Here is a 115343-nt window from a genome sequence, read left to right as displayed (position 1 = left end):
GTGGCGGTGCGCTGGAAGGAGATGACCGGGGTCGCCCACCGTACGATCTCCTCGGCTGCCGTCGACGGGCGCTCCCGTTTGTAGAGTTCCCACTGCTCGGGGTGGGTGAGGAAGGCGTGCATGCCGTGCGAGATGGCGTTGCGCGTGGTCTCGTTGCCCGCGACGGCCAGCAGCAGGACGAAGAAGCCGAACTCGTCCGAGCCGAGGTTGCCCTGGTCCTCGGCGGCCACGAGCTGGCTGACGATGTCCTTGGCCGGGCACTCCTTGCGGGCGGCGGAGAGGTTCATCGCGTAGGAGATGAGTTCCATGGCCGCGTTGGTGCCGACCTCTTCGGTGATGGCCAGTTCGGGGTCGTCGTACGCGATCATCTTGTTGGACCAGTCGAAGATCCTGGCCCGCTCCTCCTGCGGTACGCCGATGAGTTCGGCGATGGCCTGAAGCGGCAGTTCGCAGGCGATGTCGGTGACGAAGTCGCCGCGCCCGCTCTCCTTCGCCGCCGCCACGATCTTGCCGGCCCGGTCGCGGAGGGCGGCTTCGAGCGCCCGGATCGCGCGCGGGGTGAAGCCGCGCTGCACGATCTGGCGGACGCGGGTGTGTTCGGGCGGGTCCATGTTGAGCATGATGAGCTTCTGCACGTCGATCTGTTCGCGCTGGATGTGCTGGTTGAAGCGGATGATCGAGGTGTTGAGGCCGGCCGAGTAGGTCTCCGGCTTGGTGGAGACCTCCTTGACGTCGGCGTGCCGGGTGACGACCCAGTACCCCTCGTCGTCGAAGCCGGCGATGCCGCGCGGCTGGGCGTTCCACCAGACCGGGGCGGTCTCCCGCAGCCGCGCGAACTCCGGGAGGGGGACCCGCTGGTGGTACAGGTCGGGGTCGGTGAAGTCGAAGCCTTCGGGGAGTCCGTGGGGCCCTCCGTGCGGGGTTCCTTCGGGGAGTCCGTCGGGCGGTCCTTCGGAATGTACTGGGCAGGACATCGGCCACTCCAGGTCTGACGGCCCATCAGAAGTTGGCCTGAAGGTAGTAACGAGTTCTATAGGTCGCAAGGGTCGCGGCAGCAACTGTTGCGGGCCCGGCGGCCACCCGGTGCGTGCACGACCCTTGCGTACCGGGGGCGGCAGTCGTGAGACTGCGTGCAGAACTAGAACGGGTACTAGTTCTGCCGTGGGCGCCGGGACGCCCTGCGGACGCGAGGAGAGGACGAGTCATGGCCGCGGAACCCGTCATCGTCGAAGCCGTACGCACCCCCATCGGCAAGCGCGGCGGCGCGCTCGCCAACCTCCATCCCGCCTACCTGCTGGGCGAGACGTACCGCGAACTCCTGGCCCGTACCGGCATCCAGCCGGACTGCGTCGAGCAGATCGTCGGCGGCACCGTCACGCACGCGGGCGAGCAGTCGATGAACCCGGCGCGCAACGCCTGGCTCGCGATGGGCCTGCCGTACGAGACCGCCGCCACCACCGTGGACTGCCAGTGCGGCTCCTCCCAGCAGGCCAACCACATGGTCGCCAACATGATCGCGGGCGGCGTCATCGATATCGGGATCGGCTGCGGCGTCGAGGCCATGTCCCGGGTGCCGCTGGGCAGCGGGTCCAAGCACGGCCCCGGCAAGCCCTGGCCGGACGAGTGGAACGTGGACCTCCCCAACCAGTTCCAGGCCGCCGAACGGATCGCCCAGCGGCGCGGGCTGACCCGCGAGGACGTCGACAATCTCGGCCTCGCCTCGCAGCGGCGCGCGGCCACCGCCTGGGCCGAGGAGCGGTTCAAGCGCGAGACCTTCGCCGTCCAGGTCCCCACCACCGAGGAGGAACAGGCGGCCGGCCAGGGCATGTGGCGGCTCGTCGACCGGGACGAGGGGCTGCGCGACACGAGCATGGAGGCGCTGTCCGGCCTCAAGCCCGTCATGCCGACCGCCGTCCACACGGCCGGGAACTCCTCGCAGATCTCGGACGGCGCGTGCGCCGTGATGTGGGCGTCCAAGCGGATGGCGCGGGCGCTGCGGCTGCGGCCCCGGGCCCGTATCGTCGCCCAGGCGCTGGTCGGCTCCGACCCGCACTTCCACCTCGACGGGCCCATCGACGCCACACGGGCCGTCCTCGGCAAGGCCGGGATGGCGCTCAAGGACATCGACCTCGTGGAGATCAACGAGGCGTTCGCGTCCGTCGTGCTGTCCTGGGGGCGCGTCTTCGAACAGGGCATGGACAAGGTGAACGTGAACGGCGGCGCGATAGCGCTGGGCCACCCGGTCGGCGCCACCGGGGCCCGGCTGATCACCACCGCGCTGCATGAACTGGAGCGCAGGGACAAGGAGTTCGCGCTGATCACGATGTGCGCGGGCGGCGCGCTGGCGACGGGGACGATCATTCAGCGGCTGTGAGCCTCGCGGACGCACACGCTGAGGGGCCGGCGTCGGTGACGCGCACACCGAGGGGCCGGCGTCGGTGACGTCGGCCCCTCGGTGGTGGGGGTCGTGGTGCTGGGGTGCCGCCCGGCTCAGTATCAGTCGCCTGACTCAGTGCCGGTCGCCCGGGTCAGTACCAGTTGTGGGACTGCCAGAAGGACCAGGCGGCGCACGGGCTGCCGTACGTGGAGTTCATGTACTCCAGGCCCCACTTGATCTGGGTCTCCGGGTTGGTCTTGTAGTCCGCGCCGGCCGACGCCATCTTCGACGCGGGCAGGGCCTGCACGAGGCCGTACGCGCCGCTGGCGTTGGACGCGGTGGGGTTCCAGCCGCTCTCGTGCTCGACGATCTTGCTGAAGCACTGGTACTGCGCGGCGTCCGGGATCAGCTTGTGCGCGGCGGCCTGCGGGCCGCTGTCGGCGGTGGCGCTCGCGGGAGCCTTCGGGGCGGCGGCCTGGGCCGGGGTCGCGGCCTGGGCCGGGACGGCGGCGAAGACGGCGCCGGCGGCGCCGGCCGCCACGGTGGCGGCAGCGGCGGCGGTCTTCGTGCGGGGGATGAAGCGGCTGATGGTGCGGGACGTCACGGTGCGGAGCCTTCCGTCGGGGGCAGGGGAAGAGCGATGGGCGTGGCCGGACCGTCCTGCGCTCCGGCGACTCCACCGACAGTGCATCCCACCAGATATGTCCGCAATGCCCCCTCTTACTAGTGGAACTCGCGCGTCGGGCGGAAGGTCCTGGCCCGGCGCGGGGCCGTATCGCCGCAGGTCGGGGCAGGTTTCTCGGCGGAGGTGGGGGCGGGTACGGCCGTACGAGGGGTGGTCGTAGGTGACCAAGGTCCCTGTGCGTGGGCTCACTTTTCGGCCGCCTCGCGAGCCGGGTGGGTAATACTCGTTCCATGTCTTCACTGATTACCGGCGGCGTACGGCGAGCAGCCGGGGCCCCCGCGACGGCGACGGTGCGCCGGGCCGCCGCCAGAGACGCGAAGCGGCTCACCGGGCTCGTACGGAACTCGGCCGCGTACCAGGGGCAGTACGCGGCCATGGTGGCCGGGTACACCGTGGGGCCGGACTACATCGAGGCGCATCGGGTCTTTGTGGCGGTCGATGGTGATGGCGGTGGTGTGACTGGTGGCGGTCTTGCCGACGGGGGTGGCGGCGGTGGTGCCGGGGGCGCGGGCGCTGTGCTCGGCTTCTACGCGCTGGTCGTCGAGCCGCCGGAGCTGGACCTGATGTTCGTGTCCGACGCGGCGCAGGGGCGCGGCATCGGCCGGCTCCTCATCGCGCACATGACCGCCGAGGCGCGCGCCGCCGGGCTGGACCGCGTCCGGGTGGTCTCGCACCCGCCCGCCGAAGGCTTCTACCGCAGCATGGGCGCGCGACCGCTCGGGATGATCCCCGCGAACCCGCCGGCGGTGCTGTGGGACCGGCCGGAGCTGATGTTTCCCATCGAGATGGTCGGCGGGTCGGAGGGCTGACCCTGTTGGGCAGGAGAGCCGGCCGGGGTAGGCGTGGCGCGGCCGCCGTCGCCGTACGGCAGGCACTGGCCAAGGCTGGTGGGCCGTCGCTAGGCCCGGCTAGCTTCCCCGCATGGGAGCCACCAAGACGCAGTTCAACGTCCGGCTGTCGCAGGAGGCCGCCGAGGCGGCCCGGCGCGCGGCCACGGACCAGCGGATCAGCCTCAACGAGTACATCGAGCGGCTGATCAACGCCGACACCGACACCAAGCGCGCCGCGTCGCGGCGGGCCGCCGGGCGATTCATCGCGGAGTGGGGCGAGTTCATCGAGGCCGAGGCGGCACGGGCGAACGGTGAGGCGCGGCGTGCTGTCTCGGGCTGACGGGGGCGCTGACGCCGGTACGGGGGCCGATGCCGATGCCGGTGCCGATCCCGCATCGGGTACCGGCAGGGTCGGGAGCCCGGTCGGGCCCGAGATCGATCTCGTGTGGGTGCTGGAGACCGCCGAGGACGCCGGGGCGTACGGGCTGGGGCGGGCCACCGCCGACTTCGGCGTCGGCATCGCCGCCGTGGAGCGGCACCGGGCGGGGCTGCTGGGCCGCCCCGTCTACGACAGCGCCGCCGAGCGCGCCGCCGCCCTCGCACACGCGCTCAGCCTGGACTGGCTGGAGCGCGCCAACACCACCGTCGCCGCCGCCTGCGCCGTGCGCTACCTCAGCGAGTCCGGTCCCGTACGGACGCCCGGCCGCGCCGCCGTCGCCGAACTCGCCCGCGAACTGCGCAACCCCGCGCGTACGGTACGCAGCCTCGCCGCCGTGCTGCGGCGCTGGCAGGAACCGGAACCGCGTCCGTGCCGGTGGCGCTGACGCTTTTCTGGGGCCTGGGTGTTGTCGTCTGCGGGTGGGTTGTGGTTGATCGCGCAGTTCCCCGCGCCCCTAAGGGGTGGGGTCGGTGAATTCGACTGGGGTGTCGAAGGCCGCGCGGCGGGTGGCTCGGCGTAGGGCTTTCAGGAGCGTGGGGCCGAGGGCCAGCGTCAGGGTGATGGTGACGACGGCGCGGGGGAGGTCCCAGCCGAGGGAGGTGGCGAGGCAGTAGGCGATGAAGCGGGCGAGGTTGTCGGGGAGGGGATCGCCCGGCACGAAGGAGACGCCCGAGGTGAGGCCGCCGATGTAGGGCCAGCCCTGGAGGTTCATGACCGTGCCGTAGAGGAGGGAGGCCACGGCCCCGTACGCCGCGAGCATCGCCAGTTCGCGGCGGCCGCGCATCCGGTCGGGGCCCGGCAGCAGCCCCGCGCCCATCGACACCCACCCCATCGACAGCATCTGGAACGGCATCCACGGTCCGACGCCGCCCGTCAGCAGCGCGGACGCGAACATCGACACCGCGCCCAGCACGAAGCCGAAGCCGGGGCCGAGCACCCGCCCGGACAGCACCATCAGGAAGAACATCGGCTCGATGCCGGCCGTGCCCGCGCCCAGCGGGCGCAGGGCCGCGCCCGCCGCCGCCAGGACGCCGAGCATGGCGATGGCCTTGGCGTCGAGGCCGGTGTCGGCGATCGTCGCCACGACGACGGCCAGCAGCAGCGGGAGCAGCGCGGCGAACAGCCACGGCGCGTCCTTGGAGTGCGCGAGGCCGGAGGCGGAGTCAGCGAGCAGCGGCCAGCCGAAGGCGGCCACGCCGATCACGGAGATCAGGACGAGGGCGGCCACGGAGCGGGGGCCGAGGCGGATCGCCTTCGCCTGCCGGTCGGCGGCCCTGGCCGTTCCGGCGGTCTCGGTCGCCCCGAAGGCTCGGGAGGTGTTCATGCCGTCGGCTCCAGTACGGCGCGTACCTGCGGAACCGTCAGCCAGGGCAGCGGCGCGAGGACCTTCGAGACCTGCGGCGCGAAGGCGGGGGAGGAGACGACGACCTCGGCCGTGGGGCCGTCCGCGACGATCTCGCCGTCGGCGAGGATCACCACCCGGTGGGCCAGCTCGGCGGCCAGTTCCACATCGTGGGTGGCCAGCACGATGGCGTGGCCGTCCGCCGCCAGGGCGCGCAGGATCTCCACCAGGCGGGCCTTGGCCGCGTAGTCGAGGCCGCGCGTCGGCTCGTCCAGGAGGATCAGCGGCGGGCGGGCGGTGAGGACGATCGCCAGCGCCAGCGCGAGCCGCTGGCCCTCGGACAGGTCGCGGGGGTGCGTGGCGTCCGCCACGTCGGGGAGCAGTTCGGCGACCAGCGCCCGGCAGGCGCCGGGGGCCGCGCCCGCGTCCAGGTCGGCGGCCTCGCACTCGGCGCGGACCGTGTTCGCGTACAGCAGGTCGCGGGGTTCCTGCGGTACGAGTCCGACGTGCCGCAGCAGGTCGCGCGGGCCGGTGCGGTGCGGTACGAGCCCGCCGACGCGCACGGTGCCGCTCGCCGGTTCGTGCATGCCGACGAGGGTGCGCAGCAGGGTGGACTTGCCCGCGCCGTTGCGGCCCATCAGCGCGACGGCCTCCCCGGACCGTACGGTCAGCCCGACGCCGCTGAGCGCCTCGACGCGGCCCCGGCGCACGGCGAGCCCGGAGACGGCGGCGGGCGGCGCGACATCGGCGGCCTGGGTCTTGGCGGCCTTCGCCTTGACGGTCTGGGTCTTGGCGGTCTGCGCCTTGACGGTCCTCGGCTCGATGGCCTTCGCCTTGACGGTCCGGCGGAACAGCCCGCCACGGCGCGGACGGCGGGCCGTGGCGCTGTCGTCCTGGTGCGCTTCGGCGCCGTGACGGCTCGCCTCGCCGGGGCCGGGGCCGTCTGGGACGGCGGCTGGGCGCGCCGGCGGGGTGAGGCCGGAGAGCCGTTCGCGCAGCGGCCCGGCCTTGCGGCGGGCGTCCCGTACGGACAGCGGCAGCGGCGACCAGTCGGCGAGGCGGCCGAGGTCGACCACGGGCGGGCGGACCGGCGAGCGGGCCATGACCTCGGCCGGGTCGCCGACGACGGGTGCCGCGCCGGGGGCGGGGAGGAGGATCACCTGGTCCGCGTACTGCACGACCCGCTCCAGGCGGTGCTCGGCCAGCAGGACGGTGGTCCCGAGGTCGTGGACGAGCCGCTGGAGCACGGCGAGGACCTCCTCGGCGGCGGCCGGGTCCAGCGCGGACGTCGGCTCGTCGAGCACGAGCACCCGGGGGTGGGTGGTCAGTACGGACCCGATGGCGACGCGCTGCTGCTGGCCGCCGGAGAGGGCGGCGATGGGCCGGTCGCGCAGTTCGGCGAGGCCGAGCAGGTCGAGGATCTCCTCGACGCGGCGGCGCATCACGTCGGGGGCGAGGCCCAGCGACTCCATGCCGTACGCCAGCTCGTCCTCGACGGTGTCGGTGACGAAGTGCGAGAGCGGGTCCTGGCCGACGGTGCCGACGACGTCGGCGAGTTCGCGCGGCTTGTGGGTGCGGGTGTCGCGCCCCGCCACGGTGACGCGGCCGTGCAGGGTCCCGCCGGTGAAGTGCGGCACCAGCCCGCTCACCGCCCCCAGCATGGTCGACTTGCCCACCCCGGACGGCCCCACCAGCAACGCCAGCTCCCCCTCGGGCACGGCCAGGTCCACACCGCGAATCGCGGGCCCGGTCGCGTTCTCGTACGTGACCGACACCTGCTCGAAGCGGATCGCCGCGCTCACCGTCGGATCTCCTTCCAGTGCGAATACGGTCCGGGGCCGTCGCCCGGCTGATGCGAGGCGGCCGGCCGCGTACGGCGGGGCTCGCCGCCCGGGGGACGGGGAGCCGGCCGCGTACGGCGGGGGCCGCCGCCCCAGGAACGTGGCGTCGGCCGCGTACGGCGGGGATCGCCGTCCGGGGAGCGCGGGGCCGATCCCGCGTGGCCGTGCCCGTCGCTGGGCGGGCGCGGCGAGCGCACCGGTACCGGGGCGACGAAGGCGGGCAGGAGGCCGAGGAGTACGGAGGCGGCGGGCCAGAGCGGCAGGTCAGGGGTGGTCAGCGGCACGGCCGGGGGGTGGAGGGGCGCGTCGGCGTAGGAGGCGGCCCAGACCATGAGGGCCGCCACGGCGATGCCCGAGCCCGAGACCAGCCAGGCCCGCGCGCCCCACCGGTCGGGGCGGTAGCGGGTACGGACCGAGCGCCGGCCGCCCAGCCAGAGGCCGCCCATGGCGGCGACGAGACCGGCGAGCAGTACCGGCAGCCCGTACCCGGCGCCCTGCGCGGCCAGCAGCCCGTACGTACCGGCGCACACGCCGAGCAGCCCGCCCAGCGTCAGGGCGGTGGTGGTGTGCCGCACGGCGGGCGGTACCTGGGCGGTACGGCCGTAGCCACGGGCGTCCATGGCCGCCGCCAGGGCCACCGAACGTTCCAGGGCGCCCTCCAGCACCGGCAGCCCCACCAGAAGCAGCGCCTTGGCCCCGCGGTCGGGGCGGCCGCGCAGCCGGCGGGCGGCGCGCAGCCGGGCCACGTCCGCGACGAGGTTCGGCGCGAACGTCATGGCGACGACGATCGCGACGCCCGCCTCGTACAGCGCGCCCGGCAGGGACTTCAGCAGCCGCGCCGGGTTCGCGAGCGCGTTCGCCGCGCCGACGCAGACCAGGAGGGTCGCGAGCTTGAGCCCGTCGTACAGCGCGAAGACCAGCCCCTCCGCCGTCACCCGCCCCCCGATCCGCACCCCGCGCGCCCACTCGGGCAACGGCACCTCGGGCAGCGTGAACAGCGTGTGCGTACCGGGAATCGGCGACCCCAGCACCACCGCGAACACCAGCCGAATCCCCAGAACCAGCAGCCCAAGCTTCAGAAACGCCGCGTACGACCGCGCCCACGGCGCATCCGTCCGCCGCGCCGCCACCACATACCCCGCCACCCCGACCAGCAGACACAGCAGCAGCGGATTGGTGGTACGGGAGGCGGCGGTGGCGAGCCCGAGCGCCCACAGCCACCAGGCCCCGGGGTGCAACGCCCCACCCCGCGAGGCCAACGGGGCGCGAGCGCGCCCCGGGACGGGGATACGGCCGGGCCCTCCAGGCCCGCGCCCCGGTACCGCCCGCCCGCGCCGCGCCGCGCCGGCCTCCGGCCGCGCACCCTGTGCGCTCTCGCGACGCGCGGACGCACGAGTCCGGGGAGGCTGGTTGGCAGCAGCCGCCCGGCCCCGCAACGCCTGCCGCTCCGCGGACTCCTGGTGGCGGGGCACCGGCTGGTCGGAGGGCTCCCCGGGGTGGGGCACCGGCTGGTCGGCGGGGTGCCCGGCGTGGGGCGTCGGCTGGTGGGCGGGCTCCCCGGCGTCGGGTGCCGGATGGTCGGCGGGCTGCCCGGCGCGGCGGTCCCGCTGGTCTGTAGAGCCTCCGGCACGGGGAGGGGCCTGGTCCGTAGACGTACCGGTTTGGGGAGGCCGCTGGTCCGAAGGCGATCCGGCGCGGCGGTCCCGCTGGTCTGTAGAGCCTCCGGCACGGGGAGGGGCCTGCTCCTCGGAGGCGCCGACGCGAGGCGACGCCTGATCGGCGGACGCTTCGGCGCGAGGCGACGCCCGATCGGCGGATGCCCCGGTGCGGGGAGCCCCGCCGTCTGCCGTCGTGCCGGTGCGGGGAGCCCCGTCGTCTGCCGTCGTGCCGGCGCGGGGGGCCCGTTCGTTCGTCGTCGTGCCGGCGCGGGGCGGGCGCGCTTGGGGCGGGGTCATCCGCGGCGGCGGCGGGTTTGCCACCAGGCGGCGGCGCCCAGGGCGAGGACGGCGGCGATGCCGCCGATGAGCCCGGCCGAGGGGCCGCCGCCCCCGCCGTTGTCGTTGTCGGCGGCTGCGGTGGATGCGATGGCGGTCCCGGACGGGGCGGGGGTCTTCTTCCCACCGTCGCCGCCGTCCGACACTTGCTCGCCGCAGCCCTTCTTCGGGTAGCCGTCGATGGCGCAGAGCAGCGCGGCCGAGTTGTAGCGCAGCGGCTTGGCGACCGCGGCCAGCGCCTCGCTCGCGCTGGCGTCCGTACCGACGCGGGCGCAGGCCGTACGGGCCGGGGGCGGGGTGGAGCCGTCAGGCGCGTCGGCGGCGGTGCCGAAGTCGACGACGAGGGCGACGCGCTTGCTGCCGCCCTTGGCGGGAGTGTCGGCGCAGATGGCGGCGAAGCCGGCGGTGCCGCGCGGCTTCGCCGCCTGCGAGGAGTCCTGGCTGACGGCGAAGCGGAAGCCGATGGTGTCACCGTCGTCGGGGCGCGCCACCGACGGCCCCTGCGTGGCGTACGCCCACTGCCCCTGGCCCGCCCCCGCCCCCTGCTCCCAGAAGGACCAGTAGCGGTAGCCGTCCGCGTGCGCGGGCGCGGCGCTGAGGATGGCGAGGACGCCGAGGACCCAGGCGAGCAGCGCCGCCACGCCCGGCGCCCGGCGCAGACGGCCCGTCACGGCTTCGGGTTCTTCTTGCGGCCGCTGAGCAGGAAGCCGACGCCGATGCCCGCCACCAGGCAGACGCCCACGAACCACCAGACGCCGAACCCGCTGTCGTCCTTCTTCTTCTCCTTCTCGTCCTTCTTCGACGTGTCCGCCGCCGCCTCCGGCTTCGGGCCCGTCTCGTCGAGCTGCTGTACGAGGTCGCCGCCGACCGTACGCGGATCGGTACCGGACGCCTTGGCCGCGAGGATCAGCTTCGCGAGCTTGCCGGGGTCGCCCTTCGCCCAGGCGGCCGCGCCGTTCTTGTCGTCCCGCAGCCAGCTCATGGCCTTGCCGGCGGCGTCGGTGTGGCCGCCGGCCGCGAGGGCGGCCACGGCGTCGGCGGTCGCGCCGAAGTCCGGCTTGTCGGACTTGGGGTCCATGGCGGAGGTGAGGTGCTGGCCGTTGCCGCCGAGCTTGGCCGCCAGGTAGGCCGACCCGGCGTCGGCCGCGGCGGCGGCGTTCTCCGCCTTATCGCCCTTGTCGCTCTTGTGGTCCTTGTCGCCCTCGTCCTTCGCGCAGTCGAGCGGCTTCGGGGCCTTGTCCCCGCCGCTCGGGTGCCCCACCAGGTACCCCTTGCCGGACGCGGCCAGCGTCGCCGCGGCGCTCGCGAGGTCGTTGGCGAGGAGCTGGCCCTTCTGCGGCAGGTAGGCGAACGCGCCGCGCTCGCCCTCCTTGGCGTCGCAGCCGAGCTGGAAGGCGAGCAGCGCGTCGTACGGGCTCTTGCCGCTCTTGGCGGTGGCCTTGGCCGGGTCCTGGCCGGCCGCGGCGTACGCGCCGATGGCCGTGGCGGTGGAGTTGGCGTTGCTGGGGTTGCCGGGCTGGGCGCCCCAGCCGCCGTCCTCGTTCTGCGTGGCCTTGAGCCAGTCGAGGCCCTTCTTCACCTCGGCGCCGCGCCCGCCGACGGTCGCGAGCCCCTGTACGGCGGCGGCGGTGGCGTCGGTGAACTCGCCCTTCTTCGCGTCGCAGGCCGTACCGGTGTCGGCGCGGTAACCGGCGAAGCCGCCGTCCGCGCACTGCTGGCCGGCCAGCCAGTCGACGGCCGAGGTGGCGGGCGTGACGCCGACGGAGTCCTGCGCGATGAAGGCGAGCGACTGCCGGAACACGCCGTCGAACTGCGGGTTCGTCGTCCCGTACAGTCCCGGCGCCGCCGGGGACGGCGAGTCGGCGAAGGCGGCGGGGGCCGCGGCCGCGCTCAGCAGGGCGGCGGTGGCCAGAGCCGCGGCGCCGCGGCGCGCGTGGACGGCGGGGGAGGGGGCCATGGGGTCGGTGCCTCTCGGTGAAGGTCGCAACGGAGGGTGCTGCACAGCGTGGGGTGGTATACAGCCGCGCACGGCCGCCCACCCGCGCGCTGTCTGCACAGACCGCGCGGTGGCACCGGGCTCAGCTCCGTATACCTCGACGGTGCCGGTGACCGGACGCCGCCGCCAGGCGGACGCGTCCGGCTCCGGGAGCCTGTTCGCCCCATCGCGGGTGCTCCGGCTCGTACGACCGTACGTACGTGACCTACGGCCGCACTCACGGTTGCGGGTCAGCGCCGGAGTCACACCGGCTTTCCCCGTGGCGAGGCGGGATGAAGTTGTCCGAACCACTCTAACGGGCCACCCCCACCCCTTTCGCCGACGGGCGGCCGGGCTCCGCCGCCGCCCGCGGGGGCGCGCCGCCTGCGAGACCGCCGGGCTGTGCCTGCCCGTCCGCGGGTGGCGGGCTGCGCCTGCCCTTGCGCGGCTGCCGGGCTGCGCCCGCCACGGCGGCACCACCGCCGGGCTCCGCCCAGACGGGCCCCACCGGCAGGTTGTGTCCGGCCGTGCGCCGCCGGGCTGCGCCTGACCCTGCATGGCCGACAGGCTGCGCCTGGTCCGATGCCGGAGCCGGGCTGCGCCCGCCCCTGCGTGGCTGCCGGGCTGCGCCGGCGTGCCGTTTGGCTTCGCGCCGCTGGTGGGCCGCTCCTGCTTCCGTACTGCTGGCAGGCTGCGCCTGACTCCGCGGCGGCGCCGGGCTCCTGGCCCGGCACCGTCGGCGTGCTGCGTGCGCTCCGCCCCCGACAGACTGCGCCCGGCCCCGCGGCCTCGGCGGGTTGTGCACGGCACCCCAGCCGCGCCCTCCCCGCTCCCCTCACCCCGCCGGGGCAGGAGCCCGGCGGGGGTGGCCGCCGTCGCGAACGGAAGCGGTCGAGGCGCGGTGTCACACCGCTCGGTACGCGACCGGCTCGCTGCCCGGGACGGGCTCGGCGTGGCCGAGTTTTACGAGGCGGCGGAGGTGGGCCTCGGCTTCGGAGACGGCGATGTTGCGGGAGGTGTAGGGGATGTCGGCCCAGGGGCGGTTCCATTCCATGGCGACGGCGAGCTGCCAGGGGGTTCGGGGGGTGGTGAGCAGTTGGCGGAGGTCGGCCAGGCGGGCTTGGTGGTGGGTGAGGAGTTCGCGGACGCGGGCGGGGGCGTCGGTGAAGGGGTGCTGATGGGCGGGGAGGACCTCGGCGGGGGAGAGGGCGGCGACGCGTTCGAGGGAGGCGAGGTAGTCGCCGAGCGGGTCGATGGCCGTGTCCGCCAAGGCGCCGGTGAGGGCGCCCGCCGCCGCTTCCGGGTCCTCGTACAGGCCGATGTGCGGGGTGATGCCGGGCAGCAGGTGGTCGCCGGAGAAGAGCCGGCCGTGCCCGGGGCGCCCGTCCGGGTGGTCCTCTTCGAGGTGGAGGCAGACGTGGCCGGGCGTGTGGCCGGGGGTCCAGACGGCGCGCAGCCGGCGGCCGGGGAGGTCGAGGAGTTCGCCGGGTTCGATGGCCCGGTCGGGCAGCGCGGCCCGGTGCCCGGGGAGCGGTCGGGCGCGGCCCTCGGCGAGCGCGGCCGTCAGCGGCGCGAGGTGGTCGTCGGGCGCGCCCGCGGCGGCGAGCTTGTCGACGAGGTAGCCGAGCCAGCGCAGCGGCTCCGTCTCCCGGGTGCGGCGCACCACGTCCGCGTCGGCGGGGTGCATGGCGATCCACGCGCCCGACGCCTCGCGGACCTGCCCGGACAGGCCGTGGTGGTCCGGGTGGTGGTGGGTGATGAGTACGCCCCGCAGTTCGGCCACGGACGTACCGCACTCCGCGAGCCCGGCCGCGAGCACCTCCCAGGAGCCGGGGTCGTCCCAACCGGTGTCGATGAGGACGGGTCCGTCGTCGGTGGCGAGGAGGTATATGAGGGTGTGCCCGAGGGGGTTGTCCGGTATGGGAACGGGGATGGACCAGACCCCGCCTCCGTGGTCGGTGACGTGCGCCATGCCGGGCCCCTCTCGCCGATGTTCGCCGCGTCCCGCGTCGGCTCCACCGCCCACTATAACTAGAACTGATATCAGTTCTGGGCCCCTCAACTGGCCCGAACCACACTTCTCTTGATGGCACGTCAAGTCCACCTGGCGCGCGTAACGCCGACAGTATTGGTTCGCGTACTGTCGGTAGTCGTAGGTGACCGTCGGATTGGGGCGCACGATGGGCAGGTGGGGCGGCAACCCCGCATCGGTCGAGGCCGCTCCCCGAGGAGAAGCAACCGTGACTCCGCCAAGCGCGGGCCCCGCCGAACTCGCCCGCCTCCTCGCCGCCGCCGGACACCTACCGCCCCGCTGGCGGAGGGCCTTCGCCGCCGTCGACCGTGGGCGGTTCGTCCCCGATGAGGTCTGGGTTCGAGGTGCGGACGGTTACGTGCCGCTGTCCCGGACGCGTGAGCCCGACCAGTGGCGGCGGTGCGTCTACAGCGACATGGCGGTCATCACTCAGGTCGAGGACCCGCCCGGCGCCGATCCCGCGTTCACGCCGTCCAGTTCGGCGTCCATGCCGCGGGTCGTCGCGGCCATGCTGGACCACCTCGATCCGCGCCAGGGGCACCGCGTGCTGGAGATCGGCACCGGTACCGGCTACAACGCCGCGCTGCTCGCGGAGTTCGTCGGCGACGGCCACGTGGTCAGCGTCGAGGTCGACGCCGTGCTCGCCGCCCACGCCCGCCGCGCCCTGGAGGCCGCCGGCCACGGGCCGCGGGTGGTGGCCGCGGACGGGGCCGACGGGTGGCCTGAGGCGGCGCCGTACGACCGGCTCATCGCGACGTGTGCCGTTCACCGCGTCCCGTACGCGTGGGTGGAGCAGGTGGCCCCCGGCGGCCGCATCGTCACGCCGTGGGGTACGAGCCTGCACAACGGCGTCCTGCTGCGCCTCGACGTCCGCGAGGGGCCGGGAGGGCCGGAGGCTCAGGGGCCCGTGGTGGGCGACAGCGCGTTCATGTGGATGCGGGCCCAGGCCCCGGCCCGCGATGTGATGGCCACCGTCCGCCACGCCGAGTGCGCCGTCGCCGGCCGTACCCGGCTGGACCCCCGCTATCCGCTCGGTGACGCCGATGCGGCGTTCGCCGTCGGCCTCATGATGCCCGGCGTTCGCAGTTCGGTCGGGCATGGGCCCGACGGCGAATGGACCCTCTGGCTCGCCGACGCGGCCACCGGCTCCTGGGCCTCTGTCGACTACGTCCCCGAGGCGGCCCCCAGCGCCCAAACCTCCCCCCACCACGCCCCTGACGCGGCCTCCGCCTCACGGCCCTCCCCCCACCACGCCCCCGCCGAGCCCGGCTTCGACGTTCGGCAGCACGGGCCGCGTCTCCTGTGGGGCGAGGTCGAGGCCGCCTATCGGCGGTGGGAGCGGGCGGGGGCGCCGGAGCGCACCCGCTACGGGCTCACCGTCGCCGCGGCCGGGCAGTGGGTGTGGCTCGATGAGCCCGGTAAGCCGTATCCGGCCTGAGGGAAGCGCCGATGGGAACGGCCCCCGTGCGATGGGTGGTCAAGTGTAACTAGAACTGGTATCAGTTCTGATGCAGCGTCAGGGCGGTCGCCGGCAGCGGGGGCCGTTCTGGCAGGGGCCAAGCCAACCCGCGGGAGGCTCATTCATGAGCGGTCTCATCGAGCACGGACACGACCTCATCGAGCACGGACAGCTCTTCATCGGCGGCGAGTTGACCGATCCGGCGGGCCGGGACGTCATCGAGGTCGTCTCGCCCCACACCGAGCAGGTCATCGGCCGGGTGCCGCACGCCTCGCGCGCGGATGTGGACAAGGCGGTCGCCGCCGCGCGCGCCTCCTTCGACTCCGGGGTCTGGGCGAACCGCACCCTGGACGAGCGGATCGAGGTCGTCACCCGCATCAAGGACGCCATCGCCGCGCGCCACGAGGAGATCGCCCGGCTCATCTCGGCCCAGAACGGCTCCCCCTCCTCCTGGAGCGTCCTCGCGCAGGCGCTCGGCGCGATGATGGTCTGGGACTGCGCGATCACCGTCGCGCGCGACTTCCCGTACGAGGAGCGGCGGGCCGGGGTGCTCGGGCCGCTGCTGGTACGGCGCGAGCCGGTCGGCGTGGTGGCGGCCGTGGTGCCGTGGAACGTACCGCAGTTCGTGGCCGCCGCGAAGCTCGCGCCCGCCCTGCTCGCCGGCTGCTCGGTGGTGCTCAAGCCGTCGCCGGAGACGCCGCTGGACGCGTACGTGCTGGCGGAGATCGCCGCCGAGGCGGGGCTGCCGCGCGGGGTGCTGTCGATCCTGCCGGCCGACCGGGAGGTCAGCGAGTACCTGGTCGGGCACCCCGGCGTCGACAAGGTGTCCTTCACCGGGTCGGTCGAGGCGGGCCGCCGCGTCATGGAGGTGGCCTCCCGCAACCTGACCCGCGTCACCCTCGAACTCGGCGGCAAGTCGGCCGCCGTCATCCTGCCCGACGCCGACCTGGAGGCCGCCGTCGCCGGGATCGTCCCCAGCGCCTGGATGAACAACGGGCAGGCGTGCGTGGCCCAGACCCGCGTCCTCGCCCCCCGCGCCCACTACGACGAGATCGCGGAACGGCTCGCCGCCGCCGCGGGCGCCCTCGTGGTGGGCGACCCGCTCGACGCCGCCACCCAGGTCGGCCCGCTCGTCGCCGGCCGCCAGCGGCAGCGCTCCCTCGACTACATAGCCCTCGGCCAGCAGGAGGGCGCCAAGCTCCTCACCGGCGGCGGCCGCCCGGCGGGCCAGGACACCGGCTGGTACGTGGAGCCGACGCTCTTCGGCGACGTCACCAACTCCATGCGGATCGCCCGCGAGGAGATCTTCGGCCCCGTCGTCTGCCTGCTGCCGTACGAGGGCGAGGACGAGGCCGTACGGATCGCCAACGACTCCGACTACGGGCTGTCCGGCAGCGTCTGGACCGCCGATGTCGAGCGCGGCATCGATGTCGCGCGCCGGGTGCGCACCGGCACGTACTGCGTGAACACCTTCAGCCTCGACATGCTCGGGCCGTTCGGCGGCTACAAGAACTCCGGCCTGGGCCGGGAGTTCGGGCCCGAGGGGTTCTCCGAGTACCTGGAGCACAAGATGATCCACCTGCCCGCGGGCTACGGGGAGAGCTGATGACCGACCGCTGGCACGTCGAGGTCGACCGGGGCGTGTGCATCGGCTCCGGCATGTGCGCGGCCGCCGCGCCCGACGGCTTCCGGCTCGACGCGGCCCGCCAGTCCCATCCGCTGCACGCCGAGCAGGACGCCGCGGAATCCCTGCTCGCCGCCGCCGAGGGCTGTCCCGTCGAGGCCATCGCCATCACGGTGCTGGAGAGCGGGGAGGCGGTGTTCCCGCCCGAGGAATGAAGACTGAGGACTGAGGAACAGGGCGCGTTTTCAGCTACCCGTGCGTATGCCTGTACGTACTACTAGCGTGCGCTAGCGGTTACTTGTGAGTTCCGCATGGCCGTTTCATGACAACCGTGACTGTCCGACCCCCCGGCGGCGTGGAAACCTCGATGCAACGTCGTCGAGGGGGGACCGGTGGACAAGCGGTACGAGGTCTTCTGCCTTGCCGATACGTACTTCTACGAGACCCCGGATCGGCTCTCCGCCGCGGCCCCCGGCACCGGCGGCTCCGGCCCGCTCTACGAGGCCGCCCAGCGCGCCGTCCCCGAAGGGTGGCGCTCCTTCCTCTCCGGGGACTGGCTCCATGTCAGCCCCGTCACCCCGGAGGGGAAATCCCTCCCGGGCCGGCCGCAGCAGGGCTGGAAGATCCACGTCTCCGCGTGTCTGGAGAACGCCGAGAAGACCGCCGCCAAGGTGTGGGACTACTGCGTCCCCCGCGGCATCCCCTTCAAGTTCGTGCCCGGCCCGCGCCCGCTGCACCTGCGGAACTCCAAGTACGCGCCGCGCGGCTCCAGCGGGAAATTCGTCACCATCTACCCGGCCGACGACCGGCAATTCCGCGTCATCCTCGAAGAACTCGGCGCGCTGCTCGCCGGTGAGCCCGGCCCGTACATCCTCTCCGACCTGCGCTGGAACGACGGCCCGCTGTACGTCAGATACGGCGGCTTCACGCCCCGCTACTGCCTCGACGACACCGGCTCCCTCGTCTCGGCCGTCGAGGACGCCGACGGGCGGCTGATCCCCGACCGCCGGGACCCGGCCTTCCACGTGCCCGACTGGGTCACGCTGCCCGACTTCCTGGCGCCCCAGCTCGCCGCCCGCAACGCCACGACCACCACCGAACTGCCGTACCGCATCGAGCGGGCCCTGCACTTCTCCAACGGCGGCGGCGTGTACGCGGGGCAGTCCACCCGCACCGGCGCGAAGGTGGTGCTCAAGGAGGCCCGCCCGTACGCCGGGCTCGCCGCCGACCGCGCCGACGCCGTCACCCGCCTGGAGCGCGAGAAGGCCGCCCTGGAACGGCTGTCCGGCCTCGGCGTCGCCCCCGAGGTGCGGGACTGGTTCACCCTCGGCGACCACCGCTTCCTGGTGATGGACCACCTGGAGGGCACCACCCTCAACTCCTTCTACGCCCGGCGCCATCCGCTCATCGGCGCCGCCCCGGACCCCGCGGCCGTCGCCGCCTACACCCGCTGGGCGCTGCGCATCCACGGCGCGGTACGGGCCGCCGTCGCCGCCGTCCACAGCCGCGGCGTGGTCTTCAACGACCTGCACATGTTCAACATCATGGTCGCCCCCGACGAGGAGACCGTGCGGCTCCTCGACTTCGAGACGGCCGCCCACGTCGACGAGGACCACCGGCAGGCCGTCGCCCACCCCGGCTTCATCGCCCCCGCCGACCGCCGCGGCTTCGACGTCGACCGCTACGCGCTCGCGTGCCTGGGCCTCGCGCTGTTCCTCCCGATGACCACCCTGCTGGTCGTCGACCGGGACAAGGCGGCACACCTCGCCTCCGTCGCCGCCGCCGAATTCCCGGACGTGCCACGGGAGTTCTGGGACGAGGCCGTACAGGAGATCGGGCGCGTCGCGGGCGCGGGAGCCGCCACGGCCACGGAGCCGGTCACGGCCCCGGAGGCGGTAACAGAGGAGTGTTCGTACCCCGTACCGGCCGCCCCCGCCGACCGGTATCTCCCCGTAGACCCCGCCGACTGGCCGCTCAGCCGCGACTCCATGATCCGCGCCATCCTCGCCTCGGCCACCCCCGAGCGCGACGACCGGCTCTTCCCGGGCGACATCTCCCAGTTCGAGACGGGCGGCGGCCTCGGCCTCGCGTACGGCGCCGCCGGGGTGCTGTACGCCCTCGGCGAGGTGGGCGCGGACCGCTACGAACAGGGCGAGCGGTGGCTGCTGCGGCAGGCCGCCGACCCGCCGCGCGGCACGCCCCTCGGCCTCTACGACGGGCTGCTCGGCGCCGGTTACGTACTCGACCGGCTCGGCCACCCCGACGCCGCCCTGGACCTCGTCGAACAGGTGCTCAGCGAGAAGTGGCAGCGGCTCGCGCCCGACCTCAACAGCGGGCTCGCCGGGCTGGGCCTGACCCTCGACCACCTGGCGGCGACCACGGGCGAGAGCGCCCTGCGCGCCCGGGCCCTGGAGGTCGCCGGGCTGGCCGCCGCCCGGCTCGCCCGGGTCAGGGAGAGCGGCAAGCGCGCCCGCGCCGGGCTGCTGTACGGCGCGAGCGGCGCGGCCCTGCTCTTCCTGCGGCTGTACGAGCGTACGGGCGACGCGGCGCTGCTGGACCACGCGGCCGACGCCCTGCGGCAGGACCTCGCGGCCTGCGTACGCAACGACCGCGGCGCCCTGGTCGTCGACGAGGGCTGGCGCACCATGCCGTACCTGGGCGAGGGCAGCGTCGGCATCGGGGCGGTCCTCGACGACTTCGCGGCGCACCGGACCGTCGAGGAGTTCGAGACGGCGCGGGCCGCGATCCTGCCCGCCGCGAAGTCCCGCTTCTACGCGCAGCCCGGCCTCTTCCGGGGCCGCGGCGGCTCCGTCCTCCACCTCGGCCGCACCACCGCGCCCGGCGTCGCCGACGGCGACCTCGCCGCCCAACTCGCCGCCCTCGCCTGGTACGCGGTCCCCTACCAGGGCCATCTCGCCTTCCCCGGCGACCAGATGATGCGCCTGTCGATGGACCTGGCCACCGGCACCGCGGGCTGCCTGCTCGCGCTGGGCGCGGCCCTGCACGACGAGCCCGTCGGGCTCCCCTTCCTCCCGCCGCCGCGGCGGGACCCCGAGCCGGCCCCGGAGACGGGGTCGTAGGCCCCGGATTGCTCCGGGGCCGTGGCAAGAGTGTTCAGTCCCCACTGTGAAAGGAACCACCATGGCCCTTCTCGACCTGCAGACGATGGAAACCGAGTACGGCGGTCACGGCGGCGGAGGCGGCAGCGAAGCCAGCCTGCTGCTGTGTTGGAGCGACGCGAGCATCGTGCTCTGCGTCTGATGACGCTGACGGCCTGATGGCGCGCCACATGTGTCACCCGTTTTATATGTGTCACGTATGACGTCACATCGGTCATAGAGCGGCCCCGGGCAGCGCCAGCGCCCGGGGCCGTGCGCGCCCCGAAGGGAGGACCGCTCCGAGCATGCCGACGCCGACCGACGCCGACCGTACGACCAACCGCGCCGCCGATCGCCTGCTGCTGGAAGCGGTCCGGCACAGCGTCGGCCGCACCGCCGCGATCTGCCTGGTCACCACGGCCGCCGCCGGCGCCGCCCTGGCGCTGCCGCTGGTCCTCGGCCGCGCCCTCGACGCCGTCCTGGCCGGCGGCCACGGGCCGCAGGCCGCGCGGTGGACGGCCGCGGCCGCCGCCCTGATCGGCCTTTCCGTCCTCCTCGACGCCATCGGGGAACTGCTTACCGGCACCGCCAACGCCCGCGGCACGGCCTGGGCGCGCACCCGGCTGCTGCGGCACGTCCTGCGTACGGGGTCGCGCGCCGCCGACCGGTTCGGCACCGGCGACCTGGTCGCCCGGCTGGTCGGCAACGCCGCCTACGCGGGCACCGCCCCCGCCAACGTCGCCGCGACCCTCGCCGCCGTCATCCCGCCCGTCGGCGGGCTCGTGGCGCTGGCCCTGCTCGACCTCTGGGCGGCGGCGGCCTTCCTCCTCGGGATGCCGCTGCTCGCCGCGCTGCTACGGGTCTTCGTGCGCGACACCACCGACAGCATCGCCCAGTACCAGCGCGGGCAGGGCGAGATCGCGGGCCGGCTCATGGAGGCCATCGGCGGGGCCGCCACCATCGCCGCCGCCCGCACCGCCGGGCGCGAGCGCGCCCGCGTCCTCGAACCGCTCCCCGAGCTGGGGCGGCAGGGCCACCGGATGTGGCGGGTCCAGGGGAAGTCCAGCGCGCGGGCCGTCATGGTCGTCCCCCTCCTCCAGATCGCCGTCCTCGCGGTCGCCGGGCTCCGGCTGGCGGCGGGGGAGCTGAGCGTGGGCGAGCTGCTGGCCGTCTCCCGGTACGCCGTCCTCGCCTCCGGCATCGGCGTGATCGTCGGCCGCCTCAACGCCCTCGTCCACGCCCGCACCGCCGCCCGCCGGCTCGCCGAAGTCCTCGCCGAACCCGCCATGGAGTACGGGCCCCACCGCCTGCCGTCCGGCCCCGGCACCCTCGAACTGTCCGGCGTGAGGGCCCGCCGCGGCGGCCGCGACGTCCTGCGCGGCGTGGACCTCGTGGTGCCGGGCGGCACTTCGATGGCCCTGGTCGGGCGCTCCGGCACCGGCAAGTCCGTCCTCGCCGCCGTCGCCGGACGGCTCGCCGACGCCGACGCCGGCACCGTCACGCTCGACGGCGCCCCGCTGGCCGCCCTCGACCACGGGTCGCTGCGCGACGCCATCGGCTACGCCTTCGAGCGCCCCGCCCCGCTGGGCCGCACCATCGGCGGCACGATCGGCTTCGGCCCCCGCGAGGCCGGCCCGCGACGGGTGCGGGAGGCGGCGCGCGCGGCCTGCGCCGACGGCTTCGTACGACTCCTCCCGGACGGCTACGACACCCGGCTGACGGAGGCGCCGCTGTCCGGCGGCGAAACCCAACGCCTCGGCCTGGCAAGGGCTTTCGCCCACGACGGGCGCCTGCTCGTACTGGACGACGCCACCTCCAGCCTGGACACGGTCACGGAACTGCGCGTGGCCGAGGCCCTGGTGAACGACATCGGCCCCCGCACCCGCCTGATCGTCGCCCACCGCGCCACGACGGCCGCCCGCGCCGACCGCGTGGCCTGGCTGGAGGACGGCCGCGTACGGGCGGTGGGGCGGCACGAGGAGCTGTGGCGGCTGGCGGGCTACCGCGCGGTGTTCGAGGGCGCGCCGCCCCACGCTGAGCGCGCGGGCGAGGGGGAGGGCGTGGACGAGGGCGCGCGGGCGAGCGGGGAGCGGGTGGGGCGTGACTGACGGCGGGAGCGGCCAGGGGGCAGGCGCTGCCGGTACGTACGGGCAGGGGGTGCGCTTCCTGCGCCGGCGGGCGCGGGTGGTGGGGCGGCTCGCGGCGTGGTCGGTGCTGGAGACCGGGCAGACGTTCGTGATGGGGTTCGCGCTGGCCCGCGCGCTGGACGAGGGCTTCCTGGCCGGCCGGTCCGGCGCCGGGCTGGGGTGGCTGGGGCTGGCGGCGGTCGCCGTGGCCGTCGGCGCGTACGGCACGCGCCGGGTGTACGGGGCCGTGGCCGCGCTCGTGGAACCGCTGCGCGACGCGCTCGTACGCCGCGTGGTGACCCGGGCGCTCGACGACGCCGACAGCGCCGCGGTCTCCCGCCTCACCCACCAGGTCGAGATCGCCCGCGACACTTTCGCGGGCCTGGTCATGGTGGCCCGCTCCTTCGTCTTCACCGCCGCGGGCGCGCTCGTCGGACTCTTCTCCCTGGCGCCCGTACTGCTCCTCGTCGTCGTGCCCCCGCTCGTACTGGGCCTCGCCCTCTTCGCGGCTACCCTCCGGCCGATGGCCCGCCGCCAGGAGACGTTCCTCGCGGCGGACGAGGCCATCGCCGAGGAGCTGGGGGCGGTGGCCGATGGGCTGCGCGACATCACCGCCGCCGGGGCCGAGGACCGCGTGGCGGGGGAGGCGGAGCTCCGCGTCGAGGCCGAGTTCCGCGCGGCCCGCACGCTGGCCCGCTGGGGGGTGCTGCGCGTCCTGGCCGTGGCCCTGGCCGGGCGGTTCCCCATCGTCCTGCTCATCGTCACCGCGCCCTGGCTGCTCGACCGCGGCGTCACACCGGGCGCCCTCGTCGGCGCGCTCTCCTACCTGACGACATCACTGCTGCCGGCGTTGCAGAACCTGATGCACGGGCTCGGCGCGAGCGGGTCGCGGCTGGTCGTGGTGGTACGGAGGCTGACGGCGGGGGCGGCGGCGAAGGCCCGGCCCCGTACGCGCGACGTACCCGCTGCCACCCTCCGCAGCGGAGACAGCCGCCCCCGACCCGCCGTGGAGCTGCGCGCGGTGACCTTCGCGTACGGGGAGCACGCGCGGCCGGTGGTGCGCGACCTGGACCTGACCGTTCCCGAGGGCGGGCACCTGGCGGTCGTGGGCCCGAGCGGCGTCGGGAAGTCCACCCTGGCCGGGCTGGTCGCCGGGCTGCTGGAACCGCGGTCCGGGGAGGTCAGGGTGGGCGGCGCGCCCGTACAGCACGGCGGCGATCCCGCGCGGCGGGTGCTGATTCCGCAGGAGGCGTACGTCTTCACCGGCACGCTCCGCGCCAACCTGGCCTACCTGCGCGCCGATGTGGTGCCCGACGCGGAACTGGCGGCGGCCGCCGACGCGATCGGCCTGAGCGGACTGGCCGACCGGCTGGGCGGGCCTGAGGCCATCGTCGACCCGGCGGGACTCTCCGCCGGGGAGCGCCAGTTGATCGCGCTGACCCGGGCGTACCTGAGCCGCGCACCGGTCGCGGTCCTGGACGAGGCGACATGCCACCTCGATCCGGCCGCCGAGGCCCGCGCCGAACACGCCTTCAGCCGCCGCCCCGGCGGCACCCTCATCGTCATCGCCCACCGCCTCAGCTCCGCCCGCCGCGCCTCGCGCGTCCTCATCATGGACGGCCCCCAAACCCTCTCCGGCCGCCACGAGGAACTCCTCCTCCGCTCCCCCCTCTACCAGTCCCTCACAGGCACCTGGCAGCCGGCCCGCTCCGCGGGGGCGCCCTCATAACCAGCCCGCGCCGCGGGAGCGCCGTCAGAGCCGGCCCGTTCCGCGCGGGCGCCGTCATAGCCAGCCCGCCCCGCGCGAGATGCGGATCGCGTCGACGCGGTTGCGGGCCCCTGTCTTGCGGGTTATGGCGGCCATGTAGTTGCGCACCGTCCCCTTCGAGAGGTGCAGGCTGCAGGCGATCTCGCTGATGGAAGCGCCCTCGGCGGCGAGCGAGAGGACCGCTAACTCCCTTGGTGTGAGCGGGATCTCGGCCGCTTGGAGGAAGCCGAAGCCGAGGGATTCGTCGACGCAGCGTTCGCCCTTGGCGACCCGGCGGATCGACTCGATGAGCCGCCCCGGGGAAGCGTTTTTGCTCACGTACCCGAGCGCTCGCGCCTCGAACGCGCGGCGCAGCGGGCCGGGTCTGCCCGCCGTCGCGAGGGCGAGCAGCGAGGGGCCTCCTTCCTCGTCGCAGCAGTCCTCGCTGAGCAGCCCCACCCCGCGGGGACCGCCGGCCTCGGGGCTGTCCATGTCCACCACGCAGACATGCGGGCGCACGGCACGGGCCTTGCCGACGGCGCCGTGCCACGCCGTCGAGGAGACCTCGATGTCCGTTTCCCTGCCCACCAGCGCCGCGAGCGCGGTGCGCAGCAGATAGGTGTCGTGTACCAGCAGTACCCGGATCACGTTCTCCCCCCAGACCCTCTGCGCTGGTCGCATCGGTTGGACGCGTGGCTACATATTCCTACCGGTATCCCCCGGCGTCCCGGATACGCAGAATTGGCCAATAGGGGGCGCGGGGGCGCACTGAACCAGCCGCGTGCGCCCCGCTCGCTACCAGTTACGTTCGTCGCGGCCCCTCGAAGGCCCCAGGAGGCCGCCGGGGGCCGTCGGAGGCCGCCATGGGTGCTCAGCGGTTTGGGAGGCCCGAGTGGTTTGAGGGGGCGCGAGTGACCTGAGAGGCCCGAGCGGGCTCGGTCGACCTGCGTGGCGTTGGGCGACCTAAGCGGCCCAAACAGGCTTGGGAAACCCAAACGACGTAAGCGGCCCAAGCGGCCCAAGCGACCGGCGCGGCCCGAGCGCCTTACGTGGCCGGGGCGTCGTCCTGGGACCCCGTGAGGTCGATGAGGCGGCAGACCATCTCGATGTCGATCTTCACCTGGGCGATCGAGGCCCGCCCCGACAGCCACGTGATCAGCGCCGAGTGCCAGGTGTGCTCGATGACGCGGACCGCCGAGAGCTGCTCGGGGGTGGCCGGCCCCGTCAGCCCCATGGCGTCCAGGATGATCGCCGTGGTCAGCCGGGAGACGGTGTCGACCTCGGGGCTCACCGACCGGTCGGCGAAGGTGAGGGCGCGCACCATGGCGTCGGCGAGGTGCGGTTCGCGCTGCATGGCGCGGAAGGCCCGCATCAGCGTCTGCGCGACGCGGGCGGCCGGCGCCTCGTCGGTCGGGGGGCGCTTGCGCAGCGTCTCGTGCATCCGCTGGAGCTGGTCCTGCATGGTGGCGACCAGCAGGTGGATCTTGGAGGGGAAGTAGCGGTAGAGGGTGCCGAGCGCGACCCCGGCCGCCTCGGCGACCTCCCGCATCTGCACGGCGTCGAAGCCGCCGCGGCCGGCCAGCTCCGCGCTGGCGAGCAGGATGCGCCGCCGGCGCGCCTCCTGACGCTCGGTCAGGGGCGGGGTGGAGGCGATGGCCGACTTGGTCTCTGTCGTCATATGTCCCATTCCCTGGTCCCTGGTGCCCACCCGGCGGTCTTGCCGCGCCCCGGATGGGCCCACAGCATGGCAGGGCCCGGGCCGTGGCGCGAATCACCCGTTCCGGCCCTTTGCGGGCCGGGTCGGGCCGGTAGATTCGGAGCCTCTTGAACGATCAAGTCTGAAACTTGTTCTAGATTAGCGCTACCGGTTACGCTCCGGCTGAACTGCGTGAGAAGGGGGCCGAGAGTGACCGCTGAGGCCACAGAGGCGGCTGCGCCTCGCCTCCTGGGCGGGGACGAGGACGGGCCGCTGCGCATCGCGCTGCTCACCTACAAGGGCAACCCGTACTGCGGCGGCCAAGGCGTGTACGTACGCCACCTCTCCCGCGAACTCGCCCGCCTCGGCCACCGCGTCGAAGTCATCGGCGCCCAGCCCTACCCGGTACTCGACCCCGGCGAGGGCGTCACCCTCACCGAGCTGCCCAGCCTCGACCTGTACCGCCAGCCCGACCCCTTCCGCACCCCGGGCCGCGGCGAGTACCGCGACTGGATCGACGCCCTCGAAGTCGCCACCATGTGGACCGGCGGCTTCCCCGAACCGCTCACCTTCTCCCTGCGGGCCCGCCGCCACCTGGCCGCCCGGCCCGGCGAATTCGACGTCGTCCACGACAACCAGACCCTCGGCTACGGGCTGCTCGGCCTGGAACGCGCCGGGTTCCCCCTGGTCACCACCGTCCACCACCCCATCACCGTCGACCGCCGGCTCGACCTCGACGCCGCCCCCGACTGGCGCCGCCGCGCCTCCGTCCGCCGCTGGTACGGCTTCACCCGCATGCAGAAGCGCGTGGCCCGGCGGCTGCCGAGCGTCCTCACCGTCTCCGGCTCCTCCCGCCAGGAGATCGTCGACCACCTCGGCGTACGCGAGGACCGGGTGCACGTCGTCCACATCGGCGCCGACACCGGCCTCTTCTCCCCGGACCCGGCCGTACCCGAGATCCCCGGCCGCATCGTCACCACCTCCAGCGCGGACGTCCCCCTCAAGGGCCTCGTCCACCTCGTGGAGGCGCTGGCGAAGGCCCGTACCGAATACCCCGAGGCGCACCTGGTCGTCGTCGGCAAGCGCGCCGAGGACGGCCCCGTGGCCACCGCCATCGAGCGGTACGGGCTGGGCGACGCCGTGGAATTCGTGAAGGGCATCAGCGACCCCGAACTCGTGGACCTCATGCGCTCCGCGCAGATCGCCTGCGTGCCCTCCCTCTACGAGGGCTTCTCGCTGCCCGCTGCCGAGGCCATGGCCACCGGCACCCCGCTGGTCGCCACCACGGGCGGCGCGATCCCCGAGGTCGCCGGCCCCGACGGCGTGAGCTGCCTGGCCGTACCGCCCGGCGACGCGCAGGCGCTCGCCGCCGGACTCGGCCGCTTGCTGGGCGACGCCGAGCTGCGGCGCCGGCTCGGGGCCGCGGGGCGGGAGCGCGTACTGGCCCGCTTCACGTGGAAACAGGCGGCTCTCGGCACGGTCGAGCGCTACCGCGCCGCGATGGCCGACCACCGGCGGTCGGCCGCCGCGCCGCTGAGACGGGGGCGGGGCTGACGCCCGGCCCGGCTTTCCGCGGCCCGCCCCCGTAGCGGGCCCTCCCCTCCGAGCCACCCCAGCCATCCGAGTCACCCGAGCTATCCGAGCGATCTGAACCGTCCGAGCCCCCGAGCCGTCCGAGCCCCCGAGCCGGCCCGCCATAGACAGCCCGCCCGAGACAGAAGGCAGACCCCCGTGCTGACCGTCGATTTCTCCCGCTTCCCGCTCGCCGCCGGCGATCGCGTCCTCGACCTGGGCTGCGGCGCCGGGCGGCACGCCTTCGAGTGCTACCGGCGCGGCGCCCGGGTGGTGGCCCTCGACCGCAACGGCGAGGAGATCCGCGAAGTCGCCAAGTGGTTCGCCGCGATGAAGGAGGCGGGCGAGGCCCCCGAGGGCGCGACCGCGACCGCGATGGAGGGCGACGCGCTCGCGCTGCCGTTCCCCGACGACAGCTTCGACGTCGTGATCATCTCCGAGGTCATGGAGCACATCCCGGACGACAAGGGCGTGCTCGCCGAGATGGTCCGGGTGCTGCGGCCCGGCGGCCGGATCGCGGTCACCGTGCCTCGGTACGGGCCGGAGAAGGTCTGCTGGGCGCTGAGCGACGCGTACCACGAGGTGGAGGGCGGCCACATCCGCATCTACCGCGGCGAGGAACTGCTCGCCAGGATGCGCGAGGCCGGCCTCAAGCCGTACGGCACCCATCACGCGCATGGTCTGCACAGCCCGTACTGGTGGCTGAAGTGCGCGTTCGGCGTCGACAACGACAAGGCGCTGCCGGTACGGGCGTACCACCGGCTGTTGGTCTGGGACATCATGAAGAAGCCGCTGGCCACGCGGGTCGCGGAGCAGGCGCTGAACCCGCTGATCGGGAAGAGCTTCGTGGCGTACGCGACCAAGCCGCACCTGCCGGAGCCGACGCGGCCGTCGCACGAATCGCACCCATCGTCCGCATCACAGTCGTCACGCGCATCGCAGTCGTCACGCGCATCGCAGTCCTCGCCGCACCTGTCGGACCTGTCGCACCGTCCCGCGTCGGCCGCGGCGGCCGCCGAATGACGTCGCCGGAACGGACCGAACGCCTCGAACTCGCCGGGGTCCTCACCGCCGCGGAAGCCGCCCGCACCGTGGCGGGCATCGCCGCCGTCCAACGCGCGGACGGCGCGATCCCGTGGTTCCGCGGCCACCACCTGGACCCCTGGGACCATGTCGAGGTCGCGATGGCGCTCGACGCGGCCGGCGAACACGAGCGCGCGGAGGCGGCGTACCGGTGGCTGGCGGACCACCAGAACCTGGACGGCTCCTGGTACGCGGCCTATACGGACGAGCCGGGCGGCGTGAACACCGCGGAACCGGCGGACCGGGGCCGGGAGACGAACTTCGTCGCGTACGTGGCGGTGGGCGTCTGGCACCACTACCTCGCCACCGGCGACGACACCTTCCTCGACCGGATGTGGCCGGTGGTCTTCGCGGCCGTCGAGTTCGTACTGGCCCTCCAGCGGCCCGGCGGCCAGATCGGCTGGAAGCGCGAGGACGACGGCGCTCCGGTGGCGGACGCCCTGCTCACCGGCTCCTCCTCCATCCACCAGGCGCTGCGCTGCGCCCTGGCCATCGCCGAACACCGCGAAGAGCCGCAGCCCGACTGGGAGTTGGCGCTCGGCCTGCTGGCCCACGCGATCCGCCGCCACCCGGAACGGTTCCTCGACAAGAGCCGCTACTCCATGGACTGGTACTACCCGATCCTCGGCGGCGCCCTCACCGGCCCCGCGGCCAAGGCCCGTATTGAGTCCGACTGGGACCGCTTCGTCGTCCCCGGCCTCGGCGTCCGCTGCGTCCTCCCCAACCCCTGGGTCACCGGCGGCGAGAGCTGCGAACTGGCCCTCGCCCTCTGGGCCATGGGCGAATCCGACCGCGCCGTCCAGATCCTCCAATGGATCCAGCCCCACCTCCGCGCCCCCGACGGCCTCTACTGGACCGGCTACGTCTACGACGACGCCGCCATCTGGCCCGAAGAGCGCACCACCTGGACCGCGGCCTCCCTCCTCCTGGCCGTGGCCGCCCTCGGCGGCGACGAGGCGACGACGGCGGTGTTCAGCGGCGACCGCCTGCCGACGGGGCTGACACCGGACTGCTGCTGAGGCCGGGGCCCGGGGCGCGTGGCGGGCGCGCCTCCAGGGGCGCCGAGCCCCGCCTAAACGCGCCGAATCCGCGCCGCGACCGCGTGCCCGACGACCAGGTAGATCACCGCGGGCAGCCCGAAGTTGAGCAGCGTCCGCAGCCAGTCCGTACGCATCGTGAAGAGGTCGTACGACCATCCCGCCAGCCAGCGAGCGGCATCATGCACAAAGCTGACCAGGTCATTCGCCCGGTTCGCGTCGAGCACGTAGAACACAATCCACAGACCGAGGATCAACGCCGTCACATCCGCGACCACGGTCACGGCCGTCGCCGCGCCATTGCTCCCCTGACGAAGGTGTTTGGACATAGACCCCGAGTGGCCCGTGGTGAACGGCTCAAACCAGCCTGACCGCAAGGGAGTTGGACGACAGGGCTCCGGGGCTTCCCGTCCCGGGGCGGCCTTGCTGTGCTATCACCGCGCGGACCGCCGGTAGTGGACGCGGATCTCCGGGTAGAGCAACGCCTTGTCCTTGATGAGGAATTCGTTGGTACCTGTCGCGCCGAGCCGGGCCGGGTTCTTCTTGATGCCGGGGCTCATCACCGACGTGCGACCGTCCTTCATCGTCTTGTGGTCCTCGGCCCGCCTGTTGTGCCCGAGGTGCGCGAAGTCGGGTGAGCCCAGGAGGCCGCGCATCAGCATCAACTGCCGGGGAGGATGCGACGCGTCCGTGCACTCGGGGTCCTCGCACTGGGGGCAGGCGAAGTACGTCTGCGCCTTGGAGGAGTTGTCGGCGACGTACGTGCCCTGGCCCAGCACGCCGTACTGGGGCTTGTCCTTGGTGCCCTTGTTCCGGCCCAGCTCGGGCGCCGGCCCGTTCTTGTCGATCAGGTCCATGATGTTGGTACTGGTGCCGTGCCAGAAGAAGCCCTCCCCGGCGCCCTGGGGCACGTCCGACGGCGACTGGCCGGGGCGCTGGTAGCCGGGTTGGCGCGAGGTCGACGCCGCACCGCCGAGGTCGGGCCGGCGCCCGGTGGACCAGGGGACCCGCTCGCTGCGGTCCTTGCCCGAGGCTTTGAGTCCCTGCTTGTCGACCGAGACCAGCGACTGGTGGTAGAGCTGCCGGTTGGTCGCGTACTTCTCCCACAGCGTGGGGTTGGCGCAGACCACGATCTCCACGATGTCCATGTGCGCGCTGCTGGGCGGCGGCGGGCCGCCGGGCTTCCCCTCCTGGAGCCGACGCGTGTGCGACGCGCGCTGCTCGTCGGTGATCGCCGGGTCCGCGAGCCGCTTCTTCGACTCCGCCATCCGGGTCGCCTCACCCTTCGGCGCGGTGACGGGCGCGCGTTCCTGGGAGAGCTGGGCGTAGCTCTCGATGGCCTTCCACACGCGGTGATCGCGAGGCAGGGAGGCCGTGTGGTAACCCTGTCCGCTGTCGGTCCACTGGAGGTCGTTCCAGTAGTCCGGGACCTCCTTGCCGAGCGCCGCGTTGAGGTCCGGCGGCAGCCCGACCTGCGGTTGCGGCGCGGCCGCCGGAGCGCCCCCTGGCGCCCGCTGTACGTGCCCGGCGCGTGTCGCGGCGGCGCGCTGTACGTGCTCGGCTGCCGTGGCGGGGACTCCGAGGGGCCGTTCCCCCAGCCGCTGCCCGTGCCCGCACCCCGGCCCGTGTCGATGCCGAGCCTCGTCCACCGCGCGCGAGACGGCCGCGTTTCCGGCCAGCCGCTGGAGCGAGCGGACCCCGGCCATCCACTCGGGCGCCTGCACCGGCCGGGACCGGGGCACTGCCGGGCCGTTCCCGCGGTCCCGCTCCTTGCCGTTGTCCTGCGCGCGCATGGGTGGTTCCCCTCGATGGTGGATGGAGATCAGAACGAGATTTTCCTTCAGCATGCCGGGGTCGGGCAGGACCGCGAGGGCACCACCGGGGGCAGCCGGACCGGCCATGCGGTCGCGGGGGCGGCCCCGCCCCGCTACCGCCGTCCCGTCGCCGTCGGCCCTTTCGCCCAGCCGAGCAGTGTCTGCACGGCGGGCTTGGACGTGCTGAGTACGACGCCGGGGTCGTCGCTCTCGCGGAGGTGGACGGAGCCGGTGCCGCCCTTGGCGACTTCGAGGCACGTGGTGTTGCCGTCGCCGCTGCTGAAGGAGGATTTCCGGCCCGGCCGATTGGGACGATGTCGCCGCCTGGTCAGTGAGTGGCGTTCTCGGCGGCCGGTTCCTTTCCGTTCGCCGTACGTCGTGCTGTGGCGGGGGACCGTAGCGCGATGGCGGCGAGGAGCAGGGCGATGGCGACGAAGCCCGAGCCGACGCGGAAGGCAAGCTGGTAGCCACTCGTGAGCGCCGAAGCGGTGCTCTCCCCGTCGCCCAGGAGGGCATCCGTATGCGAGGCGGCGAGTGTGCTGAGGATCGCGAGCCCGAAGGCGCTGCCGATCTGCTGCATGGTGTTGAACATGCCGGAGGCGAGCCCCGAGTCCTGAGGTGTGGCCCCTGACATCGCGAGTGTGGCCAGCGCCGGCATCGCGAGTCCGAACCCGATGCCGAGTGGCAGCAGCGCGGGCAGGACGTCTGCGAAGTAGCCCCCATTCGCCGGTACGCGCCCGAGCGCCGCGAGACCTGTCGTGATCGATGCGAGGCCGGGAAGGAGTACGGCACGGGAGCCGAAGCGCGCGATCAGCTTGGGTGAGAGGCCGAGGGACATCGCGCCGATCGCGACCGAGACGGGGACAATAGCCGACGCATGCTCACCTTGAACCTGCGCAAGCTGGAACGCGACGGCCTGCTCATCCGGACCGTCTACTCGACCGTGCCGCCCAAGGTGGAATACAGCCTCACACCCATGGCTCGCGAACTCCACGCGACCCTTTCCGGGCTCGTCGGCTGGGCGGAACGCCACCGAGCCGACATCACCGCCGCTCGCGCCACCTACGACGCCGCCTCGTCACCGGCCCCCTGACGTCTACGCGGACCCGACAGACCCGACGGTCACCGGCGGAGGCTCTTATCGCGACCGGCGCTGCGGGCGCGGCCCGCTGGAGCGTGGAGGGAGAGGGGGCGGTTTATCGTGCCGTTATGACTCTTCTCAGTTTTGAGCGTTACTGCGACGAAATAGTGGCGCAGACCGAGCAGTTGGTGGATGTTGTGGCGGGGGCCGAGCTGGCGGCCATGGTGCCGTCGTGTCCGGAGTGGACGCTGGAGCAGTTGCTGCGACATGTGGGTGCGGCGCATCGCCGGGTGGAGGCGACGGTACGGACGCGGGCGACGGCGTTTGTTCCGGATGAACAGGTCAGCGGCATCGGCGGGCCCGAGGGGGCGGACCTGGGGGCGATCGGTGAGTGGCTGCGGGAGGGCGCGGCCCTGCTGGTGAGCACGTTGCGCGAGGTCGGGCCCGACGTCGAGGTGTGGGCGTTCTTCGGCACGGGGTCCTCCTCCTTCTGGGCCCGGCGCATGGCGCACGAGACCGTCGTGCACCGCGCGGACGCGGCGCTGGCCGTCGGCGCGGAGTTCACCGTCGACACGACGCTGGGGGCGGACACCATCGACGAGTGGCTGCACATCTGTGCCCAGCCGCAGCTCATGGAGGCCCGGCCCCAACTGCGCGAACTGCTCGGCGCCGGGCGCACCCTGCACTTCCACGGCACCGATGCCGAACCCGGCGCCGCCGCCGAGTGGCTGGTCGACCTCACCGGCGACGCCATCGCCGTCCGGCGGGCCCATGAGAAGGCCGCCGTCGCCGTACGGGGCCCCGTCGGCGACGTACTGCAACTCGTCTTCCGCCGGCAGCCGGTCTCCGCCGGCCGCGTCGAGGTCCTGGGCGACGCCGAGCTGCTCGACTTCTGGCTGGAACGCGTCAAGTTCGGGTGAGCGCGCGGCGGGCTTGTTCTCCCCGCCCGTCTTCTATGCTCGGGTGATCACTGACTGGGGGATTGCCCGAGAATGACCACATCGACCCCGACCCCGACCACATCGACCCCGACTCCGGCCACTTCGACCCCGACCCCGTCGAGACGGGCCCTGCGAACACGGGCCCTGCGAACACGGGCTCTGCGGACACGGGCCACGCCGAGAGTGGCCGCCGCCCGGCGCCCGGCCCCGCGCCGTCGCCTCCTGGCCTGCGCGCTGCCGCTCGTACTGGCGCTCACCGCCTCCTGTACGAGCGCGAGTCACGACGAGGAGGAGGCGGCGGCCGGGGCCGCCGGGGTCGGGGACCCGCTGTTCCCCGGGCTCGGCAACGGCGGCTACCACGTCCGCCACTACGGCCTGACGCTCGACTACGTTCCCGACGGCAACCGCCTCAAGGGCAAGGCGGTCATCAAGGCCACCGCCACCCAGTCGCTCAGCGCGTTCAACCTGGACCTCAAGGGGCTGACGGTGCGGAGCGCGAGCGTCGACGGGAAGGCGGCCCGTACGGCCCGTAAAGGCACGGAGCTGACGGTGACGCCGGAGTCGGCCGTCGGGAAGGGCCGCGAGTTCACGACGACCGTCGTGTACGACGGGGTTCCGCAGGCGATCGAGGGCGCCGACGGCTCGCAGGAAGGCTGGGTCGAGACGGACGGCGGCGCGGTCGGGCTCGGCGAGCCCACGGGGTCGATGACCTGGTTCCCGGGCAACCACCACCCCTCGGACAAGGCGGCCTATGACATCACGGTCACCGTTCCCGAGGAGTTCACGGCCGTCGCCAACGGCGAGCTGAAGCGCAAGGAGACCAAGGCCGGCCGTACCACTTTCGCCTGGCACAACGACGAACCCACGGCCAGTTACCTCGCCACCGTCGCCGTCGGCCGCTTCGACGTCGCCACCTCGCGCTCCGGCGACATCCCCGTCTACGTCGCCACGGACCCCAGGGAAGCCGAGACCGAGGCCGACGACAGCGTCGACGTACCCGGCACCATCGACGAAGTCCTCGCCTGGGAGAGCGGCCTCTTCGGCCCGTACCCCTTCCGCAGCGCGGGCGCGATCGTCGACCACAACCCCGACCTCGGGTACGCGCTGGAGACCCAGACCAAGCCGTACTACGACTCGGCCCCCGACGAGGCGCTCGTGGTGCACGAGATGGCCCACCAGTGGTTCGGCAACTCCGTCACCCCCCGCACCTGGCGCGACATGTGGCTGAACGAGGGCTTCGCGACGTACGCCGAGTGGATGTGGGAGGAGAAGTCGGGCGGCCGCTCCGCCGACCAGATCTTCGCCGACTTCTACAACGGCGGCGACGACGAGAGCGACGACGAGAACGGCGGCATCTGGGCCTTCCCGCCCGCCGACCCGCCCTCGGGAGCCAAGGTCTCCGACCCCCCGGTCTACGGCCGGGGCGCCATGGTCCTGCACAAGGTGCGCAAGGCCGTCGGCGACAAGGTCTTCTTCGCGACCGTACGCGCCTGGACCAAGGACCACCGGCACGGCAACGCCGACACCGCGCAGTTCATCCGCCACTGCGAAGAGCAGTCCGGCAAAGACCTCGGCCCCGTCTTCGACACCTGGCTCCGCCACAAGGGCAAGCCGCCCTCCATCAATGCGTGAGCCCCGGCCCGTACGAGCCCCCGCTCACCCGTTGAGTTCGGCGAGCACTCGCAGGGTCGCCGGGTTCGAGGCCGTGACCAGGAGGTCCGTCACCGGGCCCGCGCGCCACAGGTCCAGGCGTTCGGCGATGCGGGGGCGGGGGCCGATGAGGGAGATCTCGTCGGCGAAGGTGTCGGGGACGGCGGCGATGGCCTCGTCGCGGCGGCCCTCGGCGAAGAGTTTCTGTACGCGCCGGGCGGCGTCCTCGTAGCCCATGCGGGCCATGAGGTCGGCGTGGAAGTTGCGGGTGGCGTGGCCCATGCCGCCGATGTAGAAGCCGAGCATCGCCTTGACGGGGAGCAGGCCCTCCGCGACGTCGTCGCAGAGCCTCGCCTGGGCCATGGGGGCGACCAGGAAGCCGGGCGGCGCTTCGGCGAGGGCCGGGGCGTAGGTGTCGGCGCGGGCGGGGGACCAGTACAGCGGGAGCCAGCCGTCGGCGATGCGCGCGGTCTGCGCGATGTTCTTGGGGCCTTCCGCGCCGAGCAGTACGGGCAGGTCCGCGCGGAGCGGGTGGGTGATCGGTTTGAGGGGTTTGCCGAGGCCGGTGCCGTCCGGGCCCCGGTAGGGGTGGGAGTGGAACCGGCCGGCGAGTTCGACCGGGGCCTCGCGGCGCAGCACCTGCCGGACCACGTCCACGTACTCGCGCGTCGCGGTCAGCGGGCTCTTGGGGAACGGGCGCCCGTACCAGCCCTCCACGACCTGCGGGCCCGACAGCCCGAGGCCGAGCAGCATCCGGCCGCCGCTGAGGTGGTCGAGCGTCAGCGCGTGCATGGCGGTGGCCGTGGGCGTACGGGCCGCCATCTGGGCGACCGCCGTGCCGAGCCTGATCCGCTTGGTGTGCGCGGCGAGCCACGTCAGCGCGGTGAAGGCGTCCGAGCCCCAGGACTCGGACGTCCAGAGGGAGTGGTATCCCAAGTCCTCCGCCAGGCGCGCCAGTTCGAGGTGGCGGGGGTCGGGGCCGCGCCCCCAGTAGCCGAGTGCGAGGCCGAGCCGCATGGTGTGCCCTCCACGGGTCGCTGTTCCTGAAGGTCGCCGGTTCCGGTTCGCGCCGGCGGACTCGTCCGCTTAGCTGACGGCGCGTCAGTTATCTGCGGTGCGTCGTGACTGTACGGGCCGGGGTGCGGCCCAGGCAACGGTCCCGCCCGCGCGGACGCCGACTCGCCCACTCGGACGCCGACCCGGACGGCTCGGGCACGGCTCGGGCATGGCTACGGCCCCTCTCCCACTCATGCGGGCGAGGGGCCGTAAACTGTCAGCCGCGCTGGATGCCCGTGGTGTCCTGCAGAACGCCCCGGCGGCCGTCCTGCGTCTGCGCGATGAGCGCCTGGCCGCGCTGGTCCACCGCGAGGTACCAGGTGCCGGGCGCGAGCTCGGCGATCGGGGTGGGCGCGCCGTCCTCCGCGTACAGCGGGCGGGCGACCGGCACCGCGAACCAGAACGGCGCGAACTCCGGGCCGGGCTGCGCCGCCGCGGGCTGCGCGGCCGGGCCCGGCTGGTGCTGCGCGGCGGCGGCCATCGGCTGACCGCCCTGGCCCCCCTGCCCTGCCGGGCCGGCCTGACCGGGGCCACCTTGACCGCCGTGCTGCTGCGGGCCGGGCTGGGCGCCGTACGGCTGCTGCGCGCCGTACGGGGAGGGCTGGCCCGCGCCCGGGCCGGGGTAGCCGTAGCCCGGGTTCGGGCCGACGCCGTACGGGGACGGCTTCGGGCCCGCCGCCGGCAGCAGGCCCGCCTTCAGCGCCGGCACGCGCGGCGTGAGCACGGCCGCCGCGGCCAGCGCCAGGGTCGCGATCACACCGAGGATGGAGCCGATGCCCGCCGACGCCTTCTCGGGCATGACCAGCAGGGACCAGATCGAGGACCAGGCCGCGGCCATCGTGAGGCCCGCGCCCCACTGGTCGAGGGAGAGACCCGCGAGCTTGCGGCCGGCGGGCTGAAAGCGCGCGGCGATGATAAGGATCGCGCCGATCAGGCCGGTCAGGATCACCGAGGGGAGCACCAGGAAAAGCTCGTCGGTCGACCACGCGTTGGGCAGTTTGAGGCTGTCGCAGAATCGACCGCAGTTGTCGACGGAGTAGTAGTCGAGGAACGAGGCGATGAACAGCAACACCGCTGCTCCGATCACCACGCCGTCGCCTCTAGTGAGGGAGCGGATGTTCACCTGAAATCCTTTGTCGGTCTCGTCGGTCTTCTTTGTCGCTGTCGCCGGAACGCGAGCTGCGAGGGCGCGGGGGTGGCCCCCCATCGTACGGGTGAACATATCGCCTGGACGGCCGGGGCGTCCTCATCGTTTCACCCCTGTGACACGCGCGTGGCCTGCCGCTCCACGGAGCCCGACGCGGCCTCCGAACGGCCCGGCGGCGCCCCCGGACGGCCTGTGACGGGGCCGGGAAGACGGGCGGCGGGCCCTTGGGCCCACCGCCGCTCCTCACCTCGCCAAGAAGTCCGTAATGCCGTCCGCGATACCGCGTGCCGCTTTTTGCCGCCACTTCGCGTCGGTGAGTTCGGCTGCGTCCTTCGGGTCGCGCATATTGCCGCATTCAATGAACACCTTCGGCACCGTGGAGAGGTTGAGGCCGCCCAGGTCATCGCGGACATTCACGCCGCTGCCGGCGGCGATGTAGTTGGCCGGACGACTGCCCGTCGCGCCGGAGAACTTATCCGCAATACGCTCGCCGAGTACGCGTGACGGACCGACGATGGCGGAAGTGTCGGCGCCGTCCTGCTTGACCGCCGCGGGCAGAATGACGTGAAATCCCCGGTTTCCCACGGTGGAACCGTCCGCGTGCACGGAAACCGCCGCGTCGGCGTGGGCCGCGTTCCCGATTCTCGCCCGCTCGTCCACGCACGGCCCGAACGGCCGGTCCGCGTCATGGGTGAGCGCGACCTTGGCACCACGCGCCTCCAGCAGGGCCCGCATGCGGTGCGCGACATCGAGGGTGAACGCGGCCTCGGCGTACCCGGCGTCGGTCGCCGTCCCCGTGGTGTCGCACTCCTTGTGGCCCCGCCCCGCCTGCACGGCGCGAGCTATCTCGGCGACGTGGTCGCGGTTGCGGGGATTGTGCCCGGGGTCGATGACGACCGTCTTCCCGGCGAGCGGCCGCGCCGACGAGGGCGAGCCCGGACCGGCGGGCGCGGCGCTCGCCGCCGGGCGCTTCGCGTCGTCCTCGGCGCTGCCGCCCCCGGCCGCCGCGTCCCACGCCAGCCAGCCCGCGTAGCCGATCGGTATGAGCACGGCCAGCCCTGCGACGAGGGGGCCGACTCGCGGGCGGCGGGGCGCGGAATCAGGTCTGCCGTTCGACACGCGGGCGATGCTAACCCCTCGCCCCGCGGCACCCGCCTCCCGTACCTCCCCGCCACGGGATCAGCGACCGTACGGCGCAGGCACCCTGGCCCGTACGGCGCACAGCGCGTAGGCCGTACGGGGGAGTGGGCGGCCGGCCGCGCGGGAGGGCGGAGGCGCGGTCCGCAGGGGACGGCGGGTGCGGGTCGTACGGGTCGGCGGGCGCGGGCCGTACGGGGCCGTGGGCGAGCCCTCGCCCGTACGCGCCGTGCCAGGCTGCCCGGGACCGCGCGCCGCCCCGGACCGCGCCCCGCTATCCCCCTACACCCCGCGCCCCGTACGGCGCAGTACGTGCAGCGAGCGCGTGGCCGAGACCTCGGTGAACGCGCCGGATTCCAGGGCGCGGCGGTAGACGCGGTACGGGGCCTGGCCGCCGTCGGCCGGGTCGGCGAAGACGTCGTGGATGACGAGGGCCCCGCCGGGCGCGAGGTGCGGGGCCCAGCCCTCGTAGTCGCCGGTGGCGTGCTCGTCGGTGTGGCCGCCGTCGATGAAGACGAGCCCGACGGGGGCGGCCCAGAGGGCGGCGACCTGCGGGGAGCGGCCGACGACGGCGACGACGTGCTCTTCGAGCCCGGCGGCGTGCAGGGCGCGGCGGAAGGCGGGGAGCGTGTCCATGCGGCCGACCTCGGGGTCGACGACCTCGGGGTCGTGGTACTCCCAGCCGGGCTGCTGCTCCTCGCTGCCCCGGTGGTGATCGACCGTCACCGCGGTCACCCCGGCGCCCCGCGCGGCGTCGGCGAGCAGGATGGTCGAGCGGCCGCAGTACGTGCCGATCTCGATCAGCGGCAGGCCGAGCCGGGCGGCCTCCTCGGCGGCGGCGTGCAGGGCCAGCCCCTCGTCGAGGGGCATGAAGCCCTTCGCCGCCTCGAAGGCGGCGAGAGTCTCGGGCTTGGGCGCCATGGTGTCCTCCTGGGGGTGGGGGCGGCGGCCGTCGCGGCCCTGCTGGCCGTCGGTCTGTCTCGACGGACCATCGTGCCGGATCGGCCGGGGGCCGACACGCCGGGGCGGAGGGAGAGCGGGGGAGAGGGGCCCGGGGGCGCGGCCGGAGAGCGGCCCTCCGCGCTGCATGCCCGATGTTCCGACGTGTGGTGTGGAGTCGCGAAGTGAGCGTAAAGGTGCAGTAGTTGGGCAAGTGGCGGCCATAATCGGACATGTCGGTGGAGCCGGGCCCCGGGGGTGCTCCAATGGCCGAACCCTGCCGCGGGCCCGGCCCTCGGGCGCGCGCCGCGGGGCGCGGTGAGCCGTCGGTCTCGCTGGTCGGACAACAGGCAGGTCATGCGGGGTGAGGCACCGGTGATGTCACAGGAGCTGCTGCTGGGCAGCGCGGGCGGGCACGAACTGCTGCGCGGGGTGGTGGAGTCCTCCCACGACGCGATCCTCATCAAATCCCTGGACGGGCAGATCGCCTTCTGGAACGCCGCCGCGCAGCGGCTGTACGGCTACAGCGCCGCCGAGGCCGTCGGCCGGCACGTCGGCGTGCTGGTGCCGACCGACCTGAAGGACGAGGAGGCCGGCCTGCTGGAGCGGATCGGCCGGGGCGAACGCATCGAGCACTACGAGACCCGGCGGGTCACCCGCGACGGCCGGGAGCTGGACGTCGATGTGACGCTGTGGCCGGTACGCACCCGGGGCGGCGCCATCACGGCCGCCTGCTCGATCACGCGGGACATCACCGACCGCAAGCGGGCCGAGCGCGAACTGGCCGAGCTCTACCAGCAGCGGCGGCACATCTCGCTGGCGCTGAGCCTGATGGGCGTCTGCGAGGTGGTCCCCGGCACCCTGTCGGCCAGCCGCTATCTGCCCTCGACGCGGGGGCAGGGGGTGGGCGGGGACTGGCTCGACCTGATCGACCTGGGGGCCGGGCGGGTCGGCCTCGTCATCGGGGACGTGATGGGGCGCGGCCTGGACGCGGCCGTCGTCATGGGTCAGTTGCGCTCGGCGGCCCGGGCGCTGGCCCTGGCGGGCGTGTCGCCCTGCGAGCTGATCCAGGCGCTGGACACCTTCACCTGCGGCATGCCGGAACAGTTCGTCACCTGCGTCTATCTGGAGGCCGACCCCGGACGGGGCACGCTGACGGCCTGTTCGGCCGGGCACCTGCCCGTACTGCTCATCGGCCCGGACGCGACCGTCGACACGCTGCCGGTGCCGACCGGCACTCCGCTGGGCGTGGGCGGGGTGCCGCACCAGCAGGTGAGCGTCCCCATCGCGCCCGGCGTGACGCTGGCCCTCTACACCGACGGGCTGGTGGAGACGCCGCGCAGCGACATCGACGCGCAACTGACGGTGCTGGCCTCGACGCTCGAAGAGGTCTTCGCCACGGCCGTGAGCCTGGAGGAGGCCGCGGACCGGGTGCTGCACACGCTGCTGCCGGACACCACCGCGTACGCCGACGACGTGACCCTGCTGCTGGTCGGCTTCCCGGCGGCCCCGCTGGCGACGGCCTCGGTGGAGCTGCCGGGGGAGACCTCCTCGGTGCCGGCCGGGCGGCGGTTCCTGCTGGGGGCGTTGCGGGAGTGGGGGCTGGAAGCGCTGGCGGACACCGCGCCGCTGCTGCTCTCGGAGCTGCTGACCAACGCGGTCCTGCACGCGCGGGGCCCGATCGGGCTGCGGCTGTGGCGCAGCAACCGGGAGCTGGGCGTCGAGGTCGCCGACGGCAGCACGCCCCGGCCGCGGGCGCGGCTCGCGACGGCGACGGAGGAGTGCGGGCGCGGCTTGATGCTGGTCGCGGCCCTGGCCGACGCCTGGGGCACCCGGCCGGAGGCCGCCGGCAAGGCGGTCTGGTTCACCTTGCGGATCGCCGCCGCCGGCCCCGTCGGCCCCGCCGGCACCTCTGGACCCGCTGGTACGGCCGGCACCGCTGGCACGGCCGACAGCGCTGGCACGGCCGGCACTATCGGGGCCGCTCGCACCCCCGGCACCCCCGGCACCCCCGGCACTCCCGGAGCCCCCGGCGCCACCGGCCCGGCGGCTCCCGTGCCGTCCTGCTGAGCGCCGACGAGTCCCGCCGCCCCCGCCCCTGCCCTCCCCGCCCCCTCGCCCCGCATCTGACCTTCCGTCAGAATGAAACGTGTTCTAATCTGCGCGCATGGGCATCGGAATCACGCAAGAGCAACGCGAATTGGCGCAGGCCGTCCGCGGCTGGATCGCCCGCGCCGTGCCGCCCGAAGAGGTGCGCAAACTGCTCGACGCTCCCGGCGGCTCCACCGGACGGCCCGCGTGGTGGGCCGGGCTCGTCGAACTCGGGCTGCTCGGGCCGCACCTGCCGCAGGAGTGCGGCGGCGACGACGGCGAACTGCTGGACCTCGCGGTGGTCCTGGAGGAGACCGGCCGGGCCGCGCTGCCCGGCCCGTACCTGCCCACCGTCCTCGCCTCGACCCTGCTGGCCGCTGACCGCCCCGACCTCGCCCGCACCCTCGTCGAGGGGCGGCGCACCGCGGCCGTCGCGCTCGGGCCGGGAACGCTGACCGCCGTCGCGACCGGCGAGGGGTACGTACTGGACGGCACCGCGCCGCCCGTACTCGGCGGCGCGGACGCCGACCTGATCCTGCTGACCGCCGAGACCGCCGACGGCCCGCTGTGGCTCGCCGCCGACGCCCGGACGCTCACCGTACGGGCCCACGACAGCGCCGACGCCACCCGGCCCACCGCCGAGGTCACGGCCGAGGGGGCCGCCGTGCCCGCCGGGCGGGCCGTGGCCGTGGACGGCGCGCGCGTCCGCGACCTCGCCGCCGTCCTGTTCGCCGCCGAGGCGTGCGGCATCGCGGACTGGGCGCTCACCACCGCCGCCGAGTACGCGAAGGTCCGCGAGCAGTTCGGCCGCCCCATCGGCCAGTTCCAGGCCGTCAAGCACCTCTGCGCCGACATGCTCGTACGCACCGAACAGGCCCGCGCCCTGACCTGGGACGCCGCCCGCGCGACAGCCGGTACGGAGCCCGGCGCTCGCGCCCTGACGGCGGCCCTCGCGGCGGCCACCGCCCTGGACGCCGCGTACACCTGCGCCAAGGACTGCATTCAGATCCTCGGCGGCATCGGCTTCACCTGGGAACACGACGCCCACCTCTATCTGCGCCGGGCCACCGTCGCCCGCCAGCTCCTGGGCACCGGCGCGGCCCACCGGCTGCGCGCCGCCCGCCTCGCCGCCGACGGCGCCCGCCGCGAACTGCGCCTGGAACTGTCCCCCGAGGCCGACGAGTACCGCGTCCGGGCGCGTACCGCCATCGAGGCGGCCCGCGGCCTCGACCCCGCCGCCGCCCGCCGCGCCCTCGCCCCCACCGGCTACGCCGCGCCGCACCTGCCGCCCCCGTACGGGCTCGGCGCCGGCCCCGTACAGCAACTGGCCGTACAGCAGGAGATGGCGGCCGCGAAGGTCAAGGTCAGCGACCTCGGCATCGCGACCTGGGTGGTGCCCTCCCTCATCGCGCACGGCACCGAGGCGCAGCGCGAGCGCTATCTGCCGCCGACGCTCCGCGGCGAACTGCTGTGGTGCCAGCTCTTCTCCGAGCCCGGCGCCGGCTCCGACCTGGCCTCGCTGCGCACCAAGGCCGTACGGACGCCGGACGGCTGGCGGATCAACGGGCAGAAGGTGTGGACGTCGGCCGCGCAGTGGGCGCACTACGGCATCCTGCTGGCCCGCACCGACCCCGACGCCCCCAAGCACCAGGGGCTGACCTACTTCGTCGTCGACATGAAGCGGACCGAGGGCATCGACATCCGGCCGCTCAAGGAGATCACCGGGGACTCCCTCTTCAACGAGGTCTACTTCGACGACGCGCTGCTGCCGCTCGACGCCGTGGTCGGCGAGGTGGGCGACGGCTGGCGGGTCGCCCGGCACACCCTGGGCAACGAACGCGTCCACATGGCCGACCAGTTGACCTTCGACACCGGCCTGGAGACGTTGATCGCGCGGACCGGGGATGCCGACGGCTCGGTGCGCGAGCGGGTCGGCGCGCTCGCCGCCGAGGCCCACGCGCTCGCCTGCATCGGGCTCCGTACGACCCTCCAGCAGACCCTGGGCCTGGAGCCCGGCGCGGGCGCCAGCATCCGCAAGCTCGTCCAGACCCCGCACCAGCAGAAGGTCGCCGAACTCGCCCTCGAACTCCTCGGCCCGCGGGGCGCGGTGCGCGAGGGGCCGGGCGAGCGGGCCCTGCACGGCTTCCTGATGTCCCGCTGCCTGACCATCGCGGGCGGCACGACACAGGTGCAGCTCAACGTCGTCGCGGAACGGCTGCTCGGCCTGGACCGCGACCCGGAGCCCCGCCCCCTGATCTGAGGAGTTGGCCGCATGAAGGCGTACATCGTCGGCGTCGGGATGACGAAGTTCGAGAAGCCCGAGAGCCGGGACTGGCAGTACTGGGACATGGCCGAGGAGGCGGGCTCCAAGGCGCTCGCCGACGCCGGAATACCGTACGACCTCGTGGAGCAGGTGCCCGTCGGCTACTGCTACCAGGCGTCGACGGCCGGCCAGCGCGCCGCCTACGGGCTCGGCCTCACCGGCGTCCCCGTCTACAACGTCAACAACAACTGCGCGACCGGCTCCACGGCCCTGATGATGGCCCGCCAGTTCGTCGAGGCCGGCGTCAACGACTGCGTCCTCGCGCTCGGCTTCGAGAAGATGAAGAAGGGCGCGCTCGGCGGCGGCGCGGACGGCGGAGACTTCAAAACATCGCCCGTCGCCCGGCACTACGGCGTCATGGCCGCCCGGCACGGCTTCGAGCAGACCCCGCCCACCGCCCAGATCTTCGGCAACGCCGCCCGCGAGCACATGGAGCGGTACGGCACCACCGCCGAACAGCTCGCCGCCGTCGGCGCGAAGAACCACCGGCACTCGACGGGCAACCCCAACGCCCAGTTCCAGGAGGCCTATTCGGTCGAGGAGGTGCTGGCCGCCAAGACCATCCACCGGCCCCTGACCAAGCTCCAGTGCTCACCCACCTCCGACGGCTCGGCCGCCGCCCTCGTCGTATCCGAGCGGTTCGCCGACCAGCACGGGCTGATGGGACGGGCCGTGGAGATCACCGCCCAGGCCATGACCACGGACACCGAGGAGAGCTTCGCCTCCGGCTCCTGTATCGACGTCGTTGGCAAGCCCATGTCGCGCGCCGCGGCCCGGCAGGTCTACGAACGCTCCGGGCTCGGCATCGAGGACGTCGATGTGATCGAGCTGCACGACTGCTTCTCCATCAACGAACTCATCACCTACGAGGCGCTGGGGATGTGCGCGGACGGCGAGTCCGGCAAGCTCGTCGCCGACGGCGCGACGACGTACGGCGGCCGGTGGGTCGTCAATCCGTCCGGCGGGCTGATCTCCAAGGGCCACCCGCTCGGCGCCACCGGCCTCGCGCAGGCCGCCGAACTCGTCTGGCAACTGCGCGGCGAGGCGGGCCCCCGCCAGGTCCAGGGCGCCCGCACCGGCCTCGCCCACAATATCGGGCTGGGCGGCGCGGCCGTGGTCACGCTGCTGCGCAAGCCGTAGCGGGCCTTCGCACGAGCGGGAGACCGCTCTACGCGGGCGCCGTGCGGCATGCCGTACGCCCCGGCCCACTCGGCATCCGGAGGCGGGGGCGTACGGGGTCTTCAGGGTGCGGGCGGTGCGCGGGAGACGCGCGGCGGCGCGCGGGTCGCACGGGGAGCGTGGGGCCGCGGGAGCCGTCGTCCCGCGTGCCCCGCGCCGCGCGTCAGCACCAGGCCGGCGCCCGGCCGATGTTGCGGATGTAGCGGGCCGACGACCAGCCGTACGAACCGTCGCTGAGCAGGTACCAGCGCGGGTTGCCGCGGATGTTCTGGCCGTTGACCTTGCACACGATGTGCACGATCTTGCCGTAGCCGTGCTTGCCGACCACTCTGTAGTGGGTGCTCGGGCCGGTACGGACGAGCAGGCCGGTCTTGGCGATGACGCGGCCCTTGTACGGGGCGTGGCCGTCGCCCGCCGGGGAGGCGATGGCCGGCCCGGCCGCCGTGGCGGCGGCGAGGGCCCCGGTGGCGGTCACGAGGGCGAGCTTGCTGAGCTTCGACTGCGGAAACATCTGCTTCCTCCTGCGAAGAGACATCCCAACGGGATGGAGCGGAAGAGCCGGGACGTTCCGGGACGCGTGGCCGGGGCCGCGCCGCGCAGCCGCGGCGTGGTGGCCTTCCTCCGGCCGGTCTCCGGCTGTCGCCGGCTGTGAGGACGGTCCATCCCAGATGAGATGTCCTGCGCGCCTCACGCGTTTCACGCTAAATATGTGGCTCTGTGTCCGCAACTCGTCACTTTGTGCTGTCGGCTGCCCGGGGGCCCCACGGGGTCCGGCGCCCCTTGGCGCCGCTTGGTGCCCCGCTACAGCCAGCCGTTCTGGCGGGCCGTGCGCACTGCCTCCATCCGGTTGCGGGTCCCGGTCTTCCCGATCGCCGCGGAGAGGTAATTGCGCACCGTCGCGGGGGACAGATGCACCCGCCCCGCGATATCGGCGACGGTCGCCCCGTCCACCGCCGCGGCCAGCACGTCCCGCTCGCGCTGCGTGAGCGGGTTCGGCCCCGCGCTCAGCGCCGCCGCGGCCAGCGCCGGGTCGATGACCCGCTCGCCCGCCAGCACCCGCCGGATCGCCGCCGCCAGCTCCTCCACCGGCCCGTCCTTCACCAGGAACCCGCTGGCCCCCGCCTCCATCGCCCGCCGCAGATACCCCGGACGGCCGAACGTCGTCAGGATCAGCACCCGGCACTCCGGCAGCGCCCCGCGCAGCTCCGCGGCGGCGTCCAGCCCGCTGCGCCCCGGCAGCTCGATGTCGAGCAGCGCGACATCGGGCCGTACGTCCTTGGCCGTCGGCAGGATCTCGTCCCCGTTGGAGACCTGCGCGACGACCTCCATGTCGTCCTCCAGCCCGAGCAGCAGCGCGAGCGCGCCCCGCATCATCCCCTGGTCTTCCGCGAGCAACACCTTTGTCACTTCGGCCACTTCGGTCCCCTCGGTCACTCCGGTCGTCTCGCTCATGCGGTCCGGGCCTCCTTGTTCGTCTCCCCGGCCATTTTCGCCGTCGTGCCCGTGGTGCCCGTCGTGCCCCTCGTGCCCGCCGCGCCCGGCAGGCCGTCGGCCGCCGTCCCGTCCGCCGCCGCCCCTCCCGCGGTCCCGCCGGTCGTCCCGTCCGCCTCTCCGGTCGCGTCCACCGGCAGTTCGGCCACCAGGCGGAAGCCGCGCCGCCCGGCGGACCCGGTGGTCAGGGAGCCGCCGGCGGCGGCCAGCCGTTCGGTGAGGCCCTTGAGGCCGTTGCCGCCCACCGCGTCGGGAGCGGCGGGCGCGGCGGCCGGCCCCCGGCCGTCGTCGGTGATCTCCAGATGGACCCGATCGGGCTCGCCGCGGACCTCCACCGTGCAGGTGGTCGCGCCACTGTGCCGTACGACGTTGGTGACGCCCTCGCGCACCACCCAGCCCAGCAGCGCCTCGGTCTGCGGCGGCAGCGGCGGCCCGGACTGGGCGATGCGGGCGTCGACGCCGGAGGAGTCCAGGAGGGAGCGGGCGCGGTCGAGCTCCGTGGTCAGGCTGCCCTCGCGGTAGCCGGAGACGGCCTCACGGATCTCGGTGAGCGCCTGCCGGCCGACGGCCTCGATGTCGGCGGCCTGACCGAGGGCGGCGTCCAGGTCGCGGGGCGCGAGGCGGCGTACGGCCTCGGCCTTGACGACGATCACGGACATGGTGTGGCCGAGCAGGTCGTGCAGGTCGCGGGAGAACCGGAGCCGCTCCTGCTCGACCGCGCCGCGTGCCAGCTCCTCGCGGGTGTCGCGGAGCTTGGCCACGGTCTCGAAGAGGGTGAGGACCATGGCGACGACGACGCCGGAGAGCAGGGTGCCGTACCCCATGAGCGCCGCGTCGCCGCCGTCGCCGAACATTCCGGTGATGAACCCGGCGGAGCCGGAGAAGATGATCATCGTGAGGGCGAGGGCCCGCTCCGTGCCGCGGAGTGTGATGCCCGCGCTGATCGACAGCAGGAGGAAGCACCGGGTCCATTCGGACCCGTAGCCGATGGAGAGGGCGTAGGCGGCCGCGGTCTCGACGATGAGCAGGGCTCGGGCCAGGTGCGAGTGGCGGCGCTCGTCGAAGCCGAGGGCGATGGTGCCGGCGTAGCAGGCGGCGAACACGAGCAGTCCCGCGGCGGCGAGCCAGGGCAGCGGCGGCTTCCCCTTCGCGACGTCGATGGCGTTCCCGCTGATGATGAAGAGCCATGGCAGGAAGGCCCATTTGGTCGGCGCCTTGTTCGGGACGTTGGCCAGCGGATCACTCATGTCCATGACTTTACGCAGACGGCCATGAGCTGGGCAGATACGGATGTCCGGGGGTGACTGTGACATTTGTACCGGTGGCCGGGGCGGGGTCGGCCGAGCCGGGTAACTGATGGGGCGTCAGCAACACTCTTCACAGCGGCCGGGCGATCGGCTATACATGGGCCACCGGCTAGAACGCGTTCTAGAACGGCGCGGGCGGCCGGCCGCAACGGCTCCGGCGCGATCGACGGTGCGGACGGCCGCGCCGGAGCTGCCCGGCGCCCGCCGCCTGCCGCGGGCCACCGACCACCACCACCGCCGCCGACCCCCGCACCGACCAGGCACCGCCAGACTCCGCGAACCACCGCCGTCCGCGAACCACCGCCGTCCGCGCGCCACCGCCGTCGCCCCATTGCCCTCCGCGCACCACTGTCGTCAGCGAACCACCGCCGTCCGCGATCCGTCTCTGTCGCACCACCGCCCTCCGCGATCCGTCTCCGTCGCACCACCGCCGTCCGCGAACCACCCGCCCGTGGCGAAGGAGCAGTACCCCATGCCCATCGATGCCGCGAAGGCCATCTCGGCCGAGCCCCGCAGTACCGATCTCACCTGGGACCAGAAGGACGTCCAGCTCTACCACCTCGGCATCGGCGCGGGCCGCCCCGCCACCGACCCCGACGAACTCCGCTACGTCCTGGAGAGCAAGCTGCACGTGCTCCCCAGCTTCGCGACCGTCGCGGGCGCCGGTCTGGCCGTCGTCGGCGGCCTCTCCGCCCCCGGCATCGATGTCGACCTCGCCGCCGTCCTGCACGGCAGCCAGCGGATCGACCTGCACCGGCCCATCCCCGTCAAGGGCACGGCCACCCACACCTCCTCCGTCCCGGCCGTCTACGACAAGGGCAAGGCCGCGGTCATCGTGCTGCGCTCCGAGGTCGCCGACGCCGACGGGCCGCTGTGGACCTCCGACACCCAGATCTTCGTCCGGGGCGAGGGCGGCTTCGGCGGCGAGCGCGGCCCCTCCAGCCGCCTCGAAGCCCCCGGCCGCGCCCCCGATCTCACCGTCGAGCGCGCCATCCGCGAGGACCAGGCCCTCCTCTACCGCCTCTCCGGCGACTGGAACCCGCTCCACGCCGACCCCGAGTTCGCCAAGCTCGCCGGGTTCGACCGGCCGATCCTGCACGGGCTCTGCACCTACGGCATCGCCCTCAAGGCCGTCGTGGACACCGCGCTCGGCGGCGATGTCACGCGCGTGCGCTCGTACTCCGCGCGCTTCACCGGGGTCGTCTTCCCCGGCGAGACCCTGCGCATCGGCATGTGGCGGGAAGCGGGCCGGGTCCAGGTGTCGGTCACCGCCGCCGAACGGGACGACGCGCCGGTCCTCGGCGACACCGTCGTCGAATACGCGTAACGCGTGCCGCCGGGTACGCGCGTATGTCCGTACGTCCAGCAACCGCCCGCACTTGTACGCCCTTATACGCCCCTATGTAAGGAGCCGCACCATGCGCGCAGCCGTGCAGCAGGAGATCGGTCAGGACAAACTGGAAGTATTCGACGACGTCGAGACCGTGGGGTTCGGCCCCGGCAAGGTCAAGATCCGGATCAAGGCCACCGGGCTGTGCCACTCCGACGTCTCCGCGATGAGCGGCGTGCTCCCGCAGCCCGCCCCCTTCGTCCCCGGCCACGAGGGCGCGGGCGAGATCATCGACGTCGGCGACGGCGTCACCGGGCTCTCCCAGGGCGACCGCGTCCTCGTCTGCTGGCTGCCCGCCTGCGGCACGTGCCCGTCCTGCAAGCGCGGCCAGAGCCAGCTCTGCCTCACCGGCTTCATGAACGCGGGCACCCCCAACTTCAAGCGCCCCGGCGGCGACGTCTTCGGCTTCGCCGGCACCGGCACCTTCACCGAGGAGGTCGTGGTCGGGGCCGGCTGCGCCGTGCCGATCCCCGACGACGTGCCGTACGAGATAGCGGCGCTCATCGGCTGCGGCGTGACCACCGGCCTCGGGGCCGTCTTCAACACCGCGAAGGTCGAGGCCGCCTCGTCCGTCGCCGTCATCGGCTGCGGCGGCGTCGGCCTCTCCGTCATCCAGGGCGCGCGGGCCAACGGCGCCGCGCAGATCGTCGCCGTCGACCCGGTCGCCTCCCGGCGCGAGGCCGCGCTGCGGTTCGGCGCGACCGAGGCGGTGGCGCCCGACGGGCTGGCCGACGCCAAGGCCCGGGTCACCGGCGGCGAGGGCTTCGACTACGTCTTCGAGGTCGTCGGCAAGTCCGCCACCGCCCGCACCGCGTACGAGAACACCCGGCGCGGCGGCACCCTGTGCGTGGTCGGCGCGGGCGCCATGGACGACAACTTCCAGGTCAACATGTTCGAGCTGTTCTTCGACGAGAAGAAGATCCTGCCCTCCCTGTACGGCGGGGGCGACGTGCTGCGGTCCTACGAACGGTCCATCGCGCTGTGGCGCGCGGGCCGCATCGACCTCGAAGGGCTGATCACCCACCGGGTGCGGCTCACCGAGATCAACGACGCGCTCGACCAGATGCGCACGGGCGAGGCGCTGCGCACCTGCATCGAACTGTGAACGCGCGCCAGGACCACAACGACGGAGGTAGGACGCATATGTCACTGCACGGCAGGACGGCCATCGTCACCGGCGCCGGCCGCGGCCTCGGCCGCGCCGAAGCGCTCGAACTGGCGCGGCTGGGCGCCAACGTCGTCGTCAACGACCTCGGGCGGGCCGGCCGCGACGGCTCCGGCGAGGCGTCGGCGGCCCCCGCCGAGGAGGTCGTCGCGGAGATCCGCGCCGCGGGCGGCCAGGCCACGGCCCACCTCGGCGACGTGGCCGACTACGAGGACGCGCGGGGCCTCGTCCAACTGGCCGTCGACACGTACGGGCAGCTCGACATCCTCGTCAACAACGCGGGCATCCTGCGCGACCGGATGGTCTTCTCGATGAGCGAGGAGGAGTGGGACACCGTCATCCGCGTCCACCTCAAGGGCCACTTCAACACCGTGCACTTCGCGTCCGTCCACTGGCGCGAGCGGTCCAAGGCCGCGGGCGGGCCCGTATACGGGCGGATCGTCAACACCTCCTCCGAGGCGTTCCTCGCGGGCTCGGCCGGGCAGCCCAACTACGCCGCGGCCAAGGGCGGCATCGTCGGCCTCACCACGTCGACCGCCGCCGCCCTCGGCAAGTACGGCGTCACCGCCAACGTGATCTGCCCGCGCGCCCGCACCCGGATGACCGAGGACGTCTTCGCCGGGTTCGAGGTGCCGGCGGAGGGCGACCTCGACCGGCTCGCCCCCGAGCACGTCTCGCCGCTCGTCGGCTACCTCGCCTCGCCGTCGGCCGCGCACGTCAACGGCCAGTGCTTCGTCGTGCACGGCGGCATGGTCGCGGTCCTGGAACGCCCCAAGGTCGCGGCCAAGTTCGACACCGGCAAGGACCGCTTCAGCGTGGCGGAGCTGGACGAGCTGCTCACCCCGTACTACGAGGGGCGCCCGCCGAACGAGACCTTCGCCGCCGTGGAGGTGCTGGGGCTCAAGCACGGCGGCTGAGGCGGTCGCGTGTGGCCGGGTACGCCCGTACGCGACCGGGCGGTGACGCGGCAGTGGCCGCCGCGGGGCGGGGCCCCTCGGCGGCCACTGGCCGGTGCTGCGGAAGCGTTCGCCGCCGCTTCAGGACTGCTCGGCGGCGGCGTCCTCCGGACGGCGGTGCTTGCCATGGACAGGGGCCGGGGCATCCTCCGGCAGGGCGGGACCGCGGTGCTTGCCGGCGCCGGAGCCGGCGGCTGCGGCCTGGGCGGACGCCTCGCGGGGGCGCGCCTCGGTCGTGTCGATACGGGCTTCGGGCATGTGGGACGTCACTCCGTTGAATCTCGCTGCGTGCTTGCGCGTCGGGGGCCGTCGCAGTCGCGTACGGCGCAAACCAGACGTCAACACGCCTTCCACGAACGGCCGTTCGGAAACCTTATGCGGTCCCGCTCGGCAATGCTGCGTGGCCCCCGCGCCAGTTTACTGAACCCCGCCAAGTGACGGGCCGGCTGGGACCCCTCGGAGCTGGGGAAGGGCCGGGCGCCACCCTTCGCGCCTGTGCACTGGCACATGCGGCGAACGGCCGCGAGAGCGCGCCGCCCTGCCCCGGAGCGCCCTGCCGCGGAGCGCCCCGGCCTCAGCGCGCCTGCGCCAGCGGCGCCTGTTGCAGTGGCACCGGTCGGGGGGCCGGGGCCTCCGGCGGCAGCGGTTCGCTCGCGTCGACGCGCACCTCGACCTCGACCTCGGGCGCGGCCCCCGTGACCGCCGGGGCCCCGGCCTCGTGGCGGGGGGCTTGCTCCGGGGGCAGCTCCCGCGCCCTCGCGGCCGGCACCGGCACCGGGACGGGGACTGGGGAGGGGGCCGGGGCTGGGACGGGGGCCGGTGCGTCGCGGCGCGGCTCCGGACCCGGCCCCGCCTCCGGCAGCAGCAGCCGCGCCACCCCGCACGGCACCTGCGGCGTCGCGTACGGCAGCAGCAGCCGGCCGTCCGGCGTCCACAGGCCCGCACCGGTCAGCCACCCCGCCGGCGCCGGGAACTGCTGCAACCGCCGCCCCGACGGCCGCCAGACGCCGATCCACGAACCGACCGGCCCGCCCCCGCTTCCCGGACCGCCTCCCCCGTACGCCCCACCCCCGCCGTACGCGCCGCCCGCGGCCGGTCCACCGCCGTACGCGCCGCCCCCGCCATTCGTCGCGCCCCCTCCGTACGGGCCGGTGCTCGTCCCGTCGATACGGAACGCCACCGCGCACGTCTCCGGCATCAGGGACTGACCGGGCTGCACCGCGAAGGGGGCGGCGCTGGCACCGGGCAGGCGCAGGCACTCCGGGAAGCGCACCGGGAGCGCGGAGCCCAGGACGCCCCAGCCCAGCCGGGGCTCGCCGGGGGCGTCGGACCGTACGAGCAGCAGGCCGCTGTCCGGGTCGGCGAAGAGCAGCCGGTCGTCGCTCTCCCGCGTGATCTGGAGCAGCGGGCTCGTCTCGCCGCCCCGCTCCAGATCGACGACGACCGCCTTCGTGCGGCCCTCCAGCTCCTGGTCGAGGGCGAGCAGCCGGCCCGTACGGTCCAGCCAGCCGCCGCCCGTACAGCGGCCGGGAACCTCGGCGACGTGCTCGGGGCCGAAGGCGCCGCCGTGCACCAGCCACACGTCCGTACCGCGCGGGCCGGGGGCGAGCGCGTACACGGACGTGCCGTCGGGGGCGGGCGGCAGCAGCGTCAGCCGCTCGCACTCGACGGCGCCGAGCGGCACCTCGCCGGTGCCGGGCCCGGTCGGGTAGAGGAGCGCGAGCGTGTACCGCTCGGCGACGCGGCGGCGGATCAGCACCCGGCCGTCGGTCAGCGGCAGTACCTCGCTGTCCGGCTCCTCGGGCTGGCTGCCGGGCAGCGGCACGGCGTACGGCTCGGGTCCCGTCAGCGTCCACCGCTCCGGGAACCAGCCGCCCGCCGTGCCCGCCGGACCGCCGAGCGTGAGGCGGGCCGCGTACGAGCCGTCCGCGGCGATCGTCAGCCCCGGGCGCCCCGGTGAGCCGCTGGATGTGGCGGTCTCTAGAACACAGGCCGTCATCAGTGAAGTCACCTCCGTCACCGAAGGTAGTTTTCGCACTTCCTGGCGAAGGACACGAGTTGAAGCGATTCACGCATAAGGGTGTCTCCCGACCGATTTGCCGGAGAAATAGGGGGTGGCTGTGCTGCCCTGTGAGGTCGCGTTTAAGGTAAGGCGTGCCTAAGTAGGCGCGGTGGGCCCCGGACCCCGGCCCCGGACCGTACAGCCGCCGATTCGGAACGGCCCGGCTCGGAGCCACCGGCCCGGAACACAGCCATCCATCCATATCCGTCATCCGTACAGGAGCACGTCATGCCCATACGCCGCCGCGGCGCCGCCGCCGTCGCCCTCTCCGCGGTCGCCGCGCTCTCGCTCGCGGCCTGCGGCTCCTCCGACGACGGCAAGGGCGGCAAGGACGGCGGCAACGGCTCGAAGGCCGTCGCCCAGGGCGGCAAGGACTTCGGCAAGGCCGCCGAGCAGACGGCGAAGATGGGCACGGACGCGAAGCCCGGCCAGTTCCCGCGGACCATCAAGCACGCGCTCGGCTCGACGGATCTGAAGACCGCGCCCAAGCGCGTCGTCGTCCTCGATGTCGGCGAACTGGACAACGTGGTCTCGCTCGGCGTGCGGCCGGTCGGCTACGCGCCCTCCGAGGGCAGCCAGGGCATCCCCGACTACCTCAAGAAGAACGCCGGCGACCCCAAGAACATCGGCACCATCAACAACCTCAACCTTGAGGCCATCAACGCGCTCCACCCCGACCTGATCCTCGGCAGCAAGCTGCGCGCGGAGAAGAACTACAAGGACCTCTCGAAGATCGCCCCCACCGTCTTCTCCATCCGCCCCGGCTTCACGTGGAAGGAGAACTACCTCCTCAACGCCGCGGCCCTGGACAAGACCGCCGACGCGAAGAAGAACCTGGCCGCCTACGAGGCCAAGGCCAAGAAGCTTGGCGAGGACGTCGGGTCCAATGGCGCGAAGAAGCCGACGATCAGCATGCTGCGCTACATGCCGCAGTTCACGCGGCTCTACGCGCAGCAGTCGTTCATCGGCACCATCCTCAAGGACGCCGGCCTGCCCCGCCCCGCGAACCAGCAGGTCAACGACCTCGCCGTGGAGATCAGCCCGGAGAACATCAACAAGGCCGACGCCGACTGGATCTTCACCGGCGTCTACGGCGACCCCAAGTCCACCAAGCAGGACGCGGCCCAGGGCAACCCCCTGTGGAAGAACCTCAAGGCCGTCAAGGACGGGCACGCGAAGACCGTCAAGGACGAGACCTGGTTCCTGGGCCTCGGCGTCACCGCCGCCGACTCCGTCCTCGACGACCTCCGCGGCTACCTGGTCAAGTAGGACCGCCCGATCCGCTCCGGCGCCCGATCCGCTCCGGCGCCCGATCCGCACCGGCACTCGATCCGCATCGGCGCACGATCCGCTCCGGCAGCGGGGCCCGCACGGCCGGGCATACGGGCGCGGGTGAGAGGTAACCTTCCACCCGTGCCCGCACTGTCTGAAGTCCTCGCCGCCCTCGACGCCCTGTGGCCCCCGGAGCGGGCCGAGCAGTGGGACGCCGTCGGCACGGTCTGCGGCGACCCCGACGCCCCCGTGAGCCGCGTGCTCTTCGCCGTCGACCCCGTACAGGAAGTCGTCGACGAGGCCGTGAAGCTCGGCGCCAACCTGCTGGTCACCCACCACCCGCTCTATCTGCGCGGTACGACGACGGTGGCGGCGGACACGTTCAAGGGGCGCGTCGTGCACACGCTCATCAAGAACGACATCGCCCTGCACGTGGCCCACACCAACGCCGACCGCGCCGACCCCGGCGTCTCCGACGCCCTCGCCGGCGCCCTCGACCTGCGGGTCACCCGGCCGCTCGTGCCGGACCCGAGCGACCCCGCGGGCCGCCGCGGACTCGGCCGGATCTGCGAACTGGACCGGCCCGAGAGCGTGAGCGAGTTCGCCGCCCGCGCCGCCGCCCGGCTCCCCGGCACCGCCCAGGGCATCCGCGTCGCGGGCGACCCGGAGCGCGTCATCCGTACGGTCGCCGTCTGCGGCGGCTCCGGCGACTCCCTCTTCGACGAGGTACGGGCCGCCGGCGCCGACGCCTACGTCACCGCGGACCTGCGCCACCACCCGGCCTCCGAGGCCCAGCAGCACAGCCCGCTGGTCCTGGTCGACGCCGCCCACTGGGCCACCGAGTGGCCCTGGACCGAACAGGCCGCGGCCCAGCTCGACGAGGCCTCCGACCGCCACGGCTGGGACCTGCGCACCCACGTCTCCCGCACGGTCACCGACCCTTGGACCGCCCACGCGGCGTCCACCCCACCCACCGAATAACCAGGAGCTTCCACTGAACGCCGCGCCCGCCGACCAGATCCGCCTCCTCGACGTCCAGGCCCTCGACCTCCGCCTCTCGCAGCTCGCGCACAAGCGCAAGTCGCTGCCCGAGCACGCCGAGATCCAGGCCCTTGAGGGCGACCTCGCCCAGCACCGGGACCTCCTCGTCGCCGCGCAGACCGAGGAGAGCGACACCGACCGCGAGCAGACCAAGGCCGAGCAGGACGTGGACCAGGTGCGCCAGCGCGCCGCCCGCGACCAGCAGCGCCTCGACTCCGGCGCCATCACCTCGCCGAAGGACCTGGAGAACCTCCAGCGCGAGATCGTCTCCCTCGCCAAGCGCCAGGGCGACCTGGAGGACGTGGTCCTGGAGGTCATGGAGCGCCGCGAGTCCGCGCAGGAGCGGGTCGGCGAGCTGACGGCGCGCGTGGAGTCCGTACAGGCCAAGGTCGACGACGCCACCGCGCGCCGGGACGCCGCCTTCGAGGAGATCGACGGCGAGGTCGCCACCGTCACCAAGGAGCGCGAGGTCGTCGCCGCCTCCGTCCCCGCCGACCTGCTGAAGCTCTACGACAAGCTGCGCGCCCAGCAGGGCGGCGTCGGCGCGGCCAAGCTCTTCCAGCGCCGCTGCGAGGGCTGCCGCCTGGAGCTCAACATCACCGAGCTGAACGACGTACGGGCCGCCGCCCCCGACGAGGTCGTACGGTGCGAGAACTGCCGCCGCATCCTCGTCCGCACCGCCGACTCGGGGCTGTAAGTGGCGCATCGCCTCATCGTCGAGGCCGACGGCGGGTCCCGGGGCAACCCGGGGCCCGCGGGCTACGGCGCCGTGGTCCTCGACCCGGCCACGGGCGAAGCGCTCGCCGAGACCGCCGAGTACATCGGCGTGGCCACCAACAACGTCGCCGAGTACCAGGGCCTCATCGCCGGGCTCCGGGCCGCCAAGGCCCTCGACCCGGAGGCCACCGTCGTCGTCCGCATGGACTCCAAGCTCGTCGTCGAGCAGATGTCCGGCCGCTGGCAGATCAAACACCCCGGCATGCGACCGCTCGCCGCCGAGGCCAGGGCGGTCTTCCCGCCGTCGCGGGTCACCTACGAGTGGATCCCCCGCGAGCAGAACAAGCACGCGGACCGGCTCGCCAACGAGGCCATGGATGCCGGCAAGGCCGGGCGGCGGTGGAGCGCGGATCGTTCCTCGGCGGCGTTGGGCTCCGCTGCCGAGCCCCTCGCTCCCCTTGACGAGGACGGCGCCGAGCCCACGGCCGTACCCGCCGACCTCGGGTCGCCCACCACGTTCGTACTCCTCCGGCACGGCGAGACCGCCCTCACCCCGCAGAAGCGCTTCTCCGGCAGCGGCGGCGCCGACCCCGAACTCTCCGCCGCGGGCCACCGGCAGGCCGCGGCCACCGCCGCCGCGCTCGCCGCGCGCGGCAGCGTGCAGGCCGTCGTCAGCTCGCCCCTGCGGCGCTGCCGGCAGACCGCCGAGACGATCGCCGCCCGGCTCGGCCTCGACGTCCGCGTCGACGACGGGCTCCGCGAGACCGACTTCGGGGCCTGGGAGGGGCTGACCTTCGCCGAGGTGCGCGAGCGGCACCGGGCGGACCTTGACGCGTGGCTCGCCTCCGCCGATGCCGATGCCGCTCCCACGGGGGGTGGCGAGAGTTTCGCCGCCGTCGCTCGTCGCGTCGCGCTCGCGCGCGACGAACTCATCGCCCGGTACGCGGGGGGTACGGTCCTGCTGGTCACGCACGTCACGCCGGCCAAGACGCTGGTCCGGCTCGCGCTGGGCGCGCCGCCGGAGTCGATGTTCCGGATGGAGCTGGCGGCGGCTTCGTTGTCGGCGGTGGCTTATTACGGGGACGGAAACGCGTCGGTGCGGCTCCTGAACGACACCAGTCACCTGCGGTGAGCTTGGGCCCCTTCACCTGGGGTGGGCGTTTCACCTGGGGTGGGCGTTTCACCTGCGGTGGGCTTCACCTGCGGTGGGCTTTTCGGCCGGTGGTGCGGTGCTCACCTGCGGTGGGCTTAGCCCGGTGGTGCGGTGCGCGTGCGCGTTTCACCTGCGGTGGGCTCAGCCCCGTGGTGCGGTGCGGGTGCGTCGTGGTTCGGGGGCGGGCCGCGCCGGGGGCATCGCCGGGCTGCTTCGCTTTACGCCCGGCGATGCCCCCGGCGCGGCCCGCCCCCTCCCGTTGGCGCACGGCCGGCCCCTCACGGTTGTGGCTCGGGCCCGCCCCCGGCCTTCCGTTGGCGGGTGGGCTCGAACAGGCCCCATCACCCCGAAAGGGCAACACTGGGTGGACGCCAGAAAAGCCCTCTGACCTGCCGTTTAGCAGTTCAGAGGGCCTTACCCTAGATGACCGGCGGACGAGTCGGCCTGTACGCCGGGTTCTGTCTCCCGGGGACCTCGCGGCCCTCGGGGAGGCGGCCATCCATCTAGGTCTGCCGTTGCCGACAGACTCATGCGGTCTACCCGCGGACTCGGGCCGGCTGCCCTCGAACGTCCGCGCAGGGCCACCGTCTCCGAAGAGATGACGGCCCCTCTTGACCTTGCTCCGGGTGGGGTTTACCTAGCCCTCCGAGTCGCCTCGGAGGCTGGTGGTCTCTTACACCACCGTTTCACCCTTACCGGAAGCCTCGCGGCCCCCGGCGGTCTGTTTTCTGTGGCACTGTCCCGCGGGTCACCCCGGGTGGCCGTTAGCCACCACCCTGCCGTGTGGAGCCCGGACGTTCCTCGGGAGGGTCCGAAGACCCCCACGCGGCCGCCCGGCCGGCTCGTCCGCCGTGCCGACCATGGTACCTGGCCCGCACCGCGGCGCTTGACCTTGCCGCGACGTCAACGTTTCTACTGGTGCCATGAGAATCGGAGAGCTCGCCGCCCTGGCGGCCGTCAGCCCCCGGACCGTACGCCACTACCACCACCTCGGACTGCTCCCGGAGCCGCCGCGGCTCGCGAACGGCTACCGGGCGTACGGGCTGCGGGACGCCGTGGCGCTGACGCGCGTACGCCGCCTGACCGATCTGGGGCTGAGCCTGGACGAGGTACGGGACGTGCTCGCCGACGATTCAGGGCGGGAGCTGCGCGAGGTGCTGGGCGAGCTGGACGCCGACCTGGCCCGCCAGGAGGCCGCGGTCCGCGAGCGGCGGGCCCGGGTGGCGGCCCTGCTGCGCCAGGCCGACGAGGGCACGCTGACCGCCGAAGGGCCGGTCTCCGCCGAACTCGCCGCGCTCTACGCCGAGATGGCGCGCGTCGGCGCCGCGCGCCCCGGCCCCGAACCCGCCGCGGCCGCCAAGGAACGGGAGCTGCTGGCCCTCCTGGAGACCGCCGCCGCGCCCGAGGACCGCGAACGGCTCATGGCGCTGCTGCGCTCCTCGGCCGCCGAACCGGGGGCCATGGAGCGCGCGTACGAGGTGTACGCGCTCCTCGACGCCCTCGCGGACGCCGACCCCGACGACCCCCGCGTCGACGAAGCCGCCGGACTGCTCGCCGACTGCCTGCCGCCCGGCGTGGCGGCGGAGCTCGCCGCCGATCACGAGGTGAGCGAGCAAGCACAGGGCGGCTTCGTGAACGTGCTCTTCTCCGACTTCGCCCCCGCCCAGGCCGCCGCCGTCCGCGGCGCGATGCGGCTCCTCACCGACCGCGCCCGCTCCGACCGCGCCCGATCCGGGGGCGCCCGATCCGGGGACGCCCGATGAGCGCCCCGCGAAAGCTCCGCCTGCTGGCCGCGCACGAAGGGCGCGTCGCCGTCAGCATCGCCCTGTGGGCGGCGCGGCGGCGCGACGGGACACGGGGCGGCGACGAAGGGTTCGGCTACGCCCGTGCGCAGGCGTCGATGCTGTACTCCCTCGTCTTCGTCAGCGTCGTGGAGACGGTCGGCATGTCCGTACTGCTCTCCGGCCATCCCGTGGCGCACCTGATCACGCTGGTCATCGACGTGTACGCCGTGCTGTTCGTGTTCGGCCTGCACGCCGCCGCCGTCACCCGCCCGCACACCGTCGGCCCCGCCGGGCTGCGCGTCCGGGCCACCGCCCGGCTCGATCTGCGGATCGCGCCCGAGCTGATCGCCTCCGTACGCCGCGATATCCGCTTCCCCGCCGCCAAGGCCCCCGACGACGTGCTGGAACTGCCCGTCGCCGGGCAGACCTCCGTCACCGTGGAGCTGACCGAGCCGGTCGGCTACCGCACGGTCCTCGGCGCGCGGCGGTACGCCCGTACGATCCGCTGCCACGCCGACGACCCGGCCGCGCTGGTCACGGCCGTACGGGCGCTGCTCCCGGCGGCGGCGCAGGAACCGGCCTGACCAGCACGGCGGACTACACCGGCGCGAACCGCACCTTCCGCCGCCCCGGTTCCGCCTCCGTCAGCCGTACCCGCAGCCGGTGCCCGAGCGGGAGCGGGGGCGCGTCCGGGGCGCCGTCGACGCGGCCGATGACGGCCGGTTCGTAGAGGTGCACGGTGCCGGAGGAGGGCCGCTTCGGCTGTACGTCCACCACGTACGCGTCGAAGATCTCGCCGACCCGGCCGCGCAGCGACGCCGCCTCCACGAGGTCCACGCTCTCGCGTTCGGCCTGGTTGGCGCGGCGGGCGCCGCCGTCCATCTCCCCCGGCAGCGCGTCGAGCGCCTCGCGCGCCCAGTCGGGCGGCTCGGCTCCCTCGGCCCCGGCCAGGCACACCTCGCCCGCGTAGCGGTCGACGAGGCGGCGCAGCGGGGCGGTGCAGTGCGTGTACGGCGCGGCGACGGCGGCGTGCACGGCCTCGGCGGGCAGCGGGGCCTCGCCGTCGAAGGCGGTGTAGCCCGCGCCGCGCAGCAGGGCGGTGCACTCCTGGAGGAAGGCGGCATGGTTGGCGCGGCGCGCGTCGAGGGAGCGGATGACCTGCGCGTACGGCATGTCCTCGGGCCAGTCGACGCCGAGCGCGCGGGCGATGTGGCGCAGCCGGGCGGCGGCGCTCTCGGGGGCGGCGGGGAGGGTGCGCAGGATGCCGGTGCCGGTGCGCAGCATGAGGTCGGCGGCGGCCATGCCGGTCATCAGGGAGATCTGGGCGTTCCAGCCTTCGGCGGGCAGCGGGGCGCGGTATTCGAGGGCGTACCCCCCGCCGCGCGCGCCCTGCTCGACGATCTCCTGCTCGGGGACGTGCAGGGAGATGCCGCCCCGGTCGCGTTCGAGCTCCTCGCGGAGCAGGCCGATCTCGCGGAGGAGGGCGAGCGGTTCCTCAGCCGTACGGGAGTCGACGGCGCGCTGTACGGCCGCGTAGTCGAGCTTGGCGCGGCTGCGGACGAGGGCGCGGCGCACGTCGGTCCGTACGACCTGGCCGGACGGGTCGAGGTCGAGCCGCCACAGGAGCGCGGGCCGGTCCTGGTCGGGCAGCAGGCTGGCGGCGGCCTCGCCGAGCACGGCGGGGTGCAGGGGCACGCGCTCGTCGGGGAAGTAGAGGGTCATGACGCGGCGGTGGGCCTCGGCGTCGAGGGCGCCGCCGGGGGTGACGAACGCGGCGACATCGGCGATGGCGTAGTGCACGCGGTAGCCGCCGCCGTTCCGGCGGGCCAGGAACATGGCCTGATCGAGGTCCATCGAGCCGGGCGGGTCGACGGTGAACAGCGGCAGATCCCTGGCGTCGTGCTCGGGCAGGCGGGGGCTCTTGGCGGCCCGCTCGGCCTCGTCGAGCACGGCCGGCTCGAACGCCTCCGGCAGCTCCATCTTCGCGCGCAACTCGCGCAGCGCGGCCCGCAGCGGGGCGCCGTCCGTCTCGGTCACATGCATATGGCGGCGGGGCATGGCACCGAGCGTAGGACGGGGTGCGGCGCGCGGCACGGTGACTGTCGCGTACGGGCGCGGGGCCGGCGTGTGCGGTGAGGCGGACCGGACAGGATTTAAGCTGCCTCGGGGCCGCCCCGTCCCGTACCACCGCTTGAAGGAGATCGTCGTGCTCGTGCTGCTGCCGCCGTCGGAGGGGAAGGCCGCCGGAGGTTCCGGGGCCCCGCTGGACCTGGCGGCGCTGTCGCTCCCGGAGCTGACCGCGGCCCGCGAGGCCGTCCTCGACGAACTGGTGGAACTGTGCGCGGGCGACGAGGAGAAGGCCGCGCGAGTGCTCGGCCTGAGCGCCGGGCTGCGCGGCGAGATCGCCAAGAACGCGGCCCTGCGCGAGGCCGGGACGCGCCCGGCCGGTGAGATCTACACGGGCGTCCTGTACGACGCGCTGGACCTGGCGACCCTGGACACCGCGGCCCGGCGGCGCGCCGAACGCTCGCTGCTCGTCTTCTCCGGGCTGTGGGGCGCGGTACGGATCGGCGACCGCATCCCCTCCTACCGCTGCTCGATGGGGGTCAAGCTGCCGGGAACGGGCGCGCTCGGCGCGTACTGGCGCGCCCCGATGGCCGACGTCCTCCCGGCGGCGGCCGGGGACGGCCTGGTACTGGACCTGCGCTCGGCGGCGTACGCGGCGGCCTGGAAACCGAAGGGCGAGGTCGCGGAGCGTACGGCGACGGTGCGGGTGCTCCAGTCGAAGATGGTGGACGGGGTGGAGAAGCGCTCCGTGGTCAGCCACTTCAACAAGGCGACGAAGGGGCGGCTGGTACGCGATCTCCTGGTGAACGGCGCGGCGCCGGGCGACCCGGAGGAACTGGTGGGGGCGGTGCGCGAGCTGGGCTACACGGTGGAGGCGGAGGCCCCGGTGAAGGCGGGCCGCGGCTGGACGCTGGACGTGATCGTGACGGAGCTATAGGCGCCGCCACATCATTACCGTTGCATTATCTGCAACACTCGTTGCGGTAGATGCCATCCGGGCGGCAGGATGGCAATCGTGACCAGTGCTGCCGCCACCCCTGAGCCCCCCGCCCCCACCTCCGTACTCGACCTGGCCCCTGTCATCCCCGTGGTCGTCCTCGACGACGCGGCCGACGCCGTGCCACTGGCGCGTGCCCTCGTCGCGGGCGGCCTGCCCGCGATCGAGGTGACCCTGCGCACGGAGGCCGCGCTCGACGCGATACGCGCGATAGCGGCCGAGGTGCCGGAGGCCGTGGTGGGCGCGGGTACCGTCCTGAACCCCGCCCACGTGGACGCCGCCGTGGCCGCCGGCGCCCGCTTCCTGGTGAGCCCCGGGTGGACGCCGCGCCTGCTGGCATCGATGAAGTCCTCCGGCGTCCCCTTCCTCCCAGGCGTCTCGACCACGTCGGAGGTGGTGACGCTGCTGGACCAGGACGTCACCGAGATGAAGTTCTTCCCCGCCGAAGCAGCAGGCGGCACCCCGTACCTCAAGTCCCTCGCCTCCCCCCTCCCCCAGGCCCGCTTCTGCCCCACAGGCGGCATCACCCTCACCTCCGCCCCCGCCTACCTAGCCCTCCCCAACGTCGCCTGCGTAGGCGGCACCTGGATGCTCCCGTCGGAAGCGCTCCGCGCGAAGGACTGGACCCGGGTGGAAAATCTGGCCCGCGAGGCCAAGACGCTGCGCTGAGCAAGCCGGGAACCAACCAGCAGCCTCGATGAGGGTTCTCGGGTGGTCACTCGGAGGCCGCCGCCCCCCTCACCTCCAGCTATGAACGCCCATGCGTCCGCAGGGGCGGCCATGCCTGGGCCGTGGGGGTCCTTGGAGTCACGAACGGAGACCACACCAGTGCCTTGGGCGCGCCCTTGACGCCAGGCCTCGGCGGCGCGATGGTCGCGCAACAGGCTGCAACGCGCTCGACACCGGAGGTCGGCATGGCGCTACGGTTCATCGGAATCGACCCTGACACGGACCAGGGCAACTGTCCTGCCGTCTGGATCGATGACGAGAAGAAGGAAGTTCTGTTCCAGGGGTGGAAGCCGGACGAGGGCACCAAGGCGCTCTGCGCGACGGCCAGCCCGCTGCCCGAAACGGAGGGCATCGTCAGGGTTCCGTACCGCATGATCGAACTCATCAGGAAGGCGTGCGATGAAGCCGAGGGTTCCTAGCTTCGAAGACCTGCTGAACGCTGCCGAGCGTTCAGCGGTACACCTGGAACTGCGTGATGTCTACGAGGCCGATACGGAATCCGAGGAGTACCAGCACTGGAGGAGGACCGGCAGTCGACGCGATGACGAAGCCGCCGCAGCGTACTGGAAGCCGTGGGTGGATCTCGTCTCAGGACTGGGGGCACGCGGGGTAAAGGTTCGCCGGGCCCGGATCGTCTCAGAACCCGTAACGGAATACATCCGGTATGAACATGCCGGTACTCCGTGGATTATCAGGGCGGGAGAACAAGTGCGGTGGCTCCCGCGAAGCCAAGCGAGTGACCTCGCGCTTCCCGGCAACGACTTCTGGCTGATCGACGGAAAGGCCGTGCGGTTCAACCTCTTTTCCGGAGACGGGAAGATTGTCGATCCGCAGTACACGGAAGATCCAAAGGTCGCTGCGCTCTGCGCCGATGCCTTTGAAGCCGTTTGGGGACGAGCCATTCCCCACGACGAGTACCAGGTATAGCGAGGGCGGGTCACATCGCGCAACGGTTCGCTGACATGTCCTCTCCATCCTCCAGCGTTCAGGAGGCCCGCAAGGTCATCGCTCGACGTCTGCGAGATATTCGCCTGGACGCCGAGCTGAATGGCCGTGAACTCGCTAAGCGCTGCGACTGGCACCCTGCCAAGGCGTCACGGATCGAGAACGCCAAGACCCGTCCATCTGAAAAAGACATCCGTGATTGGTGTAACGCCTGCGGTGCAGATAGCCAGGCGGCCGACATCATCACTGCCGCGCGTGAGGCGGAGTCGCTGTACCGGGAGTGGCGGCTGCTGCACCGGGCTGGGTTGAGGCAGGGGCAAGTGCACACCCCGCTCTACAAGCGGACACGCCATATGAAGGTGTACTGCTCGAACGTCATTCCCGGACTGGTACAGACGCAGGGGTACGCAGAACGGCTTCTTGAGAAGATCGCGGCTTTCCGTGATGTCCCGAATGATTCGGCGTCTGCTGCGGAAGCTCGGCTTGAACGGTCGCGGGTACTGCACGATGGGCGCAAGCGCTTCGCTCTGCTGATTGAAGAAGATGTCCTCTACTACAAATACGGTGACGCGGAGACCATGGCCGGGCAACACGGTCACCTGCTGGAAATCATGTCTCTTCCCAACGTCTCCCTTGGGATCATTCCGCGAACCGCGACGCGAGAAATGTGGACCCTGGAAGGGTTCCTGATCTTCGATGACTCACGAGTCCAGGTCGAAACGCTTTCGGCGAACCTCAACGTCAAGATCCCCCATGAGGTTTCCTTGTACCTGCGCGCGTTCGAGCAACTGTCCACCATGGCTGTCCATGGAGCCAAGGCCAGGGAATTGATCTTGAGAGCCATGGACTCTCAAGGGTGATCATCTGCAATTTTGTGCAATCTCCTGGCGGCCAAGATGCCGCCCTTCCTAGCGTTGTCGCCGTCAGGACAACGCAAGGGGTCTACTCATGACCAACCCAATGACGTACCCCGCCAAGGCTATTGAGCTGCCGCTGAGACTCGACCTTCCCGCGTCGCCTCAACGTTCGACAGTGTTCGACAGGAAGGAACACGCGAAGATGGGTAAGAAGAACGAGGACGACTGGGACCCGCAGGCCGGCCAGGATCAGGTGACCGACCCCGACACCCGCGTCTCTCAGAACGGGGACGTCCACAGCAGTTTGGCTGATGACGAGGACCGTGAAGGGAAGTAACACCCGTGATCTACGGCGAGAACCTGGCGAAAGACCTGCGGCGTGACCATGGGTTCATCCACGTCGGGCGCACCAGGGACGGGAAAGCCGTGGTCATGCGCAAGGGCGACAAGTGGACCGTGGTCCCTCTTCGATGGCTCACCGAAGAGGCCGTGGACACCATCAAGGCCCAGGCCGGAGTCAGTCTCGTCTGAGCCTCCCCATAGCAAAGCAAGAACGCCCCGGCCATCTGGCCGGGGCGTTCTTGGGTTGGTTAGAGGAGTGCCCGGGACGGGTTGGCGTCGTCACCACCCGCGGCTTCGCCGCGGAAGAGGGGCCTGACCTGCGCTGGAGTCCCTCAACGCCGTGGTGCCCGTCGGTGTCAGACTTGCCGGGCGCGGCGACCGCGCCAGTCAGCCCGCAGGCGCGAAGCCCTGGGACTGGTCGAGCAGGAAGGGCGAGCCGGGCTCGTCGGATGCCCAGCCTTTGGCGCGCGCCGTGCGGATCGTGGCGGCCACCTCCGCGGGCAGCACGGGCCTGGCAGGGATCTCGAACCAGTTGCTCGGGTGCGGTTGGTCGGTGGTGACCACCAAGGTGGTGCCCGATGCCCCGGCCTGCTCGACGGCGTAGGTCAGCGGACTCCAGACCAGCCCCTGGTCGTAAGTCGGCCGCCCTCGGACTCTCCATCGATAGGTGACGCCGTCGACGGTGATGCGGCGTGACCCCTTCTTGACCAGTGCCATGGCCCCTCATTTCTTCCCGATGGACAGTAACCGACGGTTCCTGCTGTGTCGTGTGGATTCCCGCTGGTCAAGACCGGCCTCCCCGTCTCTGCCCGTACCGGCTGCGGGGCGATGCGGTGGGGAGGCGTTCGCGGGCGGCTCGGCTGTCCAAGGCGGGTAATCAACCAGTTGGACGACGGAGCCGTCCGGGGTGGGCGGACGGTTGGACAGCGTTGTTGGGGCGTGGTGTGCGGTGCGATCCTGAACGTTCGGTCCGGGGGCGGGGAAGGGCGCCCACCGACTGATGTCGTACGGGGGATTTCCATGGCTGGACAGGCCGCGGCGCGCCCGAGGCCCGCACGCTCGGCATCGTCGTCGGGCTGGTCGATGACCCGAAGCGACTCCCGGGCCGGATATCTCGAAAAGCCGGACGTGGTGAATTCCGCGATCATCGACTTCTTCGCCCGAAAGGAATCGTGAGTGCCTTGGTCCTGGTGTCCCGGGCCTGTCCAATGCTTTCGCGTTCGCCGTTCTTGTCGGGCCGGTAGCGCTCGGTTACCGTGATTCGGGCTGTGTCCCGCACGGTCGATTTCCGTTCCCGCAAGGACAGTTGAAAGGAAGTGATCATGACGAATCCGTTCGACGACGAGAACGGCTCCTTCCTGGTTCTGGTGAACGAGGAGAACCAGCATTCGCTGTGGCCCGCCTTCGCCGAGGTGCCGGCCGGCTGGCGGGTCGTTTTCGGGGAGGACATCCGAGAGGCGTGCCTGGCGTACATCGAGGAGAACTGGACGGACATGCGCCCGCAGAGCCTCATCGACGAGATGAACGCGATGGAATCCGCCGGCTGAACGGGACCCGCCCGACCGTGACGAAGAAACCGAGGTGGTATCTGTGGCCATGATGGGTGGCCCAGGGCCGGTGATCATGCGAGGGGACGGGCCGGATCCCTCCTCCACATCGAAGCAACAGGTCAAACCCGGCACGGTAAAGCGGATATTGCCGTTCACAAGGCCGCACCGCCGCAACATCGGCTTTCTTGTGGTCGCGACGACACTGAACGCCGCCAGCGCGGTGGCTCCGCCGCTCCTGCTCAAGTACCTCATCGACAACGGCATCCTCGTCCGCGACACGACGGTCGTCGTGTGGGCGGCCATCGCGGTCGCCGCGCAGGCGCTCCTGGCCGTCCTGCTGGGATTCGCCGAGACCTGGTATTCGGCCCGGGTCAGTGAGGGACTCATCTACGACCTGCGCACCAAGGTGTTCGACCATGTGCAGCGACAGCCGCTGGCGTTCTTCACGCGGGCCCAGACCGGCGCCCTGGTCAGCAGGTTGAACACGGATGTGATCGGGGCTCAGCAGGCGGTCACCCAACTGCTCTCGACGGTCTTCTCCGCCGGGCTCACCCTGCTCTTCGTCCTGATCACGATGGCCTACCTGTCCTGGGTCATCACCCTGCTGGCCGTCCTGCTGATACCGTTCTTCATTCTGCCCGGCCGGCTCATCGGCCGCCGGATGCAGCGGCTCATGCGGCAGCACATGCAGATCAACGCCGAAATGGGCTCCATGATGCAGGAGCGCTTCAACGTCGTCGGAGCGCTGCTGGCCAAGCTCTACGGGCACCCGCGGAGCGAACTGGGCCAGTACGCCGGGCTGGCGGCCAGGGGCCGCGAGGTCGGCGTCCGGCAGTCCGTCGCCATGAAGATGCTCTTCCTCTCGACGATGCTCGTGGGCTCCCTGGCCACCGCCGCGGTGTACGGCATCGGCGGCGGCCTCGTCATCAACGGCGCGTTCCAACTCGGTTCGCTGGTGGCCCTGGCGACGCTGCTCACGCGTCTGATGATGCCGGTCGGCCAGCTCTCCAACGCCCAGGCGGACGTGATGACCGCACTCGTCAGCTTCGACCGCCTCTTCGAGGTGCTGGACCTCAAGCCGCTGATCGCCGAGCGGCCGGGCGCCGTACCGCTGCCCGCCGCCGACGGCACCGCGGCGGCACCGGACATCGAGTTCGACGGGGTCTCGTTCCGCTACCCGAAGGCGGCCGAGGTCTCGCTCGCCTCGCTCGAATCGATCGCCCTGCCCGCACAGGAGCGCTCCGACAACGCCTGGACGCTGCGCGACCTGAACTTCACCGCGCCGGCCGGGAAACTGACCGCGCTGGTCGGCCCCTCGGGCGCCGGCAAGACGACCATCACGCACCTGGTGCCGCGGCTCTACGACCCGCTGGAGGGCGCCGTACGCATCGGCGGTCAGGACCTGCGCGAGGTGACCCTGCGGTCGCTGAACGACACGGTCGGCATGGTCACCCAGGACGCGCACCTCTTCCACACGACCATCCGCGAGAACCTGGTCTACGCCCGGCCGGACGCCACCGAGCAGGACCTGATCGACGCCTGCAAGGCGGCGCAGATCTGGCACCTGATCGACCTGCTCCCCGACGGCCTGGACACCGTGGTCGGCGACCGCGGGTACCGGCTCTCGGGCGGCGAGAAGCAGCGCATCGCCATGGCGCGGCTGCTGCTGAAGGCCCCGCCGGTCGTGGTGCTGGACGAGGCCACCGCGCACCTCGACTCGGAGTCCGAGGCGGCGCTCCAACGGGCCCTGCGGACCGCGCTGGCCGGCCGGACCTCGCTGGTCATCGCCCACCGGCTCTCCACGATCCGGGACGCCGACCAGATCCTCGTCATCGGCGAGGGCCGGGTCCAGGAACGCGGCACCCACGATGAGCTGCTGGAGCTGAACGGGCTCTACGCGGAGCTGTACCGCACCCAGTTCTCCGGCCCGTCCAGGAATGGCGACGCGCCGCTCGCCGACGAGCCCGCCGACGGCTACGCGGTGACCCGATCGGCCGGCGCCGCCGGTCCCGGCTACTTCACCACGGGCGCCGGGCCCGGCGACTTGGGAGGTCCCGGGCCGGTGCTCCACGGTACGGGCCCCGGCGGCCCGCCGGGCCCGGGCCCGGGGTGACCCGCGGCCTCCCCGCGCGGCGCCGGGGGGCGGCCCGGCCGAATGGCGTGGTGTCCGTGACGTCGTACGCGACGGAATGGACCCCACGCCCTTCTATTGGTGCCCAAGCCCGTACAACGGACGGTTGGACGGGCGAGGCCCGGCGGCGTGCCACAGCGGTAATTGCCCTTCTTGGACGAGACGCCTGTCCATCCGCCGGCGGTTGACCCCGCACACCCGGGCGCGCAGAGTGGATACCGTCGGCTCTGAAAGCCCCGACGAGATTTCCGAGGGGGCTGCGGAAGCCGCGGTACGGGGAAAGCTCATGGTTTTCCGAAGAGGACGGCAAGGCATCTGTGGCATTCATAGCCGCATTCCTTTCCGGTTGTTCGACTACCCGGTTCCGATTCCTCGTGCCCGCGTACCGTGCGAATGATCGGACACGCAGTCCTGTGGCCACGGGCCCCGAGCGGGACGGGCGATCGCCGGCGCACGCCGCGTCGACCAAGGGGGAAATATGAACGACCAAACGGATCCCACGCTGCCCTTATCCGAATACCGGCAGGGGAATTGGAGGGACCGGCGTGCGGACGACCGCGCCTCGGCGGAACGCGTGCGCCGGCGGAGCGGGCACGGCGTCAACGGGCGGTCGCGGGGCGGAACGCTACGGAGGGTGAGATGACTGAGGTGCCGGGCGTCTTAGTGCCGGAGCTGATAGCCCGGCAGGCGGAGCGGGCCCCGGGGGCGGTGGCCCTCCTGGACGGTGAACTGGTCGTAAGTTACGGGCAGTTGGAGGCAGAGTCGGCACGGCTGGCCGCGTATCTGACCGGCCTGGGCACGCGGCGCGGTGACCGGATCGCGGTGGTGATGGAGCGCTCGGCGGGGCTGCTCGTGACGCTGCTGGCGGTGTGGAAGGCGGGCGCCGCGTACGTGCCCGTGGATGCCGGATATCCGGCGGAGCGGGTGGCGTTCATGCTCGCCGATGCCGCGCCGGTGGCGGTGGTGTGCACCGGGGCGAGCCGGGACGCGGTGCCGGCCGGCACGCCGGGGCGGGTGACGGTGCTGGACGACCCGCGGGTGCGGGCGGCGGTGGCGGCGTGCCCGGCCGACGGGCCGGCGGTACGGCTGGGCGCGGACGACCTGGCGTACGTGATGTACACCTCCGGTTCGACGGGGCTGCCGAAGGGGGTGGCGGTGTCGCACGGGAGCGTGGCGGGGCTGGCCGCCGAACCCGGTTGGGGCGTCGGCCCCGGGGACGCGGTGCTGATGCACGCGCCGCACGCCTTCGACGCGTCGCTGTACGAGGTGTGGGTGCCGCTGGCCGCCGGGGGCCGGGTGGTGGTGGCGGGGCCGGGCGCGGTGGACGCCCAGCGGATGCGCGCGGCGGTGGCCGACGGGGCCACGGCGGTGCATGTGACGGCGGGGTTGTTCCGGGTGCTGGCGGAGGAGTCCCCGGAGTGCTTCGCCGGTCTGCGGGAGGTGCTGACCGGGGGCGACGTGGTGCCCGCGGCCTCGGTGGCGCGGGTACGCGCGGCCTGCCCGGAGCTCTCCGTACGGCATATGTACGGGCCGACCGAGGGCACGCTGTGCGCCACCTGGCATGTCCTGCACCCGGGGGAGGAGACACCGGAGCCGCTGCCGATCGGCCGCCCGCTCACCAACCGGCAGGCGTACGTCCTGGACGCGCACCTGCGGCCGGTGGGGCCGGGCATGGTCGGGGAGCTGTACCTCGCCGGCGCGGGGCTGGCGCTGGGGTATCTGGCTCGGGCGGGGCTGACTGCGGAGCGATTCGTGGCCTGCCCGTTCGCCACCGGGGCTTCCGACGGGGCATCGGGTGGGCCTCCGGGCGGGCGGATGTACCGGACCGGGGACCTGGTGCGCCGGACGCACGACGGTGAGTCGGTCTTCGTCGGCCGGGACGACGGTCAGGTGAAGGTCCGCGGGTTCCGGGTGGAGCCGGGCGAGGTCGAGGCGGCGCTGACCGCGCATCCGGCGGTCGGTCAGGCCGTGGTGGTGGCGCGGGAGGACCGGCCCGGCGAGCGGCGCCTGGTCGGGTACGTGGTCCCGGACGCGACCCCGGGCCCGGCTGCGGCGCCGCGTCCGGACGACCGGCGCGCGCGGACGGTGGCGGACCCGGGAGCGCCGTCGTCCCGTACCGGGGGGTCCTCGCCGGCTCGTACGGGCGGCGGCGCGCCGGCTCGTACCGGCGGCGGCGCGGTGGCTCGTACGGGCGGTGTCGCGGCGGCTCGTACGGCTGGTGTCGCGGCGACCCACGACACCGGCGCACTGCTCGCCGCCCTGCGCGAGCACCTTGCCGGGGCGCTGCCGGAGTACCTGGTCCCCGCCGTGCTGGTGCCGCTGGACCGGCTGCCGCTCACCCCGAACGGCAAGGTCGACCGCGAGGCCCTGCCCGCGCCCGACTTCGCCGCGAAGGCATCGGGACGGGAGCCGCGTACGGCGGCCGAGGAGACCCTGTGCGCGCTCTACGCCGAGGTGCTGGGGCTGGATCGGGTCGGCGCCGAGGACGGCTTCGTCGAGCTGGGCGGCGACTCGATCATGGTCTTGCAACTGGTGTCGCGGGCACGGCGGGCCGGGCTGGCGGTGACGCCCCAGCAGGTCTTCGACCTCAGAACGCCCGAGCGGCTGGCGGCGGCCGGGGCCGCCGGCGCGGCGGAGCCCGCCGCCGGGCACGCGGGAGCCCGGGATGCGGGATGCGGGGGCGCGGGAGCCCGGGACGCGGGAGCCGGGCACGCGGGAGCCCAGGACGCCGGAGCCGAGGGCGCGGGAGCCGCAGAGGCGCCCGGCGCGGGCGGGCACACGTCCGGCGACTTCCCGCTGCTGGACCTCTCCCCGGACAGCGTCGCGGAGCTGGAGGCCGCCGTGCCGCGGCTGACGGACATCTGGCCGCTGTCCTCGCTCCAGGAGGGGCTGCTCTTCCAGTCCGCCTTCGAGGAGCGGGGCCCGGATGTCTACGAGACCCAGTGGATGCTGGAGCTGACCGGCCCGCTGGACCCCGCCCGGCTGCGGGCGTCGTGGGCCGCGCTCTCGGACCGGCACGCCGCGCTGCGCGCGAGCTTCCACCACAGCGCCTCGGGCCAGGCCGTACAGGTCATCCGTGACGCGGTGGACCTGCCGTGGCGGGTGGCGGACCTGTCGGCGCTGGCGGAGTCCGAAGTGCCGGACGCCATCGAGAAGCTGGCCGTACAGGAGCAGCGGCGGCGGTTCGACCCGGCGGTCGCGCCGCTGCTGCGGCTGCTGCTGATCCGCCTCGGCGAACGGCGCCACCGGCTCGTCGTCATCAGCCACCACATCCTGATGGACGGCTGGTCGATGCCGGTCCTGCTCGATGAGCTGGCCACGGTGTACGAGGCCGGCGGGGACGCCTCGCACCTGGAGCCGGCCGCCTCCTACCGGGACCACCTGGCGTGGCTGGGCCGGCAGGACAAGGGGGCCGCGCGGGCCGCCTGGAGCGCGGAGTTCTCCGGGGCGCGGGAGCCGACGCTGGTCGCCCGCGGCGCCGGGGAGCCCGGCCCGGCGGACACCGGGCACCTCGTCACCGACCTCCCGGCCGAGGTCACCCGCGGCCTGGCCGCGTTCGGCCGGCGCCACGGCCTGACGGTGAACACCCTGGTGCAGGGCGCCTGGGCGCTCGTGCTCGCCCGGCTGTCCGGCCGTACGGACGTGGTCTTCGGCGCCACGGTGGCGGGCCGCCCGCCGGAGCTGCCCGGCATGGAGTCCATGGTCGGCCTGTTCATCAACACGCTGCCGGTACGGGTGCGGCTCGACGCCGGGCGGTCGGTGCTGGAGACGCTGCGGGAGCTGCAGGAGCACCAGACCGCGCTGCTGGCCCATCAGCACCTGGGCCTGTCGGAGGTCCAGCGGCTGGCCGGCCCGGGAGCCGTCTTCGACACGCTCCTGGTGCACGAGAACTACCCGCGCCGGGCCGCCGGCCCGGCCGCGCCGGGCGCCCTGTCGTTCGCGGTCCTGGGGACGCGCGAGGCCACGCACTACCCGCTGACCCTGGGCGTCGTACCCGGCGAACGGACGCGGCTGCGCCTCGCCCACCGCCGGGACCAGGTCGCCGCCGAGACCGCCGAGGCGCTGGCCGGACGGCTGGTGCGGGTCTTCGAGCAGATACTGGCCGACGGCTCGGCGCCGGTGGGCCGGATCGGCGTCCTGGACGCGGACGAGCACCGGCGGGTGGTCGAGGACTGGAACCGCACCGCGGTGGCGGTGGCCCCCGAGCCGCTGCCCGCGCTCTTCGCCCGCCAGGCCCGCCGGTCGCCCGACGCGATCGCCGTGGACGACGGCCGACAGCGGCTCACGTACCGCGAGTTGGAGTGGCGGGCGGGGAGCCTGGCCCGGTTCCTGATCAGCCTCGGGGTGGGCCCGGAGGACCGGGTGGCGGTGGCCGCGGAGCGGTCGGCGCCGACGCTGGTCGCCGTGGTGGCCGTGTCGATGGCGGGCGGGGTCTACGTACCGGTGGACCCGGCCTATCCGGCGCGGCGGGTGGCGTTCGTGCTCGGCGACGCGGCCCCGGCCGCGGTGGTGTGCACCACCGGCACCCGGCACGTGGTCCCGGACGGCTACGGCGGCCGGGTGGTCGTGCTGGACGATCCGGCGGTGGCCGCGGTCGTCGCGGGCCACGCGGGCGGCAGTGTGCGGGACGCGGAGCGCCGCACGCCGCTGCGGGTGGACAACGCGGCGTACGTGATCTACACCTCCGGCTCGACCGGCACGCCGAAGGGCGTGGCCGCCACCCACCGCGGACTGCGCAACCTCGTCGCCGACCGCGTCGCGCGGCACGCGCTGGACGCCGGCAGCCGCGTGGCCCAACTGGTCTCGCCGAGCTTCGACGTGGCGATGGCCGACACCTGGCCGGTGCTGTGCGCGGGCGGCCGGCTCGTACTGGCGCCGCCGGGGCCGCCGCCGCTCGGCGAGGACCTGGCCCGCCTGCTGCGCACCCGGCGGGTCACCCACGCAGCCATGACCGCGGCCTTCCTGCCGCTGCTGCCGCCGGAGGAGCTGCCGGAGCTGCGCGCGCTGACCATCGGCGGCGAGCCGATGACCGAGGACGCGCGGCGGCGGTGGGCCACGGGACGGGAACTGTTCGCCGAGTACGGGGTCACGGAGGCCACCGTCGTCTCCACCGTCAGCGCCCCGCTGACCGGCGGCGAGGCGCCGACGATCGGCCGCCCCATCGCCAACTCCCGCTCGTACGTGCTGGACGCGTTCCTGCGGCCGGTGCCGCCCGGCGTGGTCGGGGAGCTGTATGTGGCCGGGGTGAGCCTGGCCCGCGGCTACCTGGGGCGCGCGGGGCTGACGGCGGAGCGGTTCGTGGCCTGCCCGTTCGCCGCCGAGGCCGCTGGTAGGTGGTCCGACGGGGCGTCCGACAGGTCGTCCGGCGGGTCGTCCGGTGGGCCTTCCGGCGGGACGTCCGGCGGGCCGCCCGGCGGGTCGTCCGGTGGGCCTTCCGGCGGGCGGATGTACCGGACCGGGGACCTGGCGCGCTGGACGCACGACGGCGAGCTGGTCTTCGTCGGCCGCGCCGACGCACAGGTCAAGGTGCGCGGATTCCGCGTCGAACTCGGCGAAGTGGAGGCCGCGTTGACGGCGCACCCGGCCGTCGGCGAGGCGGTGGCCGTGGTCCGGGAGGACCGCCCGGGCGAGACCCGCCTGGTCGGCTACGTGGTCCCCGGCGGACGGCCGGTGGACGGCCGCGCGATACGCGAGCACGTGGCCGGGTCGCTGCCGGAGTACATGGTGCCGGCGGCCGTGGTGGTGCTCGACGAGCTGCCGCTGACGCCGAACGGAAAGGTGGACCGGACGGCCCTGCCCGCACCCGACTTCGCGGCGCGGGCCACCGGACGCGCCCCGCGCACCCCGGCCGAGCGGGTCCTGTGCGACCTGTTCGCCGAACTCCTGGGGCTGGAGGGCGTAGGGGCCCAGGACAACTTCTTCGAGCTGGGCGGCGACTCGATCGTCTCGCTGCAACTGGTGTCCCGGGCCCGGCGCGCCGGCCTGGTGGTGACGTCCCGCCAGGTCTTCCAGGCGAAGACCCCCGAACGGCTCGCGCGGCTGGCCGAGGCCGTCGGGCCCGCGTCCGCCGCGCACGCGGACGGCGAGGCGGGCGTCGGCCGGGTGCCCTGGACCCCGGTCACGCACACGCTGGGCGACCGGGTCACCGGCGGCCGGTTCGCGCAGTGGATGGTCGTCGGCGCTCCGGCGGGGCTGACGCGTGAGGTGCTGGTGGCCGGGCTGGGCGCCGTGCTGGACACGCATGACATGTTGCGGGCGCGGGTGGTGGCCGACGGCGCGGAGCGGGCTCTGGTGGTGAGTGAGCGCGGTGCGGTGGATGCCGCCGCGCTGGTGAGCCGGGTGGCGGTGGTCGGCGGCTTGGACGAGGTGGCGGAGCGCGCGGCGCGGGTGGCGGTGGGGCGGCTCGATCCGGCCGCCGGGGTGATGGCGCAGGCGGTGTGGTTGGACGCCGGTCCGGGCCGGGTGGGCCGGTTGGTGCTGGCGGTGCATCACTTGGCGGTGGACGGGGTGTCCTGGCGCATCCTGCTACCGGACCTTCAGACGGCCTGCGAGGCCGTGATGGCCGGACGGCGGCCGGAACTTGAGCCGGTGGGCACGTCCTTCCGCCGATGGGCCGGAATGCTGTACGAGCAGGCGTCGGCCCCCAAGCGGGTCGCCGAACTGGACGCCTGGACCGCCCTGCTGGAGGCGGAAGACCCCCCGCTCGGCACAAGCGCGCTGGACCCGGCCATCGACACCATGGCGACTGTGCGCCACCGCTCCTGGTCGGTGCCGAACCGGCAGGCGGCGACCCTGGCGGCCGGCACCCCGGCGGCGTTCCACTGCGGCGCGCACGAGGTGCTGCTCGCGGCGCTGGCGGGCGCGGTCGCGCGCCGGCGGCCCGGCGGCCGTCCCGGCGTACTGGTGAACGTCGAGGGACACGGCCGGGAGCCGGCCGACGGGGTCGACCTGACCCGTACGGTCGGGTGGTTCACCAGCGTGCATCCGCTGCGGCTCGACCTCACGGGGATCGACCTGGACGAGGCGGCGGCGGGCGGCCCGGCGGCGGGCACCCTGCTGAAGGCGGTCAAGGAGCAGGCGCGGGCGGTGCCCGGTGACGGGCTCGGTTACGGGCTGCTGCGCCACCTCAACCCGGAGACGGGGCCGAGGCTGGCGGCGCTGCCCGCCCCGCAGATCGGCTTCAACTACCTGGGCCGCTTCGCCGCCCGCGCGGAAGCCGCCGCGATCGGGGCGGTCGGCCCCTGGGAGCCGGCCGGCGCGACGGCGATCGGCGGCTCGGACGATCCGGACATGCCCGCCCCGCACGCGGTGGAAGCGGGCGCGGTCATCCGCGACACCGCGGACGGGCCCCGGCTGACCATCACGCTGAGCTGGCCGGACCGGCTGCTGGCCGAGGCCGTGGTGGAGCGGCTGGGCCGGACCTGGCTGGAGATGCTGGGCGGCCTGGCCGCCCACACCTCGGCACCGGCGGCGGGCGGGCACACCCCCTCCGACTTCGTCCTGCTCGACCTCGACCAGGACGAGGTCGAGCAATTCGAGGCGATAGCGGCACATCTGGAAGGAGGGCTGTCGCTGTGAGTTCCCCAGGGAGTTCCCCGGCCGCTGCCAAGGGGGCCGCGCTGGCCGAGGTATGGCCGCTGTCGCCCTTGCAGGAAGGCATCCTGTTCCACGCCGTCGCCGGCGGCCGGGAATCGGATGTCTATGTCGTCCAGCGGACGATGTCGGTGGACGGGCCGCTGGACGCGGGCCGCCTGCGGGCGTCGTGGCAGTGCCTGCTCAGACGGCACGCGGCGCTGCGGGCCAGCTTCCACCGGCGCAAGTCGGGCGAGGCGGTCCAGCTCATCCCGCGCGAGGTGAACCTGCCGTGGCGCGAGGCCGACCTGGCGCACCTGCCCGCCGACCGGGCGGCGGCCGAGGTGGCGGAACTGGCGGCCCGGGAACGGGCCCGGCGGTTCGACCTGGCGGCGGCCCCCCTCATGCGCCTGGTGCTGATCCGGCTCGGCCCCGACCGGCACGCGATGGTGATGACGTGCCACCACATCCTGCTGGACGGCTGGTCCACCCCGGTCCTGGAGCGGGAACTGGCCGCCGTCTACGCGGCGGGGGGCGACGACGCGGGGCTGGCGCCACCGGCTTCCTACCGGGAGTACCTGGCGTGGCTGGCTCGGCAGGACAAGGAGGCCGCACGCCAGGCGTGGCGGGCCGAACTGGCCGGGGCCGACGGGCCGACCCTGGTGGCACCGGCGGACCCGGGCCGGGCCGCGGCGGTCCCGGAGGTGAGCGCGGCGGAGCTCGGTGAGGAGGCGACCCGCGCCCTCACCGAGTTCGCCCGCGCCCGGCACCTGACCGTGAACACGGTGGTCCAAGGCGCCTGGGCGCTGGTGCTGGCCCGCCTGACCGGGCGCCGCGACGTGGTGTTCGGCACCACGGTCTCCGGGCGGCCGCCGGAAGTGCCGGGCGTGGAGTCGATGGTGGGGCTGCTCATCAACACCCTGCCGGTACGGGTGCGCCTCGACGGGCAGCAGACGCTGCTCGAACTGCTCGCCCAACTCCAGGAGAACCAGTCGCAGTTGATGGCCCACCAGCACATGGGCCTGTCCGAGGTGCAGCGGTTCGTCGGACCGGGTTCCGTCTTCGACACCCTCGTCGCGTACGAGAGCTACCCCACCCTGCCCGGCGGACCGGAGGGCGCCGCCGACGCGCCCGTCTTCCGCTCGCTGGACGTGCGCGAGGCGACCCACTACCCGCTGGCCATGAGCTTCTCCCCGGGCGACCGCTTACGGGTGCGCATGGACTACCGGCCGGACCTGGTCGCCGAGGAGACCGTGCGGTCGCTGCCCGGCCGGGTCCTGCGGGTGCTGGAGCGGATCGTGGCCGAGCCCGGGGCGCTGGTGGGCGGCATCGACGTACTGAGCGGCGCGCCGGAACGCGAGCGGGTGGTCACGGGGTGGAACACCACGGCGGGCGAGTCCGAGGGCGTGCCGGCGCCGGAACTGGTGGCCCGGCACGCGCGGAGCACGCCCGACGCCGTGGCCGTCGTCGACGGTCGACGCCGGCTCACCTACCGGGAGTTGGACATCGCCTCGGATCGGTTGGCCGGTTATCTGTGCGGTCTGGGTGTGGGGCGTGGGGCCCGGGTGGCGGTGGTGCTGGAGCGTTCGGCGGAGCTTCTGGTGGCGCTGTTGGGGGTGTGGAAGGCGGGTGCGGCGTACGTGCCGGTGGATGTGGGGTATCCGGCGGAGCGGGTGGCGTTCATGCTGGCCGACTCGGGCCCCTCCGCTGTGGTCTGCACCGAGGCGAGCCGGAACGCGGTGCCGCCCGACGCCCAAGGGCGGCTGGTGGTCATCGATGACCCGCGGGTGGCGGCCGAGGTGGCCGGGTGCCCGGCGGAGGGGGCGCCGGTCGTGGTCGGCGCGGAGGATCTGGCGTACGTGATGTATACCTCGGGTTCGACGGGCGTGCCCAAGGGTGTGGCGGTGCCGCACGCGAGCGTGGCCGCCTTGGTGAGCGAGCGCGGATGGGGCGTCGACCCGCAGGACGCCGTGCTGCTGCACGCCCGGCATGCCTTCGATATCTCGATGTACGAGGTGTGGGTGCCGTTGGCCGCGGGGGGCCGCGTGGTGGTGGCGGGGCCGGGTGCGGTGGATGCCCAGCGGGTCCGTACGGCGGTGGCTGATGGGGTCACGTCGGTGCATGTGACGGCGGGGTTGTTCCGGGTGCTGGCGGAGGAGTCCCCGGAGTGCTTCGCGGGTCTGCGGGAGGTGCTGACCGGTGGTGATGTGGTGCCCGCTGGGTCGGTGGCGCGGGTGCGGGAGGCGTGCCCGGAGGTGTCGTTGCGGCATCTGTACGGGCCGACCGAGGGCACCCTCTGCGCGACCTGGCACGTCCTGAAGCCGGGGGAGGGGGCGCCGGAGGCGCTGCCGATCGGCCGCCCGCTCACCAACCGCCAGGTCTACGTCCTCGACGCCTTCCTGAACCCCCTGCCGCCCGGCCTGACGGGTGAGCTGTATATCGCGGGCGCGGGCCTGGCGCACGGCTACCTGGAGCGGCCCGGCATCTCCGCCGAGCGGTTCGTGGCCTGCCCGTTCGCCACCGAGGCTGCTGGTGGGGCGTACGGCGGGGGGCCCGGTGGGCCGTCCGGCGGGCGGATGTACCGGACCGGGGACCTGGTGCGCTGGACGGACGACGGGGAGCTGGTCTTCGTCGGCCGCGCCGACGGGCAGGTCAAGATCCGCGGCTTCCGGGTGGAACTCGGCGAGATCGAGGCCGCCCTGACCGCGCACCCCGCCGTCACCGACGCCGTCGTCGTCGCCCGCGAGGACCGCCCCGGCGAGCGCCGCCTGATCGGCTATGTCGTCACGGACGAGCGGGGGGCGGACCCGGAGGCGGTGCAGAGCCACCTCACCGGGACGCTGCCGGAGTACATGGTCCCGGCCGCCGTGCTGGTGCTGGACGCGCTGCCGGTGACCGCGAACGGAAAGGTCGACCGCGCCGCGCTGCCCGCCCCGGACTTCGCGGGACGGGCAGCGCGGCAGGCACCCCGTACGCCCGCCGAGAAGATCCTGTGCCGGCTGTTCGCCGAGGTGCTGGGCGTCGAACGGGTGGGTGCCGAGGACAGCTTCTTCGAGCTGGGCGGCGACTCGATCACCTCCATGCAGCTCGCCTCCCGCTCGGTGCGGGAAGGCGTGCACATCAGCGTGCAGGACGTGTTCGACCGCCAGACGCCCGCCGCGCTGGCGGCCGTCGCCCGGCTCGGTGACGCGCCGGCGGCCGTGCCGGACCTGGGCGTGGGCACGGTGCCCTGGACGCCGGTCATGCGGGCCCTGGGAGAGCATGCGGCGGGCCCCGCGTTCACCCAGTGGGCGATCGCCCGGACCCCGGCCGGGCTGACGCGGGACGTGCTGGTGGCCGGGCTGGCCGCCGTGCTCGACACCCACGCCGTGCTGCGGGCCCGTACGGTGCCCGGGGAGCAGGTGCTGCGGGTGAGTGAGCGCGGCACCGTGGACGCGGCGGCGCTGGTCGCCCGGGTCGACGCGACGGATGTCGCGGCCGACGGCCTGGACAAGGCCGCGGACCGGGCGGCGCGCGAGGCGGCGGGCCGGCTGGACCCCGCGGCGGGCGCGATGCTGCGCGCGGTGTGGCTGGACGCCGGCCCCGGCCGGGCGGGCCGGCTGGCGCTGGTGATCCACCACCTGGTGGTGGACGGGGTGTCCTGGCGCATCCTGCTCCCGGACCTCGGCGCGGCCTGCGAGGCCCTGGCGGCCGGACGGCAACCGGCACTTGAGGCGGTCGGCGAATCGTTCCGGCGGTGGGCGGAGCTGCTGGCCGCGCAGGCGTCGGCGCCGGAGCGGACAGCGGAACTGGACGCCTGGGAAGCCCTGTTGGACGGCCCCGACCCGCTGCTGGGCGGGCGCGCGCTGGATCCGGCGCGGGACACCCGGGCGGCCGTGGACCACGGCATCTGGACCGTCCCGCGACGGGACGCGGCCACCTTGGTCGGCCGTACCCCCGCGGTCTTCCACTGCGGTGTGCACGAGGTGCTGCTGGCCGCCCTGGCGGGTGCCGTCGCGCACTGGCGCCACGACGGCGGCCCCGCGGCCGGCGTACTGCTGGACATCGAGCGGCATGGCCGGGAGCCGGTCGAGGGCGTGGAACTGTCCCGTACGGTGGGCTGGTTCACCTCCGTGCACCCCGTCCGGCTGCGGCTGAACGGCGTGGACCTCGACGAGGCGGCGGCGGGCGGACCGGCGGCCGGTACGTTGCTGAAGGCGGTCAAGGAGCAGTCGCGGGCGGTGCCCGGTGACGGGCTCGGTTACGGTCTGCTGCGCCACCTCAACCCGGAGACGGGCCCGAGGCTGGCGGCCCTGCCCGCCCCGCAGATCGCGTTCAACTACCTCGGCCGGTTCGGCGCCGGTGCCGGGTCCGAAGGTGCCTCCGGCGACTGGCGGTTGGCCGGAGCGGCGGCGATCGGCGGTTCGGCGGACCCGGACCAGCCGGCCCGGTACGCCCTGGAAGCGGGCGCGGTCGTCCAGGAAACCCCCGACGGACCCGAACTGACCCTCCACCTGGGCTGGTCCGCCGGGGTCGTGGACGAGCCCGCCGCCCGGCGGCTGGCCCGGGGATGGCTGGCGATGCTCAGCGGACTGGCCGCCCACACCACCGCCCCCGCCGCGGGCGGCCATACCCCGTCCGACTTCACCCTCGTCGATCTCGACCAGGAGGAACTGGACGAGTTCGAGACCTGACGTACAGCTCATGCACCACCGCGAACCATCGCGAACCGCTATGAACTGCCGTGAACCGCTGTGAGGAGAGAGCGATGCCCCGATCCGTTGTCGAGGACGTGTGGCCTCTGTCGCCGCTGCAGGAGGGCCTGCTGTTCCACGCCGCGTTCGACGAGCAGGGACCGGACGTCTACCAGGGGCAGCGGGTCCTCGACCTGGACGGGCCGCTGGACGCGGCGCGGCTGCGGCGGTCATGGGAGACGCTGGTGGCCCGGCACCCGGTGCTGCGGGCGAGCATCCGCGGCCGTAAGTCGGGCGGGGCGGTGCAGGTCATCGCGGACCACGCGGAGCTCCCCTGGCGGGAAGCCGATGTGACGGACCTGCCGGAGGCTGACGCGTCGGCCCGGATCGACGAACTGGCCGCGGGGGAGCGGGCGCGGCGCTTCGACCTGTCGGTCGCGCCGCTGCTGCGGCTGCTGCTGATCCGCCTCGGCGAGCGGCGCCACCGCCTCGTCATCACCAGCCACCACATCCTCATGGACGGCTGGTCCATGCCGGTGCTGCTGGCGGAGCTGACCACGGTGTACGAGGCGGACGGCGAGCCCGGCGGGCTCCCGTACCCGCCGCCCTACCGGGACTACCTGGTGTGGCTGAAGCGGCAGGACAAGGAGGCCGCGCGCCGGGCGTGGCGGGCGGAGCTGGCAGGGGCCGAGGAACCCACCCTGATGGCGCCGGCCGACCCCGCCCGGCCGCCGGTGGTCCCCGAGAGCCTGATCAGCGAGCTCCCTGAGGACCTCACTACGGCCCTGGCGCGGCTCGCCCGTGACCACTACCTGACGCTGAACACGGTCGTACAGGGCGCGTGGGCGCTGCTGCTGGCCCGGCTGGCGCGGCGTACCGACGTCGTCTTCGGCGCCACGGTGGCGGTGCGGCCCGCCGAGCTGCCGGGTGTGGCGTCGATGGTCGGCTTCTTCATCAACACCGTCCCGGTGCGGGTGCCGCTCGACGGCGCGCAGCCGCTGTCCGAGATGCTGACCGGCCTGCAGCGACGGCAGTCCGCACTCCGCGCCCACCAGCACCTGGGCCTGTCGGAGATCAATCAACTCGCAGGTACCGGCGCGGCGTTCGACACGCTCGTGGTGTACGAGAACTACCCCCGCCCGCCCGCCGGGCCGCCCCGTCCGGACGCCTTCGCCATCAGCCACGCCGGCGCGACGGAAGCCGCCCACTACCCCCTCACCCTCGCCGCGGTCCCCGGCGACCGGATGCTCTGCAAGCTCGACTACCGGCCCGACGTCTACGACCGCGCCACCGCCGAGTCCGTTCTCCGGCGGCTGATACGGGTGTTGGAGCAGATGGCGGCCGACCCGACGGCGCCGGTGGGCCGCATCGACGCGCTGACACCGGAGGAGCGTGCGCGGGTGGTCGCGGGCTGGAACGCCACGGCCGACCCGACGCCTACCGCGACGGTGCCTGAGCTGATCGCGGGCCAGGCGCTCCGCACGCCCGGCGCGGTGGCGGTGTCGAGTGACGAACACACCCTCACCTACGCGGAGTTGAGTGCCGCCTCGGATCGGCTGGCCGGGTATCTGTCCGGTCTGGGTGTGGGGCGTGGTGACCGGGTGGCCGTGCTGATGGAGCGTTCGGCGGAGCTGCTGGTGGCGCTGTTGGGGGTGTGGAAGGCGGGTGCCGCGTACGTGCCGGTGGATGTGGGGTATCCGGCGGAGCGGGTGGCGTTCATGCTGGCCGACTCGGGCCCCGCGGCTGTGGTGTGCACCGTACGCGGTCGGGATGTGGTGCCGGTGGACGCGCCGGGACGGTTGGTGGTGCTGGACGATCCGCGGGTGGCGGCCGAGGTGGCGGGGTGCCTGGCGGAGGGGGCGCCGGTGGTGGTCGGCGCGGAGGATCTGGCGTACGTGATGTACACCTCGGGTTCGACGGGCGTGCCCAAGGGTGTGGCGGTGCCGCACGCGAGCGTGGCTGCCCTCGTGGGCGAGCGCGAGTGGTCGGTGGGTCCGGGGAGCGCGGTGCTGCTGCACGCCCCGCATGCCTTCGATATCTCGATGTACGAGGTGTGGGTGCCGTTGGCCGCGGGGGGCCGGGTGGTGGTGGCGGGGCCGGGTGCGGTGGATGCTCAGCGGGTCTGTGCGGCGGTGGCTGGTGGTGTGACGTCGGTGCATGTGACGGCGGGGTTGTTCCGGGTGCTGGCGGAGGAGTCCCCGGAGTGTTTCGCGGGTTTGCGGGAGGTGCTGACGGGTGGTGATGTGGTGCCTGCCGGGTCGGTGGCGCGGGTGCGGGAGGCGTGCCCGGGGGTGTCGTTGCGGCATCTGTACGGGCCGACGGAGGTCACCCTCTGCGCGACCTGGCATGTCCTGAAGCCGGGGGAGGGGGCGCCGGAGGCGCTGCCGATCGGCCGCCCGCTCACCAACCGGCAGGTCTACGTCCTCGACGCCTTCCTGAACCCCCTGCCGCCCGGCCTGACGGGTGAGCTGTACATCGCCGGCGCGGGCCTGGCGCACGGTTATCTGGAGCGGCCCGGCATCTCCGCCGAGCGGTTCGTGGCCTGCCCGTTCGCCACCGAGGCCTCCGGCGGGCCCTCCGGAGGGTCGTCCGGCGGGCGGATGTACCGGACCGGGGACCTGGTGCGCTGGACGGACGACGGGGAGCTGGTCTTCCTCGGCCGGGCCGATGAGCAGGTCAAGATCCGCGGCTTCCGGGTGGAGCCCGGCGAGATCGAGGTCGCCCTGACCGCGCACCCGGCCGTCGGCCAGGCCGTGGTGCTGGCCCGCGAGGACCGCCCCGGCGAACGCCGTCTGATCGGTTACGTCGTCCCCGACGCGGAACAGGAAGCGGACCCGCGGCCGATTCGCGAGTACGTGGCCAAGGTGCTGCCCGACTACATGGTTCCGGCGGCGGTGGTGGTGCTGGACGCGCTGCCGGTGACCGTGAACGGCAAGGTGGACCGGGCCGCGCTGCCCGCCCCGGACTTCGCCGGACGCGCCCTGGGGCGGGAACCGCGTACCCCCGCCGAGGAGACCCTGTGCGCACTGTTCGCCGAGGTGCTGGGCGTCGGACGGGTGGGCGCCGAGGACAGCTTCTTCGAGCTGGGCGGCGACTCGATCACCTCCATGCAGCTCGCCTCCCGGGCGCGCCGCGCCGGACTGGTGCTGACGCCACGCCAGGTCTTCGAGCGGCGGACGCCGGAGCGGCTGGCGCTGGCGGCGGAGGCCGCCGGGGAGAGCGGACACACCGCCGAGGACGTGGGCGTGGGGGAGGCGCCTTGGCTGCCCGTGATGCGGGCACTGGGCGGGCAGGCCGCGCTCGGGGAGTTCGCGCAGTGGATGGTCGTCGGTGCTCCGGCAGGGCTGACGCGTGAGGTGCTGGTGGCCGGGCTGGGTGCCGTGCTGGATACGCATGACATGTTGCGGGCCCGGGTGGTGGCTGACGGCACCGAGCAGGTGCTGGTGGTAGGTGAGCGTGGTGCGGTGGATGCCGCCGCGCTAGTGAGCCGGGTGGCGGTGACCGGCGGCCTGGATGAGGCGGCGGAGCGTGCGGCGCGGGAGGCGGTGGGGCGGCTCGACCCGGCGGCGGGGGTGCTGGCGCAGGCGGTGTGGCTGGACGCCGGCCCCGACCGTACGGGCCGGCTGGTGCTGGTGGCGCATCACTTGGCGGTGGACGGGGTGTCCTGGCGCATTCTGCTCCCGGATCTCCAGGCGGCTTGTGAGGCCATAACAGCCGGACGGGAAGCGCGACTTGAGTCCGTCGGTACGTCCTTCCGCCGGTGGGCCGGAATGCTGTACGAGCAGGCGTCGGCCCCCGAGCGGGTCGCCGAACTGGACGCCTGGGCCGCCCTGCTGGAGGGCCCCGAGCCGCTGCTGGGCGCGCGCGCCCTGGACCCGGAGCGGGATACCGCGGCGACCATGCGCCACCGCTCGTGGACGCTCCCGCACGCGGAGGCGGCCACCCTGGTGAGCCGGGCCCCGGGAGCGTTCCACTGCGGTACGCAGGACGTGCTGCTGGCGGCCCTCGCCGGTGCCGTGGCGCGCTGGCGCGGAGACACCGCCTCGGCCGCCGGGCTGCTGGTCGATGTCGAGGGGCACGGCCGGGAGCCGGTCGACGGGGCCGATCTGACCCGTACGGTGGGGTGGTTCACCAGCGTGCATCCGGTCCGGCTGGACGCTGCCGATGTGGATCTGGACGAGGTGCGGGCCGGTGGCCCGGCGGCGGGTGCGCTGCTGAAGGCGGTCAAGGAGCAGGCGCGGTCGGTGCCCGGTGACGGGCTCGGTTATGGGCTGCTGCGGTACCTCAACCCGGAGACGGGGCCGAGGCTGGCGGCGCTGCCCGTCCCGCAGATCGGCTTCAACTACCTGGGCCGCTTCGGCACCGGCCCCGTGGCCGAAGGCGCCGTAAAAGCTTGGCAGTTGGCGGGTAGCGCGGCGGCCGGCGGTTCGGTCGCTCCGGAACTCTCCGTACAGCACCTCCTGGAGGCCGGCGCGGCCGTCCAGGACGCCCCGGGCGGACCGACGGTGACGCTCACGCTGGCTTGGCCGTCCGACGCTCTGGACGAGTCCGAGGCGGAACGCCTGGGCCGGGGCTGGCTGGAGATGCTCGGCGGCCTGGCCGCCCACACTGCCACGCCCGGCGCGGGCGGACACACGCCCTCCGACTTCCCGCTCCTCGCCCTCGACCAGGAGAGCGTGAGCGACCTGGAGGCCCGTATCCCCGGTCTGGCGGACATCTGGCCCCTCTCGCCGCTCCAGGAAGGGCTGCTGTTCCACGCCTCCTACGACGAGGACGGCCCGGACATCTACCGGACCCAACGGGTGCTGGAGCTGACCGGGCCGCTGGACGCCGCCCTGTTCAAGGCGGCGTGGGAGGCGCTGGTGTCCCGGCACGACGCGCTGCGGGCGGGCTTCCACCGCCTCGCGTCGGGCGCGGCCGTACAGGTCGTCCGGCGGGACGTGCCGCTGCGCTGGCGGGAGGCCGATGTCTCCGGGCTGCCGGAGGACGAGGCGGCGGCCGAGGTGGAGCGGCTGTCGGAGGAGGAGCGGGCGCACCGGCTCGATCTGTCCGAGGCGCCGCTGATGCGGCTGCTGCTGATCCGCCTGGGCGGGGAACGGCACCGCCTGATCATGACGTGCCACCACATCCTGCTGGACGGCTGGTCGATGCCGAACGTCGTCGACGAGGTGTCCGCGCTCTACGCCGCGGGCGGCGACCCCTCGCGGCTCAGGCGCCCGGTGTCCTTCCGCGACTATCTGGCGTGGCTGGCCGGGCAGGACCAGGACGCCGCCCGAGAGGCGTGGCGGGCGGAGCTGGCCGGGGCCGAGGAGCCCACGCTGGTGGCCCCGACGGATCCGGGCCGGGTTCCGGCGCCCGCGGAGGAGAGCTGGGCGGAGCTGTCCGAGGACCGGACGCGCGCGCTGGGCGAGCTGGCCCGCGGCCACGGCCTGACGGTGAACACCGTGCTCCAGGGCGCGTGGGCGCTGGTGCTGGCGCGGCTGACCGGCCGTACGGACGTGGTGTTCGGCGGCACCGTGTCGGGACGGCCCCCGGAGCTGCCCGGTGTCGAATCGATGATCGGCCTGTTCATCAACACCCAGCCGGTACGGGTGCGGCTCGACGGCGCGCAGCCGGTGCTGGACCTGCTCGCGCGGTTGCAGGAGCGCCAGTCCGCGCTGATCGCCCACCAGCATCTCGGGCTGTCGCAGATCCAGGCGGTCGCCGGGCCCGGCGCGGTCTTCGACACGATGCTGATGTTCGAGAACTACCCGCGGAACCCGGCCGCGGGTGGCTCCGATCCCTCCGGCGTACGTTCCGACGCGCCCTCCGGCGTACGCTCCGACGCGCCTTCGGGCGGGGCGGGCCGCGAGATCGCGATGGCCCAGGTGGGCATCGAGACCGGGACGCACTACGCGCTGGCGATCGGCGCTGTCCCCGACGACCGGCTCCGTATCCAGGTGGAGTACCGGCCGGACCTCTTCGACCGGGAGGTCGCCCGCCGGCTGGGGGGCCAGGTCGTGCGGGTGCTGGAGCAGTTGGTGGCCGACCCCGCGGTGCTCGTCGGCCGGATCGATGTACGGTCCGACGCGGCCGAACGCGATCTGGTGGTCACCGAGTGGAACGCCACCGCGGTCGCGACGCCCGGCGAGTCCGTACCGGAACTGATCGCTCGTCATGTGGCCGGCACACCACATGCCCTGGCCGTCACCGACCCTGAACAGTCCCTCACCTACGCCGAGCTGGACGCGGCGTCGGCCCGGCTGGCCGCGTACCTCTCCGCGCGGGGCGTGCGGCGCGGCGACCGGATCGCCGTGCTGATGGAGCGCTCGGCGGAGCTGCTGGTGGCGCTGCTGGGGGTGTGGAGGGCGGGTGCCGCGTACGTACCGGTGGACGCCGGATATCCGGCGGAGCGGGTGGCGTTCATGCTGGCCGACTCGGCCCCCGCCGCCGTGGTGTGCACCAGGTCGAGCCGGGCCGCCGTACCGGCCGACGCTCCGGGGAGGCTGGTGGTCGTCGACGACCCGCGGGTGGCGGCCGAGGTGGCCGGATGCCCGGCGCAGGCCCCGCCGGTGCGGCTGGGCGCGGACGATCTGGCGTACGTGATGTACACCTCGGGCTCGACGGGCGTGCCCAAGGGCGTGATGGTGCCCCACGGAGGCGTGGCGGGCCTGGTGAGCGACCCGGGGTGGTGCGTCGAGGCGGGCGAGGCGGTGCTGGCACACGCGCCGCACGCCTTCGACGCGTCGCTCTTCGACCTCTGGCTGCCGTTGGCCGTGGGCGGCCGGGTGCTGGTGTCCGGGCCGGGCGTGGTGGACGCGCGGCGGATACGTGCGGCGGTGGCCGCCGGGGTGACCACGCTGCAGCTCACGGCGGGCCTGTTCCGGGTGATCGCGGAGGAGTCGCCCGAATGCTTCGCGGGCGTACGGCGGGTGATGAGCGGCGGCGACGTGGTGCCGGCCGGTGCGGTCGCGCGGGTGCGGGAGGCGTGCCCGGAGACCGTCGTGCAGCACACGTACGGGCCGACCGAGATCACCCTCTGCGCGACGCTGCACCCGGTGGGCCCCGGGTACCGGCCGTCCGAGGTGCTGCCGATCGGCTGCCCCATGGCCAACCGGCGGGTCTATGTGCTGGACGCGTTCCTGCAGCCGGTGGGGCCGGGCGTGGTCGGGGAGCTGTACATCGCCGGTACGGGGCTGGGGCTGGGGTATCTGGACCGCGCGGGGCTGACGGCGGAGCGGTTCGTGGCCTGCCCGTTCGCCGCCGAGGCTGCGGGCGGGTCGTCCGTTGGGTCGTCCGGCGGGTCTCCCGGCGGTCGGATGTACCGGACCGGGGACCAGGTGCGGTGGACGCACGACGGCGAGCTGGTCTTCGTCGGCCGGGCCGACGGCCAGGTCAAGATCCGTGGGTACCGGGTGGAGCCCGGTGAGATCGAAGCGGTCCTGACCGCGCATCCGGCGGTCGGCCAGGCTGTGGTGCTGGCGCGCGAGGACCGCCCCGGCGAGCGCCGCCTGGTCGGGTACGTGACCCCCGACGGGCGGGTGGTGGACGAGGAGTCGGTACGCGCGCACGTCGCCGCGGCGCTGCCCGAGTACATGGTTCCGGCGGCGGTGGTGGTGCTGGACGTGCTCCCGGTGACCGCGAACGGCAAGGTCGACCGCGCCGCGCTGCCCGCCCCCGACGTCGCCGGGAAGGTCTCGGCGCGGGAGCCGCGTACGCCCGCCGAGGAGACCCTGTGCGCGCTGTTCGCCGAGGTGCTGGGGCTGGAGCGGGTCGGCGTCGAGGACAGCTTCTTCGCGCTGGGCGGCGACTCGATCATGTCGCTGCAACTGGTGGCGCGCGCCCGCCGGTCCAACGTGGTGCTGACGCCGGCCCAGGTCTTCGACGAGAAGACGCCGGAACGGCTGGCGGTCGTGGCGCGGACCATCGAGGAGGGCGGGCCCGCCGCCGAGGACGTGGGGGCGGGCGAGCTGCCCTGGACGCCGGTGATGCGGGCGCAGGGCGGGCAGGCCGCGCTCGGCGAGTTCGCGCAGTGGGCGGTCGTCGGGGCCCCGGCGGGGCTGGGGACGGACACGCTGGCCGCCGGGCTGGGGGCCGTACTCGATACGCACGACATGCTGCGGGCGCGGGTGGCGCCCGGCGGGCGGACGCTGACGGTGGCCGGGCCCGGGGAGCCGGCCGCCGCGGACCTGATCACGCGGGTCGACGCCACCCGGGGCCGGGCCGATCGGCCGGGCCGGACCGGACCGCCGTACCAGACCGACGCGCTGGACCGGATCGCGGACCATGCGGCGCGCGAGGCCGTCGGGCGGCTCGACCCGGCCGCGGGGGTGCTGGTGCAGGCCGTGTGGGTGGACGCCGGTCCCGACCGTACGGGCCGGCTGGTGCTGGTGGTGCATCACTTGGCGGTGGACGGGGTGTCCTGGCGCATCCTGCTCCCGGACCTTCAGGCGGCGTGCGAGGCCGTAACGGCCGGGCAGTACCCGGCGCTTGAGCCGGTGGGTACGTCCTTCCGGCGGTGGTCCGCCGTGCTGTCCGAGCAGGCGTCGGCCCCTGAGCGGGTCGCCGAACTGGACGCTTGGTCTGCTCTGTTGGCGGGGCCCGAGCCGCTACTGGGCGAGCGCGCCCTGGACCCGGAGCGCGACACGGCGGCGGCCATGCGCCACCGCTCGTGGACGCTCCCGCGGGCCGAAGCCGAGGCTCTGACCGGACGGGCCCCGGCGGCGTTCCACTGCGGCGTGCACGAGGTGCTGCTGGCCGCGCTGGCCGGAGCCGTCGCGCGGCGGCGGGACGAGCGCGGCCAGGACGCCCCCGCCGGGCTGCTGGTCGATGTCGAGGGGCATGGCCGGGAGCCGGTCGACGGGGTCGATCTGAGCCGTACGGTGGGGTGGTTCACCAGCGTGCATCCGGTCCGGCTGGACGCTGCCGGTGTGGATCCGGACGAGGCGGCGGCCGGTGGCCCGGCGGCGGGCGCGCTGCTGAAGGCGGTCAAGGAGCAGGCGCGGTCGGTGCCCGGTGACGGGCTCGGTTACGGGCTGCTGCGGTACCTCAATCCGGAGACGGGGCCGAGGCTGGCGGCGCTGCCCGTCCCGCAGATCGGCTTCAACTACCTGGGCCGCTTCGGTACCGGACCCGTGGCCGAAGGCGACGTAGAAGCATGGCAGTTGGCGGGCGACACGGCGATGGCGGGCGCGGTCGCGCCCGAGATGGCGGCCGGGCACACGCTGGAGGCGAACGCGGTCGTCCAGGACGGCCCGGCCGGGCCGGTCGTGACGCTCACGCTGGGCTGGCCGTCCGGTGCCCTGGACGAGTCCGAGGCGGAGCGCCTGGGCCGGGGCTGGCTGGAGATGCTCGGCGGCCTGGCCGCCCACACCACCACGCCCGGCGCGGGCGGGCACACCCCGTCCGACTTCCCGCTCCTGGCCCTGGACCAGGAGAGCGTGGCCGAACTGGAGTCCGCGGTGCCGGGGCTGGCGGACATCTGGCCCCTCTCGCCGCTCCAGGAAGGGCTGCTGTTCCACGCCTCCTACGACGAGGACGGCCCGGACATCTACGCGGGCCAGCGGACGCTGGACCTGGACGGGCCGTTGGACGCCGCCCGGATGCGGGCGTCGTGGGAGACGGTGCAGCGCCGCCACCCGGCGCTGCGGGCGAGCTTCCACCAGCTCGCCTCGGGCGCGGCCGTACAAGTGGTCCGGCGGGACGTTCCGTTGCGCTGGCGGGAGGCGGACGTGTCAGGGCTGCCGGAGGACGAGGCGGCGGCCGAGGCGGAGCGGCTGTCGGAGGAGGAGCGGGCGCACCGGCTCGATCTGTCCGAGGCGCCGCTGCTGCGGCTGCTGCTGATCCGCCTCGGCGCACACCGGCACCAACTGGTGCTGACCAGCCACCACATCCTCACGGACGGCTGGTCCCTCCCGGTGCTGATCGACGAGGCGTCCGCCGTCTACAAGGCGGGCGGTGACGACCGGACGCTGCCGGCCCCGGCCTCCTACCGGGACTACCTGGCGTGGCTGGGCCGGCAGGACAAGGACGCCGCGCGCCGCGCCTGGCGGGCGGAGCTCGCGGGCGTGGACGAGCCGACCGAGGTGGTGTCCCCGGAGCTGGTCAGGGCGCCGATCGGGCAGGAGCGGGTGCGCTTCGAGCTGTCCGACGAGCTGAGCCGGGGCCTGACCGAACTGGTCCGCGGGCGCGGCCTGACGGTGAACACCGTGCTGCAGGGCGTCTGGGCGCTGGAGCTGGCGCGGCTGACCGGCCGTACCGATGTGGTGTTCGGCACCACCGTCGCCGGACGGCCTCCGGAGCTGCCGGGCGTGGAATCGATCATCGGGCTCTTCATCAACACCCTCCCGGTCCGGGTCGCTCTGGAGGGCGGACAGCCCGTCGGCGAGCTGCTAGCCGGCATTCAGGAGCGCCGCTCCGCGCTCCTGGCCCACCAGCACATCGGCCTGCCGGAGATCCATCAACTGGCCGGTCCTGGCGCGGTGTTCGACACGATCGTGGTGTACGAGAACTACCCCCGCGGGCCGGAGGAGCCCGCCGAGCCGGGCTCGCTGACGATCCGGCCGGGCGGCGTGCCGGAGGACCGCGGCCACTACCCGCTGGCCTGGATCGTGGCCCCCGGAGAGCGGTACCAGGGCGACTTCCTCTACCGCCCCGATGTCTTCGGCCATGCCTGGGCGCGGTCCACGCTGGCCTCGCTCATCCGCACGCTGGAACAGGTGGTGGCGGACCCCTCGCTGCCCGTGGGCCGGATCGCGGCGCTGGACGATGCCGGCCGCTCGCCGGTGGTGGAGGAGTGGAACCGTACGGCGGCCCCCGGGGCGCCGGAGCCGCTGCCGGTGCTGTTCGAGCGGCAGGCGGCCGCCTCGCCGGAGGCGACGGCGGTGGTGGGCGCCCAGTCTTCAGGGGAGCAGATCTCTTACACCTACGGCGAGTTGGCCGGGCAGGCGCGGCGGCTGGCGCGGTACCTGATCGACGCGGGGGTGGGCCCCGAGCGCCGCGTGGCGGTGCTGACGGAGCGGTCGGTGGCGTCCGTACGGGCGGTGCTCGCCGTCTCCATGGCCGGTGGCGCCTTCGTGCCGGTCGATCCGGACTACCCGGTGGAGCGGGTCGCCTTCCTGCTCCGGGACGCGGACCCGGCGGTGGTGCTGTGCACCGCCGGCACCCGGCACGCGGTCCCCGAAGGCCACGGCGGACGCACGGTCGTCCTGGACGACCCGGCGGTGGCCGCGACCGTGGCGGAGTACGCCGACGCCCCGGTGGCGGACGGCGAACGGCGCGCCCCGCTGCGCGCCGACAGCGCCGCGTACGTCATCTACACCTCCGGCTCGACCGGGCTCCCCAAGGGCGTCGTGGTCCCGCACACGGGCCTCGGCAACCTGGCGCGGGCGCAGGCCGAACGGTTCGCCGTGGACGGCGGGTCGCGCGTCCTCCAGATGGCGTCGATGAGCTTCGACGCGGCGGTCTCCGAGCTGTGCGTGACGCTGCTGTCGGGTGCGACCCTGCTGATGCCCGGCCCGGACGGGCTGCCGCCGCGGGTGTCGCTGGCCGCCGCGCTGCGCGCGTGGGACGTCACGCACGCGACGGTGCCGCCGACCGTGCTGGCGGCGGAGGAGACGCTGACCGAGGGTCTGCGGACCCTGGTGGTGGCGGGCGAGGCATGCCCGCCGGCGCTGGTCGAGCGGTGGTCGGCGGGGCGGCGCATGATCAACGCGTACGGGCCGACCGAGCTGACGGTGTGCGCGGCGATGAGCGGGCCGCTGGCACCGGGCGGGGACGTGGTGCCCATCGGCCGGCCGCTGGCGAACACCCGGTCGTTCGTGCTGGACCCCTTCCTTCAGCCGGTGCCGCCCGGCGTGACCGGGGAGCTGTACGTCACCGGAGCGGGCCTGGCCCGCGGCTACCTGGGACGGCGGGCGCTGACCGCGCAACGCTTCGTGGCCTGCCCGTACGCGCCCGGCGAGCGGATGTACCGCACCGGCGACCTGGCGCACTGGACCGGCGGCGGTGAGCTGGTCTTCGCCGGGCGCGCCGACGCGCAGGTCAAGTTCCACGGCTACCGGATCGAGGTGGGCGAGATCGAGTCCGCGCTCGCCGCGCACCCGGCCGTCGGCCAGGCCGTCGTGATGGCCCGCGAGGACCGGCCCGGCGACAGCAGGCTGGTCGGCTATGTCGTCGTGGACACCGCGAACCGGGGGCGCGACGAAGGGGTGGAGGGCGAACAGGTCGGTGAGTGGCGGCAGTTGTACGACACGCTGCACGCCAACCCGGAGTCCGGCGTGCTGGGGGAGAACTTCGCCGGCTGGAACAGCAGTTACGACGGCTCTCCGATACCGCTGCCCGAGATGCGGGAGTGGCGCGCGCGGACCGTCGCGCGAATACGGACGCTGCGCCCGCGCCGGGTGCTCGAAATCGGCGTGGGAACGGGCCTGCTGCTCTCCCATATCGCACCGGACTGCGAGGCGTACTGGGCCACCGACTTCTCCGCGTCGGCCATCGAGGAACTGCGGCGGCACGTCGACCGGGACCCGGCGCTGGCCGGGCGGGTCGAGCTGCGGACCCAGGCGGCCCACGAGACGGACGGCCTGCCCGACGGCCACTTCGACACCGTCGTCCTGAACTCGGTGGCGCAGTACTTCCCCAACGCCGGCTACCTGCGAGAGGTGCTGGAGGGGGCGCTGCGGCTGCTGGCCCCCGGCGGGGCGCTGTTCGTCGGCGATGTGCGCAACGCGCGGCTGCTGCGGACCCTGGCCACCGCCGTACAGGCGCGCAGGGCGCAGGACCCCGGCGACGTGGCGGCGCTGCGCGGCGCGGTGGAGCACAGTGTGGTGCTGGAGCGGGAACTGCTGGTCGACCCGGAGTTCTTCACGGCCCTGCGCGAACGGCTGCCGGACATCGGCGGGGTGGACATACGGATCAAGCGCGGCCGGTACCACAACGAGCTGAGCCGGTACCGGTACGACGTGACGCTGCACAAGAAGGGGGCCTCCCTTCTCGCGCTGAGCGGCGCGCCGGAACGCGCCTGGACGGGCGGCCAGGTTGGCCAGGTCGGACCGGGGAGCCAGGTCGGCCAGGTCGGCCAGGGCGGCCAGGGCGGGCCGGGTGGTCACGGTGGTCGGGGCGGCCGGGGGCTCGCCGGGCTGGCGCGGCACCTGGAGGGCGAGCGGCCGGACCGGCTGCGCGTCACCGGGGTGCCCAACAGCCGGGTGGCGCGCGAGGCCGCGCTCGCCCGCGCCGTACGGGACGGCACCTCCTTGGACGGACTGCTCGACGGCCCGTTGCATGACGGTTCCGTCCCGGACCGCAGCGTCCTGGACAACGGCGCCCCGGACGACGGCGGCGCGGGCGGCGGGGCCCCGGGCGGCGGCGCCTCGGGCAACGGAGCCTCGGACAACGGCGTCGCGGACAACGGAGTCCCGGACGTCGAGGACTTCCACGACCTCGGCGAACGGCTGGGCTACTGGGTCGGCGCCACCTGGTCCACTGGTACGCCGGAGGCGCTGGACATCGTGTTCGTACGGTCCGAACTGGCCGCGTCCGCCGCCCCGGTGGAGCTGTACGAGCCGGCCGGCGGCGGGGGCGATGACGTCCCGCTGTCCGCCTGGACCAACGACCCGGGCGCGGGGCGCGGCACCGGCGCGCTCCAGGCCGAGCTGCGGCAGTACGTGGCCGAGCGGCTGCCGGAGTACATGGTCCCGTCGGCGATCGTGCCGCTGGACCGGCTGCCGCTCACCCCCAACGGCAAGACCGACCGCAAGGCGCTGCCCGCCCCCGACTACGCGGGGCAGACCTCCGGCCGGAAGCCGCGTACCCGGGACGAGGCGGTCATGTGCGCCCTGTTCGCGGAGGTGCTCGGCGTCGAAGAGGTGGGCGCCGACGACGACTTCTTCGAAGCGGGCGGCGACTCCGTCATGGCGATGCAACTGGCCGCCCGCGCCCGGCGCGCGGGGCTGGTGATGACCTCGCGCCAGGTCTTCGAGCAGGGGACGCCGGAGCGCCTGGCGCGGCTCGTGGCGCCGGCCGGCGGCGAGGCCGCGCCGGGCGCCGAGGACGCGGCCGTGGGCGAGATCGCCCCGACGCCCGCGATGCGGGCGCTGGGCGAGCACGCTCCCGGCGCGGACCTCGCACAGTGGGTGGCCGTCGCCACTCCGGCCGGGCTCACCTGGGAGACGCTGCTGGCCGGGCTGGGCGCCGTACTGGACACACACGACATCCTGCGGGCCCGGACGGCGCCCGGCGGGACGGGGACGGCGCTCACGGTGCCGGAGCCCGGATCGGTGGCCGCCGCGGCGATCCTGACCCGCGTCGACGCGGCACAGGTGCCCGACGAGGGCCTGGACGAGGCCGCCGAGCGGGCCGCGCACGAGGCGGTGGAACGGCTCGATCCCGCCACGGGAACGATGTTCCGCGCCGTGTGGGCGGACACCGGCCCCGCACGGCCGGGCCGCCTGGTGCTGGCGGCACACCCCCTCGTGGTGGACGCCGCGTCCTGGCGCATCGTGGTCACGGACCTGGCCGCGGCCTGCGCGGACGTGGCGGCCGGGCGGGAAGCGGCGCTCGAACCGGCCCCTACGTCCTTCAGGCGGTGGGCGGGCGCGCTGTCCGCCCGCACGCCCGAGCCGGGCCCGGACCCGGACCCGGACACCGGGGCCGAGGACCGTACCGTCGTGTCGGAGGACCAGGACCAGGACCAGGACCCGGACACCGGGGCCGAGGACCGTACCGTCGTGACGGAGGGCCGTACCGGAGCGGCCGAGGGCGGGGCGTCGGCGGCCGAGGATCGGGCGACGGCGGCCGAAGACCCGGCGGCCGTGGCCGGAGACCTGGCCGCGCCCCGGCACCGCCGGTCGTGGACCGTCCCCCAGGGCGCGGCGGACACACTGGTCCACCGGACGCCGGCCGCCTTCCACTGCGAAGTCCGCGAGGCGCTGCTGGCGGCTCTGGCGGCCGCGGTCGTCCGCCGGCGGACGACCGCGGGGCCTGGCGCCACGGAGTCCGGCGCCACGGGGCCCGGTGCCACCGTGGAGGTGGAGGTCGGTACGGACGGACGGGAACCGGCTCCGTGGGCAGGCGAGCTGGACGTGTCGCGGACGGTGGGCCGGTTCGCCGGCACCCGCACCGTACGGCTCGACCTGGCCGAAGCCGCCGACCTGGACGACGCCTTGGCGGGCGGCCCGACGGCCGGCACGCTGCTCAAGGCGGTCAAGGAGCAGTCGCGCGCGGTGCCCGCAGAGGGGCCGCCGCACGCGACCCGCCCACGGCACGGCGCGGCGGCGGAACCCCGGCTCCTCTTCACCCACCACCACGCCACCGCTCCCGGGAGCGGACCGGCGCCGGGCGCCTGGCGACTGACCGCCGAGTCGGCCGCCGACGGCCGTCCCGACGGCGTCCGGCCCGCCCCGGACGCCCTGGCGGCGGCCGCTCTCGTACGGGACACCCCCGGCGGACCGGACCTGACCCTCACGCTGAGCTGGTCCGGCCGCCTGCTGGACGACACCGCCGCGCGACGCCTGGGCCAGGACTGGCTGGACCTGCTGAGCGGCCTGGCGGCCCACACGACCGACCCCGCGGCGGGCGGCCACACCCCTTCCGACTTCTCCCTCTTCGGCCTCGCCCAGAGCCAGATCGACGACCTCGAAGCCGGATTCAGCGATGAAGAGCGATGACGAGCGATGACAAGCGATGACGAGCGGTGAAACGCGACAACCGACCGAGCGCGACAACCGACCGAGCGCGATACCCGACGAGGACGAATGGTTGTGAGGAGAACACGATGACCCGATCCATGGTCGAAGACGTATGGCCGCTGTCCCCGTTGCAGGAGGGGCTGTTGTTCCAGGCGGCCTTCGACGACGAGGGGCCGGACGTCTACACCGTGCAGTCTTCGCTGGCCGTCGACGGACCGTTGGACGCGGACCGGTTGCGCGCGTCGTGGGAGGCGCTGGCAGAGCGGCACGCGGCGTTGCGGGCGTGCTTCCGGTGGGTGAGCGGGGCGCGGATGGCGCAGGTCATCGCCCGGCGGGTGACGCTGCCCTGGCAGGAGGCCGATGTGTCGGCGCTGGGCGGCGCCGAGGAGGCGCTGGCCGAGGCGGAGCGCCTGGCCGGGGAGGAGCGGGCGCGGCGCTTCGACCTGACGGCGCCGCCGCTGCTGCGGCTGCTGCTGATCCGGATGGGCCCGGCGCGCCACCGGCTGGTGGTCACCAGCCACCACATCCTCATGGACGGCTGGTCCATGCCGGTGCTGCTCTCGGAGCTGTCCGCGGTGTACGCGGCGGGGGGCGACGCCTCCGCGCTGCCGCGCACCACGTCCTACCGGGACTACCTCGCCTGGCTGGGCCGCCAGGACAAGGACGCGGCACGGACCGCGTGGCGTACGGAGCTGGCCGGCATCGAAGAGCCGACGCTCATCGTGCCGGCCGACCCGGAACGCGCGCCCGTGGTCCCCGAGGACGCGTTGATCGATGTCCCGGAGGAGCCCACCCGGCGCCTGGCCGAGCTGGCCCGCCGGCACCGCCTGACGGTCAACACGGTGGTGCAGGGGGCCTGGGCGCTGGTGCTTTCCCGGCTCACCGGCCGTACGGACGTGGTCTTCGGCGCCACCGTGGCCGGCCGCCCGCCCGAACTGCCGCACGTGGAATCCATGGTGGGGCTCCTGATCAACACGCTGCCGGTGCGCGTACGGCTGGACGGCGCGCGGTCGGCGCTGGCGGTGCTCCAGGAGCTCCAGGAACGCCAGTCGGCGCTGACCAGCCATCAGCACCTGAGCCTGGCCGAGGTCCAGAAGCTCGGCGGGCCCGGCGCCCTCTTCGACACGCTCATGGTCTACGAGAACCTGCCGCACTCGCCCGACGGCCCGCCCGGCCCCGGCGCCCTCTCCCTGGAGCCCGACGGCCTCTCCCGCAACGGCGCCCACTACCCCCTCACGCTCGGCGTGTTCCCGGGCCCCCGCATGAGCATGCGGCTGTCCTTCCGGCCCGACCTGCTGAGCCCGGGCGAGGCCCGGGCCATCGGGCGGCGGGTGGTGCGGGTGCTGGAGCAGATGGTCGCCGACCCGTCGGCGCCGGTCGGCCGGATCGCCGTACTGGACGAGTCCGAACACCGGCTGGCCATAGGCGAGTCGGAAGCGAAGGAGGCGCCCCCCATCGGCGCCTCGGCCGTGGAGCTGATCGCCGGCCGGGCGGCGCGGGACCCCGCCGCCATAGCCATCGTGGACGGCGGGCAGGCCCTGACGTACGGCGAGTTGATGGCCGAGTCCGGCCGGCTGGCGGCCTACCTCGGTGACCTCGGTGTGCGCCGCGGCGACCGCGTAGCGGTGCTGATGGAACGCTCGGCCCGGCTGCTCGCGGCGCTGCTGGCGGTGTGGCGGACCGGGGCCGCGTATGTGCCGGTGGACCCCGCCTACCCGGCGGAGCGGGTGGCGTTCATGCTCGCCGACTCCGGCCCGGTGGCCGTGGTGTGCACGGGCGCGACCCGGCACATGGTGCCGGTGGACAGCACGGCGCGACCGGTGGTGCTGGACGACCCGACGGTGGCGGCGGAGGTCTCCGGGCGCCCGGCGGACCGGCGGCCGGAACGCGTCACGGCACAGGACCTCGCGTACGTGATGTACACCTCGGGTTCGACCGGAGTGCCGAAGGGCGTGGCGGTGCCGCACGGCGCGGTGGCCGGGCTGGTGGGGGACCGCGGCTGGTCGGTCGGCGCGCACGACGCGGTCCTGATGCACGCCCCGCACGCCTTCGACGCCTCACTGTTCGAGGCATGGGTTCCGCTGGCCGCGGGCGGCCGGGTGGTCATGGCACCGCCGGGCGTGGTGGACCCCCAGCGGATTCGCGAGGCGGCCGCGGGCGGCGTCACGACCGTGCACCTGACCGCGGGGTCGTTCCGGGTGATCGCGGAGGAGTCGCCCGGCTGCTTCACCGGCCTGCGGGAGGTGCTGACCGGCGGCGATGTGGTGCCCGTCGAGGCCGTCGCCCGCGTGCGCCAGGAGTGCCCCGAGGTCGCGGTCCGCCACCTGTACGGGCCCACCGAGGTCACCCTGTGCGCCACCTGGCATCTGGCCGCGCCGGGGCAGCCGATGGGACCGCGGCTGCCGCTGGGCCGCCCGCTGGACAACCGCCGGGTGTACGTCCTGGACGCCTTCCTCCAGCCCGTACCGCCGGGCGCGGCCGGCGAGCTCTACATCGCCGGCACCGGCCTGGCGCACGGCTACCTGGGCCGCTCCGGCCCGACCGCGGAGCGGTTCGTGGCCTGCCCCTTCGCGCCCGGGGAGCGGATGTACCGCACCGGCGACCTGGTGCGCCGGACGGGCGGCGGCGAACTGCTCTTCATCGGGCGCTCCGACGGCCAGGTCAAGATCCGCGGCTTCCGGGTGGAACTGGGCGAGGTCGAGGCGGCCCTGGCCGCGCACCCGTCCGTGGCCCAGGCCGTGGTGGACGCTCGCGCGGACGGCCCCGGCGAGCGCCTGCTGATGGGCTACATCGTCCTCGACGGCCAGGAAGTGGACCCGGAGCTGATCCGCGAGCAGGTCGCCAAGGTGCTGCCGGACTACATGGTGCCGGCGGACCTCCTGGTGCTGGGGGAGCTGCCCCTGACGCCGAACGGCAAGGTGGACCGCACGGCCCTGCCCGCCCCCGACTTCGCCGAACGGGTCTCCGACCGGGCCCCCGGCAACGAGACGGAGGAGGTCCTGTGCGGCCTGTTCGCCGAGGTGCTGGGGCTGGAACGGGTGGGCGTCGAGGACGACTTCTTCCGGCTCGGCGGGGAGTCCGGGCTGGCGATGCGCCTCCTCGGGCGCATCCGCGAGAGGTTCGAGGCCGGGATGTCGATGCGGCAGTTCTTCCTCGCGGCGACCCCGGCCGGTGTGGCCCGGTCCCTGGCCGCCAGGGCGCGCCCGGTGCTGGAGCCCGCCGAGTACGGCGACGAAGCGCCCGCCACCGTGAGCCAGTTGCGTACGTGGCTGATGACCCGGCTGGACGACAGCGGAGCGGGCCACCGAGTATCGGTGGCGCTACGGCTGCGCGGCGACCTGGACCGGGAAGCGCTCGACGCCGCGCTGGGGGACGTCGCCGCGCGCCACGAGATCCTGCGGACCACCTTCACCGGAGTCCGGGGCGACCTGCGCCAGCACATCCAGCCCCTCGAAGCGGCCCGCCCGGAGCCCGTCGTACGGACGGCCACCGCGGAGGAACTGCCCGGCCTGCTGGCCGCCGGCACGGCGCACGCCTTCGACCTGACCCAGGACGCGCCCTGGGCGCAGTACCTGTACGTCCTCTCCGAGACCGAGCACGTCCTGCTGCTCGTGGTGCACCGCATCGCCGCCGACGAGGCGTCACTGGACCCGCTGGTGCGGGACCTGGCGGCGTCCTACGGCGCGCGGCGCAAGGGCCGGGCGCCCGACCGCGCCCCGCTGAACTACCAGTTCGCCGAATACGCCCTGTGGGAGCGCGAGCTGCTGCTCGGCGTCGACGAGCCGGACACCCTGGTCAACGACCAAATGACGCACTGGCGCGAGGCGTTGGCGGGCGTGGACGGCGCGCTGGACCTGCCGGCCGACCGCCCGCGGCCCGCCCTGGCCTCCCACCGGGGCGCCCGGGTGCCGCTGAGCCTGCACGCCGGTCTGCACGCCGGACTGACGGCGCTGGCCGAACCGAGCGGTGCCACGGCCTTCACGGTCGTGCAGGCCGCGCTCGCGGCGCTGCTCACCCGGCTCGGCGCCGGCAGCGACATCGTCATCGGCACCGAGCTGCCGCGCCGGGACGAGGACGGCCTCGAAGGGCTGGTCGGCCCGTTCGCCGGACCGCTGCCGCTGCGTACGGACACCTCCGGCGACCCGACCTTCCGCGACCTGCTCGGCCGCGCCCAGCGGGCCAACAGGGAAGCCCGCCGGAACCTGGACCTGCCCTTCGAGCGCATCCTGGACGGGCTCACGCTGACGCCGTCGGCGGCGCACCACCCCGTCTTCCAGGTCGGCCTGGACTTCACCGACGACCCCGTGGACGCGGGGGAGGCGTCGGGCCTGCCCGGGGTGCGCACCATCCGCGTGGACACGGGAGTCACCACCACCGAGCTGGACCTGTCGGTCTGCCTCACCGGCCGCCATCGCGTCGACGGCGGCCCGGACGGCGTCGAAGGGCACCTGTGCTACGCCACCGACCTGTTCGACGAGTCCACCGCGACCGTCCTCGGCAACCGGCTGGTCCACGTCCTGGAACAGGTGGCGGCCGACCCGGAACTGCGCCTGAGCCAGCTCGACCTGCGGCTCGGCCCGGACGAGATGCGGGAGCTGGCGGCCCGCGAGGCGGCCCGCGACGCGGCCCGTGACCAGAGCGGCACGAACGGCGGGGGCAGCACGAACCGCCGGGACGGCCGGGACCGCCAGGACGGCCAGTTGGGCCTGGGGGTGCTCCTCCCGCTGCGGTCCACGGGCAGCCGGCCCCCGCTGTTCTGTGTCCACCCCACACTGGGACTGAGCTGGGGCTACCTGGGCCTCCTGCGGCACCTGTCGCAGGACCAGCCGGTGTACGGGCTCCAGGCACGCGGGCTCGCGGGGGAGGAGCGGATGCCGCGCAGCCTCCAGGAGATGGCGGAGGACTACGTCGAGCAGATCCGCGCCGCCCAGCCCGAAGGCCCGTACCACATCCTCGGCTGGTCCTTCGGCGGCACCGTCGCGCACACGATGGCCGCCCGGCTGGCGGAGACGGGCGAGCGGGTGGCGCTCCTCGCCGTTCTCGACGCCTTTCCCAGCGCCGGCGTCAAGGTCGTGGACGCCGGCGACGAGCCGCCCGAGGGCGGCCGAGTCAGCGGGGCCGACGAACGGGTCGGCGAGCAAGTGCAGCGCGAACTCGACGAGTTCATCGAGGTGAGCGGCGTGGAAGACGGCCAGGGAACGAGCACGGGACTCCGCTCCGCGGTGCAGCGCGTGCACGACAACCTGGTCCGGGCCGCGGCCGGCTACACGCCGCCCTCCTACCCGGGCGACCTGCTGCTCTTCGTCGCGGCCGAGGGCCGGCCGGCCGAGCAGCCGGTGGCCGAGTCCATCGCGAGCTGGCAGCCCTACATCGAGGGGGACATCGAGTCGCACGAGGTGGCCGCCGACCACCACCGGATGCTCCGGTCCGCGCCCTTGTCGCACATCGCACGCGTCATCACGCGAAAGCTCCGGTCCGCGGCCGAGGCGTGAGCGACCGGTAACCGGTATAGGAGCGGCCGACACGTCATGCCCTGAACCACACCGAAATCCCTCACCACACCGAAATCCCTCACCACACGGAAATCCCTCACCACACCGAAGAGGACGTCACCACACCGAAGAGGAGGGGAACCGAGATGGCCCACCCGCCGGAGATCCCCGTGCATCACCGCCGAAACCGTTTCGACCCCGTGCCCGAGCTCGTACGGATGACCAAGGAGGAGCCGCTGGTGGAGGCCGACATCACCGTCGGTCCCTTCGGCCGGGTGAAGTGGCTCGCCACCGGTCACGCCGAGGTGCGGGCGGTGCTCGGTGACCCCAAGCGCTTCAGTTCCCGGCCGCCCGCCGACAGCGAGGAGGAGTCCAAGGGCCTGATCCTGCCCGGGAACCTGCTCCAGTGCGACCCGCCCGACCACACCCGGTTGCGGAGGATGGTGACACCGGAGTTCACGCTGCGGCGCACGCGCAGGCTGGTGCCCCTCATAGAGGAGGTGGTGGCGGACTGCATGGACACCATGGAGAGCGTCGGGCAGCCGGCCGACTTCATGCGGCACTTCGCCTGGCCCATGGCGGGGCAGATCAGTTGCGACCTGCTGGGCACCCCCCGGGACGACCGGGCGGAGTTGGCACGCTATCTCGACATCGCCCAGAACGAGAGCCGGACCACGGAGCAGCAGGTGGCCGTCGGGAAGGCGTACTGGGCCTACATGGTCCAGCTCGCGCGGCGCCAGCGCCGTGATCCCGGCGAGGGCCTGTTCGGTTCGGTGGTGCGCGAGCACGGCGACGACATCAGCGACGAGGAACTGGCGGGCATCGGCGCGACCTTCGTGGCCGACGGGTTCAGCCAGGTCTCCAGCATGATGGGGCTGGGCACCCTGGTCCTGCTGGACCACCCCGACCAGCTCGCGCTGCTCCGGGAGCGGCCGGAAGAACTGATCGACCGGGCCGTCGACGAGCTGCTGCGGTACGTCACCGTCATCCACACCGTCTCGCCCCGCACCGCCCTGGAGGACGTCGAGATCGGCGGCCAAGTGATCAAGGCCGGGGACATGGTGGCCTGTTCGCTGCTCGCCTTCAACCGCGTGCCGGCCTCCGGGGACGACCCGTACGGCTTCGACATCACCCGCGATCCCAATCCGCACATGGCCTTCGGGCACGGCATGCACCACTGCGTCGGCGCTCCGCTGGTCAAGATGGAGATGCGCATCGCCTACCTGGCGCTGCTGGACCGCTTCCCCGGACTGCGGCTGGCCGTGCCGCCGGACGAGATCCGCTTCCGGCCCGCGCAGTCGCGTCAGTTCGGCCTGGAATCCCTGCCCGTCGAGTGGTGAGAGGCAACAGGAGCGCACATGCCGCAGGAGATCCAGCACGAGTTCGACCACGCGCGCCGGACGGGCTTCGGCCCCGGGGCCCCGGTCCGGCGGCTGCACGCGCGGGCCCCCGTCAACCGGGTCGCGGTGGCGCCCGGCCCGAACGTGAGCGCCGACGGCCCGCCGGTCTGGCTGGTCACCGGGTATGAAGAGGTACGCCGCGTGCTGGCCGACCACGCGCGGTTCAGCACCCGGCTCCAGTTCGGCGTGGGCCCCTCGGACGAGAAGAGCGACCTCGCCCGGCCGCGGGAGACCGTCGGCCACCTCACGGGCTACGACCCGCCCGAGCACACCCGCCTGCGCAAGATGCTGACGCCGGAGTTCACGGCCCGGCGGATACAGCGCCTGGCACCGCCCGTCGAGGAGGTCGTACGGGAGCTGCTGGACGACATGGAGGACGTCGGGCAGCCGGCCGACCTGGTGGAGATGTACGCTCGCCCCATCGCGGGCGCGGCGCTGTGCGAGCTGATCGGGGTGCCCCTCGACGACCGGCCCGACTTCGTCCGCCGCGTCCAGCGGCAGATGGAGCCGGGGCTGACACCGCGGCAGCGGGCCGACGCCCGGGACTCCTACACGGGCTACCTCGGCGCGCTGGTACGGCGCCGGCGCAAGGACCCCGACGAGGGGTTCATCGGCACGCTCGTCCGCGAGCACGGCGACGAGTTCACCGACGAGGAGCTGCGGGGCGCCTGCACGTTGATGTTCGCCGCCGGTCTCGACAACGTCTCGGGCATGATCAGCCTCGGCGTCCTGGTCCTGCTGCGCCACCCGGACCAACTGGCCGGGCTGCTGGAGAACCCCTCGTCCGCGGACCGGGTGATCGACGAACTGCTCCGCTACCTGTCGGTGGTGCACGCCCCGACGCCCCGGGTCGCCCTGGAGGACGTCACGGTGGGGGGCCAACTGGTCAAGGCGGGGGAGCAGGTCGTCTGCTCGATCCCGATGGCCAACCGGGACCCGGCCCTGGCCCCCGACGCCGACCGCTTCGACAGCACCCGTGCCCCCGTACCGCACCTCGCCTTCGGGCACGGCATCCACTACTGCATCGGCGCCGCGATGGCCCGGCTGGAACTGCGCATCGCCTACCTCGCCCTGTGGCACCGCTTCCCCGGCCTGCGGCTGGCCGTACCGCCCGACGAGGTCGCGTTCCGGCACAACGCGGTCGCCCACGGCCTGGAGGCGCTGCCCGTCGCCTGGTGACGGGCGGCCGAGAAAACTCCCTCGGCGCGCACAACAGGCAAGAACTTTCGTGATAGCTTATAACTAAAGCGGAAGGCGATAACATCGAAGGGCTCCGTCGCCTCTGTCGAAGGGCTGACTCCTCGCAGCGGCAACGCACGGGGTCCGGCACGGCCGACGACAAGACGACAAGAGGCGGGACTGTCCCCTCCACGCCGATGGTCGGCGAGGCCCACGACACCGACCGCTGTCATGACAACCGGGAACCCCGGAAGGAATACGTTGATGATTCACCACTGCGTTCGCTTCAGCTTCAAGCCCGGCGCGACGCCGGAGCAGATCGAAGACGCCCTTGCCAGCCTTCGCCACCAGGGCGAGGCCGTCCCCTCCGTGCAGTCCTTCCTCGTCGGCCGCGACCACGGCGGCAGATACGAGTGGGGCGCCACCTTCCAGATAGCGGACCTGGAGGGCTACTGGGAGTACCTCATCCACCCCGCCCACCGTCACACCGACGAGATCGGCCTGCCCCTGGTCGACCAGTTCGTCTCCTTCGACATCACGGACGACCTCGACCCCGAGACCGGCAAGAAGATCGCCGCCCTCCACCAGCGCCGGTACGACACCGACCCCGGCATCACCGAACTCGTCTCCAACATCAACCAGTACGAGGGCAGCGCCGCCCCCGGCCCCCACGCGGCCTGACGCCGCCACGCGCGCTCCCGCTCAGCGGTCGGTGTGGCGAACGCAGTCACCCTCGGCCCACACGATGGGTGCACCGCTGTAGCGATCCGGCCCGAACATCACGTCGACGCCGTGCTCGTCGGTGGTGCTGATGGCGGGCAGTCCCTGACCGGGCCTGCCCGCCGCCGGACCCGGGCTCTCCTTCACCGTGAGCTCGCGCCGCTCCCATTCCTCGCGAAGGTTGTGAACCGCCGTCAGGTAGTCGCGTCGGCTGTCGAACTCCAGCTTCCAGTAATAAATGGGTTGGCCGCGGGTGACGCCGTCGCTGTCGGCCCCGAAGTCGTCCACGCACGAGGTGCTGCCCTCGACGTCGGCCGTCGACTCCAGTGAGGCTCCGGGCAAGGCACCGGCCAGGCGCGGTGCGGGCCGCAACTGGCTGACGGTGCGCATTCCCGCGCCCTTGGTGGCGGCGACGTGTTCCTCGTACGCGGTTTTCGAACGCACCGGCCCCCCTTTCATGGATTCGCAGGCCCGAGCCAGCATCACGAGGAGCCCCATGAGGACGAGGGCGATCAAGACCGCTATGAGGGGGCCGCGCCAACTACCTCGGACGGGCGGGGCAGTGGTCGCCGAGTCTTCCGGGGACGGCAAGCGGGCTGTGGTGGGCATGACGTCCACCCAAGCCTGCTTCGCGCACGCCGGGCAGAGCTCACGTACTCACCGTCCCTGCGTACTTCGACCCACGTCAGCGCCCGCGCGGGCGCATGGTGGAGCCGGGAAGTTCGAGGCCGGTGACGCGGCGGCCAAGAAGAAGCAGTACGCCAGCTCAGTCCCGCCGCCCATCGACCGGTGCCGTCAGCAGCCGGGCCAGCTCCTCGCCGGCCCCGTCGTACCCGGCGTCGCAGATCCGCTGCAGCTCACGCGCGTCGCCCGCCGCCACCGCGCGTCGCGTGAGCAGGAACCCGGCGTGCGACGAGCCCTCGTCCAGCAACTCGCTCAGCTCCTCGACATCGCCCGCCGTGTCGGCGAGGTCGGCCAACCGGTTCATGGCGGACTCGTTGCCCGCGTCGGCCAGCTCGCGCAAGGTGTCCCGATCGATGGTCGTGTTCGCGTTTTTCGTGTTCGCGTCCGCGTTCGTGTTCGGCATGGCGCCATGGTGCGACCCTGCCCCTGGGGAAAGGTCAAGTGGGACGATGGGCGTGTGATCACCATCGGGCAGTTGGCCAGGTACGTCGGGGTGTCGGTCAAGGCCATCCGCGTCTACCACGACAAAGGGCTGCTCCCCGAACCCGACCGCGACGCCTCGGGCTACCGGCGCTACGGCGCGCGCGACGCCATCGACCTGGTCAAGATACGGACCCTCGCCGAAGCCGGCGTTCCCCTGGCCCGTATCCGGGACCTGAGGTCAGCGACCGACGAGCAGTTCCAGCAGGCACTGCGCGAGATCGACGACGAACTCACCGCCCGCATCAGCGCTCTGCGAGCGGCCCAAGGGCGCCTGCGCCAACTCGCCGACCTCGGCGGTCAGTCGGCGGCGCTGCCCGCCGAGGTCGGCGCCTTTCTGGAGCATCTGACGCGCTGGGGGTTCACACCGCGCTGGGTGGAGCTGCAACGCGACTTGTGGATCCTCGTGTTCGCCACCCACCCCGACCGGGCGATCACGCTGTTCCAGGACCAGTACGAGGCCCTGACCGACCCCGCGCTGCGGCAGCTTTTCCTCGACTACGACCACGCGTACGACCTCGACGCCGACGACCTCCGCATCGACGCCATCGCCCGCCGCATCGCCGAGGCGACCCGAGCACGCTACGGCCCCGACGAACCGCCCGGCCTGAACGGCGCATCCGAGATACCCGCCCTCATCCAAGGCGCCGTCAACGTCTCGTCCCCCGCCTGGCACCGGCTCGACAGCCTCATCCGCGCGAACCTCGCCGTCACGTCGCCGGACGCTCCGGCCACCCCGTGAATTACGGGGTGAATGACGTCTGGCGGGGCACTAACGCCGGTACCGCCTTCGCCCGCTGACAACGATCACGGCGACGAGGCCGCAGACGGCTCCAATGATCCCGCAGGCGAGGATGAGCGTGACGCCCATGTCCGGTCGGCCTTCCGCTAGGCGGGCGGAGCCCGCGGTAATAGGGCCCCGACTGGCTCGTGGCCTGCGGCCTACGCGTCCGGCGTCACGGTGAGGACGACGACCTTGCCGTGCGGGTGGCCCTCCTTCAGGCGGCGGATGGCAGCCGGGGCCTCGGCCAGTGGGTACGTACTGTCGACGGCCGGAGTGAGGTAGCCCCTCTCCGCCAGGGACTTGAGGGTCAGGAGGTCCTGCCGGCGGACGAAGGAGAACAGGCCGCGGAGGTCTCCTGCCGCGTGAGCCGGGTCAGCAGCGCCATCCGGAATTGCGCGCCGAGGCCCGCCGGCCAGCGGCTGCCGCCTTCACCGCCGATACGGACCAGAGTGCCGTCAGGGGTGAGGACGCGGCGCAGCAGGGGGAGGGGGCGTGAAGCCGGTCACCTTCGCGCCGACCGCTTCGATCCACCCGGCGCCGTCCGTGCCCCGGACGGGGTTCCGGGGCCTGCGCAGCCACCACTTCGCCGGCGGCGGGCGCGGGCCGGTCGACCTCCCGCAACTCCAGCACGTCCACGGAACCGTAAACGTCCTGCACGATGGTCTTCACAGCGGCTTCCTCCCGGAATCGGTACGAACGGGCAGGCGGCGAGCTCTGGGGAGATGCCAGGTTGTCGGTTGGCGGGCCGGAGGGCGGGGCTGCCCCCAGCTTCCCGCGCGGCTGGGGTACCGCCTGGGGCTGGGCGCGTGGTGCATGCGCGCGTGGGTTCGTGGGTGGGTTCGTGGGGGCGGGATTGTGGGTGGGCGGGTGCGGGGTTCGTCTCGGACCCTTCGGGCCCAAAGCGGTGCATGGGGGCGGGCGGGGGTGGTGGGCTGAGATTGGTTCGCCCTCTTCGGTCGGTTGGGGCTGGGCGCCAGGACAGCTCCGCTGCGCTCCGCCGTTGGCGGCAGCGCATAGGGTGGCGGAGCCGCCCGACAAAAGCGCCATACCGGACGCGGAATCGAGCGGTAAGCCCACCCTGTTGCCTGTTCAACTTGATATAGCGGGCATACCGGGCGCGTTGGCCACTGGAGTTGAGTTTCCCCAGGCTCGGGCCCCGCCCCCATGTGCGGAAACCGTCCCCGGCCGACCCGCGCTGTGGAGCGCCGCGCAGCGGAGCTTCCTTGGTCTCAGCCGTCCACCGGGCAGTAGGGGGCGATCCGGCCCCGGCCCACCGCCCCCCGCCCGCCCCCATGCTCCGCTTTGGGTCCGAAGGGCCCGAGACGAGACCCGCACCCGACCACCCACAGTGCCGACCCCCGGCCTCAGCCCAACCCTCGACCTCAGCTCCACCCCCCGGCCTCAGCCCCACCCCCCGGCCTCAGCCCAACCAACCCCCCTACGCCGAGCCCTCCGGCAAAGCATGCGCCAAGAGGACTTGGGCTGCCGCGCGGGCGTGGCGGCCGTAGCGGGGGTCGTTCAGGACCATGGCACGGCTGGCGGCGCCGTCGGCGAGGGTTACTAGCTGTTCGGCCAGGGGGCCAGGGTCGGGGTAGTTCAGTTCGGTGAGCAGGGTGGTGACCAGGTGTGTCATCCGCAGTTTCTGTTCGCGGGCGTAGGAGTGGGCGGCGCTCTCCGGGTCCGGGAACTCCGCGGCGGCGTCGATGAATGGGCAGCCGCGTACGGGGGTCGCCTCTGGGGCGGGCTGGTCGAAGAGGCCGAGGAGGCGTTCCAGCGGGGGGATGTCCTCGCGGGTCAGCACGGTCTCCAAGGTGGCGCCCGACGATGCCAGGCCCTGTAGGTGGGCGATCACCAGGTCGTTCTTGGTGCGGAAGTGCGCGTACAGCGTGCGCTTGGACACCGGCGCCGCCTCCGCGACCTGTTCCATGCCCGTCGCGTTGATCCCCTGCGTCGCGAACAGCCGGGCCGCACCGCTCAGAATCCGCTCCCGCGCTCCCCGACCCTTCTCCCGGCCCTTCCCTTGGCCCTTCCCCTGGCCGTCAACCATCGCCGTCGCCGCCCCTGTCGTCTCGCCCATGCCCGCAACTATACGTCCGCGTTTACTTCGGTCGAGTCCTGCTGTTAGGGTCGGTCATCGAAGTAAACGGGAACGTTTACCAAAATTCGTCTCCCGCCCCCTGACCAGGAGCTCCCATGAACCTGCTGACGTCGTCCTCCCCCTCGTCCCCCGCCCCCCTGAGTGCCCACGCCGAAAAGCTCATACGCGGCCGCCGCGCCACCCGCGCGTTCCGGCCGGAGCCGGTGCCCGAAGAGACGATGCGGGCGATCTTCTCGCTGGCCGGCGCCGCGCCGTCCAACTCCAACGCGCAGCCGTGGCGGGTGGAGGTGGTGAGCGGGGCGGCGCGCGAGCGCCTGGCGGGCGCCTTGCAGGCGGCCCACGCCGCGCGCCGCGTCACTGTCGACTTTCCGTACTCCGAGGACATGTACGCGCCGGTGCACCAGGAGCGCCGGGCGGCGTTCGGCGCCCAGTTGTACGGGGCGCTCGGCATCGGCCCCGACGATCACGAGGCGCGGGCGGCGTACGACGCCGAGAGCCTGCGCTTCTACGGCGCGCCGCACGCCGCGTTCCTCTTCGTCACCGGCGACGGCGGGGCCCGGCTGGCCGCCGATGCCGGCGCCTACCTCCAGACGCTGCTCCTGGCGATGGCCGCGTACGGCGTGGCGAGCTGCCCGCAGGGGTTGCTCAGCTTCTACGCCGACGCGGTCCGCTCCGAACTCGACCTGCCGGCCGCCGAGGGAAAGCTGCTCGTCGGGGTCTCCTTCGGTTATGCCGACGAGACCGCCCCGGTGAACGGGGTCACCGCCGACCGTGCCGCCCTCGAAGCGGTCGCGACCTTCCACGGCCACTCGGACTGTTGAAAACCAACACATCGACGATAAAAATCGACACTGTGTAGACTCCGAAGGAGGGGAGGGGCCATGCGCCCCTCCTACGTCCTTGTCCGGAAACCCCGGAGGGCTGGGGAGACCCGGAAGATCTGGAGGAGCAGTGCACCAGCAGAACTGGCTCATCACCGGCGTCAGCACCGGCCTCGGCCGGGCCTTCGCCCAGGCCGCGCTGGCCGCCGGGCACACCGTCGTCGGCACCGTCCGCTCGGAGGGCGACCTGCGGGCCTTCGAGGAACTGGGCTCCGGGGGCTCCGGCGGCGCCCGCGCGTACGGCCGCATCCTGGACGTGACGGACGACGACGCCGTGGCGGGCGTGATCGCGGAGGTGGAGCGGAACGTCGGCGCTCTCGATGTCGTGATCGCCAACGCCGGCTACGGACTGGAGGGCACCTTCGAGGAGACGCCGCTCGCCGAGGTGCGGCGGCAGTTCGAGGTGAACGTCTTCGGGGCGGTGGCCACCCTGCGGGCGGCGCTGCCCCCCATGCGCCGGCGCCGCTGCGGGCATCTGATGGCCGTCACCTCGATGGGCGGGCTCATGGCCGTACCCGGCATGTCCGCGTACTGCGGCAGCAAGTTCGCGCTCGAAGGCATCCTGGAGGCGCTGGGCAAGGAGGTCGCGCAGTTCGGCATCCATGTGACGGCGATCGAGCCCGGCTCGTTCCGCACCGACTGGGCCGGCCGCTCCATGACCCGCGCCGAGCGGTCCGTCGACGACTACGACGAGCTGTTCGCGCCCATCCGGGCCGCGCGCCAGAAGGCCAGCGGCAACCAGCTCGGCAACCCGGCCAAGGCCGGAGAGGCCGTCGTACGCATCGCCTCGCTCGACGAGCCGCCCGCCCATCTAGTCCTGGGCTCGGACGCGTTGCGCCTGGTCACGGCCGCGCGTACGGCGGTGGACGAGGACATCCGCGCGTGGGCAGCCCTCTCCCGTACGACCGACTTCGCCGAAGGCGCCCAGCTCTGATGGACGCCCCCGACCCCCGCCAGCCCGCCTCCCGCCGGCCCGCCCCTCGCCAGCCCGCCTCCCCCCAGACCCCGCGCAGCCGTCGCGCCGCCGAGCGCAAGGGCGATGTCCGCGAACGGGCCATCCTCGACACCTGCGAGGCCCTGCTGGCGAGCAAGGGTTACGAAGCGATGACTGTCGGCGACGTCGCCCAGGGCGCCGGCATCACGCGCGGCGCCCTGTACTTCTACTTCGGCTCCAAGCAGGAGGTGGTCACGGCGCTCGTGGCCCGGACCGTCGAGCACCTGTGGGAACGGTCCCGGGCCACCGCGCAGGCCGACGAGCCGCGCCAGGCCGTCGCGGCGGCCATGCGGCGCACGGTCGAGCTGTGGAACGACCACGGCCTGGTCATGCGCACGGCGATCGACCTGTCGCTGACCGTTCCGGAGATCGGCGAACTCTGGGACCGTACGGCCGACTTGTTCATCGCGGCCATCACTGCCGTACTGGAACGCGCCGGCGTCCAGCCCGGCGGCCGGCCGGACCAAGCCTCGGCGCTCGCCCGCGCCCTGTGCTGGATGATCGAGCGGACCTTCTACCACGCCTCGCAGGAGTCCCGCGAAAAGTTGCGGGAGGCGTCCTCGACCTGCGAACACATCTGGCTGACCACCGCCGGCCTGCCCACCTGAGGGCGCGCCCCGCTCCCTCGCGTCCTACGCCCCATCGCTCTACGCCCTCGCCTCCCGCGGATTCGCGTCCCGCCCGCCCCGCCCCGCCGCCGGTACCTCAACGGCGTGGTGCCGAAGGCGCGTTTGAAGGCTGTGCTGAAGGAACTCTCCGACGCGTAGCCGACGTTCAGCCCCACCTGGCCCACCGGGACACCCCGGTGGGCCGGCGCGTGCGCCGCGAGCCGCATCCGCCAGTCGTGCAGATAGGCCAGCGGCGGCACCCCCGCCACGGTTCGGACCGCGCCGCGAAGGTCGTACGGGCCGTTCCCCTTCGGGTTCCTGCGGACGAGCGGGGTCGACCTCGCACAGGGAGAAGTCACGATCAACGGGGTTCCGTCCCGGGCGTGGAGCCTGAAGTGACCTGGCCCGCCCCCTTCGGCCGTGGGTGCGGCTGTGGCTGTGGCTGTGGCTGAGAGGGGCGGTCGTCCAGCAGGTGCTCGCTGAAGAACGCGGCGAGTACAGCGCGTACCGAGGCGATGCCGTGGCCGGGCGGCAGCGTGCCGAAGGTGAACACGTCGTCGGGGTCCGCGTCGGCGGGGTCGGCGGGGTCGTTCGGGTCCCGCAGGCCCAGCGGCTCGGCCAAGGCGTCGAAGTCGGTGGCCGACATGTGCCCGGCCCCCGGCACCGTCGTGTGCCGGCGCGGGCCCCGCAGCAGCGGCCACAACCGGTCCCAGCCGGCCAGGATGTCCGGGTCCGCCGGGTCGGGCGGGGTGAGGCCGCACAGGAGAACGGGCAGGTCGAGCCCGGTGGTGAGCACCTGCCCGTACAGGCTGCCGTCGAGTACCGCGACGGCGCCGAGCCGAGCGCCGATCCGGGAGCCGATCCGGGAGCCGATCCGGGCGCCGATCCGGGCGTCACCCCGGGCGTCACCCCGGGCATCGAGCTGGGCGTCGACGCGGGCCAGTTCCGCGGCCGCCGCGCCGCCCAGCGAGTGCCCGGCGACGCCGATACGGGCCGGGTCCAGCAGCCCGTGCCACGGCGAACCGGGCGCGAGGAGCCGGTCCAGGACGAACCGGAGGTCGGCGACGCGGGTGGGGAGGTAGCGGGTTTCCAGCTCGCCGGCGGCGCCGCCCTCCGGTTCGCGATGCGGTACGAGACGCCCGTCGGGGAACTCGACGGCCGCCGCGTCGCCGGGGTGGTCCACGCTCGCCACGACGTACCCGCGGGAGGCCAAGTCCTCGGCCAGGGCCGTCAGCCCGGCCCGGTACTCGCCCAGGCCGGGCGAGAACAGCACCAGCGGCCAGGGCGGACCGCTTGCCGCGGGCGGGCCACTCGCCATGGGCGGGCCGCTCGCGACGAGCAGGCCGCTTCCCCCGGGCGGCCCGCTCGCCACAGGCGCACCGTCCACCGCGTGGATGCGCACCCCGGCCAGTGCCTCCTCCACCTCGGGCCCGAATTCCTCCCCCTCCTCGGCCCACATCCGCAGCACGTGCGCGGCCACGGACGGCGTGAGATAGCGGGCGGCGGGGGCGTCCTCCGTACGCGCCGCGGCCGGGTACCACACCTGCACCATCAGCTCCCGACGGCGGTCAGCCTGCCAAGGGTCGGTGCGGCCCGGGTCGAGGAGCGGGAACGCCCGCGTGCCCACCGGGTACGGGCCGCCCGGCGCGGGCAACACCAACCGGTTGCTCGTCTCCTCATCCCCCATCGCCCCATCCCCCATCTCCCCATCTCCCATCTTTGGCGACATCTCCCATCTCTGGCGATCGACGCTGTGTCGCTGACGCGATGGTGCCCAGTGCGTGGCGACTCGACCACGCCGTTGTTATGGGGTATAACTGAAGTAATTAGTAGTAACGCTCGGGCCTCTGCGCCACGCACGCCCGCCTCGAAAGGGGTCAAGATCATGAGCACCACCGCACGTGACCTGCACGTCGTCCTCGGCGCCGGCCCGGCCGGCTCGACCGTCGCCGGGGAGCTGGCCCGCCGGGGGCACGAGGTTCGGCTCGTCGACCGCACCGGCGGCGGCGCGGCGCCGGAGGGCGTCACGCGCGTCCAGGGCGATGTCGGCACCGTGGACGGCGCCCGGGAGGCCATCAAGGGCGCCGCCGTGGTCTACCACTGCGTCAACGTCGCGTACCACCTCCAGGTCGACGTCATGCCCGGCATCCAGGACGCGATCCTCGGCGCCGTCGAGGCCGAAGGGGCGCGCCTCGTCGTGCTCGACACGCTCTACCCGTACGGCGAGACCCACGGCGCGGTGATGACCGAGGACACCCCGTGGAACGCCACCAACGCCAAGGGGCGGATGCGCGCCGCCCTCGACGAGAAGTACCTGGCCGCGCACAAGGACGGCCGCGCCCGCGTGGTGCTGGGCCGCTCCGCCGACTTCGTCGGCCCCGGCGTGCTCAACTCCACCCTCGGCGGCGCCGTCTTCCCCGGCGCGCTCACCGGCGGCGAGGTCGCCGGCCTCGGCGACATCGACCTGCCGCACAGCTACACCGACATCCGCAACGTGGCCGCCGGCCTCGCCACCCTGGGCGAGCACCCGGAGGGCGACGGCCGCGTCTGGCACCTGCCCACCGCCCCGGCGCAGACCACCCGCGAGATCTTCCAGCAGATCGAGGAGAAGGTCGGCCGGCCCCTGAACATCGGTATCCACACCGAGCCCAAGCCGTTCGGCCCGTTCGACGAGGTGTTCATGAACTCGTACGCCGAGCTGTTCTACCAGCACACCGAGGCGCAGGTCATGGACTCGTCGGCGATCCAGGCCGCGTTCGGCCTCCAGCCGATTCCGATGGAGCGGACGCTGGACGACACCATCGCCTGGTACCGCACCTTCCTCGCCGCCCAGTCCGGCAACTGACCGCCGCCCCCGCGCGCTCGGCGGCGGCCTCGGCGGCAGCCCCAGTGGCGGTCTCCCCAACGTACGACGCTTGTGCTGGACTGTCCCGACACGATCCGTCCACGACAACGGGGTGCATGCGATGCCTCTTGAGGGCGAGTACGAGCCGAGCCCGGCGCAGTGGATCCGCGAACAGGTCGAGCTGTACGAGAGTTCGGGCGGCACGCAGGGCACCACGCTCTGGGACACGGGCCTGCCGGTCGTCATCGTCACGATGCGTGGCGCGAAGAGCGGCAGGCTCCGCAAGATCCCGCTGATGCGCGTGGAGCACGAGGGGCGGTACGCGGCGGTGGCCTCGAAGGGCGGCTTCCCGCACCACCCCGTCTGGTACTTCAACCTCAAGGCCGACCCGCGGGTGGACCTCCAGGACGGCCCGGAAATCCGCCCCATGACGGCCCGTGAGGTCACCGGGGACGAGAAGGCCCAGTGGTGGCAGCGCGCGGTCGCCGCGTACCCGCCCTACGCCGAGTACCAGGAGAAGACCTCCCGCGTGATCCCCGTCCTCGTACTCGAACCCGGGCACCATTCGGCGGAGGGCGGCTGAGCCGCCGGCTGGGCGGCGAGCCGGCCGTCAGGCGTCCGTACGGCCCGCCGTGCCGCCCGCCGGCCGGTCACCCGGCGAGGTCCGGCCGTCAGGCGTCCGTACGGCCCGCCGTGCCGCCCGTCGTACGGCCATCCGGTGAGGTCCGCCCGTCACGGTACGGGGCCAGGAACGCGGCCAGCGCCGACAGCATGGCCTCCGGGGCCTCCTCGGCGGGGTAGTGGCCGCACTCGGGGAGGACGAGGCTCTCCACGTCGTCGGCGGCGAGCCGCATCGTCGCGCCGACCCCCGCGCCCTGGTTCCCCGCGCCCCCGATCGCCAGGACCGGCAGGGACAGCCGGCGGCTCTTGCGCTCCTCGTTCTGCGCGATGGTCAGGTCGAGCGCGCGGTAGAACTCGAAGCTGGCGCGCAGGGCTT

The 115343-nt window shown here is 73.5% G+C and carries 82 protein-coding genes, 1 other RNA gene and 2 pseudogenes (2 of these 85 running past the window's edge); 51 read left to right on the top strand and 34 right to left on the bottom strand.

Annotation, left to right across the window (positions count from 1 at the left end; all coding sequences use genetic code 11):
• Nucleotides 1-974 carry the 5' portion of a cytochrome P450 gene (locus IF55_RS05750; RefSeq protein WP_030876243.1) on the bottom strand. 319 nt of this gene lie to the left of the window's left edge, so only the first 974 of its 1293 coding nucleotides appear in the window; it begins with the start codon at nucleotides 972-974; the stop codon falls past the left edge of the window.
• A 230-nt stretch (nucleotides 975-1204) separates the two neighbouring features.
• On the opposite strand from IF55_RS05750, the gene IF55_RS05745 reads away from it, so the two are divergent.
• Nucleotides 1205-2374: a steroid 3-ketoacyl-CoA thiolase gene (locus IF55_RS05745; RefSeq protein ID WP_030876239.1), complete on the top strand. Its 1170-nt coding sequence runs from the start codon at nucleotides 1205-1207 to the stop codon at nucleotides 2372-2374.
• A gap of 154 nt (nucleotides 2375-2528) precedes the next feature.
• On the opposite strand, the gene IF55_RS05740 is transcribed toward IF55_RS05745, so the two are convergent.
• The gene (locus tag IF55_RS05740; protein ID WP_030876235.1) at nucleotides 2529-2981 is read right to left on the bottom strand and encodes an aggregation-promoting factor C-terminal-like domain-containing protein; all 453 of its coding nucleotides are present in this window, start codon (nucleotides 2979-2981) and stop codon (nucleotides 2529-2531) included.
• Nucleotides 2982-3292: 311 nt separating this feature from the next.
• Here IF55_RS05740 and IF55_RS05735 point away from each other — a divergent pair, with 311 nt between their 5' ends.
• The 3 genes from IF55_RS05735 to IF55_RS05725 all read left to right on the top strand — a co-directional run bounded on the left by IF55_RS05735 (nucleotide 3293) and on the right by IF55_RS05725 (nucleotide 4716).
• Entirely contained in the window at nucleotides 3293-3871 is a 579-nt protein-coding gene (locus IF55_RS05735) for a GNAT family N-acetyltransferase (protein WP_048831586.1), read from the top strand.
• Nucleotides 3872-3983: 112 nt separating this feature from the next.
• On the top strand, nucleotides 3984-4232 hold the full coding sequence (locus IF55_RS05730) for a toxin-antitoxin system HicB family antitoxin (RefSeq protein WP_048831585.1): 249 nt from the start codon (nucleotides 3984-3986) through the stop codon (nucleotides 4230-4232).
• A 103-nt stretch (nucleotides 4233-4335) separates the two neighbouring features.
• Nucleotides 4336-4716 carry a fic family toxin-antitoxin system, toxin component gene (locus IF55_RS05725; protein WP_211269947.1) on the top strand — a complete coding sequence of 127 codons (381 nt, stop codon included), beginning with the start codon at nucleotides 4336-4338 and terminating at the stop codon, nucleotides 4714-4716.
• 69 nt (nucleotides 4717-4785) lie between these two features.
• On the opposite strand, the gene IF55_RS05720 is transcribed toward IF55_RS05725, so the two are convergent.
• From IF55_RS05720 to IF55_RS05695, 6 genes are all read right to left on the bottom strand, one after another.
• On the bottom strand, nucleotides 4786-5655 hold the full coding sequence (locus IF55_RS05720) for an ECF transporter S component (protein WP_048831583.1): 870 nt from the start codon (nucleotides 5653-5655) through the stop codon (nucleotides 4786-4788).
• Nucleotides 5652-7475: an ABC transporter ATP-binding protein gene (locus tag IF55_RS05715; protein ID WP_245661069.1), complete on the bottom strand. Its 1824-nt coding sequence runs from the start codon at nucleotides 7473-7475 to the stop codon at nucleotides 5652-5654. Before IF55_RS05715 ends, IF55_RS05720 begins: the two co-directional genes overlap by 4 nt.
• A complete protein-coding gene (locus IF55_RS05710; RefSeq protein WP_078643879.1) occupies nucleotides 7472-8803 on the bottom strand; it encodes an energy-coupling factor transporter transmembrane component T in 1332 nt (443 codons plus the stop codon). Before IF55_RS05710 ends, IF55_RS05715 begins: the two co-directional genes overlap by 4 nt.
• Nucleotides 8804-9465: 662 nt before the next feature.
• On the bottom strand, nucleotides 9466-10179 hold the full coding sequence (locus IF55_RS05705) for an SCO2322 family protein (RefSeq protein WP_398242795.1): 714 nt from the start codon (nucleotides 10177-10179) through the stop codon (nucleotides 9466-9468).
• Nucleotides 10176-11465 carry an SCO2321 family membrane protein gene (locus IF55_RS05700; RefSeq protein WP_030876214.1) on the bottom strand — a complete coding sequence of 430 codons (1290 nt, stop codon included), beginning with the start codon at nucleotides 11463-11465 and terminating at the stop codon, nucleotides 10176-10178. Before IF55_RS05700 ends, IF55_RS05705 begins: the two co-directional genes overlap by 4 nt.
• A gap of 922 nt (nucleotides 11466-12387) precedes the next feature.
• A complete protein-coding gene (locus IF55_RS05695) occupies nucleotides 12388-13455 on the bottom strand; it encodes a Strvi_7410 family MBL fold metallo-hydrolase (protein ID WP_030876211.1) in 1068 nt (355 codons plus the stop codon).
• A gap of 268 nt (nucleotides 13456-13723) precedes the next feature.
• Between IF55_RS05695 and IF55_RS05690 the strand changes: the two genes are divergently transcribed.
• The 7 genes from IF55_RS05690 (at nucleotide 13724) to IF55_RS41135 (ending at nucleotide 23551) form a co-directional block, all read left to right on the top strand.
• On the top strand, nucleotides 13724-14953 hold the full coding sequence (locus IF55_RS05690) for a methyltransferase domain-containing protein (protein ID WP_030876207.1): 1230 nt from the start codon (nucleotides 13724-13726) through the stop codon (nucleotides 14951-14953).
• A 145-nt stretch (nucleotides 14954-15098) separates the two neighbouring features.
• Nucleotides 15099-16580 carry an aldehyde dehydrogenase gene (locus tag IF55_RS05685; protein ID WP_030876204.1) on the top strand — a complete coding sequence of 494 codons (1482 nt, stop codon included), beginning with the start codon at nucleotides 15099-15101 and terminating at the stop codon, nucleotides 16578-16580.
• Nucleotides 16580-16813 carry a ferredoxin gene (locus IF55_RS05680; RefSeq protein ID WP_030876201.1) on the top strand — a complete coding sequence of 78 codons (234 nt, stop codon included), beginning with the start codon at nucleotides 16580-16582 and terminating at the stop codon, nucleotides 16811-16813. The genes IF55_RS05685 and IF55_RS05680 overlap by 1 nt, the downstream gene beginning before the upstream one ends.
• Before the next feature lie 177 nt (nucleotides 16814-16990).
• On the top strand, nucleotides 16991-19678 hold the full coding sequence (lanKC, locus tag IF55_RS05675; RefSeq protein WP_030876200.1) for a class III lanthionine synthetase LanKC: 2688 nt from the start codon (nucleotides 16991-16993) through the stop codon (nucleotides 19676-19678).
• Between the two features lie 61 nt (nucleotides 19679-19739).
• Complete coding sequence (locus IF55_RS36200; RefSeq protein WP_063763886.1) at nucleotides 19740-19859, top strand: SapB/AmfS family lanthipeptide; 120 nt, start codon at nucleotides 19740-19742, stop codon at nucleotides 19857-19859.
• Between the two features lie 142 nt (nucleotides 19860-20001).
• A complete protein-coding gene (locus tag IF55_RS05670; protein ID WP_048831581.1) occupies nucleotides 20002-21804 on the top strand; it encodes an ABC transporter transmembrane domain-containing protein in 1803 nt (600 codons plus the stop codon).
• 130 nt (nucleotides 21805-21934) lie between these two features.
• Nucleotides 21935-23551, top strand: a complete 1617-nt coding sequence (locus IF55_RS41135; RefSeq protein WP_078643876.1) for an ATP-binding cassette domain-containing protein — start codon at nucleotides 21935-21937, stop codon at nucleotides 23549-23551.
• 54 nt (nucleotides 23552-23605) lie between these two features.
• On the opposite strand, the gene IF55_RS05660 is transcribed toward IF55_RS41135, so the two are convergent.
• Nucleotides 23606-24250 carry a response regulator transcription factor gene (locus tag IF55_RS05660; RefSeq protein WP_211269946.1) on the bottom strand — a complete coding sequence of 215 codons (645 nt, stop codon included), beginning with the start codon at nucleotides 24248-24250 and terminating at the stop codon, nucleotides 23606-23608.
• A 364-nt stretch (nucleotides 24251-24614) separates the two neighbouring features.
• Nucleotides 24615-25247 carry a TetR family transcriptional regulator gene (locus IF55_RS05655; RefSeq protein WP_030876188.1) on the bottom strand — a complete coding sequence of 211 codons (633 nt, stop codon included), beginning with the start codon at nucleotides 25245-25247 and terminating at the stop codon, nucleotides 24615-24617.
• Between the two features lie 228 nt (nucleotides 25248-25475).
• On the opposite strand from IF55_RS05655, the gene IF55_RS05650 reads away from it, so the two are divergent.
• The 3 genes from IF55_RS05650 to IF55_RS05640 all read left to right on the top strand — a co-directional run bounded on the left by IF55_RS05650 (nucleotide 25476) and on the right by IF55_RS05640 (nucleotide 28939).
• Nucleotides 25476-26819: a glycosyltransferase family 4 protein gene (locus IF55_RS05650; protein WP_245661068.1), complete on the top strand. Its 1344-nt coding sequence runs from the start codon at nucleotides 25476-25478 to the stop codon at nucleotides 26817-26819.
• 177 nt (nucleotides 26820-26996) lie between these two features.
• The gene (locus IF55_RS05645) at nucleotides 26997-27860 is read left to right on the top strand and encodes a class I SAM-dependent methyltransferase (protein WP_048831579.1); all 864 of its coding nucleotides are present in this window, start codon (nucleotides 26997-26999) and stop codon (nucleotides 27858-27860) included.
• Nucleotides 27857-28939, top strand: a complete 1083-nt coding sequence (locus IF55_RS05640) for a prenyltransferase/squalene oxidase repeat-containing protein (protein ID WP_030876179.1) — start codon at nucleotides 27857-27859, stop codon at nucleotides 28937-28939. Before IF55_RS05645 ends, IF55_RS05640 begins: the two co-directional genes overlap by 4 nt.
• Before the next feature lie 53 nt (nucleotides 28940-28992).
• On the opposite strand, the gene IF55_RS05635 is transcribed toward IF55_RS05640, so the two are convergent.
• From IF55_RS05635 to IF55_RS05625, 4 genes are all read right to left on the bottom strand, one after another.
• On the bottom strand, nucleotides 28993-29286 hold the full coding sequence (locus IF55_RS05635; protein WP_030876176.1) for a hypothetical protein: 294 nt from the start codon (nucleotides 29284-29286) through the stop codon (nucleotides 28993-28995).
• A 105-nt stretch (nucleotides 29287-29391) separates the two neighbouring features.
• Nucleotides 29392-30750: a PARP domain-containing protein gene (locus IF55_RS05630; protein ID WP_030876173.1), complete on the bottom strand. Its 1359-nt coding sequence runs from the start codon at nucleotides 30748-30750 to the stop codon at nucleotides 29392-29394.
• Between the two features lie 134 nt (nucleotides 30751-30884).
• On the bottom strand, nucleotides 30885-31103 hold the full coding sequence (locus IF55_RS36785; protein WP_078643873.1) for a DUF397 domain-containing protein: 219 nt from the start codon (nucleotides 31101-31103) through the stop codon (nucleotides 30885-30887).
• A complete protein-coding gene (locus IF55_RS05625; RefSeq protein ID WP_030876171.1) occupies nucleotides 31100-31609 on the bottom strand; it encodes an MFS transporter in 510 nt (169 codons plus the stop codon). The genes IF55_RS36785 and IF55_RS05625 overlap by 4 nt, the downstream gene beginning before the upstream one ends.
• A 30-nt stretch (nucleotides 31610-31639) precedes the next feature.
• On the opposite strand from IF55_RS05625, the pseudogene IF55_RS05620 reads away from it, so the two are divergent.
• The 3 genes and pseudogenes from IF55_RS05620 to IF55_RS05610 all read left to right on the top strand — a co-directional run.
• Nucleotides 31640-31864 (top strand): annotated as a pseudogene (locus IF55_RS05620) (winged helix-turn-helix transcriptional regulator); the annotation flags it as partial.
• Nucleotides 31865-31980: 116 nt separating this feature from the next.
• Nucleotides 31981-32772, top strand: a complete 792-nt coding sequence (locus IF55_RS05615) for a maleylpyruvate isomerase family mycothiol-dependent enzyme (RefSeq protein ID WP_030876165.1) — start codon at nucleotides 31981-31983, stop codon at nucleotides 32770-32772.
• A 204-nt stretch (nucleotides 32773-32976) separates the two neighbouring features.
• Nucleotides 32977-34425, top strand: coding sequence for a M1 family metallopeptidase (locus IF55_RS05610; protein WP_030876160.1), 1449 nt, complete (start codon nucleotides 32977-32979; stop codon nucleotides 34423-34425).
• 24 nt (nucleotides 34426-34449) lie between these two features.
• On the opposite strand, the gene IF55_RS05605 is transcribed toward IF55_RS05610, so the two are convergent.
• The 4 genes from IF55_RS05605 to IF55_RS05590 all read right to left on the bottom strand — a co-directional run bounded on the left by IF55_RS05605 (nucleotide 34450) and on the right by IF55_RS05590 (nucleotide 38704).
• Entirely contained in the window at nucleotides 34450-35460 is a 1011-nt protein-coding gene (locus IF55_RS05605; RefSeq protein ID WP_030876157.1) for an LLM class F420-dependent oxidoreductase, read from the bottom strand.
• A 256-nt stretch (nucleotides 35461-35716) separates the two neighbouring features.
• Nucleotides 35717-36622 carry a hypothetical protein gene (locus IF55_RS05600; protein WP_037962793.1) on the bottom strand — a complete coding sequence of 302 codons (906 nt, stop codon included), beginning with the start codon at nucleotides 36620-36622 and terminating at the stop codon, nucleotides 35717-35719.
• A gap of 267 nt (nucleotides 36623-36889) precedes the next feature.
• Nucleotides 36890-37765 carry an N-acetylmuramoyl-L-alanine amidase gene (locus IF55_RS05595; RefSeq protein WP_030876152.1) on the bottom strand — a complete coding sequence of 292 codons (876 nt, stop codon included), beginning with the start codon at nucleotides 37763-37765 and terminating at the stop codon, nucleotides 36890-36892.
• A gap of 300 nt (nucleotides 37766-38065) precedes the next feature.
• The gene (locus IF55_RS05590; RefSeq protein WP_030876149.1) at nucleotides 38066-38704 is read right to left on the bottom strand and encodes a class I SAM-dependent methyltransferase; all 639 of its coding nucleotides are present in this window, start codon (nucleotides 38702-38704) and stop codon (nucleotides 38066-38068) included.
• Nucleotides 38705-39100: 396 nt separating this feature from the next.
• On the opposite strand from IF55_RS05590, the gene IF55_RS36195 reads away from it, so the two are divergent.
• The 3 genes from IF55_RS36195 to IF55_RS05575 all read left to right on the top strand — a co-directional run bounded on the left by IF55_RS36195 (nucleotide 39101) and on the right by IF55_RS05575 (nucleotide 44276).
• Entirely contained in the window at nucleotides 39101-40792 is a 1692-nt protein-coding gene (locus IF55_RS36195; RefSeq protein ID WP_063763884.1) for an ATP-binding SpoIIE family protein phosphatase, read from the top strand.
• Between the two features lie 97 nt (nucleotides 40793-40889).
• Nucleotides 40890-43073, top strand: a complete 2184-nt coding sequence (locus tag IF55_RS05580) for an acyl-CoA dehydrogenase family protein (protein WP_030876143.1) — start codon at nucleotides 40890-40892, stop codon at nucleotides 43071-43073.
• Nucleotides 43074-43085: 12 nt separating this feature from the next.
• Nucleotides 43086-44276, top strand: coding sequence for a lipid-transfer protein (locus tag IF55_RS05575; protein WP_030876141.1), 1191 nt, complete (start codon nucleotides 43086-43088; stop codon nucleotides 44274-44276).
• A 202-nt stretch (nucleotides 44277-44478) separates the two neighbouring features.
• Here IF55_RS05575 and IF55_RS05570 read toward each other — a convergent pair whose 3' ends face one another.
• The 3 genes from IF55_RS05570 to IF55_RS05560 all read right to left on the bottom strand — a co-directional run bounded on the left by IF55_RS05570 (nucleotide 44479) and on the right by IF55_RS05560 (nucleotide 47053).
• On the bottom strand, nucleotides 44479-44826 hold the full coding sequence (locus IF55_RS05570) for an SH3 domain-containing protein (RefSeq protein ID WP_030876139.1): 348 nt from the start codon (nucleotides 44824-44826) through the stop codon (nucleotides 44479-44481).
• A 290-nt stretch (nucleotides 44827-45116) separates the two neighbouring features.
• Nucleotides 45117-45767, bottom strand: coding sequence for a response regulator transcription factor (locus IF55_RS05565; protein ID WP_211269945.1), 651 nt, complete (start codon nucleotides 45765-45767; stop codon nucleotides 45117-45119).
• Entirely contained in the window at nucleotides 45764-47053 is a 1290-nt protein-coding gene (locus tag IF55_RS05560; RefSeq protein WP_063763883.1) for a histidine kinase, read from the bottom strand. The genes IF55_RS05565 and IF55_RS05560 overlap by 4 nt, the downstream gene beginning before the upstream one ends.
• 532 nt (nucleotides 47054-47585) lie before the next feature.
• Here IF55_RS05560 and IF55_RS05555 point away from each other — a divergent pair.
• From IF55_RS05555 to IF55_RS05545, 3 genes are all read left to right on the top strand, one after another.
• Entirely contained in the window at nucleotides 47586-48440 is an 855-nt protein-coding gene (locus tag IF55_RS05555) for a MaoC/PaaZ C-terminal domain-containing protein (RefSeq protein ID WP_030876131.1), read from the top strand.
• Between the two features lie 91 nt (nucleotides 48441-48531).
• The gene (locus IF55_RS05550) at nucleotides 48532-49608 is read left to right on the top strand and encodes a Zn-dependent alcohol dehydrogenase (protein ID WP_030876128.1); all 1077 of its coding nucleotides are present in this window, start codon (nucleotides 48532-48534) and stop codon (nucleotides 49606-49608) included.
• Between the two features lie 38 nt (nucleotides 49609-49646).
• A complete protein-coding gene (locus IF55_RS05545) occupies nucleotides 49647-50585 on the top strand; it encodes a 3-oxoacyl-ACP reductase (RefSeq protein WP_030876125.1) in 939 nt (312 codons plus the stop codon).
• Nucleotides 50586-50705: 120 nt separating this feature from the next.
• Here the strand turns inward: IF55_RS05545 and IF55_RS39680 are convergent, their stop codons facing one another.
• Nucleotides 50706-50882, bottom strand: coding sequence for a hypothetical protein (locus IF55_RS39680; RefSeq protein ID WP_169767187.1), 177 nt, complete (start codon nucleotides 50880-50882; stop codon nucleotides 50706-50708).
• 316 nt (nucleotides 50883-51198) lie between these two features.
• Nucleotides 51199-52623 (bottom strand): hypothetical protein, encoded by a 1425-nt coding sequence (locus IF55_RS05540; protein WP_037962790.1) that lies wholly within the window; start codon nucleotides 52621-52623, stop codon nucleotides 51199-51201.
• A gap of 291 nt (nucleotides 52624-52914) precedes the next feature.
• Between IF55_RS05540 and IF55_RS05535 the strand changes: the two genes are divergently transcribed.
• The 4 genes from IF55_RS05535 (at nucleotide 52915) to IF55_RS05515 (ending at nucleotide 56848) form a co-directional block, all read left to right on the top strand.
• On the top strand, nucleotides 52915-53955 hold the full coding sequence (locus IF55_RS05535) for an ABC transporter substrate-binding protein (RefSeq protein WP_030876121.1): 1041 nt from the start codon (nucleotides 52915-52917) through the stop codon (nucleotides 53953-53955).
• A gap of 144 nt (nucleotides 53956-54099) precedes the next feature.
• Entirely contained in the window at nucleotides 54100-54939 is an 840-nt protein-coding gene (locus IF55_RS05530) for a Nif3-like dinuclear metal center hexameric protein (protein WP_030876118.1), read from the top strand.
• Between the two features lie 13 nt (nucleotides 54940-54952).
• Entirely contained in the window at nucleotides 54953-55696 is a 744-nt protein-coding gene (locus IF55_RS05520) for a CT398-like coiled coil hairpin domain-containing protein (protein ID WP_030876113.1), read from the top strand.
• Nucleotides 55697-56848: a bifunctional RNase H/acid phosphatase gene (locus IF55_RS05515; RefSeq protein WP_030876112.1), complete on the top strand. Its 1152-nt coding sequence runs from the start codon at nucleotides 55697-55699 to the stop codon at nucleotides 56846-56848.
• Between the two features lie 452 nt (nucleotides 56849-57300).
• Here IF55_RS05515 and rnpB read toward each other — a convergent pair.
• Nucleotides 57301-57714, bottom strand: an RNA gene (gene rnpB, locus IF55_RS35945) — RNase P RNA component class A.
• Between the two features lie 78 nt (nucleotides 57715-57792).
• Between rnpB and IF55_RS05510 the strand changes: the two genes are divergently transcribed.
• Together IF55_RS05510 and IF55_RS05505 are read left to right on the top strand one after the other, a co-directional pair.
• Nucleotides 57793-58632, top strand: a complete 840-nt coding sequence (locus IF55_RS05510; protein ID WP_048831576.1) for a MerR family transcriptional regulator — start codon at nucleotides 57793-57795, stop codon at nucleotides 58630-58632.
• A complete protein-coding gene (locus IF55_RS05505; RefSeq protein WP_037962788.1) occupies nucleotides 58629-59237 on the top strand; it encodes a hypothetical protein in 609 nt (202 codons plus the stop codon). Before IF55_RS05510 ends, IF55_RS05505 begins: the two co-directional genes overlap by 4 nt.
• Before the next feature lie 13 nt (nucleotides 59238-59250).
• On the opposite strand, the gene IF55_RS05500 is transcribed toward IF55_RS05505, so the two are convergent.
• Complete coding sequence (locus IF55_RS05500) at nucleotides 59251-60711, bottom strand: RNB domain-containing ribonuclease (protein ID WP_030876106.1); 1461 nt, start codon at nucleotides 60709-60711, stop codon at nucleotides 59251-59253.
• A 148-nt stretch (nucleotides 60712-60859) separates the two neighbouring features.
• On the opposite strand from IF55_RS05500, the gene yaaA reads away from it, so the two are divergent.
• The 7 genes from yaaA (at nucleotide 60860) to IF55_RS05470 (ending at nucleotide 64779) form a co-directional block, all read left to right on the top strand.
• Nucleotides 60860-61657, top strand: a complete 798-nt coding sequence (gene yaaA, locus IF55_RS05495) for a peroxide stress protein YaaA (RefSeq protein WP_030876105.1) — start codon at nucleotides 60860-60862, stop codon at nucleotides 61655-61657.
• A 69-nt stretch (nucleotides 61658-61726) separates the two neighbouring features.
• On the top strand, nucleotides 61727-62386 hold the full coding sequence (locus IF55_RS05490; RefSeq protein ID WP_048831575.1) for a bifunctional 4-hydroxy-2-oxoglutarate aldolase/2-dehydro-3-deoxy-phosphogluconate aldolase: 660 nt from the start codon (nucleotides 61727-61729) through the stop codon (nucleotides 62384-62386).
• A 164-nt stretch (nucleotides 62387-62550) separates the two neighbouring features.
• Nucleotides 62551-62865, top strand: coding sequence for a hypothetical protein (locus tag IF55_RS05485; protein WP_342668271.1), 315 nt, complete (start codon nucleotides 62551-62553; stop codon nucleotides 62863-62865).
• On the top strand, nucleotides 62846-63373 hold the full coding sequence (locus tag IF55_RS36775; RefSeq protein WP_078643684.1) for a DUF6879 family protein: 528 nt from the start codon (nucleotides 62846-62848) through the stop codon (nucleotides 63371-63373). The genes IF55_RS05485 and IF55_RS36775 overlap by 20 nt, the downstream gene beginning before the upstream one ends.
• Nucleotides 63374-63408: 35 nt before the next feature.
• Complete coding sequence (locus IF55_RS05480; protein ID WP_030876098.1) at nucleotides 63409-64251, top strand: helix-turn-helix domain-containing protein; 843 nt, start codon at nucleotides 63409-63411, stop codon at nucleotides 64249-64251.
• Nucleotides 64252-64339: 88 nt separating this feature from the next.
• Nucleotides 64340-64585, top strand: a complete 246-nt coding sequence (locus IF55_RS05475) for a hypothetical protein (RefSeq protein WP_157854266.1) — start codon at nucleotides 64340-64342, stop codon at nucleotides 64583-64585.
• A 5-nt stretch (nucleotides 64586-64590) separates the two neighbouring features.
• Nucleotides 64591-64779, top strand: coding sequence for a hypothetical protein (locus tag IF55_RS05470; protein ID WP_030876097.1), 189 nt, complete (start codon nucleotides 64591-64593; stop codon nucleotides 64777-64779).
• A 198-nt stretch (nucleotides 64780-64977) separates the two neighbouring features.
• Here the strand turns inward: IF55_RS05470 and IF55_RS05465 are convergent, their stop codons facing one another.
• Complete coding sequence (locus IF55_RS05465; protein WP_030876095.1) at nucleotides 64978-65307, bottom strand: hypothetical protein; 330 nt, start codon at nucleotides 65305-65307, stop codon at nucleotides 64978-64980.
• A gap of 605 nt (nucleotides 65308-65912) precedes the next feature.
• Between IF55_RS05465 and IF55_RS05460 the strand changes: the two genes are divergently transcribed.
• The 9 genes and pseudogenes from IF55_RS05460 to IF55_RS05420 all read left to right on the top strand — a co-directional run bounded on the left by IF55_RS05460 (nucleotide 65913) and on the right by IF55_RS05420 (nucleotide 104933).
• The gene (locus tag IF55_RS05460) at nucleotides 65913-66137 is read left to right on the top strand and encodes an MbtH family protein (RefSeq protein ID WP_030876093.1); all 225 of its coding nucleotides are present in this window, start codon (nucleotides 65913-65915) and stop codon (nucleotides 66135-66137) included.
• A 49-nt stretch (nucleotides 66138-66186) separates the two neighbouring features.
• Complete coding sequence (locus IF55_RS05455; RefSeq protein ID WP_030876091.1) at nucleotides 66187-68253, top strand: ABC transporter ATP-binding protein; 2067 nt, start codon at nucleotides 66187-66189, stop codon at nucleotides 68251-68253.
• Nucleotides 68254-68868: 615 nt separating this feature from the next.
• Nucleotides 68869-75849, top strand: a pseudogene (locus IF55_RS39950) (amino acid adenylation domain-containing protein); the annotation flags it as partial.
• Nucleotides 75846-80516 carry a non-ribosomal peptide synthetase gene (locus IF55_RS05445; protein ID WP_030876088.1) on the top strand — a complete coding sequence of 1557 codons (4671 nt, stop codon included), beginning with the start codon at nucleotides 75846-75848 and terminating at the stop codon, nucleotides 80514-80516. The pseudogene IF55_RS39950 and the gene IF55_RS05445, both read left to right, overlap by 4 nt.
• Nucleotides 80517-80590: 74 nt before the next feature.
• Complete coding sequence (locus tag IF55_RS05440) at nucleotides 80591-96160, top strand: non-ribosomal peptide synthetase (RefSeq protein ID WP_030876086.1); 15570 nt, start codon at nucleotides 80591-80593, stop codon at nucleotides 96158-96160.
• Between the two features lie 107 nt (nucleotides 96161-96267).
• A complete protein-coding gene (locus IF55_RS05435) occupies nucleotides 96268-101673 on the top strand; it encodes a non-ribosomal peptide synthetase (protein ID WP_030876083.1) in 5406 nt (1801 codons plus the stop codon).
• Between the two features lie 146 nt (nucleotides 101674-101819).
• On the top strand, nucleotides 101820-103013 hold the full coding sequence (locus tag IF55_RS05430) for a cytochrome P450 (protein WP_030876081.1): 1194 nt from the start codon (nucleotides 101820-101822) through the stop codon (nucleotides 103011-103013).
• A gap of 18 nt (nucleotides 103014-103031) precedes the next feature.
• Nucleotides 103032-104252, top strand: coding sequence for a cytochrome P450 (locus tag IF55_RS05425; RefSeq protein ID WP_030876079.1), 1221 nt, complete (start codon nucleotides 103032-103034; stop codon nucleotides 104250-104252).
• Between the two features lie 264 nt (nucleotides 104253-104516).
• Entirely contained in the window at nucleotides 104517-104933 is a 417-nt protein-coding gene (locus IF55_RS05420; RefSeq protein ID WP_030876076.1) for a Dabb family protein, read from the top strand.
• A 21-nt stretch (nucleotides 104934-104954) separates the two neighbouring features.
• Here IF55_RS05420 and IF55_RS05415 read toward each other — a convergent pair whose 3' ends face one another.
• Nucleotides 104955-105488 carry a hypothetical protein gene (locus tag IF55_RS05415; protein ID WP_048831574.1) on the bottom strand — a complete coding sequence of 178 codons (534 nt, stop codon included), beginning with the start codon at nucleotides 105486-105488 and terminating at the stop codon, nucleotides 104955-104957.
• 250 nt (nucleotides 105489-105738) lie between these two features.
• On the bottom strand, nucleotides 105739-106059 hold the full coding sequence (locus tag IF55_RS05410) for a hypothetical protein (protein WP_048831573.1): 321 nt from the start codon (nucleotides 106057-106059) through the stop codon (nucleotides 105739-105741).
• 54 nt (nucleotides 106060-106113) lie between these two features.
• On the opposite strand from IF55_RS05410, the gene IF55_RS05405 reads away from it, so the two are divergent.
• The gene (locus IF55_RS05405) at nucleotides 106114-106878 is read left to right on the top strand and encodes a MerR family transcriptional regulator (RefSeq protein ID WP_030876071.1); all 765 of its coding nucleotides are present in this window, start codon (nucleotides 106114-106116) and stop codon (nucleotides 106876-106878) included.
• A 200-nt stretch (nucleotides 106879-107078) separates the two neighbouring features.
• On the opposite strand, the gene IF55_RS41420 is transcribed toward IF55_RS05405, so the two are convergent.
• The 3 genes from IF55_RS41420 to IF55_RS05400 form a co-directional block, all read right to left on the bottom strand.
• A complete protein-coding gene (locus IF55_RS41420; protein ID WP_425428516.1) occupies nucleotides 107079-107261 on the bottom strand; it encodes a zinc-binding dehydrogenase in 183 nt (60 codons plus the stop codon).
• Nucleotides 107262-107292: 31 nt separating this feature from the next.
• Nucleotides 107293-107589 (bottom strand): hypothetical protein, encoded by a 297-nt coding sequence (locus IF55_RS39200; protein ID WP_157854265.1) that lies wholly within the window; start codon nucleotides 107587-107589, stop codon nucleotides 107293-107295.
• Nucleotides 107590-108358: 769 nt separating this feature from the next.
• Nucleotides 108359-108967 carry a TetR/AcrR family transcriptional regulator gene (locus IF55_RS05400; RefSeq protein WP_030876069.1) on the bottom strand — a complete coding sequence of 203 codons (609 nt, stop codon included), beginning with the start codon at nucleotides 108965-108967 and terminating at the stop codon, nucleotides 108359-108361.
• A 146-nt stretch (nucleotides 108968-109113) separates the two neighbouring features.
• Here IF55_RS05400 and IF55_RS05395 point away from each other — a divergent pair, with 146 nt between their 5' ends.
• The 3 genes from IF55_RS05395 (at nucleotide 109114) to IF55_RS05385 (ending at nucleotide 111501) form a co-directional block, all read left to right on the top strand.
• Nucleotides 109114-109839 carry a nitroreductase gene (locus IF55_RS05395; RefSeq protein ID WP_048831572.1) on the top strand — a complete coding sequence of 242 codons (726 nt, stop codon included), beginning with the start codon at nucleotides 109114-109116 and terminating at the stop codon, nucleotides 109837-109839.
• Between the two features lie 130 nt (nucleotides 109840-109969).
• Nucleotides 109970-110833 carry an oxidoreductase gene (locus tag IF55_RS05390; RefSeq protein ID WP_030876065.1) on the top strand — a complete coding sequence of 288 codons (864 nt, stop codon included), beginning with the start codon at nucleotides 109970-109972 and terminating at the stop codon, nucleotides 110831-110833.
• Nucleotides 110833-111501, top strand: coding sequence for a TetR/AcrR family transcriptional regulator (locus IF55_RS05385; RefSeq protein ID WP_245661064.1), 669 nt, complete (start codon nucleotides 110833-110835; stop codon nucleotides 111499-111501). Before IF55_RS05390 ends, IF55_RS05385 begins: the two co-directional genes overlap by 1 nt.
• On the opposite strand, the gene IF55_RS36765 is transcribed toward IF55_RS05385, so the two are convergent.
• Nucleotides 111408-111761: a helix-turn-helix transcriptional regulator gene (locus IF55_RS36765; RefSeq protein WP_245661101.1), complete on the bottom strand. Its 354-nt coding sequence runs from the start codon at nucleotides 111759-111761 to the stop codon at nucleotides 111408-111410. The genes IF55_RS05385 and IF55_RS36765 overlap by 94 nt on opposite strands.
• A gap of 101 nt (nucleotides 111762-111862) precedes the next feature.
• Nucleotides 111863-113188 (bottom strand): alpha/beta hydrolase family protein, encoded by a 1326-nt coding sequence (locus IF55_RS05380; protein ID WP_030876062.1) that lies wholly within the window; start codon nucleotides 113186-113188, stop codon nucleotides 111863-111865.
• Between the two features lie 198 nt (nucleotides 113189-113386).
• Between IF55_RS05380 and IF55_RS05375 the strand changes: the two genes are divergently transcribed.
• Nucleotides 113387-114346 carry an NAD-dependent epimerase/dehydratase family protein gene (locus tag IF55_RS05375; RefSeq protein ID WP_030876060.1) on the top strand — a complete coding sequence of 320 codons (960 nt, stop codon included), beginning with the start codon at nucleotides 113387-113389 and terminating at the stop codon, nucleotides 114344-114346.
• 121 nt (nucleotides 114347-114467) lie between these two features.
• The gene (locus IF55_RS05370; protein WP_030876058.1) at nucleotides 114468-114929 is read left to right on the top strand and encodes a nitroreductase family deazaflavin-dependent oxidoreductase; all 462 of its coding nucleotides are present in this window, start codon (nucleotides 114468-114470) and stop codon (nucleotides 114927-114929) included.
• 88 nt (nucleotides 114930-115017) lie between these two features.
• Here the strand turns inward: IF55_RS05370 and IF55_RS05365 are convergent, their stop codons facing one another.
• Nucleotides 115018-115343, bottom strand: the end of a protein-coding gene (locus IF55_RS05365; protein WP_037962782.1) for an alpha/beta fold hydrolase. It continues 673 nt past the right edge of the window; 326 of the gene's 999 nt are visible here — the last part of the coding sequence; the start codon falls outside the window, past its right edge — the gene reads right to left on this strand; it ends in the stop codon at nucleotides 115018-115020.

It is taken from the genome of Streptomyces varsoviensis (assembly GCF_000718635.1).
GTDB classification, from domain to species: Bacteria; Actinomycetota; Actinomycetes; order Streptomycetales; family Streptomycetaceae; genus Streptomyces; species Streptomyces varsoviensis.
The sequence above is the reverse complement of the archived record's forward strand: the minus strand, read 5'-3'. Positions and strand labels throughout refer to the sequence as shown.

Bases quoted from the DNA above. Each gene is read 5' to 3' on its own strand.
- IF55_RS05745 (WP_030876239.1), top strand. From the start codon at position 1,205: ATGGCCGCGGAACCCGTCATCGTCGAAGCCGTACGCACCCCCATCGGC.
- IF55_RS05735 (WP_048831586.1), top strand. From the start codon at position 3,293: ATGTCTTCACTGATTACCGGCGGCGTACGGCGAGCAGCCGGGGCCCCC.
- IF55_RS05730 (WP_048831585.1), top strand. From the start codon at position 3,984: ATGGGAGCCACCAAGACGCAGTTCAACGTCCGGCTGTCGCAGGAGGCC.
- IF55_RS05720 (WP_048831583.1), bottom strand. From the start codon at position 5,655: ATGAACACCTCCCGAGCCTTCGGGGCGACCGAGACCGCCGGAACGGCC.
- IF55_RS05700 (WP_030876214.1), bottom strand. From the start codon at position 11,465: ATGGCCCCCTCCCCCGCCGTCCACGCGCGCCGCGGCGCCGCGGCTCTG.
- IF55_RS05695 (WP_030876211.1), bottom strand. From the start codon at position 13,455: ATGGCGCACGTCACCGACCACGGAGGCGGGGTCTGGTCCATCCCCGTT.
- IF55_RS05685 (WP_030876204.1), top strand. From the start codon at position 15,099: ATGAGCGGTCTCATCGAGCACGGACACGACCTCATCGAGCACGGACAG.
- IF55_RS05680 (WP_030876201.1), top strand. From the start codon at position 16,580: ATGACCGACCGCTGGCACGTCGAGGTCGACCGGGGCGTGTGCATCGGC.
- IF55_RS36200 (WP_063763886.1), top strand. From the start codon at position 19,740: ATGGCCCTTCTCGACCTGCAGACGATGGAAACCGAGTACGGCGGTCAC.
- IF55_RS05670 (WP_048831581.1), top strand. From the start codon at position 20,002: ATGCCGACGCCGACCGACGCCGACCGTACGACCAACCGCGCCGCCGAT.
- IF55_RS41135 (WP_078643876.1), top strand. From the start codon at position 21,935: ATGGGGTTCGCGCTGGCCCGCGCGCTGGACGAGGGCTTCCTGGCCGGC.
- IF55_RS05660 (WP_211269946.1), bottom strand. From the start codon at position 24,250: ATGCGACCAGCGCAGAGGGTCTGGGGGGAGAACGTGATCCGGGTACTG.
- IF55_RS05655 (WP_030876188.1), bottom strand. From the start codon at position 25,247: ATGACGACAGAGACCAAGTCGGCCATCGCCTCCACCCCGCCCCTGACC.
- IF55_RS05640 (WP_030876179.1), top strand. From the start codon at position 27,857: ATGACGTCGCCGGAACGGACCGAACGCCTCGAACTCGCCGGGGTCCTC.
- IF55_RS05635 (WP_030876176.1), bottom strand. From the start codon at position 29,286: ATGTCCAAACACCTTCGTCAGGGGAGCAATGGCGCGGCGACGGCCGTG.
- IF55_RS05630 (WP_030876173.1), bottom strand. From the start codon at position 30,750: ATGCGCGCGCAGGACAACGGCAAGGAGCGGGACCGCGGGAACGGCCCG.
- IF55_RS05625 (WP_030876171.1), bottom strand. From the start codon at position 31,609: ATGTCCCTCGGCCTCTCACCCAAGCTGATCGCGCGCTTCGGCTCCCGT.
- IF55_RS05615 (WP_030876165.1), top strand. From the start codon at position 31,981: ATGACTCTTCTCAGTTTTGAGCGTTACTGCGACGAAATAGTGGCGCAG.
- IF55_RS05605 (WP_030876157.1), bottom strand. From the start codon at position 35,460: ATGCGGCTCGGCCTCGCACTCGGCTACTGGGGGCGCGGCCCCGACCCC.
- IF55_RS05590 (WP_030876149.1), bottom strand. From the start codon at position 38,704: ATGGCGCCCAAGCCCGAGACTCTCGCCGCCTTCGAGGCGGCGAAGGGC.
- IF55_RS36195 (WP_063763884.1), top strand. From the start codon at position 39,101: ATGTCACAGGAGCTGCTGCTGGGCAGCGCGGGCGGGCACGAACTGCTG.
- IF55_RS05580 (WP_030876143.1), top strand. From the start codon at position 40,890: ATGGGCATCGGAATCACGCAAGAGCAACGCGAATTGGCGCAGGCCGTC.
- IF55_RS05575 (WP_030876141.1), top strand. From the start codon at position 43,086: ATGAAGGCGTACATCGTCGGCGTCGGGATGACGAAGTTCGAGAAGCCC.
- IF55_RS05570 (WP_030876139.1), bottom strand. From the start codon at position 44,826: ATGTTTCCGCAGTCGAAGCTCAGCAAGCTCGCCCTCGTGACCGCCACC.
- IF55_RS05565 (WP_211269945.1), bottom strand. From the start codon at position 45,767: ATGAGCGAGACGACCGGAGTGACCGAGGGGACCGAAGTGGCCGAAGTG.
- IF55_RS05560 (WP_063763883.1), bottom strand. From the start codon at position 47,053: ATGAGTGATCCGCTGGCCAACGTCCCGAACAAGGCGCCGACCAAATGG.
- IF55_RS05555 (WP_030876131.1), top strand. From the start codon at position 47,586: ATGCCCATCGATGCCGCGAAGGCCATCTCGGCCGAGCCCCGCAGTACC.
- IF55_RS05550 (WP_030876128.1), top strand. From the start codon at position 48,532: ATGCGCGCAGCCGTGCAGCAGGAGATCGGTCAGGACAAACTGGAAGTA.
- IF55_RS05545 (WP_030876125.1), top strand. From the start codon at position 49,647: ATGTCACTGCACGGCAGGACGGCCATCGTCACCGGCGCCGGCCGCGGC.
- IF55_RS39680 (WP_169767187.1), bottom strand. From the start codon at position 50,882: ATGCCCGAAGCCCGTATCGACACGACCGAGGCGCGCCCCCGCGAGGCG.
- IF55_RS05540 (WP_037962790.1), bottom strand. From the start codon at position 52,623: ATGACGGCCTGTGTTCTAGAGACCGCCACATCCAGCGGCTCACCGGGG.
- IF55_RS05535 (WP_030876121.1), top strand. From the start codon at position 52,915: ATGCCCATACGCCGCCGCGGCGCCGCCGCCGTCGCCCTCTCCGCGGTC.
- IF55_RS05510 (WP_048831576.1), top strand. From the start codon at position 57,793: ATGAGAATCGGAGAGCTCGCCGCCCTGGCGGCCGTCAGCCCCCGGACC.
- IF55_RS05505 (WP_037962788.1), top strand. From the start codon at position 58,629: ATGAGCGCCCCGCGAAAGCTCCGCCTGCTGGCCGCGCACGAAGGGCGC.
- IF55_RS05500 (WP_030876106.1), bottom strand. From the start codon at position 60,711: ATGCCCCGCCGCCATATGCATGTGACCGAGACGGACGGCGCCCCGCTG.
- IF55_RS05490 (WP_048831575.1), top strand. From the start codon at position 61,727: ATGGCAATCGTGACCAGTGCTGCCGCCACCCCTGAGCCCCCCGCCCCC.
- IF55_RS36775 (WP_078643684.1), top strand. From the start codon at position 62,846: ATGAAGCCGAGGGTTCCTAGCTTCGAAGACCTGCTGAACGCTGCCGAG.
- IF55_RS05480 (WP_030876098.1), top strand. From the start codon at position 63,409: ATGTCCTCTCCATCCTCCAGCGTTCAGGAGGCCCGCAAGGTCATCGCT.
- IF55_RS05475 (WP_157854266.1), top strand. From the start codon at position 64,340: ATGACCAACCCAATGACGTACCCCGCCAAGGCTATTGAGCTGCCGCTG.
- IF55_RS05465 (WP_030876095.1), bottom strand. From the start codon at position 65,307: ATGGCACTGGTCAAGAAGGGGTCACGCCGCATCACCGTCGACGGCGTC.
- IF55_RS05460 (WP_030876093.1), top strand. From the start codon at position 65,913: ATGACGAATCCGTTCGACGACGAGAACGGCTCCTTCCTGGTTCTGGTG.
- IF55_RS05455 (WP_030876091.1), top strand. From the start codon at position 66,187: ATGATGGGTGGCCCAGGGCCGGTGATCATGCGAGGGGACGGGCCGGAT.
- IF55_RS05440 (WP_030876086.1), top strand. From the start codon at position 80,591: ATGCCCCGATCCGTTGTCGAGGACGTGTGGCCTCTGTCGCCGCTGCAG.
- IF55_RS05435 (WP_030876083.1), top strand. From the start codon at position 96,268: ATGACCCGATCCATGGTCGAAGACGTATGGCCGCTGTCCCCGTTGCAG.
- IF55_RS05430 (WP_030876081.1), top strand. From the start codon at position 101,820: ATGGCCCACCCGCCGGAGATCCCCGTGCATCACCGCCGAAACCGTTTC.
- IF55_RS05425 (WP_030876079.1), top strand. From the start codon at position 103,032: ATGCCGCAGGAGATCCAGCACGAGTTCGACCACGCGCGCCGGACGGGC.
- IF55_RS05420 (WP_030876076.1), top strand. From the start codon at position 104,517: ATGATTCACCACTGCGTTCGCTTCAGCTTCAAGCCCGGCGCGACGCCG.
- IF55_RS05410 (WP_048831573.1), bottom strand. From the start codon at position 106,059: ATGCCGAACACGAACGCGGACGCGAACACGAAAAACGCGAACACGACC.
- IF55_RS05400 (WP_030876069.1), bottom strand. From the start codon at position 108,967: ATGGTTGACGGCCAGGGGAAGGGCCAAGGGAAGGGCCGGGAGAAGGGT.
- IF55_RS05395 (WP_048831572.1), top strand. From the start codon at position 109,114: ATGAACCTGCTGACGTCGTCCTCCCCCTCGTCCCCCGCCCCCCTGAGT.
- IF55_RS05385 (WP_245661064.1), top strand. From the start codon at position 110,833: ATGGACGCCCCCGACCCCCGCCAGCCCGCCTCCCGCCGGCCCGCCCCT.
- IF55_RS05380 (WP_030876062.1), bottom strand. From the start codon at position 113,188: ATGGGGGATGAGGAGACGAGCAACCGGTTGGTGTTGCCCGCGCCGGGC.
- IF55_RS05375 (WP_030876060.1), top strand. From the start codon at position 113,387: ATGAGCACCACCGCACGTGACCTGCACGTCGTCCTCGGCGCCGGCCCG.
- IF55_RS05370 (WP_030876058.1), top strand. From the start codon at position 114,468: ATGCCTCTTGAGGGCGAGTACGAGCCGAGCCCGGCGCAGTGGATCCGC.